We start from the raw sequence: 110,144 nt of genomic DNA, 5'->3' as shown, positions 1-110,144 counted from the left end.
CCTCGCACAACAAGGAAGAGCAGCAGCTCTACGCCGAGTTCACGACCTCCAAGCTCGACGAGTACCTGAAGTAGGAGGAGGACGGACCGTGCTGACGTACGAGAACGTGCTGAACACCCCCCTCGACAAGCTCCAGACGGCCGCCACCGACTGGCAGACGATGGCCGGCAAGCTGGAGGAGCTCGCCGAGGCCGCCCGCAACGGCATGAAGGCCAAGGCCGACAAGGCCGAGTGGAGCGGGGTCACCGCCGGTGTGGCCCGGCCGTTCGTGGCGAAGACGGCCAAGGAGTTCGAGGACGCCGCCAAGGAGGCCAAGGGGGTGCACCATGCCCTTACCCAGGCCCACGCCGTTTTCAAGACCTCGCGCGACCAGCTCAGGAAGCTCGCCGAGGAGGAGGCACCGGCTGCCGGATTCCGGGTGGACGCCAAGGGGAAGGTGCATGTCGTGCCCCTGGTGAGCGAGGAGGAGCGCTACGCCGCCAGGCACGACCCCGACTACCAGGAATCCATTCGCGTCAACCTGCCCCAGTGGCAAGCGAAGATCGACGCGGCCATCGACGCCTGCGACGACACCGACCAGTCGCTCGCACGGCTGCTGGCCGCCAACGTGGCCGAGGACCACGACTTCAGCGGACCCAAGTATGCCGGTCTCGCCGCCGAGCAGGCGGGGCACGCCGTAGATCTCGCGAAGAAGGGCCGGGACCTCTCGCACGCCGAGCTGTTGGAACTCAATGAGCTGCTCGCCGACAACGCCAAGGTGGCGGAGTTCTCGACCGGCTTCTACCAGGGGCTCGGCCCCAAGGGTGCGCTGCAGTTCTTCGGGTACATGTCGACCGACACCCAGGAGTGGGGCAAGGTCGACGAGCAGCGGCTCAAGGACGTCCAGGAACTCCAGAGGAACCTGGGCCTCAACCTCGCCACGGCGACCAGGTCGACTTCCGAGCCCCACCTTTCCGACGTCTACGCCCAGGAACTGCGCAAGCTTGGCACCCAGCACATCCCGCTGGTCAAGTACGACCAGAACCCGCCCTACGGATACCAGCTGCTCGGCGGCATCATGCGGTACGGGAACTACGACCCCAAGTTCCTGGTGCCGATCGCCGAGCACGCCACCCAGATCCACGCGAAGGACCCAGACTTCTTCAACGGGACCCGGCGCCTCGACGGCCTCGGCAAGAACCTGCTGAACCCCTCGGGCGTCAACGGCGCAGGCTACGACCCGGTGGTCAGCTTCCTGGAAGCGATGGGCCACAGCCCGGAGGTGGCAGCCCAGTTCTTCGACCCGGACACCCCGCCGCACGCCTACAACCAGGACGGCACAGTGAAGCCGGGCGTCGCGGACCTGGGCAAGGATGCCAAGGGCAAGCCGATCACGAACTACCTCGACTTCTTCACCAACGAGAAGTACGACTACACCATCGACATGGAGGGCACGAACCCCGACGACCTGAAGAAGGTCCAGAAGTACATGCCCGATGCCTTGGGGCACGCCCTGGAGGCGGCCACCCTCGGACACGCGTGGGACGACCCCAAGCCCGAGCTGCACCGGACCGATACGGGCGCTGATGTCATGAAGGCCGTCGCCGACAAATACAGCGCTGATCCAGGCCTGCTCAAGCGGCAGGAGGTCCTCGCAGACAGTCTGGGCAACATGACGGCGGGGTACATCGACGACGTCAACAGAGCCCTAGGCATGGGTTCTGAAAACGGTGTCTTCGCCGTGCGGGACGGCGACGGGCAGGCCCACGTGGTGTTCGAGCGCAGTGGTGCCCGCGATCTGCTCGCGGCCCTCGGGCAGCACCCCGATGCCTACGCCACCGTGTCCACCGCCGAGCGTGTCTACGCTGCAAGCGTCCTGGAGAGCCAGGCCGAACACGACGGCAAAATCGACGAGGGTCGTGCCCGGTCGACGATCCGCACCACTGCAGAGGTCCAGGGCATCCTCGACGAGTCCAGAGCAGGCCAGGTCCAGGGCTTGGGTGAGAAGGCGCACGAGGAGTACGAGAAGGCCCACGAACAGAAGTCGACATGGGTCGAGTTCGGCACGACAGCGGCCATCGCGGCAGGGGTGGCGTTCTTGCCTGCCACGGCGGCCGCGGCCGGCGCGGCGGCGGTCATCGTGCCCCTGGCCATAGACGTGGGCAGCGGAGCCGTCGAGCAGGCCGCGGCCGACGTCATCGGCGAGTGGTCGGACGAGGCCAAGGAGGAGCACAAGGACAAGGAGGACGGAAAGACACACGACAGCAACAAAGCCATGTTCCAGGCCGGAGAGCACAGCGCCGAAGCTCCGATGCGCAAGTTCATGGCTCGTCACAACGTCGATACCGCGAGCGACTTCGGAAACGACTTCATCGAGTCGATGCGTCTCGGGTACGAGACCGGCAACTCCGTCGCCCGCCAGCAGGGTCATGAATCTCAGACCAAGAGCGACAAGTGAGAGCCGGCTGGATAGGGCGAACGCCCCTGGGCTTGGCAGCCTTCGGTCTGATGCTGGTGGGTTGCTCCGGCGGGGGGGCGGAGGAGGTGCCTCGGACCGCCCCGCAGACGTTCCCCGTGCAGAAGGTGTGCGGTGGCATCTTTCCGGACGAAGGAGCGAAGGCGGTCGAGCGCATCCTCGAATCGAAGGAGTTCCAGGTCCGGGAGGCTCGGAGGAACCCGGACGTGGCGGCCGTCGCACGGACGATGGAGGACGCTTACCGGTCCGGCAAAAGGATCCGGGAGCAGCCCCAATCGGTCTGTGAGGTCGTCGGTACGGTGGACAGGGACGGGCACGTACCCCGGGCGCAGGTGATGTTCACCGCCTTCAGCAAGTACGCCGCCGACCCGGCGGATCTCCCCGGGCTGCCGGCCGGCGCACCGCGGGTCGCTGGGGTGGGCAAGGGCGTCGACCTGTCGTTTGACTGCGTCAGCCCACGTGTGGGCGCCACCCGGGACGTCCCGCTCCAGGTCACGGCGCAGTTTTCGGATTTCCGGAGCAACAGCAAGGGCCCGGCCGTCCTCGGCCAGGACTACCTGGCAGCCGTCCACGCTGCGGCGCTGACGGTTGCCAAGGAGCTCGGCTGCCTCAATGACGCCGGGATCCCGGCGCAGGCCGGGCAACTCGCGGCGCCGGAGGCGAAGGACGCGAGCAGTTCCCCCGGCGGCGGTCCGAGCCCGAGCTCTTAGCCCCGCCCGGCATGCGGAACGCCGTCCAGCGCGGTGCTTGCTGGACGGCGTTTCGGCGTGGAAGCCGTGACCGGAATCGAACCGGCGTAACTCGCTTTGCAGGCGAGTCCCTCAACCACTCGGGCACACGGCTGGGTTGGGGTGCAGAGATGACGCTACGGGGGGTGGGCCGGGGCGGGAAGGGGGATGGGCGGGGTGCAATGTGACTGCCATGTGGCGTTCACAGTCCTAGGTCCCGGGGACGAGGGGGAGTCCGGCCAAATGACAGGGGCGTAACCGGCCCGTGCCGCTTACTCTGGGGCGATGAGTGCCCTTGAACCCCGGATATCCGTGCCCGCCGCCGCCCCGCCTCCTCCGCCGGGCGGCGTGTTCGGGGCGGCGTACCGGACGCTCAGCGTCGGGATCATCTCCGTGGTGTTCCTGATCGCGTTCGAGGCCACCGCCGTCGGGACGGCCATGCCCGTCGCCGCGCGGGAGCTGGACGGGGTCGGGCTGTACGCCTTCGCGTTCTCCGCGTACTTCACGACCAGCCTCTTCGGGATGGTGCTGTCCGGCCAGTGGGCCGACCGGCAGGGCCCGCTGCGCCCGCTGACCGTCGGCATCGGGGCCTTCGCCGCCGGGCTGGTGTGCTCCGGGACCGCCGGGGTCATGGGGGTGTTCGTGCTCGGCCGGGCCGTGCAGGGCTTCGGCGGCGGGCTGGTGATCGTCGCCCTGTACGTGGTGGTCAGCCGGGCGTACGAGGAGCGGCTGCGGCCCGCCATCATGGCCGCCTTCGCCGCGAGCTGGGTGGTGCCGTCCATCGTCGGGCCGCTCGCCGCCGGGTCGGTGACCGAGCACCTCGGCTGGCGCTGGGTGTTCCTCGGCATCCCCGCCCTGGTCGTCGTCCCGCTGGTGGTGGCGCTGCCCGCCATCCGGCGCTCCGCCTCCGGGCCGGTGGACCCCGGGGCGCCCGCCGCCTTCGACCGGCGCCGGATCCGCTTCGCGTTCGGCATCTCGCTGGGCGCCGGGCTGCTCCAGTACGCCGCCCAGGACCTGCGGTGGCTGTCGCTGCTGCCGGGCATCGCCGGGGTGGCCCTGCTGGTGCCGGCGGTGCGCGGGCTGATGCCGCGCGGGACGTACCTGGCCCGGCGCGGACTGCCCTCCGTGGTGCTGTTGCGCGGGGTCGCGGGGGGCGCCTTCATCGGGGCCGAGAGCTTCGTGCCGCTGATGCTGGTCACCCAGCGGGGCCTGAGCCCGACGCTGGCCGGCTTCTCGCTCGCGCTGGGCGGGGTCACGTGGGCGGCCGGCTCCTGGGTGCAGTCCAAGGGGCGGATGGCGCCCTACCGGGAGCGGCTCATGGTCATCGGGATGGTGATGGTGGCGTTCGCCATCGCGGCCGCCCCGGCGGTGCTCATCGAGTCGGTGCCCGTCTGGTCGGTGGCGCTGGCCTGGGGGGTGGGCTGCCTCGGCATGGGGCTGGTGATCGGCCCGACCAGCGTGCTGCTGCTGGAGCTGTCGGCGCCCGAGGAGGCCGGGGCGAACTCCGCCGCGCTCCAGATCTCCGACGCCCTCGCGAACGTGGTGCTCCTCGCCGCCGTCGGCGCCGCCTTCGCCGCGCTCGGCGGCGGTGCGGTCGGCGGCGGTGCGGTCGGTGCGGCCGGGGCTGCCGGCGCCGGGCACGCGCTGGCGGAGGGGGCCGGGTCCGCGCACCCCGGAGCCTTCCTGGCGGTGTTCCTGCCGATGTCCGTCGTCGCGCTGGCGGGGGCGTGGGTCGCCACCCGGCTCGATCCTGCGGCTCCCGCAGGATCCTCGGCGCCGAAATCCTGAGGAGCGGTGGGGCGGGAGCGGCTAGGTTCGGCCGATGGACCCGCTGAACCCTTCCCTCCCCCTCTCCGGCGCCGGGCTCTCCGCTGCCGAGCTCGCCGAGCTCCGCGACCTCGCCGACGCCACCGGTCGGACCCCCGAGGAGCTCGTGCTCGACGCCGTACGGGAACACCTGCGCGCGGAGCGCGAGCGCGTCGGGGAGGCCGCCGCGCGGCTCGCCCGGGCGCACGCCCCGCTGCTGGAGAGGCTCGGCCAGTGAGCGCGCCCCACGCCGCCCGGCCCGTGCGCCACCTCACCCTCGCCGAGGTCCTCGACCTGGCCCGGTACGCCTGCCTGGCCCGGCACCAGCCCGTGGAGCTGCGCGCCCCCGGGCTGCTGGAGTCGGCCGTGCACCGGCCGCGGGCCCGCATGCTCGGGACGCCCGCGTACGAGGACCCGTACGAGCAGGCGGCCGCGCTGCTCCACGGCATCGCGGCCAACCACCCCCTGGTCGACGGGAACAAGCGGACGGCCTGGCTGGCCGCCGCCACCTTCCTCGCCGTGAACGGGGTCGACCTGGCGGCGGTGGACCAGGACGGCGCGTACGCGCTGGTCATCGATGTCGCGGCCGGGCACGAGGCGGACACCGCCGTGATCGCGGAGCGGCTGCGCGCGCTGGCGGCCGCGATGTGACGCTCGCCGCACCCGCCGAGGTCACGGGCCTGTCCCTCCGGAAGGGGCGGGCCCGGGCCGGTAAGGTGGCCCGGTTGTCCTACGTACGACCGCGACCGTGACTGAGACGAACCGGAGACCGTGACTACTACCGCCTCCCACCACCTCTCACCCGCCTTCCCCGGCCGTGCGCCGTGGGGCACCGCGAGCAAGCTGCGCGCCTGGCAGGAGGGTGCCCTGACCCGGTACATCGAGACGCAGCCGCGGGACTTCCTCGCGGTGGCGACCCCCGGCGCCGGCAAGACCACCTTCGCGCTCACCCTCGCCTCCTGGCTGCTGCACCACCACGTGGTCCAGCAGGTGACCGTCGTCGCGCCGACCGAGCACCTGAAGAAGCAGTGGGCGGAGGCCGCGGCCCGGATAGGCATCCGGCTCGATCCCGAGTACTCGGCCGGGCCGCTGAGCAAGGACTACCACGGGGTCGCCGTCACGTACGCGGGTGTGGGCGTGCGCCCGATGCTCCACCGCAACCGCTGCGAGCAGCGCAAGACGCTGGTGATCCTCGACGAGATCCACCACGCGGGCGACTCGAAGTCCTGGGGCGAGGCCTGCCTGGAGGCCTTCGACCCCGCGACGCGCCGGCTGGCGCTGACCGGAACGCCCTTCCGGTCCGACACCAACCCGATCCCCTTCGTCACGTACGAGGAGGGCAACGACGGGATTCGCCGCTCCTCCGCGGACTACACGTACGGCTACGGCAACGCCCTCGGCGACGGGGTCGTGCGGCCCGTCATCTTCCTCTCCTACAGCGGCAACATGCGCTGGCGCACCAAGGCGGGCGACGAGATCGCGGCCCGCCTCGGCGAGCCGATGACCAAGGACGCCATCTCGCAGGCCTGGCGCACCGCGCTGGACCCGCGCGGCGACTGGATGCCGAACGTGCTGCGCGCCGCCGACCAGCGGCTCACCGAGGTCAGGAAGGGCATCCCGGACGCGGGCGGACTCGTCATCGCCGCCGACCAGGACTCGGCGCGCGCGTACGCCAAGCTGCTCCGCGAGATCACCGGGACCAAGGCGACCGTCGTCCTGTCGGACGACACGGGGGCTTCGAAGAACATCGACGCCTTCAGCGCGAACAACGACCGCTGGATGGTCGCCGTCCGCATGGTGTCCGAGGGCGTCGACGTACCGCGCCTGGCGGTCGGCGTGTACGCGACGACGATCTCGACCCCGCTGTTCTTCGCGCAGGCCGTCGGCCGCTTCGTGCGATCGCGCAGGCGCGGCGAGACGGCGTCGGTGTTCCTTCCGACGATCCCCTACCTCCTCGGCTTCGCGAACGAGATGGAGGTCGAGCGCGACCACGTCCTCGACAAGCCGAAGAAGAAGGGCGAGGAGGATCCGTACGCCGAGTCCGAGAAGGAGATGGACGAGGCGAACCGGCAGGAGGACGAGGACACCGGCGAGGAGGAGCAGATGTCCTTCGAGGCGCTGGAGTCCGACGCCGTCTTCGACCGGGTCCTCTACGACGGCGCCGAGTTCGGCATGCAGGCGCACCCGGGCAGCGAGGAGGAGCAGGACTACCTCGGCATCCCGGGGCTGCTGGAGCCGGACCAGGTGCAGATGCTGCTGCAGAAGCGGCAGTCGCGGCAGATCGCGCACAGCCGGCGCAAGCCGGACTCCGAGGCGGACCTGCTGGAGCTGCCCGCCGAGCGGCGTCCGGTGGTGTCGCACAAGGAGCTGCTGGAGCTGCGCAAGTCGCTGAACACGATGGTCGGCGCGTACGTCCACCAGAGCGGCAAGCCGCACGGGGTGATCCACACCGAGCTGCGCCGGGTGTGCGGCGGGCCGCCGAGCGCGGAGGCGACGGCGGGGCAGCTGCGGGAGCGGATCAAGAAGGTGCAGGAGTGGGCGACGCGCATGCGGTAGCGCGTCGGCGGGGGTGTGCCCCCGGGAAGCGGAACGGGGTCCGTGCGCGGCTGCGCACGGACCCCGTCCTCGTGTGACTGCCTGGGCCTAGGTTCAGGCGCCGACGCGCCGACGGCGGCCGGTGCCCGCGACCAGGGCGGCACCCATGGCGAGGGCGACACCGCCGGCGCCGAGGGCCCAGCTGGTGGCGGCGTCGGAGCCGGTCTCGGCGAGCTGGCCACCGGCGTTGGTGGTGGAGCCGGCGGCGCCGGTGCCGGTGTGGTGGTCGACGATCGGCGTACGTGGACATGGCGCCGAACGCCCTGCCCACCCCCAAACATCTTTTTGAACACGATCAGCGTAAGGGGCCTGTAAAGCGGTTTTCGTCTGAGGAACATTACGAATTGGCACGCCCGTGCGCAGAAAGCGGCGCAAACCGGCAGCAGGCGACCGGATTCTGGACGAGGCCTTCCGCTGAGCGGACCCGCTCGCTACTGTCCCCGCATCGAACGCCCCGTGGCAGCGCCGCCGCGGGAGCGCAGCCGGTGCCCTGGCCGCTACCGGCGGCCTCTCCGTGCGTCGCCGTGGGACCGGCAGCGCTACACCCCGCGAGAGTCACCGCCGCCCACCGAAAGAGAGGGAGAGGCGTCGTGACCGCGGAGACCTCCCAGACTCTCGACCGAGGACTCAGAGTCCTCAAGCTGCTCGCCGACACCGACCACGGTCTGACTGTCACCGAGCTGTCCAACCGGCTCGGTGTGAACCGCACCGTCGTCTACCGACTGCTCGCGACCCTCGAACAGCACGCCCTGGTCCGCAGGGACCTCGGCGGCCGGGCCCGCGTCGGGCTCGGTGTGCTGCGGCTGGGACGTCAGGTCCACCCGCTGGTGCGGGAGGCGGCCCTGCCCGCGCTGCGCTCGCTCGCCGAGGACATAGGCGCGACCGCGCACCTGACCCTCGTCGACGGCACCGAGGCGCTCGCCGTCGCCGTCGTCGAGCCGACCTGGACCGACTACCACGTCGCCTACCGGGCCGGGTTCCGCCACCCGCTGGACCGGGGCGCGGCCGGGCGGGCCATCCTGGCCGCCCGTCAGGGCACGCTCATCGAGCCGGGCTACACGCTGACCCACGGAGAACTCGAAGCGGGCGCCAGCGGCGCGGCCGCGCCGCTGGTCGGCGTGACCGGGCTGGAGGGCAGCGTCGGCGTCGTGATGCTGGCCGAGGCCGTGCCCGAGCGGGTCGGCCCGCGCGTGGTCGACGCTGCCCGCGAGGTCGCCGACGCCCTGCGCTAGAGCGCCCGGCGCCACTGCTGCCCGGGCTCACCGCCGCCCGGCGCCACCGACGACCGTCGTCGTCGGCGCGGCCGTGGCGGGGCCCGGCTCGGACGGCGTGGGCACGCGGCCCGATAGATTGGCGGGGTGCTCTCTCGCCTCACACGTCTGCCGCGTCCCGCCGCCCTGGCCGTCTGCGCCCTGCCCGTGGCCGCGCTGTTCGCCGTGGCCGCCCTCGCGCCGCTGCCCTTCGTGATCGCCCAGCCGGGCCTCACGGCCGACGTGCTCGGCGCCCGTGACGGCAAGCCCGTCATCATCGTGGCCGGCGCCCCCGCCCGGGACACCAAGGGCCAGCTGCGGATGACCACCATCCAGGCCACCGGCCCCTCCTCCACGGTGACCCTGCCCGAGCTGCTCGGCGACTGGTTCGACACCAGCCGCGCGGTCATGCCGAAGGGGGCCGTCTATCCGTCGGGCGGAAGCGACAAGGAGATCGAGCGGCACAACCTGGAGGAGATGACACAGTCCCAGTCGTCCGCCGCCGAGGCCGCGCTCGGCTTCCTCCACAAGGACCCCAAGTCGGTCAAGGTCGACCTGAACCTCGCCGACGTCGGCGGCCCCAGCGCCGGACTGCTCTTCTCCCTCGGCATCGTCGACAAGCTCGACGGCGACGGCAGCGGCGGCGACCTCACGGGCGGGCGCACCATCGCGGGTACGGGAACCATCGCGGCCGACGGTACGGTCGGCGCCGTCGGGGGAGTGGGCCTGAAGACCCAGGCCGCACGCCGCGACGGGGCGACGGTCTTCCTCGTCCCGAAGGCGGAGTGCTCCGACGCCAAGGCCGAGCTGCCCGAGGGGCTGCGGCTGATTCCCGTCAGCTCGCTGAGCGGGGCCGTGGACTCGCTGCGGGCGCTGAACCGGAACGGGGCGGTTCCGTCCTGCTGAGCGGCTGGGGCGGTGGGGGGCGGTCGAGGCCGCGCCAGGCGGGGAAGAGGAGCGGGGTCAGGGTGGCCGCGAGGTAGACGGCGCCGAAGGCGAGGAGGGCGTGCGCGATGCCGAGGGCGTCGACCAGCAGGCCGGCGGCGAGGCCGCCGAGCGGCATGGCCAGTTCGCAGCCCGCCGTGGTCACGCCCGAGACCCGGCTGCGTAGTTCCTCCGGCACCAGCTCGTAGATCACCGTACTCAGGATCGGGTTCAGGACCCCGGCTCCCAGGCCCGACAGGGCCATGACGACGGCCAGGGGGAGCGGGGTGTCGGTGAGGGCGGCCGTCACGTAGCGGGGCGCCCCGCACAGGAGGAAGGCCGCGGCGAACACCGCCCGGCGGGGGAGGCGCTCGCCCCACGCCCCGTAGAGCAGGGCGCCCAGCAGGGCGGAGCCGCCGAACAGGGAGATCATCAGGCCGACGCCGGCGGCGCTGCCGAGGTCCTCGCGGCCGTGCACGGGCAGCAGGACGGCGCCCCAGCCCTGGTCGAGGCCGTTGGTCACCATCACCATCAGGGTGACCCCGGTCAGCAGCCGGGAGCGGGTCAGGAAAGCCCAGCCCTCGCCGAGTTCGGCGCGGTAGGAGGCGAACGAGGCCTTCTGCAGGGCCGGTTGGGGTTCGGCCGCCGGGACGCCGCGCAGGAAGGCGCCGACCAGCAGGGCGGAGGTGGCGAAGGTGGCCGCGTCCAGGAGCAGTACGGTCTCGGCGCCGAGGAACGCGATCAGCAGCCCGGCGGTGGCGGCGCCGATCATCCGGGCCCCGCGCGAGACGGCGTCGTAGAGGCTGGCCGCGCGGGGGAGGGTGGTGCCGGCGTGCTCGGCGAGGTGGGGGAGCAGGACGGCGCGGGAGGTCAGGCCCGGGGTGTGCACGAGACCGCCGACGGCCATCAGCGCGCACAGCATCCAGAAATCCAGCAGGCCCGCGTGCTGCAGCAGCGGGATCGCGCCGACCGCAAGGCCGCAGATGAGGTCGGAGGCGACGGAGACCCGGCGGCGGCCGATCCGGTCGATGACCGGGCCGCCGGCGAGCGCGGCGACGATCACCGGCAGGGTGGCGCAGAAGGCGACGACGCCGGCCCGCCCGGCGCTGCCCGTGGTCTGGAGCACGAACCACGGGACGCCGATCAGGGTGAGGGAAGTCCCTGCTATGGAGATCGTGTTGGCGGCCAGCACCGCCGCGAAGGGGCGCCTGCTCATGCCGCGCGCTGCTGGACGCGGGCGTGGAGGTGGGCCGGCTCCAGCAGCCGCACCCCGGCGCTGATCAGGGCCGCGCCGAGGCGGTAGCGCAGGGCGGGGGCGGCCGGGGCGGTGGCGGCGGCGGCCTCGTGGGCCAGGCGCCAGGAGGCGGCCTCGGCGGCGAGTTCGGCGGTGCGGGCGGCGTGGATCAGGGTGTGCGGGAAGGCGTGCATGGCAGGACCGGCTCCTTCGATGCGGGTGCGGATGCGGGTAGGGCGGGTGCGGGTGCGGGTGCGGGTGCGGGCACGGGCGATGGCGCGGGTACGGGTGCGCCGGGGTGGCCGCCGGGCCGGCGCGCGGGCAGGGCGCAGTGACGCGCGGGCCGTACGGACGTGGCGCGTGGGGCAGCGTGGCGGCGGGGCGGCGGTCGGGCGCCGCCCGGCCGCTGCGGGCTGCGGGCGGGGGATCCGGCCGGTTACGGCGTGCGGCGCGGGAAGGCGTGGGTGTGGACGCGGACCGTCTCGGAGTCCGCGGACTCCGGCAGGTCGCGGTAGCTGTTGACCAGCTCGTGCATCTTGTGGATCAGTTCGTGGCTCTGCCCGGGCGTTAGCCGCAGGGTGAAGTCGCTGAGGTCGTGGGCGTGCAGCCACTCCTGCGGCCACGTGCGCGCCTCGCCGAGCCAGGCGCTCAGCTCCTGCGTGTGGATCTTCATGATCTCGCCCAGGAAGACGTCCGCCGCGCCCCTGGTCTCGGGGTCGTCCGTGAACATGAGCGACTCGTCGAACCGCGTGCCGTCGTGCGAGGCCTTCCACCAGCGCTCGCGTCCCTTGCCGTGTTCGGGGGCGTCCTCTACGAAGCCGTGCGCGGCGAGCTGGCGCAGGTGGTAGCTGGTGGCGCCGCTGGACTCGCCCAGCCGTTCGGCGAGTTGGGAGGCGGTGGCGGGCCCCTCGCGGCGCAGGGCGCCGAGGAGGCGGATGCGCAGCGGGTGTGAGAGGCCGCGCAGGGAGCGGGCGTCGAGGGTGCGGACGTTGGGCTCGTCCGCGGGCGGCTGCTGCGGGGCGCCGGACGAGGCGTTCTTCTCGGGCATGGCTCAACAGTAGAGTTGCAAAGAATCCTATGCAAGGGTTTCTTTGCAACGTCTTCTTTGGAACTCCCGGGGCGGGATGGCTCAGCCCTCGTGCGCCGCCTGCTCCACCAGCGGGATGATCCGCAGCGGCACGGGATTCTCCATCACGATCGCCGTCGAGGCCCGCACGATGCCCTCGAAGCCGACGACCCGGTCGATCACCCGCTGGAGGTCCGCGTTCGAGCGCGCCACCAGCCGGCAGAGCATGTCCCCCTGCCCGGTGGTCGTGTGCAGCTCCAGCACCTCCGGTACGCCGTCCAGGTGGGCCCGTACGTCCGCACCCTGGCCCTGCTTGATCTCCAGCGTGGCGAAGGCCGTCACCGGATAGCCCAGCGCCGTCGGGTCGACCTGCGGGCCGAAACCGCGGATGACCCCGTTCGACTGGAGCCGGTCCAGGCGGGCCTGCACCGTGCCGCGCGCGACCCCGAGGCGGCGCGAGGCCTCCAGGACCCCGATCCGCGGCTCGCGCGCGAGCAGCACGATGAGGCGGCCGTCGAGTTCGTCGATACCCATGGAAACCTTCCCCCGATCGGCTGGTCATACTGCGCAGATCTTTCAGCCATCCTGCGCCTGCGCTGGTCATTCTGTACAGCAGAAATGGAAACTATTGCGCAGCTTGTGGAAGGGCGGGACTCTGCGGTCATGACTGAGTCTCTGGCGAACCTCGAAACCACCCCGCACACCGCGCGTGAGGCGGACCCCTTCCCGGTGAAGGGCATGGACGCCGTCGTCTTCGCCGTCGGCAACGCCAAGCAGGCCGCGCACTACTACTCCACGGCCTTCGGCATGAAGCTCGTCGCCTACTCCGGACCGGAGAACGGCAGCCGCGAGACCGCCAGCTACGTCCTGACCAACGGCGCCGCGCGCTTCGTGCTGACCTCGGTCATCAAGGCGACGACGGACCACGGCCGCTTCCTCGCCGAGCACGTCGCCGACCACGGCGACGGCGTCGTCGACCTCGCCATCGAGGTCCCGGACGCGCGGGCCGCGTACGCGTACGCCGTCGAGCACGGCGCCCGCGGCCTGGACGAGCCGTACGAGGTCAAGGACGAGCACGGCACGGTCGTCCTCGCCGCCATCGCGACCTACGGCCAGACCCGCCACACGCTGGTCGAGCGCCGCGACTACACCGGCCCCTACCTGCCGGGCTTCGTCGCCGCCTCCCCGATCGTCGAGCCGCCGGCCAAGCGCACCTTCCAGGCGATCGACCACTGCGTCGGCAACGTCGAGCTCGGCCGCATGAACGAGTGGGTGGCGTTCTACAACAAGGTCATGGGCTTCACGAACATGAAGGAGTTCGTGGGCGACGACATCGCGACCGAGTACTCGGCGCTGATGTCCAAGGTGGTCGCGGACGGCACCCTCAAGGTGAAGTTCCCGATCAACGAGCCGGCGATCGCGAAGAAGAAGTCGCAGATCGACGAGTACCTGGAGTTCTACGGCGGCGCGGGCGTCCAGCACATCGCGCTCGCGACCAACGACATCGTCGCCTCCGTGCGCGCGATGCGCGCCGCGGGCGTGCAGTTCCTCGACACCCCCGATTCGTACTACGACACGCTCGGCGAGTGGGCCGGCGAGACCCGGGTGCCCGTCGAGATCCTGCGCGAGCTGAAGATCCTCGTCGACCGCGACGAGGACGGCTACCTGCTCCAGATCTTCACCAAGCCGGTCCAGGACAAGCCGACCGTCTTCTTCGAGATGATCGAGCGCCACGGCTCCATGGGCTTCGGCAAGGGCAACTTCAAGGCCCTGTTCGAGGCCATCGAGCGCGAGCAGGAGAAGCGCGGCAACCTGTAGGACCGCAGGACCGCAGGACCGCCGGTCCGCCGGTCCGCGAGACGCCCGCCCCCCGAGCCCGGGGAGGCGGGCGTCCGCGTGCCCGTCAGCGGGCCGGGGGCGACGCCGGCGGCTTCGCCGCCGGGGCCTTCGGCTTCGGCGCGGCGGGCTTCGGCGGGTTGGGCTTCGGGAGCTCGGGCGCCACCCACGGGGTGCGCGGCTGCATGTTCTCCGGGCCGCCCTCCGAAGGCTGGCCGATCGAGGCCAGGGCCTCCTTCGCGAGCGGTCCCCGCAGCGGCGAGAAGCCCGGGTTGGTCCGCATCGCCTCCTCGAGGTGGCGCCGCGCCGCCGCCTCGTCGCCCAGGCTCCGCTCGATCATCGCCCGGTGGTAGGCGAAGTCGGCGCTGCGCAGCCCGAGGTCGGTGGCCTTCTTCGCGTGCTCCAGGGCCGCCGTGTCCTCCCCGGTCCGGTGCAGGGCCCAGCCCAGCGCGTCGGCCACCTCCACGCTCTTGTTCCGCTCCCATTCCGCCGACAGGCGGCGTACGGCGGCCTGCGGATCGCCGTGGTCGGCCTCGAACAGGCCCAGCACCACCGCCTCGTTGACCCCGTCGGACGGCCCCCGTGCCGCCTGCGCCGCCAGCGAGCGGTACTGGACGCGGGCCTCCTCCGTCCGGCCCAGGGAGTCCAGCAGCTCGCCCAGCTCCAGCGCCAGGCGCGGCACCGGGGTGCGCCCGAGCGCCAGCCGGTAGTCCCGTACGGCCTCCCCGCCCCGGCCCAGCGCGGCCAGCGCCCGGGCCCGGCCGCCGAGCGCCTCCGGCTGCGCCGGGTCCGTGCGCAGCGCGGCCTCCTGCTGGCGCAGGGCCTCCGGGATGTCACCGCGTTCGAAGGCCAGCTCGCCGAGCCGGTGGAGCACGTACGCCTTCTCCGCCGGCGCCTTCGCGACGGCCGCCGCGGCCTCCAGCGACACCACCGCGTCCTCGCGCCAGCCCCGGTCCCGGTAGACCTGCGCGGCCCTCAGGTGCGCGGGCAGTCCCTCGCGGAGCTCCGTCAGCCGCTCCATCGCCTGCTGGGCGGCCTTGTAGGAGCCCAGGCCCGTGTACGCGTCCACGAGGACCGGGTACGCCGTCCAGCGCCGCGGCGCCTGGGCCCGTACCAGCTCGCCCCACTTCTTCGCCGTCCCGAAGTCCCGGCGGGCGTTCGCGAGGGCGCCCATGCCCGTCATCGCGTCGAAGTTGCCCTTCTCCGCCGGGCGGACCTCCAGGGACCGCTTCAGGGCCTTCTCCGCCTTCGGGAACCAGGCCGAATCGGCCGTCCGCCGGGCCTGTTCCAGGTACGCGGAGCCGAGCACCGCCCACGAAGCGTCGTCGTCGGCGTGTGCGGCGACCCATTTCTCCCGGTCCGCCACCAGCGCCTTCAGGTCGGCCGCCGCCGCCGGTGCGCCCATGCCGACCGCCGCCGCAGCGCGTTCGCCCGGCCCCGGGGGGCGCGCGTCGTCGCCCGTGCGGGCCGGGCGGATCAGCAGGGCCGCGGCGATCAGGACCACCGTCACCGCGGCCGCCACGACCGTCTTGCGGCCGGTGAAGGTCACGGGCGGCGCGGGCTGCCGCGATTGCTCGTCGAATCCGTCCATGCGCTCACTGTGCGTCAATATGAAGAGTTCGCCGAGGTGTCCGAAGCCGGTCGCGGCCGTGTTCACACCGATGGCCCCGGCTGCCACGCTGACCCCATGGACGACGATCTCCCCGTACGGATTCCCGAGCCGGCCCCCGGCCCGCAGCCGGTGGCGCCTTCAGCGGGTCCCTCCGCCGAGCCTTCCGCCGAGCCCTCCGCCGAGCCCTCCGCGGAGCCCTCGGCGGCGCCATTCCCGGCGCTCTCCGCGGAGCTGCGCGCGCGGCTCCTGGCGGCCCTGGGCGAGGGGCTCCCGCCCGAGGCCCTGCTGACCGACCCCCAGGTCACCGCCTCCTACGCCACCGACATGGCCAGCTTCTGCGCCGCCGGCACCCCCGCCGCCGTCGTCCTGCCGCGCACCGTCGAGCAGGTGCGGCACGTGATGCGCACCGCGACCGCGCTCCGGGTCCCGGTCGTCCCCCAGGGCGCCCGCACGGGCCTGTCGGGCGCCGCCAACGCCTCCGACGGCTGCATCGTGCTCTCCCTCGTCGCGATGGACCGGATCCTGGAGATCTCCGCCGTCGACCGGATCGCCGTCGTCGAGCCGGGCGTGGTCAACGCGGTCCTGTCCCGGGCCGTCGCGGAACAGGGCCTGTACTACCCGCCCGACCCCTCCAGCTGGGAGCAGTGCACCATCGGGGGGAACATCGGCACCGCCTCGGGCGGCCTGTGCTGCGTCAAGTACGGGGTCACCGCCGAGTACGTGCTCGGCCTCGACGTGGTCCTCGCCGACGGGCGGCTGCTGCGCACCGGGCGGCGCACCGCCAAGGGGGTCGCCGGGTATGACCTGACCCGGCTCTTCGTGGGCTCCGAGGGCAGCCTGGGCGTGGTGGTCGGGGCCGTCCTCGCGCTGCGCCCGGCGCCGCCCCGGCAGCTGGCGCTGGCCGCCGAGTTCCCGTCCGTCGCGGCCGCCTGCGCGGCCGTCTGCGCCGTTATGGAGGCCGGGCTCGCGCCCTCGCTGCTGGAGCTGATGGACCGTACGACGGTCCGCGCCGTCAACGCGCTCGGCCGGATGGGGCTGCCCGAGAGCACCGAGGCGCTGCTGCTGGCCGCCTTCGACACCCCGGACGCCGCCGACGGGCTCGCGGCCGTCGGCGCGCTGTGCACGGCCGCCGGGGCCACGGCCGTCGTCCCCGCCGAGGACGCGGCGGAGTCGGAACTGCTGCTCCAGGCCCGCCGGATGTCCCTGACCGCCCTGGAGGCGCTGCGGCCCGCGACGATGATCGACGACGTGTGCGTGCCCCGGTCCCGGCTCGCCGAGATGCTCGACGGGACGACGGCCATCGCCCGGAGGTACGACCTGCTCATCGGCGTCTGCGCGCACGCGGGCGACGGCAACACCCACCCGGTGGTCTGCTTCGACCCCGCCGACGCGGACGAGGCGCGGCGGGCCAGGGAGTCCTTCGACGCGATCATGGCGCTCGGTCTGGAGCTCGGCGGGACGATCACCGGCGAGCACGGGGTCGGGGTGCTGAAGAAGGAGTGGCTCGCCCGCGAACTCGGTCCGGTGGGGCTGGAGGTGCAGCGCAACGTCAAGCGGGCCTTCGACCCGCTCGGGCTGCTGAACCCCGGCAAGCTCTTCTGAGCCCGCGGGCCCGGCCGCGCGCATCAGAGGTCGCCGTCCGCCGATTCGTCGGACGGCCACGGGTCGCGCAGCCACAGGTCGTCGGCCGGGGTCGGGGTGAGCAGTTCGGCCAGGGCGGCGTCCAGGCCGAGCCGGTCCGCCTCGGTCCCGGGCGGGACCACCCCCAGGGTCCGCTCCAGCCAGGCCGACACCAGACCGGCCGGCGCCTCCAGGAGGGCGTCGCCGTCGGGGGAGCTGAGGGCCATGCACAGCACGGCCCGGTTGTCGATCTTCGTGGGCCAGATCCGGACGTCTCCGTGCCCGCACGGGCGGAACACCCCCTCGACGAGCAGTTCGCGGGCGAACGTCCAGTTGACCGGGGTGCTGGAGCCGGTGTGGAAGGTGACGTGCACGGCGTACGGGTCGTCGGTGAGGTACAGCAGCCTGGCGGGGACGGGGACGCTGCGCTCGGGGGACAGGACCAGCTTGAGTTCCAGTTCGCGTTCGATGACGGGCTGGTGCACGACGGCCTCACTTCGGTGGATTCGCTCGCGGGTGCGGGACCGGAGCGGCTCCCGCACCCGGAGAGAGCCCGGAGGGGGCCGGGTATGACGCGACTTCCGGCACCGAAGCCGAGATTGGCCTGAATCTTTCGGCTGACCGAAAAGGGTCGGGTGGGGTGAGGTTCGCCCGAAGGCTTGGAATCTCCCGTTACCGGACCTGTCGGGAGGGGGTTCTTGGCTATGGTCCTCCCCTTGGGTCCTCCCCTGCACAAGCCTCGAGCCACGATCGGAGTTGGGGACATTGACGGCCTCCCCTGGTGACGGCGAGCACGCTGCCCGCGAGGGTTACTACCCCGATCCGTCCATCCCCGGGTTCGTCCGGTACTGGAACGGCGCTGCCTGGGTTCCGGGTACGAGCCGCCCCGCCGAGCGGGCCGTCGCTCCCGCGGAGGAGACGGGGCCGGTGTTCCTGGACGAGACCTCCGCGACGGAGGCCCTGCCGGAGCCGGCCGGGCCGCGGCCCGTAGCGCGGGGCGCCGGACCCGCCGCCTCGCCGCCCGGACCCGCTCCGGGCGCCGGACCCGCCCCGGGCGGCGAGGCGGCGGGCTGGCAGGCGGACCCCGTGCACCAGGCGGGCTTCGGCGGCCCCCGCGACGTCCGGGTCTCCTGGGGCGGCCCGGCGGAGCCGGAGCCCCGGGGCGCCGGGATCTCCCTGGCCCGGCACGCGGCGGCGACGGCGGCCGCCGCCGCGCCGGCGCCGGCCCGGCGGATGCCGGTACAGGCCGCGGCGGAGAGCGTGGGCATCCTGTCGGCCCGCCCGCCGGCCTGGCCCGACGTCCCCGGGGCGGGCACCTCGGGCCTCACCTCCAGTTGGCCGGAAGCCGCCGCCCCCGCACCTCCCTCAGCCGCCCCCGCCGCCCCCGCCGTCATCCCGGAGGTCCACGCCCCGGCCGCCCCGGCCCCGTCCGGGGTCCGCGCCCCGGCCCCTGCGGCATACGACCCGTTCGACGCGTTCGACGCGTTCGACCCGCTCGACGTGCACGGCCCGGTCCGGCCCTCCGCGTTCGACGCGCACGGCTCCGCTCCGGAAGCCTCCGCGGTCCCCGTCGCCCCCGTCGCCCCCTCCGCCCCCTCCGCCCCTTCCGTCCCCGCGGATTCCGAGCTCCGCCGCCCCGCGTTCGCCGCCCCCGCCCGGGGCCCGGTCCCCCCGGCCCGCCGCGCCGCGGAGCGGCCGGCCCCGCCCGAGGACCCCGCGCCCGTCTCCCCGGCGGAGACGGCCCGGGCCGTGTTCGAGCGGATGGCCGACCGCGCCGTACGCCCCGCCGGGCTCGTCCGCCGGGTGCTGGCCCGCGCGCTGGACTCCCTCGTGCTCGGCGCCGTCGCGACCGCCGCCGCGCTGCCCCTCGTACCGCGGGTGACGGCCCATGTGGAGGCCAAGGTGGACATGGCCCGGGCCGGCGGCCGCAGCACCACCGTGTGGCTGCTCGACGCCACCACCGCCGGCTACCTCGGCACCGTCCTGGCCGCCGTCCTGCTCTTCGGGGTGTTCTACGAGGCGCTGCCCACCGCCCGTTGGGGCCGGACCCCGGGCAAGAAGCTGCTCGGCGTCCGCGTCCTGGCCACGGCCACCCTGCGCCCGCCCTCCTTCGGCGCCGCCCTGCGCCGCTGGCTGGTGTACGCCCTGCTCGGCCTGCCGGGCAGCCTCTGGTGCCTGCTGGACCGCCCGCGCCGCCGCGCCTGGCACGACCGCGCCGCCGGTACGTACGTGGCCCGCTAGGGGCTGTCCGGCCGGCCGGTCCGGCCGCCGTGCAGGGGAGGTCTTCCCCCGAACGGACGCCGTCCCGTTGCGCGGTCCACGGGACCGGGTTCGACTCGGGCCATGAGTACCGACCAGCCGCCGCCGGGCCAGCCGCCCGAGGACGACCCGTTCCTCAAGAAGCCCCAGGGACCGACGCCTCCGTCGGGCGGTTCGCCGTACGGCTCGCCGCCTCCCGGGGACGGCGGCTACCCCCCGCCGCCCCCGCCCCCCGGCGGCGGTGGCGGCTACCCCCCGCCCCCGCCCCCCGGCGGCGGTGGCGGCTACCCCCCGCCCCCGCCCCCCGGCGGCGGTGGCTACCCCCCGCCGCCACCCCCGTACGGCGGAGGCGGCGGCGGCCCCTACGACGGTGGCGGCGGCTACGGCATGCCCGATCCGCTCGCCGGGATGCCCCCGCTCGCGGACTTCGGCAGACGGCTCGGGGCCCGGATCCTCGACCTGCTGATCGTCGGGATCCCGCTGTTCCTCATCCAGCTGCCGTTCGGCACCAAGCGGTACGTGGTCGACACCAGCAAGGGCGAGGACGTCAGCGAGGTCATCACGAAGTCGTACAACGGCTCCGGTCTCGTGTGGACGCTGATCTCGATCATCGCGTACGTCGGCTACGACTGGTGGCTCACCAAGCGCAGCGGCCAGACGCTCGGCAAGAAGGCCATGGGCCTGCGCGTCGCGATGCTCAACGACGGCAGCATCCCCCCGTCCAACGCCGCGCTGACCCGTGCCGCCGTGCTCTGGATCCCGACGCTGGTGTGCTGCTTCTGCCTGTGGCCGCTCGCGCTGATCGTGTCGATGCTCGTCGACAAACCGTACAAGCAGGGCCTGCACGACAAGGTGGCCAAGACCGTGGTGGTCAAGGCCCCTTAGCCGGGTACGCGTTCTCGCGCGGGCGGCCGTCCCTCCGGGGGTGGCCGCCCGCTCCGGCGTTCCGGCCCGGGCGCGGCGTCAGTGGTGAACGGGGTGCTCGGCGTGGGCCGTTCGCGGCTCCGGCACCCGGGGGTGAGCGCCGGGGGCGGGGGTGGCGGGGGTGGCGGCCCCCGTGGCGGCGGAGGGCCGGCCGGTTCCGGTGCGCCCGGCGGCGTGGCGGCCGCGGCGTCGGGGGAGCGGCACGGTGAGGGCGACCAGCAGCCCCAGGGCCAGCGCGGCCGCGGAGATGACCGCGACCCCGAGCCCCGTGCTCGTCTGCGAGAGCAGCAGCATGGCGATCGTCGACACGATGACGGTGGCGGACCCGTAGGCGATCTGTGCGGCAGTCGGACGCGGCATGGCGTGTTCCGTCCTCAAGGCGGGGAGGGGGAGTCGGCTCAACTGGTCGCGCGTCAAGTGACTCTAGGACGGGATGCCCGAGCCGCACCAGAAGTAAGCGTGACCTTACCCACGGTGCCGGAGCACGGGGGGCGCACGGGATCACGCGGTGCGCGCCGTATCGGGGGTCCCTTCGCCCGGGATGGCCCCCTATGGCGGGAGAACGTCCGTATAGCGGAACTGCTTGCCCGCATAGTGCAGTTGTAAGGAACAAGTCAAGGTCTGTCTTTTCTTTCGACTCTCCGGTCAAATGTCGTCACTTGAGACGCGCGCCGCGCGGAACCCCCCGCTCCCTTGGAGAAGTTCCGACCCACGTTGCGGCCGCGGGAGGGGAACGACATCAAGTGACCGGTAACTCCGTCAGACGACGCACCCTGCGCACCCTGGCCGTCGGTGTGGCCATGGCCGCCTGTGCGACCAGCGCCACCTTCTTCACCGTCACCGCCGCCCAGGCGGAGGACAAGGGCCCCGGCGTCGCCGCTTCCGACCGGCAGGACCCGACCGCTCCTGCCCACGTCGTCGAGCACGACCTCAAGGGCCCCTTCAGCGAGCAGCAGGCCAAGCAGAAGAAGGCCGCCCTGGAGCAGGTGCTCACCGGCAAGAAGGACGTCGAGCAGCGCGGCGCCTCGAAGGTCGTCAAGCTCGACGACAAGAAGTACGTCGAGCTGGGCCGCGAGAAGACCGACAAGATCTTCACGATCCTCGTCGAGTTCGGTGACCAGGTCGACAACTCGACCATGTTCGACCCGGACGGCCCCGCCGGCCCGAAGCCGCCCGTGCCGAAGTACGGCGGCACGCCCGGCCCGCTGCACAACCAGATCGCGGAGCCGAACCGCGCGGACAACAACAGCACGGCCTGGCAGAAGGACTACAGCCGCCAGCACTTCCAGGACCTGTACTTCGGGACCGGCAAGGGCAAGGACTCGCTGAAGACCTACTACGAGAAGACCTCCTCGGGCCGTTACTCGGTCGACGGCGAGGTCGCCGACTGGGTCAAGATCCCGTACAACGAGGGCCGTTACGGCTCGAACTACTGCGGCCAGACCAACTGCTCCAACGTGTGGGACACCGTCCGCGACGGCGTCACCGCCTGGACGGAGGCCCAGAAGAAGGCCGGCAAGACCGACGAGCAGATCAAGGCCCAGCTGGCGCAGTACGACCAGTGGGACCGCAACGACTACGACGGCGACGGCAACTTCAACGAGCCCGACGGCTACATCGACCACTTCCAGATCGTCCACGCGGGCGAGGACGAGTCGGCCGGCGGCGGCGTGCAGGGCACCAGCGCCCTGTGGGCGCACCGCTGGTACGCGTACGGCACCGACGTCGGCAAGACCGGCCCGGCGAACAACAAGGCCGGCGGTACCCAGATCGGCAACACGGGCATCTGGGTCGGCGACTACACGATGCAGCCGGAGAACGGCGGCCTCGGCGTCTTCGCGCACGAGTACGGCCACGACCTCGGTCTGCCGGACCTCTACGACACCTCCGGCGGCGGCGACAACTCCGTCGGCTTCTGGTCCCTGATGTCGGCCGGCTCCTGGCTCGGTGACGGCAAGGAGTCCATAGGCAACCTCCCGGGCGACATGACCGCCTGGGACAAGCTGCAGCTGGGCTGGCTGAACTACGACAAGGCCAAGGCCGCGACGAAGTCCACCCACAAGCTGGGCGTGTCGGCGTACAACACCTCGGACAAGCAGGCGCTGGTCGTCGAGCTGCCGAAGAAGAAGGTCAGCACCGAGATCGTCGCTCCCGCCGAGGGCTCCTCGCAGTGGTGGAGCAACATGGGTGACGACCTCAAGAACACCCTCACCCGCTCCGTCGACCTGACGGGCAAGAAGTCCGCCGCCCTGTCCCTCAAGGGCTGGTGGGACATCGAGGCGGACTACGACTTCCTCTACACCGAGGTGTCGACGGACGGCGGCGCCACCTGGACGTCGCTGGCCGGTACCGCCGACGGCGCGGCCATCCCGGCCGACGCCTCCGGCAGCCCGTCCCTGACCGGTGTCTCCGGCGCCTGGAAGTCGCTGAACTTCCCGCTCGACGCCTACGCGGGCAAGAAGATCGACCTCCGCTTCCGCTACCAGACGGACGGCGGCGCGGGCGGCAAGGGCTTCACCGCCGATGCCGTCAACCTGACCGCGGACGGCGCCACCGTCTTCGCGGACGGCGCGGAGAACGGTGACAACGGCTGGACCGGCAAGGGCTTCTCCCGCGTCGGCAGCGGCTTCACCAAGGAGTACGCCCAGTACTACCTGGCCGAGAACCGCCGCTACGTCTCGTACGACTCGACCCTCAAGGTCGGCCCGTACAACTTCGGCTTCGCCAACACCAAGCCGGGCTGGGTCGAGCACTACCCGTACCAGGACGGCCTGCTGATCTGGCTCTGGGACACCTCCCAGAAGGACAACAACACCAGCCAGCACCCGGGCTCCGGTCTGATCCTGCCGATCGACGCCAACGCCAAGCCGATGAAGTGGTCGGACGGCACCCTGCTGCGCAACAAGATCCAGCCGTACGACGCCGCGTTCAGTGCCTACTCGACGGACGCGTTCACCCTGCACAAGAACGGCGAGGCGCTCTTCTTCAAGCCGAAGCCGGCCCAGCTGGTCTTCGACGACCACAAGGGCAAGTACTACTACGACGAGAACCCGACCGGTTCGGTGAAGGTCACTGACACCAACACCAAGATCAAGATCGCCAAGGAGACCTACGACGGTCTCCAGATGACGATCGAGGTCGGCCCCGCCGCCAAGTAGTCAGCAAAACCGCAGGTCAAAGCATGATCGGCCGTCGCCCTCTAGCGGGCGGCGGCCGATCGCGTTTAGATGCGGGTGCGAGTTTTCTTATTGACGGGGGAGCTGAAGATCATGCCAGGTGGAGGTTTCGTCAGACTGCCGGGCGGCAGCGTGGTGGTCGCGCTCACGCTGCCGAGGCCGTCCGGCGAGGGCGGAAACGTCCGCGTGCTGGTGCACGCCGCGAACCGGGCCCGCGCCCTGACCAGGCTGCGGAACCTCGGCATGCGGGCCGTGTACCTGCGCGGCAACGCCCAGCCCCCGACCCCCGACGAGGTCACCGCCGTCCTGCACCACCCGGACGGCCTCCTGTGGCGCTGCGCCCCGGACCGGGCGGCCGAGCTCTGGCACCCGATCCGCGCCCTCCTGCGGGGCGCCTAGACGGCCTGGGGCACGCCGCGGGCCGTCCCCCGCCCGTCCCGGCCCCGCCGCCCGAACGGCCCGCCGGCCGCTCTCAGGGTCGGTGGCGTTCGCCGACCAGGGTGACCCCGGCCGCGGCGAGGTCCTCCAGGGCCCGCGCCGTGGTGTGGGGGGCCACCGCGGCCGTGAGGTCCAGCAGGACCCGGGTGGTGAAGCCCGCGCGGGCCGAGTCCAGGGCGGTGGCCTTCACGCAGTGGTCGGTGGCGATGCCGACCACGTCGACCTCGCTCACGTCGTGCTCGCGCAGCCAGTCGGTCAGCTTGGCGCCGTTCTCGTCGGCGCCCTCGAAACCGCTGTACGCGGCCTCGTACGCCCCCTTGTCGAACACGGCGGAGACGGCCCCGGACGCCACGGCGGGCGCGAAGTTCGGGTGGAAGCCGACGCCCTCGGTCCCCGCGACGCAGTGCACCGGCCAGGAGGTCTCGTAGTCGGGCTCGGCCGGGGGGCGCGCGAAGTGCGGACCGGGGTCGATGTGGTGGTCGCGGGTGGCGACCACGTGCCGGTAGCCGGCCGTGCTCTGCCCGATCAGCTCGGTGATCGAGGCGGCCACGTCGGCCCCGCCGGTGACGGCGAGGCTGCCGCCCTCGCAGAAGTCGTTCTGTACGTCGACGACGATCAGTGCGCGGTGCATGTCACGTGTCCTTCGGCTCGATGGTGTGCGGCGGGGGTGCGGCGCGGGGTGCGGCGTGGCCGTGCTCGGGGTGTGCGGCGGCCCCCGGGGGCCCCGGGTGCTCTTCCCCCGTCCCGCCCCTGCCCGAAACGGGGGGCCGGACCCATCGCCCCGCCCCCCGGATCCCGCGGGCCCTACACGTACTCCGTCGGGAGGACCGCCTCGCCGCGCGAGAGCTGGGCCGCCGAGAGGGGCAGGGCGGCGAGGGCCGCGCGGTGGCGGTCGCGGGCCGCCTCCAGGGGCTCGCGGGCCACCACCTCGCCCGCCTTGACGAGCTGGGTCAGCAGCTGGTGGCCGGCCAGGGCGGGCGGCACCGGGCCGGTGCCGATGACCTCCGCCTCGGCGATCCCGTCCGCGTCCACCCGGCGGGCCGCCCACTTGCGACCGCCGAGGGAGGTCTTGCCGCCCGAGGACTTCTTCGCCACCGGCACCAGCGCCGCCTTCGGATCGGCCGAGACGGCCCGCGCGACCAGCTTGTAGACCATCGAGCAGGTCGGGTGCCCGCTGCCCGTCACCAGCTGGGTGCCGACCCCGTACGCGTCCACCGGGGCCGCCGCCAGCGAGGCGATGGCGTACTCGTCCAGGTCCGAGGTGACCACGATCCGCGTGTTCACCGCCCCCAGCTCGTCCAGCTGCTGGCGCACCCGGTGGGCGACCAGCAGCAGGTCCCCGGAGTCGATCCGGACCGCGCCCAGCTCGGTGCCGGCCACCTCCACGGCGGTGCGCACCGCCTCGGCCACGTCGTACGTGTCCACCAGGAGGGTGGTTCCCCGGCCCAGCGAGGCCACCTGCGCGGTGAAGGCGTCCCGCTCGGTGTCGTGCACCAGGGTGAAGGCGTGCGCGCTGGTGCCGACCGTCGGGATCCCGTACCGGAATCCGGCCGCGAGGTCGGAGGTGGAGGTGAAGCCGCCCACGTACGCGGCCCGCGCCGAGGCGACGGCGGCCAGCTCGTGGGTGCGCCGGGCGCCCATCTCGATCAGGGGGCGCCCGCCGGCGGCGGAGGCCATCCGGGAGGCGGCGGCGGCGATGGCCGAGTCGTGGTTGAGGATCGAGAGGATCACCGTCTCCAGCAGCACGCACTCGGCGAAGCTGCCCTCGACCCGCAGGACGGGCGAGCCGGGGAAGTAGACCTCACCCTCCGGGTAGCCCCAGATGTCACCCGAGAAGCGGTAGGACGACAGCCAGTCCAGCGTGCGCATGTCGACGACGGCCCGCTCGCGCAGGAACTCCAGCACCGCGCTGTCGAAGCGGAAGTTCTCCACCGCGTCGAGTACGCGGCCGGTCCCCCCGACGACCCCGTAGCGCCGCCCCTCGGGCAGCCGCCGGGTGAAGACCTCGAAGACCGAGCGCCGGTCGGCGGTGCCGTTGGCCAGGGCGGCTTGCAGCATCGTGAGCTCGTAATGGTCCGTGAAGAGCGCTGTCGACGGCACGTCGACCGGCAGGCCCAGGTCCGCAGGGTTCATGGCACGGATGCTAGCGCACATCTCGTCAAAGTGACGAGATGTAGGGGCCCGTTTGTGCGACGGACCCCCCGCAGTGGCAGCATGGGACGGGTGAGTGTTGCTCCCATTGAGATCGAACGCACCGAATCGGCCGAAGAGACCTTCGCGGTCCCCGAACCCGACGTCCCGTGGGTGACCCTGGTGCACAACGACCCGGTCAACCTCATGAGCTACGTGACGTACGTGTTCCAGGCGTACTTCGGCTACCCCAAGGACAAGGCGACGAAGCTGATGATGGACGTCCACCACAAGGGCCGGGCGGTCGTCTCCAGCGGCACCCGCGAGGAGATGGAGCGCGACGTGCAGGCCATGCACGGCTACGGGCTCTGGGCGACCCTCTCGCAGGACCGCTTCTGATGGGCGGCGTCTTCGAACCCCTGAAGGGCGCCGACGGCGCGACGGCCCTGCTGGACGGGATCGAGGTCTCCATCCTGCGCTCCCTCGCCGTGCAGCTCCTGGAGCTGATCGGCCCGGGCGAGCCGGAGCCCGCACCGGACGCCGACCCGCTGGCCGTGCTGTTCGCCTCCGACGGGCCCACCGAGCCGCCCTCCGACCCGGCCCTCGCCCGCCTCTTCCCCGACGCCTACGGGGGCCCCGGCGCGGGGCCCGGCGACGACCCGGAGGAGCTGCGCACGCGCTCGTCGGAGTTCCGCCGCTTCACCGAGAACGACCTGCGCACCCGCAAGCGGGAGGACGCGCTGGCGGTCGTGCGCAGCCTCGACGCCCTCGCCCCGGCGAACGGCGGGGAGGCGGCTCTGGAGCTGACCGGCGAGCTGCGGCTGCGCTGGCTCGGCGCCCTCAACGACCTGCGGCTGACCATCGCGGCCCGGCTCGACATCACCGAGGACGACGAGAGCGCCGTGCTGTTCCGGCTCCCGGACGACGATCCGCGCAAACCGATGGTGATGGCGTACCTCTGGCTCGGCGGGCTCCAGGAAACGCTCATCGAAACCCTTTAGCCACCGGATGTTCGCTCAGCGGACGCTCAAATCCGGATAACGATCAGATCACCGCGATGCGGTGGTCTGATCTCCTACGGGACCTATGTCCCGATTTTTTTATGCCCCGCGTCACACGGGCACCCCTCGATCACCCATAAGCCCGTGATAAATCTTCACGACCGCCGACGGGACGCCACCCATGTCCCCCGGCCCGCTTGAACCGGCTGATCGCCGGCGTGCAACTCCATCCGTATCCGGGGGGATCGAGGACCCGGTCCGCAGCCGGTCAAGGCGCGGATCGGCGTGGAGAAAGGCGCACCAGACATGACCTCCGTACAGGTCGAACAGCACGACAGGACGCCCGACGAGGGCGCTCAGGGCGAGGGCGAGGGCTACCACCGCGCGCTCGGGGCCCGCCAGATCCAGATGATCGCGATCGGCGGCGCCATCGGCACCGGCCTGTTCCTCGGCGCGGGCAAGGCGATCTCCAAGGCCGGACCGAGCCTGATCCTGGCCTACGCGATCGCCGGCCTGGTCATCTTCTTCATCATGCGCGCCCTGGGCGAGCTGCTCATGTACCGCCCGGTCTCCGGTTCCTTCTCGGACTACGCCCGCGAGTTCCTGGGCCCGTTCTGGGGTTACGCCACCGGCTGGACGTACTGGCTGTTCTGGGTGGTCACCGGCATCACCGAGGTCACCGCCGCGGCCAAGTACATGTCGTACTGGACCCACGACAGCTTCCCGCAATGGGCGTACGCGCTGATCTTCACCGTCATCCTCTACGCCGCGAACCTGATCTCCGTGAAGCTCTTCGGCGAGCTGGAGTTCTGGTTCTCGATGGTCAAGGTCACGGCCATCGTCGGCATGATCCTGATCTGCGCCGGCATCCTCACCGTCGGCTTCTCCGACGCCGCCGCCACCGCCTCCGTCTCCAACCTCTGGAGCGACCGCGGCTTCTTCCCCAACGGCATCGGCGAGACGCTGATGACCCTGCAGATCGTGATGTTCGCCTTCCTCGCCGTCGAGCTGGTCGGCGTCACCGCGGGCGAGTCCAAGGACCCCGCGAAGACCCTGCCCAAGGCCATCAACACCGTGCCGTGGCGCATCGCCGTCTTCTACGTCGGCGCGCTCATCATGATCATGTCGGTCATCCCGTGGTCGAACTTCAAGGCCGGCGAGAGCCCCTTCGTCCTGGCCTTCGAGAAGATGGGCCTCGGCGTCGGCGCCGCGATCGTCAACTTCGTCGTCCTGACCGCCGCGCTGTCCTCCTGCAACTCGGGCATGTACTCCACCGGCCGCATGCTGCGCGACCTCGCGCTCAACGGCCAGGGCCCGAAGTTCTTCACCAAGCTCACCAAGAGCGGCACCCCGCTCGCCGGCACCAGCTTCTCCGCCGCGCTGATGCTGGTGGGCGTCTGGATCAACTACGTCGCCCCGGGCAAGGCCTTCGACTACGTCGTCTCCTTCGCCACCATCTCCGGCATGTGGGCCTGGATCATGATCCTGGTCTGCCAGATCCGCTACCGCGCCAAGGCCGACCGCGGCGAGCTGCCGCAGTCCACCTTCCGCGCCCCCGGCGCCCCGTACACGAGCTGGTTCGCCCTGCTGTTCATCGGCATGGTCATCGTGATGATGGGCGTCGACAAGGACTCGCGCGTCTCGCTCTACTGCGCCCCGCTGTGGGGCCTGATCCTGGGCGCCTCCTACCTGGTGCTCAAGAAGCGCAACCCCAGCGGCGCGGCCTTCAACAAGGCCGACCGGGCCGGCAAGGGCGAGAAGGCCCCGCAGGAGGCCTGACCGCCGCCCCCGGCCTGACCGCCGCCCCCGGACCGTGAGTCCCGGCCGCCTGCCACGGCCGGGAACCACGCCCCCGCGGGGCCCCTGTCCACCATGCGGGCCCTCCCGTACCGCTCCTCGGTACGGGAGGGCCCGTCTGCTTATCCTGTCGCTCATGCTGACCCTCACCCAGGACCTGTACGACCGGATCGTCGAGCACGCCCGCAAGGACCACCCCGACGAGGCGTGCGGTGTCGTGGCCGGCCCGGCGGGCACCGGCCGTCCGGAGCGTTTCGTGCCGATGCTCAACGCGGCCCGCTCGCCCACGTTCTACGAGTTCGACTCGAAGGATCTGCTGAAGCTCTACCGCGAGATGGACGACCGCGACGAGGAGCCGGTGATCGTCTACCACTCGCACACCGCGACCGAGGCCTACCCCTCGCGCACGGACCTCACGTACGCGAACGAGCCCGGCGCGCACTACGTCCTCGTCTCCACGGCCGACCAGGACGGCCTCGGAGAGTTCCAGTTCCGCTCGTACCGGATCGTCGACGGAGTGATCACGGAGGAAGAAGTGCAGGTCGTGGCCAGCTACTGACCAGTATGCGAGCGGTTGTGGTCCACGATGCGGGATCACACTCCAAACGGGGGACCGGGAATCGTTAACATGACCGCATGGTTTCCCACGACGTGAGCATCGAGACGCCCGGCAGGCTGCTGCTCGTGGCGCGGCTGCACGTCGATCTGTGCCGCCTCGCCAGCGCCATCTGTCCCGCTGCCTGAGCACACCGGCCCCTCGCGCGGGGGCCGCGAGAACCGCGCGCCCGAACCTTCTTCCCCGCCCTCCCGACACTGGAGCACCCCGCCATGGCCATCGAGGTCCGCATCCCCACCATCCTCCGCACCTACACCGACGGCGAGAAGGCCGTGAACGGTGAAGGCGCCACGCTCGGCGACCTGCTCAAGGACCTGGAGACCCGGCACAAGGGCATCGAGGAGCGCATCGTCGACGGCGGCCAGCTGCGCCGCTTCGTGAACGTCTACCTCAACGACGAGGACGTCCGCTTCCTCGACGGCATCTCCACCGCCCTCAAGGACGGCGACAGCGTCACCATCCTCCCGGCCGTGGCCGGCGGCTCGAAGTAATGCGCTACGACTCCCCGCTCGCGGCCGTCGGCAACACCCCGCTGGTCCGTCTGCCGAGGCTCTCGCCCTCGGCGGACGTCCGCATCTGGGCCAAGCTGGAAGACCGCAACCCGACCGGCTCGATCAAGGACCGCCCCGCGCTCCACATGGTCGAGCAGGCGGAGAAGGACGGCCGCCTCTTCCCCGGCTGCACCATCCTGGAACCCACCTCCGGCAACACGGGCATCTCGCTCGCGATGGCCGCGAAGCTCAAGGGCTACCGGATCGTGTGCGTCATGCCGGAGAACACCTCGCAGGAGCGCCGGGACCTTCTCGCGATGTGGGGAGCCGAGATCGTCCCGTCACCGGCGGCGGGCGGCTCGAACACCGCCGTGCGGGTGGCGAAGGAACTGGCGGCGGAGCACCCGGACTGGGTGATGCTCTACCAGTACGGCAACCCGGACAACGCGGGCGCCCACTACGCCACGACCGGCCCGGAGATCCTCACGGACCTCCCCTCCATCACCCACTTCGTGGCGGGCCTCGGCACGACGGGCACCCTGATGGGCGTCGGCCGCTACCTGCGCGAGCACGTGCCGGGCGTGAAGATCGTCGCGGCGGAACCCCGCTACGACGACCTCGTCTACGGACTGCGCAACCTCGACGAGGGCTTCGTCCCCGAGCTGTACGACGCCTCGGTCCTCACGACCCGCTACTCGGTGGGCTCCGCGGACGCGGTGACCCGCACGCGGGACCTGCTGCGCGAGGAGGGCATCTTCGCGGGCATCTCCACGGGCGCGGCCCTGCACGCGGCGATCGGGGTGGGCCGCAAGGCGGTGGCCGCCGGCGAGAGCGCGGACATCGTCTTCGTCGTGGCCGACGGCGGCTGGAAGTACCTGTCGACGGGCGTCTACACGGCCGCGACGACGGAGGAAGCCATCGAAGTCCTCCAGGGCCAACTCTGGGCCTGACGCCGGCGGCGACCTCCCCCAGCCCCGCCGCCCAACCCAGCCCCGCCGCCTCCTCCAGCCCCGCCGGCGTTTGAGGCGCGGGCGCGGAGCGCCGTGCGGTGAGCCCCGCCGCCCAACCCAGCCCCGCCGGCGTTTGAGGCGCGGGCGCGGAGCGCCGTGTCGTGAGCCGCGCCGGCGTCCGAGGCGGGAACGGTGGAAGGGCGGGTAGGGGACGGCCCCGCGCAGCGGCGCCCCACCCACAGGCGGCCCCCGGCCCCCGCGGCCCGGCCCGCGTCAGGGCCCGGCCAGCAGCTCCGCCAGGATCGCGGCGTGCCCGGAGCCCGGATCCCGCACCGCCGTGAGGAGCGTCAGCGGACCCACCGCCGCCAGCCCCCGCAGCCGCTCCAGCTCCGCCACCGCCCCCGCCGCCCCCAGCTCCGCCTCGTACCGCCGCCGGAACTCCCCGGCGGAGCCCCCCGCGTGGAACCACCGCCGCAGCTCCGCCGACGGAGTCACCTCCCGGGGCCACTCGTCCACCGCGGCCGCCGCCTTCGACACCCCGCGCGGCCACAGCCGGTCCACGAGCACCCGTACGCCGTCCGCCTCCGGCTCGGGCGGATCGTAGACGCGCCGCAGCCGGATCACGCCCCGCCCCCCAGCCCCAGCCCCCTGGCCCCGTCCCACAGCGTCGGGTCCAGCGTCCCCGTCCGGGTCCGGAACTCCCACAGCGACACCTCCTCCGGCCGGTCCGCCTCCAGGAAGGCGCCGCGTCCCTGCGTTCCGGCGACCCCCGGGGGCAGCGGGATGACCCCGGGCCGCCGGTCGTCGTACTTCCCGGTGATCCAGGCGACCCGCGCCCGCTCCCGGTGCACCCGTACGGCCAGCACCAGGCACGGCCGGCCGTCCGCCAGCCGCCACAGGTCACCGGCCCGCACGGGCGGCGGCCGTCCCGGCCCGTGGTGGCCTTCCGGGGGCCGCCGGCCCCGCGTCGCCCGCCGGGGGAGCAGGACCACCACGGCCACGGCGACCGCCGCCAGCACGGCGGGCCACCAGGACGTGTCCATGTTCCGACCGTAGCCGCGCACGCGCCCCCCGGCACGGCAGCCGCCGCGGCGGCCACGGTGGCGGCGTCACGGCCCCCGCCGTGGCAACCTCCGTGCCCCCTGTCGCTCCCCTGGGTGACAGCACAGGTGATTCCCCCCACAACGGCCTGCCGCGGAGGAGCGACCGGAGGTTTCGCGCCTTACGCTCGACCCACGCACGGCCCGCATTCCGTCCACGGACCGTCCACGGAGGTTCACGCTCCATGAAGCTCACCGTCGTCGGCTGTTCGGGGTCGTTCCCGTCCGCGGATTCGGCATGCTCGAGCTACCTCGTCGAGGCCGACGGCTTCCGGCTGCTCCTCGACATGGGCAACGGTTCCCTCGGCGCGCTCCAGCGCCACTGCGGTCTCTACGACCTCGACGCGATCTTCCTGAGCCACCTGCACGCCGATCACTGCATCGACATGTGCGCGTACTTCGTCGCCCGCTTCTACCGGCACGAGGGCGGCCGCTGCGGCACGCTCCCCGTCTACGGCCCCGAGGGCACCGAGAAGCGCCTGACGACCGCGTACGAGGACGTCCCCGACGAGCGCTCCATGAGCGAGGTCTTCGAGTTCCGCACCCTGAAGCCGGCCGTCTTCGAGATCGGCCCGTTCACGGTCCGCACCGAGCGGGTCTGCCACCCGGTGGAGTCGTACGGCATCCGCGTCGAGCACGGCGGCCGCTCGCTGGCGTACTCCGGCGACACGGGGGTCTGCCCGGAGCTGGCGACGCTCGCGCAGGGCGCCGACCTCTTGCTGTGCGAGGCGTCCTTCACGCACGGCAAGGAGGACGTCCCCGACCTCCACCTCAACGGCCGCGAGGCCGGCGAGTGCGCGCGCGGCGGCGGCGTCGGCCGGCTCGTCCTGACGCACATCCCGCCGTGGACGGACGCCGAGCGGAACCTGGCCGACGCCCGCGCGGTCTACGACGGCCCCGTCGAGCTCGCGTACCCGGGCGCCGTCTACGAGGTCTGAGCGGCCGGCCGTCTCCCGGTCCGGCCGGCTTCCGGTCCGGCCCGCGCCCCACGGCACCGCGCCACGCAGGAGCCCCCGCCCTCCCTTCGGGGAGAGCGGGGGCTCCGGTGCGTGCGCGGTGCGGTGCCGTGGGGCGCGGGGCCTACTTGGCCTCGGCCTTCTGGAGCTCGGCGAGCTCCTCGTCGGACTCGCGGCCCGGCGTCGGCAGGTTCCACTTGGTGATCGCGAAGCGGAAGACGAAGTAGTAGACCACCGCGAAGCAGAGGCCGACGCCGGCCAGGCCCCACGGGTTGTTCGCGATGCCGAGGTTCAGCAGGAAGTCGACCGCGCCGGCGGAGAAGCCGAAGCCGTCCCGCATGCCCAGGGCCCAGGTGAGGGCCAGCGAGACACCGGTGAGGACCGCGTGGATCGCGTAGAGCACCGGGGCGATGAACATGAAGGTGAACTCGATGGGCTCGGTCACGCCGGTGACGAACGCGGTGGCCGCGAGCGAGAACATCATGCCGCCGACGACCTTGCGGCGCTCGGGGCGGGCGCAGTGGACGATCGCGAGGCAGGCCGCCGGGAGGGCGAACATCATGATCGGGAAGAAGCCGGTCATGAACTGTCCGGCGCTCGGGTCACCGGCGAGGAAGCGGGCGATGTCGCCGTGGACGGCGCCGTTGGCGGTGTCGAACGAACCGGCCTGGAACCACGGGAAGGAGTTCAGCAGGTGGTGCATGCCGATCGGGATCAGCGCGCGGTTGGCGACACCGAAGATGCCCGCGCCGACGGAGCCGGAGCCGACGAGCCACTCACCCAGGTTGTGCAGACCGGTGCCGAGGACGGGCCAGATGAGACCGAAGACGATGCCGGTGACCAGACCCGCGAGGGCGGAGAGGATCGGGACCAGGCGGCGGCCGCCGAAGAAGCCCGCCCAGTCCGGCAGCTTGGTCCGGTAGAACTTCTGGTAGAGCAGGGCGGTGATGAGGCCCATCACGACGCCGCCGAGGACGCCGGCGTTGACCGGGGCGTCGACCTCGACGATCTTGCCCGCGGCGACCTTGGCGACCTTCGGCAGGTTCGAGTCGGTGAAGGTGGCGAGCACCTTCTGGAAGACCAGGTAACCGGTGACGGCGGCCAGGGCCGTCGAGCCGTCCGACTTCTTCGCGTAGCCGATCGCGATGCCGACGGCGAACAGCAGCGCCATGTTGTCGAGGATCGCGCCACCACCGGCGGCCATGTAACCGGCGATCTTGAGGATGAACGTCGGGAAGACGTCTTTGTCGCCGAGCATGTCGTCCGCGCCGAGGCGGAGCAGCAGAGCGCCGGCCGGCAGCACGGCAACGGGGAGCATGAGGCTCCGGCCGATGCGCTGCATGACGGCCATCACGCCAGCGCCCTTCTTCTTTTCCGCAGCGGTCGCTGTGGACATGGGGTTCCTCCAGTGGACAAGGCGCTGCCTGGGGACAAGGAAAAGGGGGTGGCGGCGTCTCGGAAAGGGGGACCTGGGGCCGGACAAGCCCTCATGGTCTACACCACCAAGTGGTGTAGACCAGTTGTAGCACGGTGAGGTCTGCGTAAGGAACCCGCCAATTTCGTGGCAGGAAACACATTCGGACATCAACGACAAAGGCCCTCGGACCCGCCGGGTCCGAAGGCCTTGGCATCCAGGCTTAAGGCCTGAACCGCCGTGCTTTGTGCCGTTATTGTCCCATGGACTACGCCTTGGTGTTCTCCACCTGCATCGCCGCGATCTCCTCGTCCGACTCCCGGCCGGGAGTGGGGATGTCGAACTTCGTGATCGCGAACCGGAAGACCGCGTAGTAGACGACCGCGAAGGCGAGCCCGATCGGGATGATCAGCCACGGTCTGGTCGCCAGGTTCCAGTTGATGACGTAGTCGATCAGGCCCGCCGAGAAGCTGAAGCCGTCGTGTACGCCCAGCGCCCACGTCACCGCCATCGACACGCCCGTCAGCACCGCGTGCACCGCGTACAGGGCCGGCGCCACGAACAGGAACGAGTACTCCAGCGGCTCGGTGATGCCCGTGACGAACGAGGTCAGGCCCACCGACAGCATCAGCCCGCCGACCTCCTTGCGGCGCAGCGGCTTCGCACAGTGCGTGATGGCCAGGGCCGCCGCCGGGAGGGCGAACATCATGATCGGGAAGAAGCCGGAGAGGAACAGGCCCGCGTTCGGGTCCCCGTTCAGGAACATGTTGATGTCGCCGTGGACCGTCTTGCCGTCCGGCGTGGTGAACGAGCCGAACTGGAACCAGATGGGCACGTTCAGGAACTGGTGCAGGCCGATCACGAGCAGCGCCCGGTTCGCCACGCCGAAGATGCCCGCACCCCAGGAGCCCAGCCCGATCAGCCAGTCGGAGAAGCTCTCCAGCGCGTCCCCGACCGGCGGCCAGACCCACAGGCACAGCGCGGCGAAGGCGATGGCGACGAAGGACATGATGATCGGGACGAGCCGGCGCCCGTTGAAGAAGCCCAGCCAGTCGACCAGCCGCACCCGGTGGTAGCGCTGCCAGAACCAGGCCGCGAGCAGCCCCATGACGATGCCGCCGAACACCCCCGGGTTCTGGTACGTGAACCCGGCGAAGGTGTCGTTCGGCCCCAGGCACCCGCCGCCGATGTTGCGGGTGCCAGCCGGGCAGCTCTTGGGGAAGGCGTGCAGCACGCCCCGGTAGACGAGGAAGCCCGCGACGGCCGCCAGGGCCGTCGAGCCGTCCGCCTTCTTCGCCATGCCGATCGCGACGCCGATGCAGAACAGGAGCGGCAGGCCGAGGTCCGGATCGAGCAGGGCCCCGCCCGCGCCGGCCATCACCTTGGCGACGTCGGTCCAGTTCAGGCCGTCCTTGCCGAACACGTCCGGCTGGCCGAGCCGGTTCAGGATGCCCGCCGCGGGCAGGACGGCGATCGGGAGCTGGAGGCTGCGCCCCATCTTCTGCAGGCCCTGGAACAAGCCGTTCCACCACTGGTTCCGCGGCACTGCTGCGGCGCTGCTCGCGCTCATCGCGACCTCCCTGGACCGGCCCGTTTTGGCAGTCGCAACACTTGCGGCACACTGGTGTAGACCAGTGGCGGGCAGGCTGCTGCTGATGGTCATCTTTCGGCAGCCGCCCGGCTCGTGCTCGCGTAGATAGGCCAACCGTGAGCTACCGTGACGAAGCGGACGACGATGGTTACGGCCGCCGAGACTCGTTCTTCGTAACACCCAGGGAGAAACGCATGGCCACCAAGGCTGAGAAGATCGTCGCCGGGCTCGGCGGTATCGAGAACATCGAAGAGGTCGAGGGCTGCATCACCCGCCTGCGCACCGAGGTCGCCAACCCCGACCTCGTCGACGAGGCCGCGCTCAAGGCCGCCGGCGCCCACGGCGTCGTCAAGATGGGCACCGCGATCCAGGTCGTCATCGGCACCGACGCCGACCCGATCGCCGGCGAAATCGAAGACATGATGTGATCGAGCCCCTGGGCTGATCCGCACGAACACGAAAGACGCTGCGCCTGACCTGGCCACTCGGTCGGCGCAGCGTCTTTTTCCGTCCCCTGCCGTCCCGCCCGTACTTCCCGCGGATCCCCGCGAAGGATCGGCCGCGCCGCCGCGCCGCCGCGCCGTCGGGGGCGACGGTCTCCGGCCGCACCGGACGGGGTCCTCCCGTACCCGTGCACCGACTAGGCTCACAGCCATGTCTCGCATCGACGGCCGCACGCCCGAACAGCTCCGCCCGGTCACCATCGAACGCGGATGGAGCAAGCACGCCGAGGGCTCCGTCCTCATCTCCTTCGGAGACACCAAGGTCTTCTGCACCGCCTCCTTCACCGAAGGCGTCCCGCGCTGGCGCAAGGGCAGCGGCGAAGGCTGGGTCACCTCCGAGTACTCGATGCTGCCGCGCTCCACCAACACCCGCGGCGACCGCGAGTCCGTCCGCGGCAAGATCGGCGGCCGCACCCACGAGATCTCCCGCCTGATCGGCCGCTCGCTGCGCGCCGTCATCGACTACAAGGCCCTCGGCGAGAACACCATCGTCCTGGACTGCGACGTCCTCCAGGCCGACGGCGGCACCCGCACCGCCGCCATCACCGGCGCCTACGTCGCCCTCGCCGACGCCATCGCCTGGGGCCAGCAGAAGAAGCTGATCAAGGCCGGCCGCAAGCCGCTCACCGGCACCGTCGCCGCCGTCAGCGTCGGCATCGTCGACGGCGAGCCCCTCCTGGACCTCTGCTACGAGGAGGACGTCCGCGCCGAGACCGACATGAACGTCGTCTGCACCGGCGACGGCCGCTTCGTCGAGGTCCAGGGCACCGCCGAGGGCGAGCCCTTCGACCGCAAGGAGCTCAACGCGCTCCTCGACCTCGCCGCCGGCGGATGCGCCGACCTGGAGGCCCTCCAGCTCGGCGCCCTGGAGCTGCAGGCACCGTAGTGCCGTGACCGGAAAGGTTCACCGGGTCGTGGCACCCTGCAACCCTTTCCGGCCACGGCACTGGCAACCGCCGGACGCGGGCGCGCGTCTACGCCGGTACGGGCGCACGGAGTCGAATCCGTGCGCCCGTCCACACATCCGAGCCCGGGGGGACCCGAATGAAGCCGAAGCACCGCCTTGCCGCCGTCGCCCTGACGGCCGTACTCGCCGTCCCGGCGCTGGCCTCCTGCGACGCGATCTCCACGGCGATGGACTGCGCCAACACGGCCGTCGCCATAGCCAACAGCGTGGACCAGCTCCAGCAGGCCGTCTCCCAGGCCGGGAACAGCGTCCAGGACACGCAGAACGCGCTCAACCAGATCGATACGAACCTCAAGCAGATCAAGGACTCCACGGGCAACGCCGACCTCTCCAAGGCCGTCGACTCCATGAGCACCGCCGTGAAGAACGTCCGCACCTCCGTCGAGAACGGCGACGCCACCCCCGACGTCCAGCCCGTCGCGGCCGCCGCCAAGGAGATCTCCAAGGTCTGCACCCCGGGCTGACGCGGGCCGGACGGAGCCGGGCCGGACGGAGCCGAAATAATGGGAGCCATGACTTCCACCCCGTCCACCCCGTCCACGCCGTCCGAGCCGTCCGCCTCCGCCACGCCCCGCCGCCTGATCCTGGCCACCCGCAACCCGGGCAAGGTCACGGAGCTCCACGCGATCCTCTCCGCAGCCGGCCTGCCCTTCGAGCTGGTCGGAGCCGACGCGTACCCGCAGATCCCGGACGTGAAGGAAACCGGCGTCACCTTCGCCGAGAACGCCCTGCTCAAGGCCCACGCCCTGGCCCGGGCGACGGGCCTGCCGGCCGTCGCCGACGACTCGGGGCTCTGCGTGGACGTCCTGAACGGCGCCCCCGGCATCTTCTCCGCCCGCTGGGCCGGCACCCACGGCGACGACCAGGCCAACCTCGACCTCCTGCTGGCCCAGCTCGGGGACATCGCCGACGAACACCGCGCCGCCCACTTCTTCTGCGCGGCCGCCCTGGCCCTCCCGGACGGCACCGAACGCGTCGTCGAGGGCCGCCTCCTGGGCACCCTGCGCCACACCCCGGCGGGCACGGGCGGCTTCGGCTACGACCCGGTCCTCCAGCCCCTGGGCGAGTCCCGCACCTGCGCGGAACTCTCGGCGGCGGAGAAGAACGCCATCTCCCACCGCGGCCAGGCCTTCCGCGCCCTGGTCCCGGTCATCCGCGAACTCCTGGCCTGACCCAACGAGGCCTGGCCGGCCGGGCAAGCCGAAGGCCCCGTACGCGGCTGCGTGCGGGGCCTTCGACATGCACGTGCGGTTGGGGGGACTCGAACCCCCACGGGTTTTACCCCACTGGGACCTAAACCCAGCGTGACTGCCAATTCCACCACAACCGCGACATCGCGCCTGAATCGGACGTCAGGTCCGTCCGGGCTGCCGACATTCTACGGGCGGCGGCCGTCACGTCGGTGGCGGTGGCGGGATCAGATGCCGAGGTCCTTGATGATTTTGGCTACGTGGCCGGTGGCCTTGACGTTGTAGAAGGCGTGCTCGACCTTGCCCTCCTCGTCGACGACCACCGTGGAGCGGATGACCCCGGTGACCGTCTTGCCGTAGAGCTTCTTCTCGCCGAAGGCGCCGTACGCCGTCAGGGTCTCCTTGTCGGGGTCGCCGGCCAGGGTGACCTTCAGGTGCTCCTGCTCGCGGAACTTCGCGAGCTTCTCCGGCTTGTCCGGGGAGATGCCGATGACGTCGTAGCCGGCGTCGGCGAGGAGGGCGAGGTTGTCGGTGAAGTCGCAGGCCTGCTTGGTGCAGCCCGGGGTGAGGGCGGCCGGGTAGAAGTACACGATCACCTTGCGGCCCTTGTGGGCGGCCAGCGAGACCTCGTTGCCGTCCGCGTCGGGCAGGGTGAAGGCGGGGGCGGTGTCGCCCGGCTGGAGTCGCTCGCTCATCGGTAGGTCTTCTCCTCGGGAGGGGAACGGTACGTCACGAGACTAAGCTGACAGACTGTTCATGGCGGACTACGCCCCATGCGACCACGAGCACGACACGACGACGGAGGCAGCGCGGTGCCGGAAGCCAGGACCCCCGCACAGATCGAGGCGGACATCGTCCGCCGCCGCGAGCAGCTCGCCGAGACGCTCGACGAGATCGGCGTGCGCATGCACCCGAAGACGATCATCGGGGACGCTAAGGCGAAGGCGGCGAGCGCGGTGGACCACACCGCCGGGCGGGCCTTCGTGGCCGTCAACCGGCTCGTCACCGACGTGAAGGACAGCCTGCGTCACGAGGACGGCGCCCCGCGCCCGGAGCGGATCGTGCCCGTCGTGCTCCTCGCCGTGGGCGTGGTCGGCCTGCTGGTGGCCTCGGCGCGCCGCAAGCGGTGAGGACCCTCCGGGGTACCGGGCGCGCGGGGGCAGGTAGGTTCGGGGCGTGAGCGAGAACACCACCACCCACGACAAGCTGCCCATCCGCATGCTGCACGACCGCGTGCTCGTGAAGTCCGACCTGCCCGAGGGCGAGCGGCGCTCGGGCGGCGGCATCCTGATCCCGGCCACGGCCGCGGTGGGCAAGCGGCTCGCCTGGGCCGAGGTGGTCGCGGTCGGCCAGAACGTCCGCAGCGTGGAGCCCGGCGACCGGGTCCTGTACGACCCGGAGGACCGGGCCGAGGTCGAGGTGCGCGGGGCGACGTACGTGCTGATGCGCGAGCGGGACCTGCACGCCGTGGCCGCGGAGCGGCTGGAGGGGTCCAAGGACTCCACCGGGCTGTACCTCTGAGGTGTGAGGACTCCGGGGATCTGACGCCCGAGGGCCGGTGACCGTTGTCACCGGCCCTTCGCGCTGCCCTTTGCTACGGTGGTGGGGAACCCCCGACGAGACGCGCCGTACCGGGTTGCAGGACGCAAAGACGACGCACTTCCTTTCCGTTCTCGTCTCGTCCCGGAGGTGCCTGGTCATGGCATGGGTTCTTCTTCTCGTCGCCGGTCTGCTGGAAGTCGGCTGGTCCATCGGCATGAAGTTCACCGAGGGCTTCACCCGGCTCTGGCCGTCCGTCTTCACCGGCGCCGGCATCGTCGCCAGCATGGTGCTGCTGTCCTACGCCGCCAAGACCCTGCCGATCGGTACGGCGTACGGCGTCTGGGTGGGCATCGGCGCGGCCGGGGCGGCCGTGCTCGGGATGGCGGTGCTGGGGGAGCCCGTCACCGCCGCCCGGATCTTCTTCATCTGTCTGCTGCTGGTGGCCGTGGTGGGGCTCAAGGCCACCTCGGGTCACTGACCGCCGCTCACTCCAGGAGGTCCGGCGAGGGGCGGCGGTTGCGGGTGATGGCGCCCGGGGTCTCGCCGCCGGTGGTCTGGCCCCCGGTGGCGTCACCGCCGGTGGTCTGGCCGCCGGTGTTCTGGCCGTCGGTGGTCTGCCCGCCTGTGGTCTGTCCGGCGGTGGTCTGCCCGCCGTTCGTCTGACCGCCGTTCGTCTGGCCGCCCTGCGTTTGGCCGCCGTCCGTCTGGCCTCCGTTCGTCTGGCCTCCCTGGCCTTGGCCGCCGTCCGTCCGGCCGCCCTGGCCCTGGCCGCCGTCCGTCCGGCCGCCCTGGGTGCGGCCGTCCTGCGTCTGGCCGCCCGTCGGGGGCGTGGGCTGTTCGGAGGGCGGCCGGCCGGTGCCCTCCGGCTGCTGCGGGGTGGTGGGCGCGACCGGCGGCGGGGGCTGGGCCGCGCCGGGCTGGAGCTCCAGGTCGAAGTCCACCGGGTCGGTGGCCTCCAGGGCCGCCTTCGTGTAGGCCGCCCAGATCCGTGCCGGATAGCCGCCGCCCCCGATGCGGGCCTCGCCGAGCGCCCCGTAGAGGGGTTGCAGCGTGCCCGTGTCGGGGTCCTGGCCCATCATCGCCACCACCGTGACCAGGTCCGGGGTGTACGCCGCGAACCACGCCGAGCGGTCCAGCTCGGCGGTGCCGGTCTTGCCGGCGGCCGGGTGGCCGGCCGCCAGGGCCGCCGTGCCCGTGCCGTTGTCCACGACGCTGACCAGCATGGACGTGGTCGTGTCGGCGGCCTCCCGGCTGATGGCCCGGGTCGGGGTGCGGTCGGGGAGGTGGAGGTTCTCGCCGTCCTTCGAGATCTGCTCCAGGAAGGTGTACGGGGTGCGGCGGCCGTGGTCGGCGAGGGTCGCGTACGCCTGGGTCATGTCCAGCACGCTGGCCTGCATGGTGCCGAGGGCGATGGCCGGGCCCGCGTCGAAGTTCGGAGTGTTCTCGGGGATGCCCAGGGCGATGGCGGTCGACTTGACCTTGGCGCCGCCCACGTCGACGGCCATCTGCGCGTACACGGCGTTGACCGAGAGGTCGGTGGCGGTGCTGACGGTGATCGGTCCGTACGAGACCTGGCCCTCGTTCTCCGGGCTGAAGCGGATCCGGCCGCCGACGACGGGGCGCTTGTTGTCGCCGTTGTAGATGGTGTTCGGCGTGATCCGCCTGCCGTCCTGGGTGCGGGAGTCGTTCTCGACGGCCGACGCGAAGACGAACGGCTTGAAGGTGGATGCCACCTGGTAGTCGTGCCGGGTCGCGTTGTTGACGTACTGCTTCGTGTAGTCGACGCCGCCGTACAGGGCGACGACCTTGCCGGTGGCCGGGTCGATCGAGACCCCGCCCGCGCGCACCAGGCGGTCCGCGGGGCGGGCGGCCGGGTCGAGCTTGTCGCCCATCTGCTGCTTGACCGCCTCGACGAACTCCCCCTGGCGGCGCTTGTCGATGGTGGTGGTGATGCGGTAGCCGCCCTCGGCGAGGGTCTTGTCGTCCAGGATCTTCTGCTCGGTGATGTAGTCCTTGACGGCTTCGACGAGGTAGCCGCGCTGCCCGGACAGGCCGGCGGCCGGACGGACCTTGCCCGGCTCGGGGAAGCGGGCCGCGGCGCGCTCGGCGGCGGGCATCCACTTCTTCTTCACCATGCCGTCGAGCACGTAGTTCCAGCGGGCGACGGCACGGTCGCGGCCCCGGGGGTGCGAGACGACGTCGAAGGCGCTGGGGGAGTTGAGGAGGGTGGCGAGGTAGGCGCCCTCGGCGGTGGTCAGCCGGTTGACGTCCTTGCCGTAGTAGGCCTGGGACGCGGCCTGGATGCCGTAGGCGTTGCGGCCGAAGTAACTGGTGTTCAGGTACCCCTCCAGGATGTAGTCCTTGGACTTCTCCCGGCCGAGTTTGATCGCGATGAAGAACTCCTTGGCCTTGCGCTTGAGCGTCTGCTCCTGGCCCAGGTAGTAGTTCTTGACGTACTGCTGGGTGATGGTCGAACCGGACTGGGTGCCCTTGCCGGTCGCGGTGTTCCAGGCGGCGCGCACCATCGCCTTGGGGTCCACCGCCCGTTCGGAGTAGAAGTCCCGGTCTTCCGCGGCGAGGACGGCTTCCTGGACCCCTCGGGGGATCTGGGACAGCGGGACGTTCACGCGGTTGACCTCGCCGTCACGGGCGAGCTGGGAACCGTCGGCGTAGAGGTAGAGGTTGGACTGCGCGGTGGCGGCGGAGTTGGCCGGGGGGATGTCGACCAGCAGGTAGCCGGCCGCCAGGGCGCCGCCGATCAGCAGGGCGATCAGCAGGAGGCCGCCCAGGACCATGCGCCAGGTGGGGAAGACGCGGCGCCATCCGGTGCGCCGCCGCTTGCCCTGCTTGGTCTGGTTGTTCCGCTTGTTCTGCTTGTCCTGCTTGTTCTGCTTCCCGGGGCCGTCCCCGGCGGCGGACGGTCCTCCCGGGGGCTCCGGAGGGGTGTCCGGGTCGCGAGGGGACCAGCCCCCTGGTGGTGACTGGCCGCTCATCTCCAGGACTCCTCGTGGCTGTGCGAAATGTCCACATCCGTACCTCATGGTGTCTACCCGATGGCCGTTGCATCCGCCCCGGACGGGCATAAAACGGTCGCGTGGCTCGCCCCTCCGCACTAAGCTCGCGCGCTTTGGCCGACGTAGGAACGACGGGGAAAACGGAGGGATACGGTGCGTCGGAGAGCGGGGCACGTCGAGGGGCATGACGAGGGGCATGAGGAGGGGCCGGGCGAGGGCCGCAGGCCGTGGCTCTACCCGGCCGTCGCCGCGGGCGGGTTCAGGCGCTACGCCGCCTACGGGGCGGCCACGGCGGCCGGGGTGTTCACCAACACCGTGTTCGGCTTCATCGTCGCGTACACGTACATCGCGCTGTGGGACGAGCGTCCCGGCCTCGGCGGCTACGACCAGGCGCAGGCGCTCACCTTCGTCTGGGTCAGCCAGTCGCTGCTCGCGGCCGGTTCGCTCCTCGGGGGCGGCTTCCAGGAGGAGTTCCAGGAACGCGTCCGTACGGGTGACATCGCGGTCGACCTCTACCGCCCGGCGGACCTCCAGCTGTGGTGGCTCTCGGCCGACCTGGGCCGGGCCGCCTTCCAGCTGATCGGGCGCGGGGTGGTGCCCCTGGCGGCGGGGGCGCTCGCCTTCCCGCTGGCGCTGCCGGCCGATCCGGCGCGCTGGCTGCTGTTCCTGGTGTCCGTCGTGCTCGCCCTGACCGTCGGCTTCGCGGTGCGCTACCTGCTGGGGCTGGCGGCCTTCTGGCTGATGGACGGAGCGGGGATCAACATGATGGCCTCCGTCGTGACGGTCTTCTTCTCCGGGATGCTGCTGCCGCTCACGGTGTTCCCGGGCGGCTTCGGCGAGCTGGTGCGGCTGCTGCCCTGGGCCGCGATGCTCCAGGTCCCGCTGGACGTGCTGCTGGGTACGCACGCGGGGGCGGGCGGCGCGGCCCGGGCGCTGGCGTTCCAGGCCGGGTGGGCGCTCGTCCTGCTGGGGGCGGGGCGGCTGGTGCAGTCGGCGGCTACGCGGAAGGTGGTGATCCAGGGTGGCTGAGACGACGGGGACGGCGGAGTCGGCTGGGGTGGCTGGGACGACGGGGACGGCGGAGCCGGCTGGGGCGGCGCGGACGCCCGGGGTGGCGGGGGCGAGTGGGGCGGCCAGGGCGAGGGGGGCCGGGGCGTGCGGGGTGACCGGGGGTGCCGGGGAGGCCGCGCCATGGGCCCTGCCGCGCGGCGGGCGGGCCCGCGAGGGGCTGCGCGGCTACCGCCTGATCGTCGGGATGTGGATCCGGTCGACGATGACGTACCGGGCGTCCTTCCTCCTCGCGACCCTCGGCAACGCGGTGATCTCCCTGCTCGACTTCGTCGCGATCGTCATCATGTTCTCCCACGTCGACGCGCTGGGCGGTTTCACCCTCCCCGAGATCGCCCTGCTCTACGGGTCCTGCACGGTCTCCCTGGGCCTGGCCGACCTGCTCCTCGGCAACACCGGCCGCATCGGCGCCCGCGTCCGGGACGGCTCCCTCGACACCATGCTGGTGCGCCCCGTACCGCTGCTCGCGCAGGTCGCGGCCGACCGCTTCGCGCTGCGCAGGCTGGGGCGGATCACCCAGGGAACGGCCGTGATGACCTGGGGCATCGCCGTGCTGGACGTGGACTGGACGGTCCTGAAGGCGCTGCTGGTGGTGGTGATGGCCGTCGCCGGGGCGGGGATCTTCGCGGCGGTGCTGGTGGCGGGGGCGGCGTTCCAGTTCCTCGCCGGGGACGCGGCGGAGGTGCAGAACTCCTTCACGTACGGGGGCTGCACCATGCTCCAGTACCCGCCGACGCTCTTCGGCAAGGACCTGCTGCGCGGGGTGGTCTTCGTCGTCCCGCTGGCCTTCGTCAACTGGCTGCCCGCGCTGTACGTACTGGGCCGGCCCGATCCGCTGGGGCTGCCGGGGTGGACCGCGTTCGTGAGCCCGCTGGTCGCCCTGGCCCTGTTCCTGCCCGCGTCGCTGGCCTGGCGCGCGGGCGTCCGTTCCTACCGAAGCACCGGGAGCTAGCCGTGGTGGCAGCCGGGCAGGATGCGCTGATCTCGCTGGACGGGGTCGAGAAGGTCTTCGACGTACGCCGCCGCACGGGCTTGTGGCGGCGGGAGAAACGCCAGGTCAGAGCCGTGGACGGGATCAGCTTCGAGGTGGCCCGCGGTGAGGTGGTCGGCTACATCGGGCCCAACGGCGCGGGCAAGTCCACCACCATCAAGATGCTGACCGGCATCCTCACCCCCAGCGGCGGCCGGCTGCGCGTCGCGGGCATCGACCCGGCGCGGGAGCGGATGCGGCTCGCGCACCGGATCGGGGTGGTGTTCGGGCAGCGCACCACGCTGTGGTGGGACCTGCCGCTGAAGGACTCGTACGGGCTGATGCGGCGCATGTACCGGATCCCGGCGGCGCGGTTCGCGCAGAACCTGGAGCGCTGCGTGGACCGGCTCGACCTGGCCGCGCTGCTCGACGTACCGGTGCGCCAGCTCTCGCTCGGGCAGCGGATGCGCGGGGACATCGCGGCGGCCCTGCTGCACGATCCGGAGGTGCTGTACCTGGACGAGCCGACGATCGGGCTGGACGTGGTCAGCAAGGCGAAGGTACGCGGCTTCCTGCGGCAGCTGAACGAGGAACTCGGCACCACCGTGCTGCTGACCACGCACGACCTCCAGGACATCGAGCAGCTGTGCGAGCGGGTGATGGTGATCGACCATGGGCGCCTGATGTACGACGGCGAGCTGGCCGGACTGCACGCGCTGGGGCGGGGCGAGCGGACGCTGGTCGTCGACCTGGAACGGGAGCTCGCGCCGATCGAGGTGGAGGGGGCGCGGGTGGTGAGGGTGGACGGGCCCCGGCAGTGGCTGGGGTTCCCGGCGGGGGCGTCGGCGGCACCGCTGGTCGCGGCGGTGGCGGCGCGGTACCCGCTGCTGGACCTGTCGGTGCGGGAGCCGGACATCGAGGACGTGATCGCGCGGATGTACGCGGGGCGGGGGTGAGGGCGGCAACCCGGCGGGTGCTGCCGGGCATTCAACTGGGCCGGGTCTCTGCATAGGGTGGGCCACATGAGTGACGAGCGGCCGGAGAAGCCGTTGCCGGAGGAGCCGTTGCCGCAGCAGGCATCGTCGGGGAAGCCCTCGCTGGAGAAGGAGCCGCGGCCGGGGCCTGCGTCTGCGCCGACGCCGACGCCGACGCCTGTGCCCGCGCCCGCGGCAGAGGGGGCGCCGGCGCTGAGGGCCTCGGACGCCGACCGCGAACGGGTGGTGGAGCGGCTGCGCGACGCCGTCGCCGAGGGCCGGCTCGACATGGACGAGTTCGGGGAGCGGCTGGAGGCGGCGTACAAGTCCCGCACGTACGCCGACCTCGAACCGCTGACCCGCGACCTGCCGGCCGTACCGGGCGAGCCCCCGCTCGGCGCCGTGGCGGCCCCGGCCCCCGGGACGGCCCCGGCGGAGGGCGCCTGGACCGGCCGGATCGGCGGCTCGGGGACCTCGGCCACCGCCGTCGCCGTCATGTCCGGCTTCCAGCGCAAGGGCCGCTGGACCGTTCCGGCCCGCTTCAACGCGGTGGCCTTCTGGGGCGGCGGGGACCTCGACCTGCGCGAGGCGGACTTCTCGCAGCGGGAGGTCGTGATCACCTGCGTCGCGATCATGGGCGGCATCCAGATCACGGTCCCGCCGGGTGTGGAGGTCGACGTCCGGGGCATCGGCGTCATGGGCGCCTTCGACCAGAGCGGCACCCCGATCGCGCCGCAGCCGGGCGCCCCGCGCGTGATCGTGAACGGCCTGGCCTTCTGGGGCGGGGTCGAGGTGCGCACCAAGGCGCCGAAGGGTTCGAAGCCGGTGAACGGCAAACGGCCCCGCAAGGAGCTGTAGCCGGGGCCGGGGGCCGAAGGCGGGGCCGGGGCGGCGTACGTCGTCGGCGTACGGCGCGCCGGGAACTCCCCGGGCCCCCCGGGAGTCGGATGCTATGCAGACGAAACCGGCCACCGGGGGAAGGCAGGAGCAGGTGAGCAGCGTGAAGAGCGGCAGCGGTAGCGGCGGCGCGGACCTGGACGGGGGCCGTGCGGGAGCACGCGCGGCGCCCCCGCCCTCCCGCGGCGGGTTCGTCTTCAACGCGGCGGACGAGGAGCGCCGGCGCGGGGTCCGCCGGATGAAGACCACCGCGACGGGCCTGCTGATGCTGGTCGCGCTGGTCTACGTACTGGCCAAGTACGCCCAGCACGCGTGGGGCGCGGGCGGCTGGGCCGGGTACGTCGCGGCCGCCGCCGAGGCCGGCATGGTCGGCGCGCTCGCGGACTGGTTCGCCGTCACCGCCCTGTTCCGGCACCCGCTGGGCCTGCCCATCCCGCACACCGCGATCATCCCGACCAAGAAGGACCAGCTCGGGGTCTCCCTCGGGGAGTTCGTCGGCGAGAACTTCCTCTCCGCCGAGGTGGTCCGCGCCCGGCTGCGGGCGCTCGGCATCGGCGGGCGCCTCGGCGCCTGGCTGGCCGAGCCCGCGCACGCCGACCGGGTCACGGCCGAGCTGGCCACCGCGCTGCGCGGGGCCCTGACCGTCCTGCGCGATTCCGACGTCCAGGCCGTCGTCGGCGAGGCGATCACCCGGCGGGCGGAGGCGGCGGAGATCGCGCCGGGCATCGGCAAGACCCTGGAACGGGTCGTCGCGGACGGCGGCCACCACCGGGCCGTCGACCTCGTCTGCGCCAAGGCCCACGACTGGCTCGTCACGCACGGGGAGTCCGTCATGGACGCCGTGCAGGGCGGCGCGCCCGGCTGGACCCCGCGCTTCGTCGACCGCAAGATCGGCGACCGGGTGTACAAGGAGCTGCTCCGCTTCGTGACGGAGATGCGGGACATGCCGGGCCACCCGGCGCGCGGGGCGGTGGACCGCTTCCTGACGGACTTCGCGGCCGACCTCCAGTCCGACACCGAGACGCGGGCGCGGGTGGAGCGGCTGAAGTCGGACGTCCTGGCGAGGGGCGAGGTGCAGGACGTGATCGCCTCGGCCTGGACGGCCGTCCGGTCGATGATGATCTCCGCGGCGGAGGACGAGCAGAGCGAGCTGCGGCTGCGGGTACGGGCGTCGCTGATGTCCCTGGGATCCCGGCTGGCGACCGACGGCCGGCTCCAGGACAAGGTGGAGGGCTGGATCGAGGGGGCGCTGGTCTACGTGGTCACCACCTACCGGGCCGAGATCACCTCGCTGATCACCGACACGGTGGCGGGCTGGGACGCCGAGCACACCTCGCGCAAGATCGAGGCCCACATCGGCCGCGACCTCCAGTTCATCCGCATCAACGGCACGGTGGTCGGCGCCCTGGCGGGACTCCTGATCTACTCGGTCTCCCAGGCCTTCGGCGCCTGACGCCGCGCGGGGGCCTGCGGCGGTGCGGGGGGTGCGGGGGCCGGGGCTGCCCGGCCCGGGGCCACGGGGCCGCCGAAGGACCCCGGCCCGCCCCACCGTCCTCCGGGCCCGTGTGGCTCGGCCCGCCCCCCCCGGGCTCCGGCTGTGGGCCCTGCCCCGCCGGGCTCCGCCCGTGGGGCTCGGCCCGTCCCCTCGCCCCCGGGCCCGCGGGGCTCGGCCCGCCCCGCCGGCCTCCGGGCCCGCGGGGCTCGGCCCGCCCCGCCGGCCTCCGCCTGTGGGCCCCGGCCCGTCCCGCTGGCTTCCGCCCGCTGGCCTCCGCCCATTGGGCTCGTCCCGCCCCCCGGCCTTCGGGCTCGTGGGCCCCGGCCGGTCCTCCCGGGCTCCGCCCGTGAGGCTCGGCCCGTCCCGCCGGGCTTCGCCTGCTGGGGTCAGGCCCGTCCTGCCGGCCTCCAGCCCGTGGAGCTCGGCCCGCCCGACCGGGCTCCGCCCGTGGGACCCGGCCGACCTCGGCACCGGTCCGTCGCCGCTGGCCTGTCGGCACTGATTCGTCCGCACCGCACCGCACCGCACCGCCCCGTCGACGTCGGCGTGTCGGCCTCGACCCGCCGGTGCCTGCCCTTCCGTACCGGCCCGCCGGGGCCAGCCCGTCGGCGTTGGCCTGTCGGTATCGGCTCGTTCGCACCAGCCCGTCGGCACGGGCCGGTCGGCGTCCTCCCGTCGGCACCACGCCGTACCAGCCAGCCAGCCAGCCGGCCGGCCGCCCGCGGGGGCGGTCCGCCCGGCCCACCGCATCGCGGGGGAGGGGAGCGGCGGCCCGGGGTACCCCGGGCCGCGGGGCACCGGCGCGGGGTCAGTGGCGGTCCGCCACCGCCCAGGCCGTCGCCGCGACGACCCCCGCCGCGCCGATGACCGCGGGCCACGCCCCGACCTTCTTCGCCAGCGGGTGCGCCCCCGCGAAGCCCGCCAGGTACAGCGCGCCCAGCCCGGCCGCCGCCGGAGCGCCGCCCCGCCGGTGCCACTCCCGCCCGGCCACGAGCCCGGCGGCACCGAGCACGACACCGCCCAGGGGCCGCTTCTTGGTCCAGCGCGCGACGGCGTACCCGCCGACCAGGCCGGCCGCCGCCACCGCGGAACTCGGTACCCGTGCCATGTCGAAACTCCTTCGCTCGTTCGTTCCGTCCGCGACGCCCGCCGGCACCACACCACACACACCACACCCGGCCCGGCGCCATGATGATCCGAAAAGTCGCCTACGGGGTACGAGGCTAACGCGGGCCCCTCGACCCGCGCCGGACCCCCACCGCCCCGAGCAGCAGCACCGCCCCGCCGATCACCGCATCCGGCAGAGCCTCCCGCACCCCGCGCGGCAGCAGCGCCACGACCCCGAGGACGAGGAGGAAGGCGAGCGCGCACGGGCCGGCCACCCGCAGCAGTCTGTCCACGGGCTGCTCAACGCCCCACCCCGGCCCGCGACACGGACCGTACGGGGCCGATTTGTCGCACACTCGCCGTTTCTGCGCACCCCCGGAACGGGAACCTCCGGGGCGTAGATTCGGTCTTCCAGGAGGAAACCCCCTCAACTCACCACCCCACCCCCGGGAGCCGACAGCGTGATCTCTTACGGACGGGCCGTCCTCGACCTCGCGGACGAGCTGGCCGACGCCTACGCGGACGTCTTCTCCGCCCCGCCCTGGAACGAAGGTGAAGAAACCATTCGCCAGTTCTCGGCCCGCCTCCAGGCCGACGTCCGGCGCCCCGGTTTCCGTACCGCCTTCGCCCAGTCCGCGACCGGCATCGACGGCTTCGCCACCGCCTGGATCACCCCCGCCCCCTTCCCGAAGCGCCGCGCCTACCCCCAGGTCACCGCCCAGCTGGGCCCGGCGCGCGTACGGGAACTCCTGGTCGGCGCCCTGGAGATAGACGAGCTCGCCGTACGCGGCTACGCGCGCGGCCACGGCACCGGCCGGGCCCTGCTCACCGAGATCACCGCCGACGCCCCCGACCGCCGCGCCTGGCTGCTGACCTCGCGGCTGGCCACGGACACGGTGGCCACGTACCGGCGCCTCGGCTGGCACGAGGTGCCCGCGCTCCCCGGGACCGAGACGGGCGTGGTCGTCTTCCTGTCCCCCGATCACCCGGACCGCGACAGGTAGACCCCCGCCCGCCCGGGCATACCGGGGCCATGATCACACCGAAGGCACCCGTCCCCTTGGCCCGCCGGCAGCTCGGCCTCGCCACCCGCCACCAGCTCACCACCGGCGGCGTCCCCGCCGCCACGCTCACCTCCCGCACCCGCCCGGGCGGCCCCTGGCAACGCCTCCTGCCCCGGGTCTACCTCCTCCAGACCGGCCCCCCGGACCACCGGCAACGCGCCCTCGCCGCCGTTCTGTACGCCGCCGAGCCCACCTCCGACCCGCTCTCCGGCGACACGGCCGCCCTCACCGGCGCCGCCGCCCTCGCCCTCCTCGGCATCCGCGACGCCCCGCCCGTCCCGGCCGACGTCCTGATCCGCGCCCCGCGCCGCCTCACCGCCCTCCCACAGGTCCGGCCCGCACCCACCACCCGCTGGCCGCGCACGCTCACCGTCTCCGGCGTCCCCAGCGCCCACCCGGTCCGCGCCGCCGCCGACTACGCCTCCCGGGCCGCGCACCCCGACCGGATCCGCTCGGTCCTGGCCCAGGTCGTCCAGGCCGGCTGGTGCCACCCGCACGACCTGCACGCCGAACTCCGCGCCTCCCGCCTCCTGGCCCGCCCCGCCATCCGCGCCGCCGCGGCGGAACTCCTCGCCGGGGTCCGCTCGGTCGCCGAAGCCCGCGCCCGCGACACCCTCACGGCGACCGACCTCCCCACCCCCCTGTGGAACGCCCGCCTCTACACCCCGGACGGCACCTTCCTGGCCAGCCCGGACGCGTACTGGCCGGACGAGGGCGTGGCCCTGGAGATCGACTCGGCCGAGTACCACTACACCCGCGACGCCTGGCACGCCACGCTCCGCCGCCGGCTGCGCCTGGAGTCCCACGGCATCCTGGTGGTCAGCGCGACCCCGTCGATGATCCGCGACACCCCGGCGGAAGTCATCGCCGCCCTCCGCACCCTCCTCACCCTCACCACCCCCCGCCCCACCCCACCCACAGCCCAAGCCCGCGGCCACCAACAACTGGCGCTGCCGCTGGGCTACTGAGCCGACACCGACAGCAGGTAGCCGACGTCGTGGTGCCGGCCGGCCTGCTGGAACGCGGCGGTGATGTTGAGCACGGCCTGCCTGTCGGAACGTTCGCTGACGCTGGTGAGGACGGCGTCAGCGGCTTCGTCCAGCCCCGTGTTCCGGCAGGAGGAGACGACGTCCAGGATCTGGCTGGCCGTCATGGTTGCCCCGGCCTGCCAGAGCAGGATGCCCGCGTCGCGGTCCCTGTTCTGGGACAAGTACCGCGCCACCGTCTCCAGCTCCGTCCAGGTGGCCGCTCCGTCTTGTTCCGCGGGGTGCCGGTCCCCCCTGCGGGAGGGGACCGGCACCTGCGCGGCGGGCGACGCCCCGGCCGGGCGGGACGACAGAACCCGCTTCCGCCGGGCCCGGCGCTCGTGCCGGAGCCGGTAGGCGGTGCTGAAGGCCGGCGTCCGCCGGTCGGTGGAACCGCCCGTGGAAATGGAGTCAGCGGGTCCGGGCACCTGCCCGGCGTTGGCGGCCGTGCAGCACGGACAGTGCCTCGCGCATGCGCGGTTCCGGAGGTTCTGCAGCTGGCCCAGGGTGAAGGGGAGCGTTCCGCCAAGCGCCTTTGCCGCATTGTGCGCGGCCGTGTAGAAGCTCTCCATCAGGGGTTCTGTGGGGACGCGGGCGCCGCTGAGGTGCGTTGACAGCGTGCCCGGGCTGATTCCCGCGGCCTCGGCAATGGCCCGCTGGGAACGGCCGGTCGCGGCCTGCACGGCGCTGAGGGCCGCTGCCAGATGACGCTGGTCTGGCGAACGCCGGTCGGGCAGCCTCGAATTGTCGGACAACACGGCTCCATTCTCCACGAAGATCCAAGCTTTCGAAGTTTCACCCGGGGGATGGCCGCAGTGGAATGCGGCAGGTGTTTTCACCTGACGGGGAATTCGGACACGGGCTGGAATGCTGCTAGCCGATCGGCAAAGGTTGGGGTGCTGGCTGGAGAGTTCCCGCTGTGACCCTGCGGGTTTCGGCCAGCGCTTTCTGGGCTGACTCAAAAGAGGGGAACCGCAGATGACTGAGCTGCCGTCGTGGACGGACACGAAGCTGGGCGCCAAGCGGCGGGCGGCGCTTTGGCTGCTGACCGAAGTGGGCGAGGGCGGGACCTTCACCAAGGAGGACGTCCGCCACGCCTTCCCCGGAATGAGTCAGATCGACCGCCGGGTGCGCGAGCTCAGGAGCCATGGCTGGCGGATCGACACGAACCGTGAGGACAGCAGCCTCAGCCAGCACGAGCAGCGTTTCGTCTCGGCGGGCGAGCCGGTCTGGGAGCAGGGCAAGGGGACCCTCCCGTCGGTGGGTTACACGGATACGCAGCGCCGTGAGCTGCTGGCGAAGGACGGTCACTACTGCCGGTCGTGCGGCATCGTGCCGGGTGCCGTGTTCGCCGGCACCTATGAGTCGGCCCAGCTCGACATCGCCCGCCGTCCCGTCCGGCAGCCGGACGGGACGAGCAAGGTGGAGCCCGTCGTGGAGTGCAACCGCTGCCGGGTGGGCGGCAAGAAGCTGACCGCGGACCTGGGCGCTGTTCTCGCGGGCGTGGCCAAGCTCGGCGCGATGGAGCTGAAGATGCTGGGAAGCTGGATGGACTCGGGGGAGCGGGACTTCGCCCTGGTCGAACGTCTCTGGGCCGACTTCCAGACGCTGCCGGCCGAGTCCAGGGAGCAGGTCAGGAAGGCCCTCGCCCAGGCGTAGGTCTGACAATAGGCACGATTGGGGGCCGCGACAGGGCGGCCCCCGTTCAACACCCCCGACGAAGCCCTGGAGGAGAACCAACTGTGAGCATGGACTTCGGCCAGCCGCCCCGCGCCGCCGAGAACCGGGAACTGGTCGAGCAGCGGCTGAAAGAGGCCAGCGCGGGCGACCGGCTGCAGGAGACGCTGACGATCGAGTGGCGGACGAAGCCGGAGATCGTCCAGGTCATCGACATGCCCATCGACCAGGTCTGCTTCAACCCGTCGACGCACCGCATCCGGGCGCAGCGCACCTTCGATCCCGTGCGGGACGAGCTGCTCCACGCGGACCCCTGGAGCCCCGAGAGCCAGGACTACCTCCGCCACCTGCTCCAGGCCCTGCCGTCGAACCCCGCCAAGCGTGACCCGGACTTCGACCTGCTCAAGGAGAGCCTGAAGGAGTACCGGCAGAACGAGCCCGGGCTCATCACCCGCGACGGTGTTCTCGTCAACGGCAATACCCGTGTCGTGGCGCTGCGCGAACTCGGCGTCAAGAGCGTCCGGGTGGGCGTGCTGCCCGAGACCTGCACCTGGGCCGATGTCAACGCCGTGGAGCTTTCGCTCCAGCTCCGGCACGACACCCGCCGGCCGTACTCGTACATCAACCGGCTGCTGACCATTGACGAGCAGGTGGCCAACGGCCGGCCGGTCGGGGACGTGGCGAAGGACTTCCGTATCAGGCCCGCCACCGCCGAGCAGGACCTCTGGGTGCTGTCGTGCCTGCGGGACCTGGTGGCGCGTTCCAAGAAGGGACCGGCCCAGCTCAAGCTGATGGACTTCGAGGACGCCCAGGAGAAGCTGAGGGAGCTCCACCGGGCCTTCTCCAAGGCGGTCAAGCAGAACCCGGGCCAGGCTGACCTGCTCAAGGAGAACAAGCTGGCGCTCATCGTCATGGACTTCTCCAAGACGGACGTCCGTCTGGCCGACATCGACTTCCGGACCCGGTACCTCCAGCGTCACCTGCCCGAACAGCTCAAGCAGGCGCCGGCCCGGACCGGGGGTGTGATTCCGGGCCTCAACCGGCCCGCATGGGGCGACAGTCCCCAGGTGGCCGCGGCGAAGGCGCTGACCGACGTGCTGCTGCAGGCCAAGGCGGTGGACCGCTCGAACGAGCCGGTCTCCCAGGAGATGCTCCAGGAAGCCGCCGAGGTCTGGCAGCAGGCCCGGACGGCAGTGGAGGAGGCCCTGGTGCCGGCCGGCAAGGACGCACGCGTGCGCAAGCGCAAGCAGGCGGCGCCGGACCGTCTCTACGACGCGGTCCAGGACATCGACCAGTGCGTGACGGACATGTCGCTGGCCCGGGCCTCGCGCAGCCTGGACGAGGAGAGCCTGGACGAGGCCGTGCTGGCCCTGAAGGCGAGCCTGTCGAAGCTCGCCCGCGAGGCCGGCCGGAGCATCGGGGAACCGGGCGACGGCGTGGCCTGGCTGCTCGAAGCCATGCTGCGGGAGGAGGCGTGAGCGGCCAGCCGGTGCCCTCGCTGAGGCTGATGTTCGATGTCACCCGTACGAAGGCCAGCCTGCACGCCGCCGAACCGTACCGGGCCGACCTCGCCCGGCTGGCGGCGGGCTTCCCCCTGGGAGGCCAGCGCGGCCCCCTCATGGTGGAAGTACCGCTCGATGACTTCCTCTCGCGGCTCAACGTCCTGACGCAGTGGCCGCACCCGGAATCCGTCGAGTGGGACGAGGAGCTCGTCGCGCTGGTCGGAGAGGTCCTCGATGACGCGGACACCGCGGCGGCGCACCTGGAGGAAGGCCCCGCCGCCGGCTCCGGCACGGACGAGGCAGCGGTGCTGGCCGTCCTGGGCGGCAACTGGTGTGCCGGCCTGACGGATTTCCAGCGCAGGGACATCGCCCGGCTGCTGTCCATGAGGCACGGCGCCAACTTCAGCGTTCCCGGTGCGGGCAAGACTCGGGTCGGCCTGGCGGTCTACGCGGCGATGAAGGAGCGTGGCGAGGTCCGGCGCCTCCTCGTCGTGAGTCCGAAGTCGGCCTACGAGTCGTGGGAATACGAGAGCCGGGAGTGCTTCCGCGACGCACCGGTGACCCGGGTGATGGGCAAGTTCCCCGATCCGCACGCCGAGATCCTGATCGTCAATTACGAGAGGCTGGACCGGGCGCTCTCCGTGCTCGCCGGATGGCTCCGCGCCGCCCCCTCCATGGTGATCCTCGATGAGGCCCACAGGATGAAGCTGGGCACGGACGGCATCTACGGCAGTGCCTGCATGGCGCTCGGTCCGCTGAGCAAGCGCCGCCTGATCCTCACGGGGACCCCCGCACCGAACGGCGCGCGCGACCTGGAGAATCTGCTCTCCTTCGTATGGCCCGGCCACGGCCGCAGGGTGGTGACCCAGGCCGTCGCCGGCGGTGACCTCGCCTACGCGAGCTCGGTACTGCGTCCCCTCTTCACGCGCACGACCAAGAAGGAACTGGGACTGCCGCCGTTCCAGCCCGTCATCCGCCCGGTACCCCTGGAGGGACTGCACCGGGAGATCTATGACGCGCTCGTGGGGCGCTACACGGCGCGTGCGGAGCTGGCACGGGACGATTTCGACTCGCTCGGAAAGGCCATGCTGCGGCTGCTGATGGCGGCCACGAGCCCTGCCCTGCTGGTGGAGGGCAGCACCCGCCACGAACCGGTCAGTTTCCAGGTGCCGCCGCTGGACGTTCCGGACGGGGAATCGCTGTACACCCTGCTCCAGAACCTTTCCCAGCACGAGCTGCCGCCGAAATACCGGGCGGTCCGGGAGATCGTGTCGGGCAATGCCGCCGCAGGACGGAAGACCCTGGTCTGGTCGACCTTCGTCCGCAGCATCACCACCCTGCAAGGTCTGCTGGCGGAATTCGGGCCCGCCGCGGTGCACGGCGGCACACCGGACAGGGAGGAGCAGCTCCGGCGGTTCCGGGAAGACCCGGACTGCCACGTCCTGATCTCCAATCCGGCGACCCTGGGTGAGGGGATCAGCCTGCACCACGAGTGCCACGACGCCGTGTACGTCGACCGGGACTTCATGGCGGGCCGGTTCCTCCAGAGCCTCGACCGCATCCACCGGCTCGGGCTGGCACCCGGCACTGAGACGCGTGTCACGGTGCTGGCGGCCACGGAAACGATCGATGAGATCGTGGCCACGCGGCTTGCCGAGAAGCTGGAGTTCATGGGGCGGATCTTGGATGATCCCTCGGTGCGGGCGCTGGGCGATCTGCAGGAGGAGCGGCCGGTGACCAGCGGCATGGACGAGGCCGATATCCAGGCGGTGCTGGAGCACGTGGGTGCCGTTCCGGCACGGTGACCCGGGACGTCTCGCGGGCGTCATGAGGCACGTGACCGGCCCCCAGGCCTGAGCGTGGGACGTGATGTCGGTGGCAGATGCGACACTGGCCTGTCTGCATCTGCCACACCAGGAGGACTCGATGGATGCCAGCGATCCCACGCTGACCTCGATTGAGATTTGCGCCGGAGCCGGAGGGCAAGCCATCGGCCTCCACCAGGCCGGCTTCAGTCACCTTGCCCTCGTTGAGATCGACCCCTACGCCGCGGCCACCCTGCGGCGCAACGTCGCCCAGCGGGACGGCTGGGAATTCGAGCGGAAATACTGTGACGTCATCGAGGGTGATGTCAAGGAATTCAGCGAGAACGTACGGCTGGAAAAGCCCGTCGAATATCTTCGGGGGCAGCAGCTGAAGGAGGGGGAGCTCGATCTCCTCGCGGGGGGCGTTCCGTGTCCTCCGTTCTCCCATGCGGGCAAGCAGCTGGGGAAGGACGACGAGCGCGACCTCTTCCCCGAGATGCTGGCCCTCGTCGACAAGCTCCGGCCCAAAGCCGTCATGATCGAGAACGTCCGCGGCATCAAGGACGAAAAGTTCGAGGACTACCGGGAATGGGTCGTGGCACGCCTGGAGGGCGGCCGGGCCAAGAATCCGAAAACCGATGTGCTGGAGGAATTCGAGGGCGCTGGCTACAAGGTGTGCGGGTGGAGGGTCCTTGAGGCCAGCAATTTCGGCGTCCCGCAGCTGCGCCCCCGTGCCATCCTCGTCGCCATCCGGCAGGAGCTTCTCGCTGTCCAGGAATTCCAGTGGCCCACGCCCGTCGCGGAGATCACCACGGTCCGCAAGGCCCTTGAGGAGACGATGAAGGAGCGGTACGAAGCCTTCATCCAGCTGGGCGGCGAGGTGGGCGATCTGGCCAGGACCAAGCGCGACGCATGGCTCAACACGAAATCCGGGGTCGCGCCGACCCTGGTCGGCGGTTCGAAGAAGCACGGCGGAGCGGACCTCGGTCCCAGTCGTGCCAAGGCCGCGTGGGAGAAGCTGGGAATCGATGCCCTCGGGGTGGCCAACTCTCCCAAGGACTGCATCGAGAAGAAGAGCTGGGACAGGGACCTGTTCCGGGACAGGGGCCCCATGCTCACCGTCACGCAGGCGGCGATCATCCAGGGCTTCCCCCGGGAATGGGACTTCGAAGGAAGCAAGTCCGAGGGCAGGCTGCCGGGCAAGACGGCGCAGTACCGGCAGGTAGGCAACGCCTTCCCGCCCCCGGTCGCGCGCGCCGTCGGCGAAGCCATCGCCAAGGTCCTCCGTGCCGCCGGGCCCCAGCCGCAGGACGGGCCCGGGGACGAGCGCTAGGCGCTCGCCGAGGTCCGGTGGGGGCCGCGGCGCTCCTGGACGGCGGCGGCGACCCTGGCGGCGCAGATGTCTGACGGCTCGTGCTCCCAGAACCGGAGCACGAGCCAGCCGGCCTCTTCGAGCTGCTGATCCGTGTCCCGGTCCCGGGCCATGTTCCGGGCCACCTTCTCGGACCAGTAGCCAGGATTGGTCTTAGGGGAGACGTAGTGTTCCGGGCAGCCGTGCCAGTAGCACCCGTCGATGAAGACCGCTACCTTCGCCGGCCGGAAGACCAGGTCGGCCGTCCGGCGCAGCCCGGGCAGGGGCCGGGCCGCGATCCGGTAGCGCAGGCCCCGGGAGTGGACCAGGCGCCTGATGACCAGCTCAGGCTTCGTGTCGCGGCTCCGGATCGCCTGCATGTTGCGGCGGCGAGCCTCTGAGGACGCCCAGGAGCCCTGGGGTGGCTCCCAGGGAGTCTCATCCGGCATCGTCCTGGCCTCCCTCCGTCCGCAAGGCGATCCAGTCCTCCGGCCCGAGCGTGATCTTGTGCGCTGCCGCGAGGTCGCGCTGCCCGGGGAACTTGCCGCAGAGCAGTGTCAGTCCCTCGCGCGCCAGGTTCTTCCTGATGTTGCGCGCCCGTCGCAGGGGATCGTGATTGCCGGCACCGACCGTAGCGATCACGCTGCGCGGAACCACGAGCCCCTCAAGGTAATTGAACATCATCGTGAACCGGTGTTCCTGTCCCGGCCGCTTGGCCAGGACCCGCCGGGCCTGCTCCGGTGTGAGGAGCGTGAGCGGGTTGACCGGCAGCGGGGTCCAGTCGTAGAGGGGCACGCTCCAGTGCTCACGGGCGTGCACGGCCAGTCCCCGTTTTCCGTCCCGGTTTCCCGCGCCCCGGTAGAGCCAAGAGCGGTGCGCGCGCACGAGCCATGACCGGTGCAGGCCGCGGCCGAGCCGTATCTGCGTACAGATGCAGAGCTGGCACTGGGCCTCGGCGGGAATCGCCCAGTTCGAGCCGACGGTGGCCTTGAGGTCCACGGGTATCCCGGCGATCAGCGTGTCGAGCGGCGGCTCCTTCGGGAGGTTGAAGGAACGCAGCACCTCGTACTCCAGCTTGGCTCCCACCGATGCCCGCTCGCCGGGGTGGACATCGGGGGACAGCAGGTCGTACCTCCCGGTCCTCGCTCCGTCGAGGACGTAGTCGACCGCGTTGGCGATCGCCCGGGTGTAGAGCCCCGCGACGTCATAGGGGCGCAGCCCGGCGAGGACGGACTGCAGGGCGGAGTCCTCAGCGGGAGTCTGCAGGACGTGATGATCCGCGTCGGTGTTCGCACACATCTCCCCGGGCTCGTGGAGTACGAGGCGTCGTCCTCTGCTCACCCGCGGCCCGCTCCCGACGGGTCGCCGTGGCATTCCCCGTAGGGCTTGCCCGAGGTGCACCAGCAGGGGGAGGTGGGGGTGGGGGGCCAGGGGGTGGCCTTGCCGCGGGCGGCCAGGGTGGTGGCGTATTCCGCCAGGAGGGAGGGGGAGGCCGGGGAGGTCTTCTCCGAGGCCGCGAAGGCCTCGTACGAGGGGACGTTGCCCGTGACGATGCCGAGGTTGGTGGTGCCCGAGGCGGCCAGGCTGCGGAGGGAGGCCTCGGTGGCGGTGAGGTGGGCCGCGTGGGAGGGGTACTCCGCCGCGAGGGTCGGGTAGGAGGCCACGAGTTCCGTGAGCTCGCGCTGGGGCCAGTGGAGGATCGCCACCGGGAAGGGGCGCGAGAGGGCGGCGCGGCGGTCGCCCAGTTCGGCGCGCAGGCGGGCGATCTCGGCGCGCAGCTCCGCCGGGTCGTCGGAGCCGAGGGCCCAGATGCGCTTCGGGTCGTGGAGTTCGTCCAGCGGGATCGGGCCGGCGTGGCGGGTGTCGGCGGCCATGTCCCAGTCGTCGTGCGGGAGCGCGAGGAGGCGGCGGACCCGGTGGCGGCCTGTGAGCAGGGCCGTCGTGGCCTGGGTGAGGGGGGTGTCCTCCGAGGTCAGGAGGGTGGCCGCCTCGGTGAAGCACTCGTGCGAGGCTTCCAACTCGTCGTGGGCTTCCAGGGCTTCCGCGATGACCTCCCAGGGCGCCGGGTCCGTCGGCGCGGCGGCGCGGATGCCGGAGATCAGGGCGCGGGCCTCGGCCTCGTGGCCGTACTCCCACAGGTTCGCTGCCTGGAGGGCCTTGATCAGGTGCGGGTCGGCGGGCGCGGCGGCGAGGAGTTGGTCGTAGAGGGTGCTCGCGCGCTCGCGTGCGTCGGCCAGTTCGAGGTGGGCCGCGGCCTGGAGGAGCAGGGGCTCCTGGTCCTCGGGGTAGCGGGTCGCCGTGCGGATGAGGCGCTCGGCTTCGGCGATGTGCTCGGCGGGCGTGTCGGGGCGCATGGTTCACACCGTACTGCCGCTGGTCAGTTGAGGGGGGAGGACTTAGGGTGCGGGCCGTGCGGGATCGGGTGAGGGTGGTGGTCCAGGGGCGCGGCCGGCGAGGGCGTCGGGCCGGGCTCGCACGGCTGTTGTGGGTGGGCGCCGAGGCGGTCACCACCGTGGGTGTGGTGGTGGCGTTGCTGGTGGTGCACCAGGTGTGGTGGACGAACCGGCAGGCCGTCGCGGCCGCACGGGAGCGGGTGCAGGTCCTTGAGGAGCGGTGGCGGGCTTCCGGTTCTACGGGTGCTGACACCGGTGCTGGTGCTGGTGCTGGTGCTGGTTCGGGTTCGGGTTCGGGTTCCGAGGCTGGTTCCGGCTCTGTCGACGAGGGGGGTTCGAGTGGTCCTGGGGCCGGACCGGGGTCGTCCGCGGCGCCCGCCGCCAAGCCCGCGAAGCCACGGCCGCAGCCGCAGCCGTCGCCCGCGCGGGAGGAGGCGTACGCCGTGCTGCGCGTTCCGCGCCTCGGGCTCACCGTGCCCATCGCGCAGGGGGTCGACAAGCGGGCCGTGCTCGACAAGGGGTACGCCGGCCACTACCCCGGTACCGCGCAGCCCGGGGCGGCGGGGAACTTCGCGCTGGCCGGGCACCGCAACACCCACGGGGAACCGTTCCGGTACATCAACCGGCTCAGGGCGGGCGACCGGCTGCTGGTCGACGTCCGGGGGCGGCGCTACACGTACGTGGTGGGGAAGGTGCTGAGCGAGACCACCGAGCGGGACACCGGGGTGATCGCACCCGTGCCGCACAGCACGGTCCGGCCCGACGCCGGGTACGCGGAGCCCGGTGCGTACATCACCCTGACGACCTGCACGCCCGAGTACACCTCCAAGTACCGCCTGGTGGTCTGGGGCACCCTCGCGTCCTAGGGTGGGGCGATGCGTCCGCAATTGCTGTGGCTCGGTGTGCCCTTCGTGCTGTTCGCCGGGGCGCTGCCCCTCGTGAACCGGCTGGAGCCGAGGGTCGGCGGAGTGCCCTTCCTGCTCGCGTGGTTCATCGGGTCGACCCTGGTGACGCCGCTCGCCGTGTGGCTCGTCCGGCGGGCCGATCTGCGGGCCGGGGGCCGGCGGTGAGCGCTGCCGCGGTGGCCACCTCGGTCTTCGCCGTGTTCATGGTGGCGACCGTCGCGCTCGGGCTGCTCGCCGTCCGCGGGCGCGGCGGTGGCGGGGGCGGGCTCGCCGAGTGGTCGGTGGGCGGGCGCTCGCTGGGGACCGTGTTCATCTGGGTGCTGATGGCGGGGGAGGGGTACACCAGCTTCAGCTACCTCGGGGCGGCCGGCTGGGGCTACGACTACGGGGCCCCGGTGATGTACGTCGTCGCGTACATGTCCTGCGGCTACGCCCTCGGGTACGTCGTCGGGCCGATGCTGTGGGACTACGGGCGGCGCCACGGGCTCGTCGGGATCAGCGACATGGTGGCCCACCGCTACGGGCGCCCGTGGCTGGGCGCGGCGGTGGCGGTCCTGGCCACGGTGTTCCTGCTGCCGTACATCCAACTCCAGATCACGGGGATGGGCATCGTCGTGACGACGGTGACCTACGGGGCCGTGCCGCTGGAGTGGGCCTACTTCGTGGCCTTCGCCGTGACCACCGGCTTCGTGGTCGTGAGCGGGCTGCGGGGCAGCGCCTGGGTGTCGGTCCTGAAGGACGTGCTGGTCATCGGGACGCTCGCCTTCCTCGCCTGGTACGTGCCCGTGCACTACTTCGGCGGCTACGGGGAGCTCTTCGACCGGCTCGCGGCCGAGAAGCCGCAGTGGCTGACGCTGCCCGGCCACGGCGCCGGGCCCGGGGGCGAGGGGCGGCTGGGGTCGGCCTGGTTCGCCTCGACGACCGTGCTCAACGCGCTGACCGTCGTCATCTTCCCGACCACCGTGGCCGGCTACCTCGGGGCGCGCAGCGCCGACACGCTGCGCCGCAACGCCGTCCTGCTGCCCGCCTACAACGTCCTGCTGTTCGTGCCGATGCTGCTGGGGATGGCGGCGCTGTTCGTGGTGCCCGGGCTGACGGGTGCCGAGTCCAACCTCGCGCTCTTCAAGCTGGTGGTCGACTCGCTGCCGGCGTGGGCGGTGGGGGTGATCGGGGTGGCGGCCGCGCTGTCGTCGATCGTGCCGATGGCGGTGTTCATGCTGGTCATCGGGACGATGTGGGGGCGCAGCGTGCTGTCGCTGGTGCCGCGCTGGAGTGCGGGGGAGCGGCAGAAGACGGCTTCGCGGATCGTGGTGGTGGTCGCGGGGTCGGTGGCCCTGGTGATGACGTACGTCGCTCCCAACACGCTGGTCCGGCTCTCGCTCGTCTCGTACGAGGGGATGGCCCAGTTGGTGCCGATGCTGCTGTTGGGGCTGATGTGGCGCGGGCTGACGGTGTCGGGGGCGGTCGGCGGCCTGGTCGTCGGGGTGGCGGCCGTCTGCGGACTCGTGTTCACCGGGAACGATCCGGTGTGGGGGGTGAACGCGGGGATGGTGGCGCTGGTGCTGAACCTCGTGGTCACGGTCGCGGTGTCCCGGGGCGCGCGCCGGTGGGGGCCGGCGGATCCGGACGGGCGCCCCGACGGGGAGGTGCTGGGGCGGGATCCGCTTCCGGAGCGGGAGCCCGGCCTTGTTGTCGGAGGGTCCCGCTAGTATCGGTCGTGAGTGCCCGCCCCGTCGGGGGGTCCGGGGCTCGCGGAAGGGGAGGGGGCGGTCCCGGTGGCTCGACGGGCCGACGCGCGCTCCCTGCTGTCCTTCCTGGTCTCCTCGCGGGCGGGCGCCCTGCTCGCCGCCCTGCTGGTGTTCGGCGGGATCCTCGGCCTGATGCCGGGGCAGAACGGCCTCGCCGCCGCCGTGGTCGCGCTGGCCGCGGCCGTCGCCGTGGGGGCCGCCGCGCTGGCGGCCTCGGTCGTGGGGTCCGTACCGCCGCACCGCATACGCACCGCGATCCGTGATCGCGAGCAGCGCACGGCGTTCCTGCCGCAGCGCGATCCCGATGCCTCGGGCCGGTCGCGGCCCAGGGCTCCGGGCCGTCCCGCCCTGACGGCCGCGTAGGGGCGCGCAGTACACCTTCCGTCGGGCGCCGCTCGGTACCTCTCCACTCTCCGTACCGCTCGGTGCTCCGCCGACGCCATCGCCTTCTGCTGACTGATCACTGTCGTCGCCCCTCGCGGGTCGTCGCGCCGAAACGCATCTTCTTTCGACGTTCGACGAGACCCCTCGGAGGGCCCACGTGTCCGTTTTCACCCATCTTGTTGCCGAGCTGGGCCGGCTGCTCCAGCCGGTTCTGGCCCAGTCCGCGACCGCTGCCGCGATCGTGCTGTTCACCGTGCTCGTACGGCTCGCCCTGCACCCCTTGAGCCGGGCGGCCTTCCGCGGGGCGACCCCGGTGGCCGGCTGCCTGCCGACGCTGCTCCAGCTGCCGGTGTTCTTCGTGATGTACCGCGCCTTCTCGTCGGCGGAGGTCGGCGGGGCCGCCAACGAACTGCTGGGGCACCGGCTGTTCGCCGCCCCGCTCGGGTCCCGCTGGGCGGACGCCCTCGGGGAGGGCGGCCTCTTCGGGGCCCAGGGGCTGGTGTTCCTGGGGCTGTTCGCCGCCGTCGGGGTGGTGGCCGCGTGGAGCGCGGTCCGGGGGCGGCGCGCGGCCGCGGCCGCACCTGCTCCCGGGCTGCCGCCGGCCCAGCCGGCCGGGGGCAAGGCCAAGCCGGCCGAGGGCAAGGCCAAGCAGGCCGGGGCCAAGGGCGCGCCGCGCGGGGGCAAGGGCGCCCCGGCCGGGGCCAAGGGCGGCCCGGCCGGGCGCAGGGCCGTGTCCGGTGCGGCGACGGCCGGCGCGCGCGGGGGCCCGGCGGCACCGGTCGAGCTGAGCGCCGAGCAGCAGGCGGCGATGCGCAAGCTGGGCGGCGTACTGCCCCTGCTGTCGTTCGGGACGCTGATCACGGCGGCCCTGGTGCCGCTGGCCGCCGGGCTCTACCTGGTGACCACCACGGCGTGGTCGGTCGCCGAGCGGGCCTGGCTCCAGCACCGCAAGGACCGGGCCGCCCGCACGTCGGCCGGGGAGGCGGCGGAGGGTGCGGCATCGGCCGGGGCGGGCGCCGCGGTGCCCGCCGGGGCCCCGGCCGGGTCGGCCGCCGCTGGAGGGTCGCGTTCCAGTCTGTGAACAGGGTCTTGCGGATGGGGCGCCCATCTTGGAGGATCGACCAATCCTCCGATGGCCGCAACCCATCGTCCGGCCCGGGGCATGCCCATGGGCCGACCACCCTCGACCACGGGAGAATGTCCATGAAGCTGCTGCGTGTCGGACCCGTCGGATCGGAGCGCCCCGCGCTGCTCGACCAGGACGGCACCCTGCGTGACCTGTCCGGCCTGATCACGGATGTGGACGGGGCCCTGCTGGCCGACGACTCCGTACTGTCCCGCGTACGGGACGCCGCGGCGGCCGGCGAGCTTCCGGTCCTGGACGCGGGTGGTCTGCGCACCGGCTCCCCGGTGGGTCGGATAGGCAAGATCGTGGGCATCGGGCTGAACTACCACGGGCACGCGGCCGAGGTCGGTGCGGAGGCTCCGGCGGAGCCGATCGTCTTCCTCAAGTCCCCGGACACCGTCGTCGGCCCCGACGACACCGTGCTGATCCCGCGCGGCAGCGTGAAGACCGACTGGGAGGCCGAGCTGGGCGTCGTCATCGGCGCCACCGCCCGCTACCTGGGCTCCGCCGAGGAGGGCCTCGCGCACGTCGGGGGCTACGTCCTTGCGAACGACGTCACCGAGCGCGCCTTCCAGACGGAGCGCGGCGGCACCTGGGACAAGGGCAAGAACTGCGAGACCTTCACCCCGCTCGGTCCCTGGCTGGTCACCGCCGACGAGGTCCCGGACCCGCAGGTGCTGGACGTACGGCTGTGGGTCAACGGGGAGCTCAAGCAGGATGGCCACACCTCGGACCAGATCTTCCCGGTCGGCGAGGTCGTGCGGTACCTGAGCCACTTCATGACCCTGTACCCGGGCGACGTGATCGTCACCGGCACGCCGGCCGGTGTGGCCGCCGGGCAGCCGGAGCCGAAGCCGTTCCTGCGGGCCGGGGACGTCGTCGAGGTGGAGATCGCGGGTCTCGGGCGCCAGCGGCAGGAGTTCAAGGGCGCGTAGCGCCGACGGGGGGAGGAGGGGCGGGGCCGTCGGGGGGCGGGTCCGCCCCTTCCGCATGCCCGCGCCGCCCCCGCCCCCCCCGGGCCCTGGCCGTCCCCGCGCCCCGGCCGGCTCAGGCGATGTCCACCGTCACCCCGTCGCGGGAGGAGCGGCGCGCCGCTTCCAGGACCGCCAGGCAGTCGGCGGCCTCGTGCGCGCTCACCGGAGCCGGGCCGCCCGTGCGCAGGGCCTCCGCGACGGCCTTGTAGTACGCCGGGTAGTCGCCGTGCTCCGTCGGCACCGGGATCCCGCCGCCGGTCAGCGGGGACTCGCCGGAACCCAGCCGCCCCCACAGGTGCGGCGGCTCCTCGCCCCACAGCGCACCGTCGGCCCGGTCCGGGCGCAGCCCCTCGCGCAGGGCGGCCTCCTGGGGGTCGAGCCCGTACTTGACGTAGCCGGCCCGCGAGCCGAGGACGCGGAAGCGCGGGCCGAGCTGGGCGGCGGTCGCGCTGACGTAGAGGTGCGAGCGGACGCCGCCGGCGTGGGTGATCGCGATGAACGTGTCGTCGTCGGTCTGGGCTCCGGGGCGGCGCACGTCGGCTTCCGCGTAGACCCGGACCGCCGGGCCGAAGAGCACCAGGGCCTGGTCCACGACGTGGCTGCCGAGGTCGTACAGCAGGCCGCCGATCTCCTCCGGGGCGCCGGACTCGCGCCAGCCGCCCTTGAGCTGCGGGCGCCAGCGCTCGAAGCGGGACTCGAAGCGCTGGACGTCGCCGAGTTCGCCGTCGGCGAGGAGGCGGCGCAGGGTGAGGAAGTCGTTGTCCCAGCGGCGGTTCTGGAAGACGGAGAGGAAGGTGCCGGTCCGGTCGGCCAGGGCGGCGAGCTCGCGGGCCTCGGCTGCGGTCGCGGCGAGGGGCTTGTCCACGACGACCGGGATGCCGGCGGTGAGCGCGGCGGTGGCGAGCGGGACGTGGGTCTTGTTGGGGGAGGCGATGACGACGAGGCCGGGGGCGTCGTCCCCGCCGCCGGCCGCGCGCTCCCACAGCTCGTCGGGGGAGGCGGCGAAGCGGACGTCGGGGTACGCCTCGCGGGCCTGGGCCCGGCGGCCGGGGTCGGAGGTGACGACCGTGTCGAGGACGAGGCCTTCGGTCGCGGACACGAGAGGGGCGTGGAAGACGGAGCCGGCGAGTCCGTAGCCGATGAGCGCGACGCGCAGCGGGGAGGTGGGGGTGGTGGGGGTGGTGGGGGAGGGTGCGGTGTTCATGCATCCACTTTGGCAACAGCGTTGCGCAAGTGCAAGGAGGGTGGACAATGGGCGGGTGAACAGGGGAAAGGGCACCGGGGGCGGTCGTGGCGGGGCGAACCTGCCGGCCCTGCGCGGGTACAACGAGGCACTGCTGCTGGATCTGCTGCGCTCGGCGGGGGCGTCGCCGGGCCTGGGCCGCGCCGAGCTCGCGGCCCGTACGGGGCTCACCCCGCAGGCCGTCAGCAAGATCATCGCCCGGCTCGCGGCGGAGGGGCTGGTGGCCGAGGCCGGGCGCGGCGCCTCCACCGGAGGCAAGCCGCGCACGCTGCTGCGGCTGGTTCCGGAGGCCGGGCACGCGGTCGGGGTGCACCTGGACCGCGACGAGCTGACGGCCGTACGAGTCGACCTCGCGGGCGGCGTCGTCGAGGCGTGGCGCGGCCCGCTGGACTTCGGGGCGGGCCCGGACCTGGTGGTGGAGGCGGTGCTCGCGGCGGTCGTACGGGTCTGCGCGCGCGGGCCGGCCGCACCGCCGCTCGGCGTCGGGGTGGCCGCGCCGGGGCCGCTCGACTGGCGCAGCGGGGTGCTGGGGCGGGTGACGGGGTTCCCGGACTGGGCGGGGTTTCCGTTGCGGGAGGTACTGGAGGGGCGGCTGGGGCTGCCGGTGGTGCTGGACAAGGACACCAACGCCGGGGTCGCGGCGGCAGGAGGGCCGGGCGGGGCCGGTTCGTGCGTGTACCTGCACGTCGGGACCGGGCTCGGGGCGGGGCTGCGGCTCGACGGCGCGGTCTACCGGGGGGCGCGCTCGGCGGCGGGGGAGTTCGGACACCAGGTGCTCCGGCTGGACGGGCCGCCGTGCCGCTGCGGGGGGCGGGGCTGCCTGGAGGTGCTCTGCCTGGAGGCGGTGGCCCGGGGGGACCTGGCGGGGGCCGCGCGGCTGCTGGGGGAGGGCGCCGCGAACCTGGTCGCGCTGCTGGACGTGGACCGGGTGCTGCTGGGGGGCCGGGTGGTGGCCGCCGACCCGGAGGTGTTCGTGACGGGGGTCCGGGCGGTGCTGGCGGGCCGGGCGCTGACGGGGGAACCGCCGCCGGTGGCGCGGGCGGCGGCCGGGGTGGCGCAGGGCGCCGCCGAACTGGCGCTGGCGCCGCTGTTCGGCCACGCGTAAGCCCTGGCCGGGCCCCGACCGGGGCCCCGCCCGGCCCCGGCTGCGCCGAAGCCTCCGGGCCACCGCCCCGGACCCCGCGCCTCAAACGCCGGCGGGGCTGGGTGGGGTGGCTGCGCCTGCCGGGCCTGGCTGCGCCGAGGCTCCCGGGGCTCCGCCCCGGACCCCGCGCCTCAAGCGCCGGCGGGGCTGGGTGGGGTGGCTGCGCCTGCCGGGCCTGGCTGCGCCGAGGCTCCCGGGGCTCCGCCCCGGGCCCCGCGTCTCAAACGCCGGCGGGGCTGGGTGGGGTGGCTGCGCCTGCCGGGCCCGGCTGCGCCGAGGCTCCCGGGGCTCCGCCCCGGACCCCGCGCCTCAAACGCCGGCGGGGCTGGGTGGGCTGTGCCGGAGCCCCCGGGCCTGCGCCCCGGACCCCGCGCCTCAAGCGTCGGCGGGGCTGGGTGGCGTGGCTGCGCCGAGGCCTCCGGGCCTGCGCCCCGGGCCCCGCGCCCCGAGCGTTGGCGGGGCTGGGTGGGGCGGCTGCGGCGGAGCCCCCCGGGCTCCGCGCCTCGAGCGTCGGCGGGGCTGGGTGGCCCGGCTGCGCCAGGACCTCCGGCGCCGCGCCGCAAGCGCTGCCGGGTCGGGTGGCGGGTGGGTTGACCCCTGGGGCCGTTCGGGCGTAAACCGGGGAGGCCGGGCGCGGCGCTCGGAAAGCGGGTTCGCGCGCGTGGGAGGGTGCGGGCAGGCCGGGGTGATTGTCGCCTCGTCCGATCATCATCCGTTCCTCATCCGTCCGGCGAGCAGCGAAGGTCTTCCATGGGACAGCGACTGCGACAGCGACACCGACCGCCCCTGCGCACGGCCCTGGCCCTCACCGCCGTCCTCCTCGCCACCGGCGCCGCCGCCCCCACCGCCGTCGCGGACGTCGGGCCCGGCGGCGGCCCCGCCGCCCACCCCGCGCCCGCGATGCCCTCCCGCATCAAGGCCAGCTGCGGCGACGGCAAGAGCTCCGCCTTCCCCATCGGCGCCCGCATCCGCGGCGGTCCGGCGGTCTACCGGGCCGGCGCCGAGCCGCAGACCTGGCTGCTGGACCTGACCAACAGCACCGCGGCCACCTGCACGGCCATCCACCCCGTCATCGTGCTCACGGACGCCGCCCGGGCCCTGCGCCCCGCGCACCTGCGGATGGAGTTCGACGCGCCCGGCGGCACCCGCCCCGTGACCCTGGAGCGCAGCGACCGCGACGAGATCATCGCCGTGTTCGACGGCGGCGAGGCCTTCTCCGGCTTCTCCGTCCCGGCCGGCGGCACCACCACCGTCAAGGTGCGGCTGGCCTTCGCCCCCGACGCCCCGCACGGCGAGGTCCTCGCCGACGCCGCCCTCGTGCAGCGCAAGGGCGAGCAGGGCGAGGACGGCGACTGGGTCGGCGAGGCCGGCGCGTACCGGTTCTCGGTGGAGGGCCCGCAGGAGGAGATGGGCGAGGACGGCCGCACCGAGGCGGGTTCCCTCGCGCACACCGGTCCCCGCGAGTGGATCTACGGAGCCGGCGCCGCGGCCGCCCTCGCCTCCGGGGCCGGACTGCTCATCGCCGCCCGCCGCCTGCGCACCCGCTGACGGCGCCGCCCGCCCCCGGCCCCCCGGCCCGCCGCCCCCGCCGCACCCGCGATCTCCGTACACCTGCCCCACGTACAGTCCGACCGTGGAAGAACAGACCCAGTACCCGCAGCACCGCCCCGGCTCGCCCGTCCGCTCCGGAATCCCCGAGCACGGCCGCATCCCCAAGTACTACGCCGTCAAGGCGCAGGTCGCCGACCTCCTCGACGAGCTCGGCGAAGGCGGGACCCTGCCCACCGAGCGCGATCTCGCCGAGCGGTACGAGGTGTCCCGCGAGACCGTCCGCCAGGCCCTGCGGGAGCTGCTGCTGGAGGGCAGGCTGCGCCGCTCCGGGCGCGGGACCGTCGTCGCGGGCCCCAAGCTGGAGCAGCCGCTCTCCCTCGCCAGCTACACCGAGGGCGTGCGCCGGCAGGGCCGGCGCCCGGGCCGTCACCTGATCGGCCTGGAGCGCTTCCCCTGCCCGCCCGAACTCGCCCGCGGCATCGGCGCCGAGGCGGGCGAGCCGGTCTGGCACCTGGAGCGCGTGCTGCTCGCCGACGACGAGCGCGTCGGGCTGGAGAGCACGTACGTACGGGTCTCCCGCGCGCCCCGCCTCGACGTCGATTTCCAGCCGGACTCCTCCTTCTACGGATACCTCCGCGACAGCCTCGGCATCTCCTTCGGGGACGCCGACGAGAAGCTGGAGACGGTGCTCGCCACGCCCCGCGAGGCCCTGCTGATCGGCACTCCGCCCGCCCTCCCGATGTTGCTCATCCACCGTTTCTCCCGGGACCAGAACGGGCAGCCGCTGGAGCGGGTGCGTTCGCTCTACCGTGGCGACCGGTTCAGCTTCACGACCCGCCTGCGCCCCGAGTAGCGGAGCGCCAACCCTCTCAACCCACATGAAAAGGGGCGACGTGACATCACAAAAAGGTAACGGGTCTAGTCCAAGTGTCGGGGGCTATTCACCGGCCCGTCGCCGGGCGGCCCCGTACGGGACACGGACCGCGACCACCTTGGAGGGCGTGAGAGTCATAGTCGTCGGAGGCGGCGTGGTCGGCACCATGCACGCCTGGCAAGCAGTCCAACGCGGCCACGAGGTCGTCCAGATCGAGCGAGAGGCGGAGGCCCGCGGCGCGTCACTGCGCAATTTCGGCCAGATCTGGATCAGCGGCCGCGCCGGGGGCGAGGAGCTCGACACCGCCCTGCGCGCCCGCGAGCTCTGGGAGCGGATCGGCGCGGAGGTGCCCGGCCTGGGCTTCCGCGCCATCGGTTCCCTCACCCCCGTCCGCAACGCCCGCGAACGCGCCGTCGCCGAGGCGGCCCTGGCCCGCCCCGACGCCCCCGCCCGGGGCTACCGACTGGTCACCGCCGCCGAGGCCCGGGAGATCAACCCGGCCCTGCGCGGCGACTTCGAGGCCGCGCTGTGGTGCGAGCGCGACGCGGCCGTCGAGCCGCGCACCGCCCAGCTCCACCTCCGCGCGGCCCTCCGGGCCTCCGGCCGCTACACCTTCCTCCCCGGACGCGAGGTCCGCGAGGTCACCGGCCCCGGCGCCGTCCGCGACGACCACGGCGACGTCCACCGCGGCGACGCCGTCATCCTGGCCACCGGCGCCTGGCTCTCCGGCCTGGTCCGCGAACTCGCCCCCGAGCTGCCCGTGCGCCGCGTCCGCCTCCAGATGATGCAGACCGCCCCGCTCGGCGAACCCCTCACCACCTCCGTCGCGGACGCCGACAGCTTCCGCTACTACCCGGCCTACGCCTCCCCGGCCCTCGACGCCCTCAACGCCGGGCAGGCCCAGGCGCCGGTCGCCGCCGCGCACAAGATGCAGCTGCTGATGGTCCAGCGCCTGGACGGCGGACTGACCATCGGCGACACCCACGAGTACGAACACCCCTTCGCGTTCGACACCCTCGAAGACCCCTACGAGCACCTCACCGGGGTCGTCGAGGCCTTCCTGGGCCGCCCGCTGCCGAAGATCAGGCACCGCTGGGCGGGCGTGTACGCGCAGTGCACCGACACCACCCGCGTCGTCCACCGCCAGCAGGTGAGCGACGGCGTCTGGCTGGTGACCGGACCCGGCGGCCGCGGCATGACCTGCTCGCCCGCCCTAGCCGAGACCACCGCGAACGAACTGGGCTGGTGAACACCATGACCGACCGCACCACCGACAAGAAGCTCATCGTCCTCGACATGGCCGGCACGACCGTCGCCGACGGCGGCCTCGTCGAGCGCGCCTTCGAGCGCGCCGCCGAGCACCTCGGCGTCGAGCCGGGCAGCGCCGACCACGAGGCCAAGCTCCGCTACGTCCGCGACACCATGGGCGAGTCCAAGATCTCCGTCTTCCGCCACCTCTTCGGTACGGAGGAACTCGCCCGGCGCGCCAACTCCGCCTTCGAGCAGGCCTACGGAGAGCTCGTCGACGGCGGCCTCATCGCCCCCCTCCCCGGCGCCCGCGAGGCCGTCGAGAAGCTCCGCGCCGACGGCCGCACCGTCGTCCTGACCACCGGCTTCGCCCGCGTCACCCAGGACGCCATCCTCGACGCCCTCGGCTGGCGGGACCTCGCCGACCTCACCCTGTGCCCCGCCGACGCCGGCGGCCGCGGCCGCCCCTACCCGGACATGGTGCTGGCCGCGTTCCTGCGCACCGGCGCGGTGGCCGACGTACGCGAGGTGGTGGTCGCCGGGGACACGGCGTACGACATGCTCAGCGGCCGCCGCGCCGGAGCGGGCGTCGTGGCCGGCGTCCTGACCGGCGCCCACGACCGCGCCGCGCTGGAAGCGCACGGCGCGACCCACGTCCTCGGCTCGATCGCCGAACTCCCGCAGCTCCTCGCCGAAGCGGCGGCGTCGGCCGCGGAGCCGGCGTGAGCGGCATCCGCTTCGACTCCGTCTCGGTCGCCTACCACGGCAACACCGTCCTGGACTCCCTCGACCTGACCGTCGAACCCGGCGAGGTCATGGCACTGCTGGGCCCCTCCGGCTCCGGCAAGACCACGGCCCTGCGCGCGGTCGCCGGCTTCGTCCGGCCCGTCGCCGGACGGGTGCTGATCGGCGGCCGGGACGTCACCGCGCTCCCTCCGCACCGGCGCGGCATCGGCATGGTCGTCCAGCAGTACGCGCTCTTCCCGCACATGCGGGTGGCGGACAACGTGGCCTTCGGCCTGCGCGCCCAGAAGGCCCCCAAGGCGGAGATCCCGGCCCGCGTCGCCGAGGTCCTGGAGCTGACGGGGATGGGTGCCTACGCCCGCCGCTACCCCCGCGAGCTCTCCGGCGGGCAGCAGCAGCGCGTGGCCATCGCCCGCGCGCTCGCCATCCGGCCCGGGGTCCTGCTGCTCGACGAACCCCTCTCGGCGCTCGACGCGCAGCTGCGCTCCGGCATGCTGGCCGAACTGGCCAGGCTGCACCGGGAGCTGCCCGAGGTCTCCATCCTGTACGTCACCCACGACCAGGTCGAGGCGCTCACCCTGGCCGACCGGATCGCCGTCATGGACCGGGCCCGCCTCCAGGACTGCGGCACTCCGCAGCAGCTCTACCGGGCGCCGCGCACCGAGTTCACGGCGTCCTTCGTCGGCAACGCCAACCTGCTGCCGGTCACCGTGGCCGACGGCGGCGCGGTCTTCGCGGGCCGCCCGCTGGCCCTCGATCCGGGCCGGGCGGCGCCGGGCTCCACCGCCACCCTGTGCGTACGTCCGCACCTGCTCGGGCTCGGGGAGGGGCCGAACGCCCTGCGCGGCAGGATCGCCGAGGTGCAGTGGCGGGGCTCGACGCACCGGCTCTACGTCGACGTGGACGGCCACCGCGTCAAGGCGGACCTGCCCGAGCTGCGGGAGACGCCGGCGCTGGGCGACGAGGTGACCCTGCACTTCGAGCCGCGGGACGCGGTGCTGCTGGCGGCGGGGGTGTCGGATGGCTGAGGCCTCCCGGCGCACCGCCGCCCGGCCCGCGCCCGTGCCGCCCGCGCCCGTGCCGCCCGCGCCCGTGCCGTCCGCGCCCTCGGCGGCCCGGCCCACGATCCCCGCCCCGGCCGCCGCCCCAGGCGCCCCCTCCGCCCCAGGCGCCCCAGCCCCCCACCCCCCGGCCGCGCCGCGGCCACCCCGGTCGCTGCCGCGCTCCGTCTGGGCCCTGCCCCCGGTGGCCGTGCTCGCGCTGGTCTTCCTCTACCCCCTCGCGCTGGTCGTCCGGCAGTCCTTCAGCCCCGAGAACGGCGGCGGCGCCTTCGACGCGTACGCCTCCGTCTTCGCCTCCCACGGGTTCCGCGAAGCGCTCGGCACCACCGTCTGGCTGGCCGTCGGCGCCACCGCCGGCTGCCTCCTGCTCGGCTTCACGCTCGCGCTGATCATCGCCTTCGTGCCCTTCCCCGGAGCCAAGGCCGTCGCCCGGTTCATCGACGTCTTCCTCTCCTTCCCCTCCTTCCTCATCACCCTCGCCCTCCTGTTCATCTACGGAACGGTGGGCATGGCCAACGGGGCCTGGACCGACGCCTTCGGCGTCTCCGAAGGGCCCTTCCACTTCCTCGCCACCCCCTGGGGCGTCCTGCTCGCGGAGATCACGTACTTCACCCCCTTCGTGATGCGCCCGCTGCTCGCCGCCTTCTCCCAGCTGGACACCGCGCAGCTGGAGGTCGCCGCAGGCCTCGGCGCCCGCCCGGCCCGGATCGTCCGGCAGGTGATCCTTCCCGAGTCCCTGCCCGCCCTCGCCGCGGGCGGCAGCCTCGTCCTCGTCATGTGCCTCAACGAGTTCGGGATCGTCCTGTTCACCGGGGCCAAGGACGTCACGACGCTCCCGATGCTCATCTACGGCAAGGCGATCCTCGAATCCGACTACGCGGCCGCCTGCGTGGTCGCCGTCGTCAACATCGCGATATCCGTCGGCCTGTTCGGCCTCTACCGGGTGGTGGGCAAGCGTGCTGGTGCATAGCAAGACCGGCCGGTGGGCCGCCTGGAGCCTGTTCGCACTGCTCTTCCTCCCCCTCTTCGCCCTGCCGCTGCTCGTCGTGGTGGCCGCCTCCTTCTCGACCCACTGGTCCGGAGCGTTTCCCTCCGGCCCGACCACCGCGAACTACGCCTCCGCCGTGCGCGGCGAATCCCTCCAGGCGCTGACCACCTCGCTGGTCACGGCCGTGGTCGCCAGCCTGCTCGCGCTGACCGTCGGCAGCTGGGCGGCGCTGGCCGCCGCCGGGCTGCGAGGGCGCGGAAAGCGTTCCCTGGACGCCCTGTTCATGCTTCCGGTCGCCGTGCCGTCCGTGGTCGTCGGCCTCGCCGTGCTGGTCGCGTTCAGCAAGCCCCCGCTGCTGCTCAACGGCACGAGCTCGATCGTGATCCTGGCGCACACCGTTCTTGTCACGGCGTTCGCCTACCAGTCGGTTTCGGCCGCCATCATCCGACTCGACCCCGCGTACGAACAGGCGGCGGCCTCCCTGGGGGCCCGTCCCGCGTACGTGCTGTGGCGGGTCAGGCTCCCGCTCCTGCTGCCGTCCCTCACGGCGGCGGCCGGACTCTGCTTCGCCCTGTCGATGGGCGAGCTGAGCGCCACGATGATGCTCTACCCGCCGGACTGGATGCCCCTCCCGGTCCGGATCTTCACCGCCACCGACCGCGGTTCCCTCTTCAGCGGCTCCGCCGTCGCCGTGGTCCTGATGGCCACCACCCTGCTGGTCCTCCTGGCCGTCTCCCGCATCCGCACCAGAGCCACCTACCGCTGACTCCCTTTCCCCGTAAGGAAGTTCCATGCCCAGCAAGCTCCTGCTCCGCGCCACCGCCTCCGTCACCGGCAGCCTCGCCCTCGCCGTCTGTCTCACCGCCTGCGGCGGCGAGTCCGCCTCCTCCACCTCCTCCGCCGGCTCCAAGGGAGGCGAGAAGACCGTCACCGTCTACAGCGCCGACGGCCTCAAGAGCGACAAGGGCGACGGCTGGTACGACAAGGTCTTCGCCGACTTCACCAAGAAGACCGGCATCGAGGTCAAGTACGTCGAAGGCGGCTCGGGCGAGATGGTGCAGCGCGCCGTCCGGGAGAGGACGAACACGCAGGCCGACGTCCTGGTCACCCTGCCCCCCTTCATCCAGCAGGCCGACGGCAAGGGACTGCTCCAGGCGTACCAGCCGCAGGGATCGGACAAGGTCAACGGCGGCGACAAGGCCGCGGACGGCAAATGGACCTCCGTCGTCAACAACTACTTCGGCTTCGTCTACAACAAGAAGGAGCTCACCGAGGCCCCCAAGACCTGGGAGGAGCTGCTGGACGCCAAGTACAAGGGCAAGCTCCAGTACTCCACCCCCGGGGTCGCGGGCGACGGCACGGCCGTTCTCATCAAGGCCATGCACGACTTCGGCGGCAAGGAGCCGGCGATGGAGTACCTGAAGAAGCTCCAGGCCAACAACGTCGGCCCGTCCTCCTCCACCAGCAAGCTCGCGCCCAAGACCGACAAGGGCGAGCTGCTCGTCGCCAACGGCGACGTCCAGATGAACTTCGCGCAGGCCAAGTCCATGCCGAACCTGGGCATCTGGTTCCCCGCGAAGGACGGCGGCAGGCCCACCACCTTCGCGCTGCCCTACGCGGCCGGCCTGATGGCCAAGGCCCCGCACACCGAGAACGGCCGCAAGCTCCTCGACTACCTGCTCTCCGAGGAGGCCCAGAAGCAGGTCAGCGAGGTCGGCGGCGGCTTCCCGGCCCGTACGGACGTCAAGCCGACCGACGCCAACGCCGTCGAGCTCACCAAGATCATGGGCGGCGTCGAGGTCTTCGAGCCGGACTGGGCCGACATCGACAAGAACCTCACCGGCTACGTCGACGCGTGGAAGTCGGCGACCGGCAGCTGAGCCGACACCTTCCGGTCATCCACGACCGGAAGAGTGACGACTGGATAACGGGTCTGGACCGAAAGAGCCCGCGCGGCCCTCCGGTCCGGACCCGCCGCACGCGCACCGCCGCCCCCCGTCGGCTCACCTGCTCCTGGAGGAGTACGTGTCCCCTGTCCCGTCCGGACGGACCCTCGCCGTGGCCGCCACCGCCACGGCCCTGCTCGCCACCGCCCTCGGCGTCCACACCGCCGTCGCCGCCCCGAAGCCCGCCGCCCGCGCGGCCGCCACCGCGGCCACCACCGGCAAGGTCCTCGTCATCGGCATCGACGGCACGGTCCTCGACCGGATCAAGGCCGCCAACGCCCCCCACCTCAAGGGCCTGATGGCCGAGGGCCTCACCGCCCGCAGCACCCTCTACGCGAACCCGATGGCCGCCACCTCCTCCGGCCCGGGCTGGTCCACGATCGCCACCGGCGTCTGGCCCGACAAGCACGGCGTGAAGGACAACACCTTCACCGGCAAGAACTACGGCGCCTACCCGGACTTCCTGACCCGCATCGAGAACACCAGGCCGGCGCTCAACACCTACGCGGCCGCAGACTGGGAGCCCATCACCTCCACCGACGCGGGCGGCCCGGTCTTCTCCGCGAAGGTCGACAAGCGGCTCAGCCTCAAGGGCGACCGCGACGGCTACGGCACCGAGGACCCCAAGATCGCCGCCGCGGCCGCCGCCGAACTCCAGGACCAGAACCCGGACGCCGCCTTCGTCTACTTCGGCCAGGTCGACGGCGCCGGGCACTCCTACGGAGCCGCCAGCCAGCAGTACCTCGACGCCATCGGCCGCGTCGACGTCATGGTCGGCCAACTCCTGACCGCCGTCCAGAACAGGCCGGCCTACGCCCAGGAGAACTGGAAGGTCCTGGTCACCACCGACCACGGCCACACCGACGCCGGCGGCCACGGCGGCTCCACCCTCCAGGAGCGCGGCACCTTCGTCATCGCGAAGGGCGCCGGGATCCCGGCCGGTTCGGTGCGTGACGACGTACGGCTCGTCGACGTGGCGGCCACCGCCCTCGCCCAGGTCGGCGTCGCCGCCCCCGGCCTGGACGGCGTCCCGCTCGACGCCCCCGACAACGACCCCTTCGACACCCTGCGCCCCAGCCTCCAGGCCCGCGTGGACGAGACCGGGATCCCGGCCGCCACCAAGGGGTTCACCCACACCCCGCCCGCCGGCTGGACCGTGGACAACTCCAAGATGGGCACCGGCGGCGTCACCGAGTGGGCCGGATGGGCCTTCGCCACCGACGAGTTCTGGAGCCAGTCGCAGCGCGACCAGTGGCGGGAGCTGAACGTCCGCTCGCGTGACGTCTTCGCCGTCGCCGACTCCGACGAGTGGGACGACAAGAGCCACACCGGCTCCTTCGACTCCACCCTCGTCACCCCCAAGTGGCCCGTCACCGGGGGCACCACGCGCACCCTCGCCTTCCAGACGCACTACCGCCAGGACGCGGGCCAGACCGCCCAGGTCCTCGTCTCCTACGACGGCGGCGCCGCCACCGTCGTGAAGAACTACACCGCCGACGCCGTCGCCAAGGCCGAGTCCATCGCCCTCCAGGTCCCGGCCGGCGCCACCGACGTACAGGTCCGGTTCCGCTACAGCGGCACCAACAACTGGTTCTGGACCGTCGACAACGTCACCCTGGGCTGACCCGCCCGTCCCGCCGGCCGCCCGTCCGCCCGTCCGGGCCGTGGACGCCCACCGCGTCCACGGCCCCCGCCCGTTAGGGTGGTACAGACCAGAGGCCTCCGAGGTCAGAGGCCTCCCGCAGAGCGGAGAACAGTCCCGTGGCAGAGCGCAAGCCGATCGAATCCTGGCTCACCGACATGGACGGGGTCCTCATCCACGAGGGCACCCCGATCCCCGGAGCGGATGCCTTCATCAAGCGGCTGCGCGAGTCCGGCAAGCCCTTCCTGGTGCTGACCAACAACTCCATCTACACCCCGCGCGACCTCCAGGCCCGGCTCAGCCGGATGGGCCTGGACGTGCCCGTCGAGAACATCTGGACCTCGGCCCTCGCCACCGCCAAGTTCCTCGACGACCAGCGCCCGGGCGGCACCGCCTACGTCATCGGAGAGGCGGGCCTGACCACGGCCCTGCACGACATCGGCTACATCCTCACCGACCACGAGCCCGACTACGTCGTCCTCGGCGAGACCCGCACCTACAGCTTCGAGGCCATGACCAAGGCCGTCCGGCTGATCAACGCCGGTGCCCGTTTCATCTGCACCAACCCCGACGAGACCGGCCCCTCCACCGAGGGCCCGCTCCCCGCCACGGGCGCGGTCGCCGCGCTGATCACCAAGGCGACCGGCAAGCAGCCGTACTTCGCGGGCAAGCCCAACCCGCTGATGATGCGTACGGGCCTCAACGCCATCGGCGCGCACTCCGAGAGCAGCGCGATGATCGGCGACCGGATGGACACCGACGTGCTGGCCGGTCTGGAGGCGGGCATGCAGACCTTCCTCGTGCTGACCGGTCTGACCTCCGCGCGGGACACCGAGAAGTTCCCGTACCGCCCGACCAAGACGGTGAACTCGATCGCCGATCTGGTCGACCTGGTCTAGCCGCGCCACGGCGGGCCATTAGCGCGAACGGCTGACACATACGGGCCAAGAGAGCGCCGCTCCGGATGCGGAGCGGCGCGTCGCGCGTGAATCTCCCAGTAGAGGAGGTTCACCATGCGCAGTTCATTGATCGCACTCCGTGTCGCAGGGGTGGCCGTCGCCCTGACGGCAGCCACCGCCGTGACCGCCCCCGCCGCGCTCGCGAACGAGAACGACCGGGACCGCGGCAGCGTCTCCGCGGACCCGAACCCCGTCGAACCGGGGGGACAGGTCAAGATCCGCGTCCGCGGCTGCGACGGCGACCGCGGGATCGCGATCTCCCCCGTCTTCGCCGCCGAGGCGCACCTGAGGTCCGGCCCGGGGGACCGCAGCCTGTACGGCGAGACGCTGATCAGCCCGCACGCCCGCCCCGGCTGGCACGAGGTCAAGGTCAAGTGCGACGGCGGCCGGGACGAGGGCCTGCGCGGTTCCATCGAGATCCGCGAGCGCGACCACCACCCCGATCCGCACCACACGCCGGTCTGGCCGGTCCACGCGGGCGGCGGCGGCATGGCCGCCCAGGTCGCGGAGAGCACGCAGCTCGCCGAGGGCACGCAGCTCGCCGCGGCCACGAAGAAGAGCCACGGCGGGGACGGACCCGGCCTCTCCCAGACCGTGATCGGCGCCGTGCTGGCCGCGGCCGCGAGCCTGGCGGTGGCCGGCCGGGCCCTGACCCTGCGCCGTCGCCGCAACGGCGGATGAGCGAGGCCAAGGCCTCCGCCGGAGGCCGGCTGCTGACCTTCGCCGCCTGGTCGGTGCTGGTGCTCCTGCTGTGGGTGTGGGGCAAGGAGATCACCGGGGTCCCGCCCGCGGCCCCCGCCGGCGGGGCGGGCGGACCGGTGGGCCCCGGGCTGCCGGCCGCGCGCGCCCCGCTCTCGGCGGCGATGCCCGCGCGGATCGACGTACCGGCGATGGGCGTGCAGGCCCCGGTGATCGCGCGGGGCCTGGACGGCGACGGGGCGATCGAGCCGCCGCCGTACGAGCTGCCGGGCACGGTGGGCTGGTGGGGCGCGGGCCCCGCGCCCGGGGCGCCCGGGACCGCGCTGATGGTGGGGCACGTGGACACCAAGTCCAAGCCCGCGGTGTTCTTCGGCCTGAGCACGCTGGGGCCGGGGGAGAAGATCCGCGTCTCACGGGCGGACGGGACGGTCGCGGAGTTCACGGTGGAGGACGTACGGGTCTACGAGCGCGCGGGCTTCGACCCGCACAAGGCGTACGGGCCGCGGGTCAAGGGCCGCGCCGAACTGCGGCTGGTCACCTGCGGCGGCAGCTACGACAAGGCGGCCCACCAGTACTCGGCGAACGTGGTGGTCTCGGCCTACCTGACCGGCGCCGGCACCAAACCGACCCTGCCGGCATAGCCCGTACGGCACGTACGGCACGTACGGCCCGTACGGCCCGTACGGCATCCAGGGGACAACGAAGAAGTCCCCCGCGGCTTTCGCTGCGGGGGACTTCTTCTCGTCTGTGCGCCGCCAGGGACTCGAACCCCGGACCCGCTGATTAAGAGTCAGCTGCTCTAACCAACTGAGCTAGCGGCGCTTGGTGACAGGCAAAACTCTACCCCACCTCCAGGGGTCCTCATGACCAGCCGCGCCCGCGTTGTCCGATTAACCCATGTTTAGGGTGTTTGTCGTGCACGATATGTCTGGGCCGAGCCGTATCTGATGCCCCGACAGATACGCGTGCGGCTGCCCAGTGGACGAGCAGGGGAGTGGACGGACCGCATGACGTTGCAGCCTCCGGTGCATGTGCCGACGCCGACACCGATGCCGATGCCGGCCTTCGAGGAGTACGAGCCCGCGGGCGACTGCGTGTGCCTGGGGTGCGCGCAGCGGCGCCGCACCCTCGCGCGCGGGCGGGCCATAGGGCTGCGCGACGGAGGACACCCCGCCGTGCGCCGGGCCCGCAGGGCGCTGGTCCTGGCCACCGCCGCCGGTGTGGTCCTCGGCGGCGGCGGCTCGGCCGCGCTGGCCGTGGGCAAGCCGCTGCCCGGTCCCGGGCCGGTGGCCCTCGACCCGCCGGGCACCCCGCAGGGCGGCCGGGCCCCGCTGCACGGCAAGCCGGCTGCCGGACACCCGGGCCGGCCGGGCGCGCCGGCGCTCGCGCGGCGCATCGACCGCACGACGATCATCAACCGGGCGAAGGCGTGGCTGGAGGCGAAGGTCCCCTACAGCATGTCCGAGTACTGGACGGACGGCTACCGGCAGGACTGCTCGGGATACGTCTCCATGGCCTGGAACCTCGGTACGAACGAGTGGACCGGCAGCCTCGACACCTTCGCCACCAGGATCAAGAAGGACGAGCTGCTGCCGGGGGACATGCTGCTCTTCCACAACCCGGCGGACCCCAACCAGGGCTCGCACGTCGTCCTCTTCGGCGGCTGGGTCGACGCGACGCACACGCACTACGTGGCCTACGAGCAGACCCGGCCGACGACGCGGAAGCAGGCCACGCCGTACGCGTACTGGAGCAACTCCGAGAAGTACCTCCCGTACCGGTACAACGGGGTGACCGGCGGGGTCGTCCCGGACGATCCCGCTCCGGCCCCGAACCCGCCGGGCACCGCCGCCTTCCCGGGCGCCGCGAAGTTCGGGCCGGGGGCCGACAACCAGTACGTCGCCGAGCTCGGCAAGATGCTGATCGGGCGCGGTGGCCTGCGGTTCTACCCCAAGGGTGCGAGCACCAAGTGGAGTGACGCCGACCGGCTGGCCACGCAGGCGTTCCAGCAGGCGCAGGGCTGGACGGGGGCCGATGCCGACGGCGTCCCGGGCGAGCACACGTGGCGGCTGCTGGTGCAGCGCCAGGGCAAGGACATCCCGCCCACCAGGACCGGCCATCCGGGTCCCGCCGGGGTGCCCGCGTACCCGGGGCCGGGGGTCTTCCGGCCGGGTCAGACCCATCCGGCGGTCCTCGCCCTGGGACGGCGGCTGGCGGAGAAGGGCTTCGGCACGTACTACACCTCCGGTCCGGGGGCCCGCTGGAGCGAGGCCGACCGCCGCAACGTCGAGGCCTTCCAGCGCGCGCAGGGCTGGCGCGGAGCCTCGGCCGACGGTTACCCGGGCCCGGAAACCTGGCGCCGGCTGTTCGCATGACGGAGGCAACGATGTACCCCACGCGCACCACGTCCACGACGGGCACCTTCCACCCCGCGACGCACCCCACCCGGCCCACGGCCGCCCACCCGGCCGAAGTCGCAGGCGCCACCCGGGACCCCGCCGCCGGCACCCCCTGGCAGGCCGGCCCCGCCCGCGCGGCTTGGGGAGCCGCCGCCGACGGCGCCCCGAGCCCCGTGGCCGCCCGTGCGGCAACGGCAGAAGCCGAAGCTCACCGTGCGGCCGGGGCGCCCGCACCGGCCCCCGCCGCCCGGGCAGCCGAGCCCGCCCGCGCTGCTTGGCAGGCCGACCCCGCCCACCCGGTCGCTGCCGCCCGGGCGGCCGGTGAGCCCCGAGCCGCCCAGGAGTCCGCAGCCGCCCATGGCGGGCGGGGAGCCGACACCGACCGCCCGGCCCGGGAGGCCGGAGCCGCCTGGGAGCCCCGGGCTGACGATGCCGCCCGGGGGGCCGGCCCCACCCGCGCCGCGGGTGAGGCCGTGGCTGCCGTCCGGGAGACCCGGGCCGAGCCCGCCCGCGTGACGTGGGGGACCGACGCCGCCCGCGCCGCCCACCCCGCCCGGGAGGCCGGAGCAGTCGGGGTCGCCGCCCCAGCCGGGTGGGCCCCCGTCCCGGAGCCGGTGGCGGGGCAGGCCGCCCGGCCCGGTGCGGAGCACCCGGCACCGGTGGCCTACCCCGAGCCCGCGCCCGCCGCGCGGGCCGCGTACCCGGAGGCCGTGCCCGTCCCCGAGCAGGACTCCCACGCGGCCGTCGCGACGGCCCCCGTACCGCCGCGCGCCGCGCACCCGCGCCACCCCGCCGACCCCGAGCCCGCCATGGCGGGCGGGGCCGCCCCGCACCCCGCCCCGCACCCCGCCCCCGCCCCGGCGGAACCCCGGCCCGGGCGGTGGGTCGACATCGAGCGGGCGCCCGCGCGGGGCGACGTACCGGCGGCGCGCGGCGAGGCGGAGCCGGAGGCGGAGGCCCAGGGGTCCGGCGTGCCCGGGCCCGGGGTCGCGGAGATCGTCGCCCAGGCCGTCACCCGCGGCATGGACGTACGGGAGGAGGACGACACCCAGGACATCCCCCACCTGCGCCCGCGCGGCACGGCCGTCACGGAGGTCCCGGTCCACCTCCCCTTCCTCGCCCACCCCACACCCCCCGTCCCCGCCCGCCGCCCCGAGCCCCCTTCTCCCCGCCCGGCCGCCCCGCGGCCCCCCGCCGGGCGCCGCGTCCCGCGCGGCGACGACCGGCTCCGCGAGCACCGCGGCCCGGTACTGCCCGGCTGGATCGCCGTGGCCGTCGGCGGCCTCGCCCTCACCGGCTGCCTGGCCGTGCTCCTGCGGGCCGGGGCCGTCCCCGCCGCGCTGGTGGCCGCGTTCGGCGCGCCCCCCCGCGCCTACCAGGGGCTCAGCGCCACCCACTGGCCCCCGCTCGCCTTCCTCGGCGTCGTCGCGCTCCTCGCGCTCGGCGGCCTCGGCCGCGCCCGGGCCGGCCACGCCTGGGTGCTCACCCTCTTCGGCCGCTACCGCGGCACGGTCCGCCGTACCGGCCTGACCTGGATCAGCCCCCTCCTGCTGCGCCAGCGGGTCGACGTACGGCTGCGCCACTGGCGCAGCGAGCCCATGCCCGCAGTCGACTCCGGCGGCCTCGCCCTCCAGGTGGTCGTGCAGGTCGTCTGGCAGGTCAAGGACACCGCCCGGGCCACGCTGGCCGTCGAGGACCACACCGACTACCTCGCCGAGCAGGTCGAGTCGGCCATGGCCCGGGTGCTGTCCCAGCTCCCCGCCGACGCCTTCCACGAGGACGCCCCGACCCTGCGCGACGCCGAGGCCGTCGGCGACGCGCTGACCCGGCTGCTCGCGGCCGAAACCGAGGCGGTCGGCATCGAGGTGTTCTCGGCCCAGCCGACCCGGATCGAGTACGCCCCGGAGGTCGCGGAGGCGATGCGCCGCCGCCGGGTCGCCGCGATCGACGCCAAGCACCGGGACACCGTGCTGACCTCCGTCGTCGACGCCGTGGACGACACCGTCCACCGGCTGACCTCGCGCGGGATCGTCGAGCTCGACGACTACGAGCGCAAGGCCCTGGTGAAGGACCTCACCGTCGCGTTCTACACCGGGCGCAGCGACCAGTAACACCGAGCAGCACACGCGCACCAGCGAAACGGGTGGCCGGTTGTGACCGGACCACCCGTTTTCGCATTGGTATAGACATGGCCAACTCCCGTCAATACTGTGGGACTTGGTCTAGACCTGGAGCCATCCCCAGCGCGCACGGCTCCCCCGTTCCCGTCCGTCCCCCCACGTCCAAGGAGCATCATGCGTCTGTTCCGCATGCCCGCCCGGCCCGGACGGGCCGGTGCCGCCGCCCTCGGCCTCGGTCTCCTCGCCGGTGTCACCCTGCTGAGCGCCCCCACCGCCAGCAGCCACGGCTACACCGACACCCCCATCAGCCGCCAGAAGCTCTGCGCCAACAAGACCGTCGCCGACTGCGGCCCCATCCAGTGGGAGCCGCAGAGCGTCGAGGGCTACAAGGGCTTCCCGGCCGCCGGCCCCGCCGACGGCCAGATATGTTCCGGCGGCCACAGCGAGTTCGCGCAGCTCGACGACCCGCGCGGCGGCACCTGGCCCGCCACCCGTGTCAGCTCCGGCCAGAGCTACGACTTCCGCTGGCAGTTCACCGCGAACCACTCCACGACGGACTTCAAGTACTACGTCACCAAGAACGGCTGGGACCCCACCAAGCCGCTGACCCGGGCCTCCCTCGACCCCCAGCCCTTCCTCGTCGTGCCCTACAACGGCGGCCGCCCCGACATGACCACGATCCACCGGGGCACCATGCCGAGCGGCAAGACCGGCCGGCACGTGATCCTCGCCGTCTGGACCGTCAACGACACCCCGATGGCCTTCTACTCCTGCTCCGACGTTCAGTTCTGACGCTACGTCAGCTACCCTCCGGCGGCATGCGGACGACGACCGCGCCGCACGCCGGCGCACCCGATACCGTCGCGGAGCTCATCGCGCGCCAGTGGGGCGACCACCGGCCCGGCCTCAAACACGGCGCCGACGGCCCCACCGGCGCCACCGTGCTCAGCCGGCACCGGACCGCCGCCGCGTCCGCGGCGCGCGCCGCGCTCCTCGCCGACCTGCTGCCGCCGGGGGCGGAGCCGCACGTGGGGGTGCTGCTCGACAACACCCCCGAGTTCCCCTTCTGGCTCGGCGCGGCGGCCCTGGCCGGGGCCGCCGTCGCCGGGATCAACCCCACCCGGCGCGGCCCCGAGCTGGCCCGGGACATCCTGCACACCGACTGCCGGATCCTGGTCACCGAGCCCGTCCACCTGCCGCTGCTGCGCGGCCTCGACCTGCCCGGCGTACGGATCCTCGTCACCGGCACGGAGGAGTACGAGGCCCTCCTCGCCCCCTACGCCGCCGCGAAGCCCGGCGAGGCGACGGTCCGCCCGCCCGGCCCCGGCAGCCGGCTGCTCCTCTACTTCACCTCCGGCTCCACCGGCGCCCCCAAGGCCGCGATCTGCAGCCAGGGCCGGCTCGCCGCCGCCGGCCACTCCCTGGCCCGCTCCTTCTCGGTCACCCCGGACGACGTCCACTACATCTGCATGCCGCTCTTCCACGGCAACGCCGTCATCGCCGACTGGCTGCCCGCCCTCTGCGCGGGCGCCCCCGTCGCGCTGCGCCGCCGCTTCTCCGCCTCCGCCTTCCTGGACGACGTACGGGCCTACGGGGCGACGTACTTCACCTACGTCGGCCGGGCCGTCCAGTACCTCCTGGCCACCGAGCCCCGCCCCGACGACCGCGCGCACGCCCTGCGCCTCGGCTTCGGCACCGAGGCCGGCGCGGTGGACGCCGCCCGCTTCGCCGAGCGCTTCGGAGTCCGCCTGGTGGAGGGGTACGGGGCCACCGAGGGCGGCGCCTCCGTCCAGCGGGTCCCCGGCACCCCGCCGGGGGCGCTCGGCCGCGCCGGAGCCGGTGACGACCTGGCCGTCATCGACCCGGAGACCGGCCGCGAGTGCCCGGCCGCCGTCTTCGACGCGCGGGGCCGGCTGCTCAACGGTGACGAGGCCATCGGCGAACTCGTCAACCGCGGCCACAGCCTCTTCGAGGGCTACTGGCGCAATCCGGACGCCGAGGCCGCCCGCACCCGCGACGGCTGGTACTGGACCGGCGACCTCTTCTTCCGGGACCCCGAGGGCTTCCTCTACTTCGCGGGCCGCACCGACGACCGGCTGCGGGTCGACAGCGAGAACCTGGCCGCCGCCGTGATCGAGAACGTCCTGGCCCGCTGGGAGGCGGTGGCCGCCGTCGCCGTGTACGCGGTCCCGGACGAGGTCGCCGGGGACCAGGTCATGGCCGCCCTGGCCCTGCGCGAGGGCGCCCCCTTCGACCCGGAGGCCTTCACCGCGTTCCTCGCCGCCCAGCCCGACCTGGGGACGAAGATGGCCCCGCGCTACGTCCGGATCCTCGACGCGATGCCCGTCACCGCCACGAACAAGGTCCACCGCGTCGCCCTGCGCCGGGCCGGCTTCACCTGCCCCGACCCGGTCTGGCACCGCACCCCGGCCGGCTACCGCCCGCTCGACCCCGAGGACCTGGCCGCGCTGCTGGCGGCGTACGGGGCCCAGGGGCGCCAGAACCTCCTGACGCGCTGACGCAACCGGTTCCCGGCCCGGCGCCTCTTCCATGGAAAGGGGGGCGGCATGGCACCGACGGCACCGGCATTCTCACGGACGGCCCGCACGGCCCGGGCGGCCCGCACGGCAGCGGTGTGGGCCCTGCTCGGCGGCCTGCTCACGGCCTGCGGCGCGGCCGGAGCGCACGCCGGGGGCCGCACGCCCGGCGCGGGCGGCGGCGGGACGCCGTCCCGGACAGTGGCCGCCTTCCCGGCGGCGGACGGCTGGCACGACATGACCCGGGGGTTCGGCGACTACTTCGACCGCCACCACCGCGCCTCCGACCGGCTCATGCCGGCCGGCAGCATCAAGGACGTCCGCGTCCGCGCCACGGCCAGGGCGGCCGAGGCCCGGATCAGCTTCACCACCCGCTCCGTGGGCAAGGGGTACGCGGAGGACGCCCGCGAGGTCGCGAGGCTCTTCGGGGAGTGGCGCCGCACGGTCCACGGGGACAGCGGGGTCCTGCTGCTGTACTCCCCGCACCGGCCCGAGCCCTTCGAAGCCTCCTGGTAGGCCCCGGGGCGCCGCCCCGGGTACCGGTTTTGAGCACCCCTGCGGAGCAGGTAGTATTTTCTCTGTCAGCAGGCGCCGCTAGCTCAGTTGGTTAGAGCAGCTGACTCTTAATCAGCGGGTCCGGGGTTCGAGTCCCTGGCGGCGCACCTGTCCTTCGGGCGGTTTCCGGTTTCACCGGGAACCGCCCGAAGTGTTTTCCCCGCCGTTTCCCGGCCCTTCCCGCCCCTTCCCGGCGTCCTCCGGGTCAGAGCGTGAGCGACAGCAGCAGCGGCGCGGCCTTCCGGTTCAGCGTTTCGGCGGCGGCCCGCAGCCGGTGGGCGTGCTCGACCGGCATCGACAGCGCCAGGCAGCCCACGGCGGACCCGGCCGTGATCGGAACCGCCGCGCAGACCGTGCCCACGGCGTACTCCTGGAGGTCCAGCACCGGCACGGTGGCCGGCTGGCTGTCGAGCTTGGAGAAGAGGATCCGCTCGTTCACGATCGTCTTCGAGGTGAGCCGGGCGATCTTGTGCCGGGACAGGTGGTCGCGCCGCCCGTTCTGGTCGAGCTGGGTGAGCAGGCACTTGCCGACCGCGCTGGCGTGCGCCGCCGAGCGGAAGTCGACCCACTCGTGCACCTTCGGGGTGCGCGGACTGTCCGCGAACTGGGTGATGCGGACCTCACCGTCGACGTACCGGCTGATGTAGACGGCGGCGCCGACCGAATCCCGCAGCCGGTCGAGGGTCTCCTGGAGCTTCTCCTGGAGCGCCTGCTGCCGGTCCGCGCCGGAGCCGAGCAGCACCAGGGAGTCGCCCGTGGCGTAGGCGCCGTCGGAGATCTCCAGGACGTAGCCCTCCCGGCGGAGCATGAGCAGCATCGGGGCGAGGTGGGCGGCCGGCAGCCCCGTCTCGCGGGAGATCTGGGCGTCGGTCACACCGCCGGTGTGCCGCGAGATCGTTTCGAGTACGCGCAGTGCGTACTGCACCGAGTGGAACGGCGCGGTCGGCTCGGGCTTCAGCGCCACGGTCTCCCCCTACCAGGTTGTTACCGCTTGCCCTTTCACGATAGCCACCAAGAGGCCCGAGTGGAGCGTGTGTTGAGGAGAATGATGGCTCAATCAAGCCCCTCTGTCAGGACCTATCCGTCTGGCATATGTCAGGGGCATGCCTTTCTCGCAGATGTGCCGGGAATGCCCGGCGCGCCCCCATGGTTCGAATTCTTCGTACGGATACGAGCGGAACGGGACGGGAGCGACGATGAGCGACACCGGGGATGCGGACCGGCGTGCGGACGGCGGAGAGCGCGGCGGCACGGGGACCGGCGCGGGGGTGACCGGCGCGGATCCGGCCGGCGCGGCGATCCGGGGCACGGTCCGGGGCGCGGCGCCGGTGCCGCTCTCGGTGCTCGACCTGGTCACCGTCGGCAGCGGCAGCACCGCCCACGCGTCCCTGCGCACCAGCGTGGAGATCGCCCGGCTCGCGGAGTCCCGCGGCTACCACCGCCACTGGGTCGCCGAGCACCACTCCATGCCCGGGGTGGCCAGTTCCTCCCCGGCCGTGATCCTGGCCCACCTGGCCGCCCACACCTCCCGGATCCGGCTCGGCTCCGGCGGGGTCATGCTGCCCAACCACGCCCCGCTGGCCGTGGCCGAGCAGTTCGGCACCCTGGAGGCCCTCGCGCCCGGCCGGATCGACCTCGGCCTGGGCCGCGCGCCCGGCACCGACCCCCGTACGGCGGCTGCGCTGCGCGGCTCCGGGCGGCTGGAGGAGGCGGCCGACGGCTTCCCCCGCCAGCTCGCGGAGCTCACCCGCTTCCTCGACGACGACTTCCCCGACGGGCACCCGTACGCCCGCGTGCACGCCGTGCCCGGACCGGTCCAGGGGCCCGCCGGGCGCCCGCCGGTCTGGCTGCTCGGCTCCTCCGGGTTCAGCGCCCGCCTCGCGGGGGAACTGGGGCTGCCCTTCGCGTACGCCCACCACTTTTCGGCCGCCGGCACGCTGCCCGCCCTCGACCTCTACCGGCAGAGCTTCCGGCCCTCGGCCGTACTGGACGCCCCGTACGCCCTCATCGGGGTCTCGGCCCTCGCTGCCGACAAGGCGGAGCAGGCCCGCGCGCAGGTGCTCACCGGCGCGCTGTCGATGCTCCGGCTGCGCGGCGGACGCCCCGGGCTGGTGCCGACGCCCGAGGAGGCGGCGGCGTACGCGTTCTCTCCGATGGAGCGGGAGTTCGTCGACGGCTGGCTCGCGAACATCGTCCACGGCACCCCCGACGAGGTCCGCGCGGGGCTCGACGCCCTGGTGCGGCGGACGGGCGCCGACGAGCTGATGCTGACCGCCAACGCGCACGGCGGGGACGCCCGGGTGCGCTCGTACGGGCTCGTCGCAGATGCGTACGGGATGCCGACGGAGGGGTCGACTCCGGCTTGAGCGCAGACGAACGGGGTTTGGCTGGTTTGTTGCCGAAACCTTGCCGGAGCATGACCTAAGACATCCTTAAACCGCTCGTCACCCGGGGTGGCGGGCGGTTTTTGACGGCCTCTCACCCCTCTGACGAGCGGATTTGGCTGCTCAGTGGTCTAGTCCTTCTTTGGTCCAAACCATTGACTGGGGTGCCGGGTGATCGCTATCACTTCTCTCACCTGAAGCTGATGCTCCTCCCCTCCCACCCCCCGGAGGCAGTTCATGCACATCCGTAAACCCCTCATCGCGGCCGCCGCCACGGCCGCGCTGGCAGCCGGAGCGCTGGCCACCTTCGCGGGACTGGGCACCGCCCAGGCCGCCGACAGCTCCACCACGGCGAGCGGCGGCGGCGTGAAGATCGCCTATTACGACCAGTGGAGCGTGTACGGCAGCGCGTTCTACCCCAAGCACCTCGACACCCGGGGCATCGCGGGCAAGCTGGACGTCATCAACTACTCGTTCGGCAACATCCACCCCACCAACCTCACCTGTTTCGAGGCGAACAAGGCGGCGGGGGACGACAACAACCCCAACGCCGGTGACGGCGCGGGCGATTCGTACGCCGACTACCAGAAGTCCTTCAGTGCGGCCGACAGCGTCAGCGGGGTCGCCGACAAGTGGGACCAGCCGATCGTGGGCGTCTTCAACCAGTTCAAGCAGCTGAAGGCCAAGTACCCCCACCTGAAGATCAACATTTCGATCGGCGGCTGGACGTACTCGAAGTACTTCAGCGACGCGGCCAAGACCGACGCCTCCCGCAAGAAGCTGGTCTCCTCCTGCATCGACCAGTACATCAAGGGCAACCTGCCCGTCGACGGCGGCTTCGGCGGCCAGGGCAGCGCGGCCGGGATCTTCGACGGCATCGACATCGACTGGGAGTACCCGGGCTCGTCGGGCGGCCACCTGGGCAACCACTACGCCCCCGAGGACAAGCAGAACTTCACGCTGCTGCTCAAGGAGTTCCGCGAGCAGCTCGACGCCTACGGCCAGGCCAACGGCGGCAAGAAGTACCTGCTGACCTCGGCCCTCCCGGCCGGCCAGGACAAGATCAAGTACATCGAGACGGACAAGATCGGCGCGTACCTCGACTACGCGAACATCATGACGTACGACATGCACGGCGCCTGGGACAGCGACGGCCCGACGTACCACCAGTCCCCGCTGTACTCCCCGGCCGGTGACCCGACCGACCCGATCGCCCCGGGCACCCAGAAGTACAGCATCGACAACGCCATCGACTCCTGGATCGACGGCAACCCGGCCTACGGCATCACCGGCGGCTTCCCCGCCAACAAGCTGACCCTGGGCTACGAGTTCTACTACCGCGGCTGGAAGGGCGTCCCCGCCGGGGCGAACAACGGCCTCGCGCAGAGCGCCACCGGCGCCTCCGGCGCCCGGCCCACCAGCCAGCAGGCCGGCATCGCCAACTACAAGGAGCTCGGCGGCATCGTCGACAACCCGGCGGCCACCTACTGGGACGACCAGGCCAAGGCCTCGTACTTCTACAAGGACGGCGAGTTCTTCACCGGCCTGAACCAGAAGTCGATCCAGGCCCGGGTCGACTACGGCAAGCAGCGCGGCCTGGCCGGCGCGATGATGTACTCCCTGCTCGGCCTGGACGACAAGACCACCCTGCTGAACCAGATCTCGGACGCCCTCGGCGGCACCACCCAGCCGCCGACCACCCCGCCCACGACGCCTCCGACGACTCCGCCCACCACCCCGCCCACGACGCCCCCGACGACCCCGCCGCCCACCGGGTGCGGATCGGTTCCGGCGTACGTCGCCGGCACCGTCTACACCGGCGGCAGCCAGGTCTCCTACGGCGGCCACAAGTGGCAGGCCCAGTGGTGGACGCAGAACGAGACGCCGGGCACCACGGGTCAGTGGGGTGTCTGGAAGGACCTCGGCGCCTGCTGATCTCCCCCCACCCGGCGCCGAGCGCAGGCCCGCCCCGGCCCCCTCACACGAGGGGGTGCGGGGCGGGCCCGTCGGCGCGCCGGGCGCTCTGCCGGCTGATCATCGTGGCGATGGCCTCGGGGGCCACCGCTCGGGAGTACAGCCACCCCTGGCCGGTGTCGCAGCCGACGCGGCGCAGCCGGGCGGCCTGGCCGGCGGTCTCCACGCACTCGGCGGTGACGGTCAGGCCGAGCCGGTGCGCGAGCTGGACCAGGGCCTCCACGATGGTCTCGTCGGCCGGGTTGGGGTGCGCGCCCTCGTCGTAGCGGAAGCCCCGGACGAAGGAGCCGTCCAGTTTCAGCACCGAGACCGGGAGCCGGCTCAGGTAGGCCAGGTTCGAGTACCCGGTGCCGAAGTCGTCGATCGCGATCCGCACCCCCATGTCGCTCAGCGCCTGGAGGGCCTGGAGCGGGCGCCCGGTGGAGCCCATCACCGCGGACTCCGTCAGCTCCAGCTGGAGCAGCTGCGGGGCCAGTCCGGTCTCGGCGAGGATCTCCGCGACGTCCCCGACCAGGTCGGAGTCCCACACCTGGCGCACCGCCACGTTGACGGAGACGAACACCGGCGTGTCGCTGGGGTGCTCGATCTGCCAGCGCCTGGCCTGGCGGCAGGCCGTGCGCAGCACCCACTGTCCCAGCGGGACGATGGAGCCGTCCTCTTCGGCGATCCCGATGAACCGATTCGGCGTGAGCGTGCCGAACTGCGGGTGCTGCCAGCGCACCAGCGCCTCCACCCCGCGCACGGCTCCGCTCTCCAGGTCCACCAGCGGCTGGTACTCCAGCTCGAACTCGCCCCGCTCCACGGCCGGCCGCAGGGTCGAGGAGAGCGCCTGGCGCGTCATGCGGTGCGCGTTGCGCTCCGGGTCGAAGAGGGTCCAGCGGGCCTTCCCGTCGGCCTTCGCCCAGTACAGGGTGGTGTCGGCCGCCTGCATCAGGCCGGTCGCCGAGGTGCCGGCCGCGTCCCGCTCCACGACCCCGATCGACGCCGAGACCGACAGCCGCTGCCCGGCCAGGTCGAACGGCTCCTGTACGGCGGCCAGTACGCTGCGCGCCAGGTCGGTGAGCTGCTCGGTGCCGGCCGAGTCCTCGACCAGCAGCGCGAACTCGTCGCCGCCGAGCCGGGCGACGAGGTGGCCGCCCGTGCGCCCGTACCCGTACTGGTCGGCGCACTGGGTCAGCCGGGCCGCCACGGCGGTCAGCAGACGGTCCCCGACCCGGTGTCCCAGGGTGTCGTTGACGGCCTTGAACCCGTCGAGGTCCAGGTAGCACAGGCCGATCCGGCCCGTCCCGCCCATTCCGTAGGCCGATGCCTCCAAGGCGGCGGAGAGCCGCTCGAAGAACAGGGCCCGGTTGGGCAGCCGGGTCACGGGGTCGTGCATCTGGAGGTGCCGCAGCCGGGCCTGGAGGTCGCGCCGGTCGCTGATGTCGGCGACGGACAGCAGTACGTCCTGGGTGCCGGGCACCGGCCCCAGGGTGACCTCGGTCCACAGCGAGTGCCCGTCGGGGTGCTTGAGGCGCCGCGTGCAGCGCAGCCGGGCCTGCCGTCCGCGCAGCACCTCCTGATAGGCCTGCCAGGTGCGGGCCTCGGCCGCCAGGTCCACCAGGTCGGCGGCGCGCCGCCCGGTGAGGGCCCGCTGTTCGGATCCGAGCAGCGCGGCGAGGGCGCGGTTGGATGCGACGACCTCGCCGTCGCGGTCGACGAGGGCCATCGCGAGGTGCGCCGCGTCGAAGGCGGCCCGGTAGTCGCGCGGCACGGCCGCCACTGCTGGGTGACGCTCCGTGAGGGCCGATCGGATGCTGTCGGCCGCCGGACCGGTTCCTTCTGGGGTTCCGCTCACCCTTGGCTCCCGCAGTGTTCGTGAGTGTCCGTGCAGGAAAGTGTGCCGATCATAGAGGCTGCCGGGAGGCCCTATCCAGCGGCGTCGCCGTGCGGGGCGTGGTCCGTCGCCGTGATGACGCCCTGCGGGCGGCGTGCTGACGGTGTGTCGGTCAGGGGGTGCGCGATCGTTTCTGCGCGCCTGTGAGCGGGCGGGGGCCGCATCTGATCTGCCGTGATCGCTCGTGACGTTCCGTAGGCAGGGGCGTCAAGGCGGCGGGTCACCGACTTGACGTAGTGCTCACTCGGCTGGGGCAGCGGAACAGGGCATTAGTAAGACAATCGCCGCAAGGTGGATGGGAGGGTACGAATCCACCACCGGAGGTCGATGTGCCGCGCCAGCAGACACCCGGGGGAGTGGACCGCTCCCGCATCCGAAGCACCGCGGCGGTGCTGACCTCCATGACGGCGCTGGCCGCCATGTCGCTCGTCGCCGGACCCGCGGTCGCCGACTCGCGTTCGGGCGGCCCCTGTGCGCTGACCCGCACGGCCGCGCACCACTCCCTCGGCGTCGACAGCTGGAATCGCGCCTACCCCAAGCCGGAACGCGCGCTCCACGCGGTGCTGGTCTTCCTCTCCTTCCCCGACCATGAGCCCGCCGTGGCCCCCTCGGAGCTGACCTCCGACTACTTCCCGGCCACCTCCGACTACTTCGCGCGGGCCTCCTACGGCCGCTTCCGGCTGGTCCCGCACCCGCAGGAGCGGTGGATCCGGATGCCCCGCCCGTCGACCGCGTACGGGATGCAGCGCGACTGGGCCCCCGAGAACCGGGCGGCGTACCTGCGCGACGCGGTCGCCGCCGCCGATCCGCAGGTGGACTTCAGCGCGTACGACGTCGTGTACTTCGTCGCCGACCCCAACGCCCCCGGCGTGGACTCCGACGCCACCAAGGTGGTGAACTTCGACCGCCCCCTGCGGGCCGACGGCACCGACCTGCGGCGGATCGTGACGGTCTTCGAGCACCACCCGCCGGACCGCAACGTGCTGGCCCACGAGACCGGCCACGTCTTCGACCTGCCCGACCTCTACCACCGCCCGTCGGACGGGAAGGGCGACTGGGACACCTACGTCGGCGACTGGGACGTCATGGGCAGCCAGTTCGGCATGGCGCCGGACCTGTTCGGCTGGCACAAGTGGAAGCTGGGCTGGCTGGACGCGTCTCAGGTGGACTGCGTGCGCTCCGGCACCAGCCTGCACACCCTCCAGCCGCTCTCCGACGCCCCGCCGCGCGGCGGCACGGGCGGCACCCGGCTCGCGGTGATCCGCACCGGCCCGGGCAGCGCCATCGCCGTCGAGGCCCGGGGATCCTCCGGCAACGACGGGGACACCTGCACCGAGGGGGTCCTGGTCTACCGGGTCCGCAACGAGCCGGCCTCGGGCGGCGGCCCGATCGAGGTGCTGGACGGGCATCCGCGCACCGAGGCCTGCTGGGACCGCTCGGTGTACCCGCCGTTGGCGGACGCCCCGCTGGAGGTCGGGGAGACCTTCACGGTGCCGGGGGAGCGGATCACCATCGAAGTGGCGGACCGCACACAGTCCGGCGCCTACACCGTGAAGATCACGACATGACGAAAACGACCCCCGCTCCGAAGAGCGGGGGTCGTTTCCCGTCTGTGCGCCGCCAGGGACTCGAACCCCGGACCCGCTGATTAAGAGTCAGCTGCTCTAACCAACTGAGCTAGCGGCGCCTGCTGACGTCGTAGACATTAGCATCAGGTCCGGCCGAAGGAAAAATCGATACCGGACCGCGGGCGGCGTGCAGGAACGCCCAGAGCAGGGAGTCCGGGCCGGGCAGCCAGGGCAGCCGCGAACCGGGGGCCACCAGCCACCGCGACGGCCCCGGGGCGGCGGCGTGGCCCGCCGCCAGCGGCGGCACGGTGACGGCGTCCCCGTGGCCGTGGCACAGCGGGGCCGCCGCGGCCGGACCCCATTCCTCCCAGGCGAGCAGGGCCGGCAGCCGCTGGGCGGTGCCCGGGGCGGCGAAGAGCAGCATCCGGCCGCGGTGCACGGCGGCCGGACCCGAGCCGGGGCCCCGCTCCCAGAGCAGGTCGAGCATCCGGCGGCCGAGGACGAGCGGGACGTTGACGACGTCGAATGCGGTCCCGCACGGCAGCACGGCGGGCGCGGCCGGCCGGGCCTGCCAGGCGGCCAGGGTGCTCCGCGGGTGGGCGGAGGCGGAGGCCAGCCAGGCGGCGCCCTGCGGCGTGACCTGGGTGACGGGTGCGGGGCGTGCGTCGAGACCGTCGAGGGCGGGGCAGCCGGCGGCCGTCGTCAGTGTCGTCATATGCCAAGGTCTACCGCCCGTAGCCTTCCCGTTCCCGGGAGTTACCGAAAACCGGGACACGGCGGGCGGCGCTGGGGTATGTTGCGCCGCGCATATGCCAACGGGCTCCGCGCGAGGAGGCGCGGAGCCCGTTGGTGTCCGGCGGGGCCGGTGCGGGTGCTGCGGGCGGTGCCGGTGGTGCCGTCGCGTGGGGGTCAGGCGGTGTCGGGGCCCGTGCCGCGCTGGAGGTCCTCACCGAACTCGATCATCTTGAGCGCGTAGTCCTCGGTCCACTCGGCGGCCTCCGCGATGGCCTGCGCGGAGAGGCGGTCGAAGCGGCGCGGGTCCGCGAGCTGGGCCGCGGCCAGCGCCTGGAACTCCACCGCTCTGTCCTGCGCGGCCCGGAAGGCCAGCGTCAGCTCGGTGGCGCGGGCCAGCAGCTCGCGCGGGTCCTCGATCGATTCCAGGTCGAAGAAGTGCTCCGGGTCCGTGGCGGCCTCCGAGGGCTCGAAGAGCAGCGGCGCGGGCCGCAGCCTCCGCTCGGTCCGCTCGGGCTCTGCCATGCGTGTCCTCCTGCTGCGCGTACGAAATCCTCCGGGCCACCCTCCATTGTCCAGCGTCGCGCAAGGGGGCCGGGAGCTCAGGCGGCGGCGGGCTCCTTGACCAGAGCCGCGATGTCCTCGAAGACGCCCGCCAGCTGGTCCGCGAGACCCTCCGGGGCGGTGAAGCCCTCCGCGCCGACCAGTGCGTTGATGCCGGGCACCGCGACGGAGCGAGCGGCGGGCAGCATGCCCAGCCGGGTCAGGACCGGCAGCAGCATCTCGGCGGCCGGGGCGCCGCCCGTGCCGCCCGCGCTGTAGCTGACCAGGCCGACCGGCTTGCCCTGCCACTCGTGGTAGAGGAAGTCGAGGGCGTTCTTGAAGGGGGCGGTGAAGGAGCCGTTGTACATCGGCAGGACGAACACGAAGGCGTCGGCGGAGTCGACGAGCGCGCTCCACTCCCGGGTGTGCGCGTGGGCGTAGTTCCCGGTGGAGGCGTACTCGGGCTCGTCCAGGAAGGGGAGCGCGATCTCGGCCAGGTCCACGGGGGTGACCTCGAAGCCGCCGTGGGCGCGGGCCCGGTCGGTGACCCAGCCCGCCAGGGGGCGGCCGGAGGAGGTGGGACGGGTGGCGGCGGAGATGACGTGCAGGCGGGTCATGCGTGAACTCCCGTGGAGTGGGGGCGCGGTGTGCGGTCAGAGTCTGATGGTTGACGTGTCACCCAGCAAAGCCGTGGGTGGATGATGTGTCAACTGCATAGGTGACGTGTCACCGACCTCGCTAGGGTGGGCGCATGACCGACGCGCCCGAGCCCGCGCCCCGCTGGCTCACCGAGTCCGAGCAGCAGGCCTGGTACGCGTGGCGGCGGATGTTCCCGCTGGTCAACGCCGAGATCGCGCGCGACCTCAGCCAGGACAGCGCCCTCTCCGAAGCCGACTACGACGTCCTGTCGGTCCTCGGCTCCACCGAAGGCCACCGGACCCGGATCAGCGCGCTCGCGGAACGGATGCGGTGGTCGCGCAGCCGGCTCTCCCATCAGCTCACCCGGATGGAGGGGCGCGGGCTGGTCCGCCGCGAGGAGGTCGCCGGTGACGGACGCGGGGCCGAGGTGGTGCTGACCCCCTCCGGGGTGCGGGCCATCACGACGGCGGCGCCGCTGCACGTGCGATCCGTACGACGGCACCTCATCGACGCCCTCACCCCGGCGCAGCTGGCCACCCTCGCGGAGGTCGGCGAAACCCTGCGCCACCGCCTCGGCGGCGACGCCCCCTAGGGCCGCCACGCCACCCGGTGTTCGGCGAGGTGGGCCAGGACCGAGTGGTTCGCCTCCCAGCCGTCGGGGAACTTCACGGTGACGCCGAGCTGGACCGGCTCCGTCGACGGGTGGGCGTCCAGGAGTTCCGCTATGCCCGCCCGGGCCACCACCACGCAGGCGTGCCGGTGCCGGGAGGCCAGGACGCACAGCCGGCCCGTCTCCAGGTGGAACGCCGTCGCGTCGGGGCGGCCCGACAGCGGGTGCAGGACCACCGTGAGGTCGTACTCGCGGCCCTGGAGCCGGTTCGCGGTGTCCACCGTCACCCCGGTGACGCCCAGCGCGGCCAGCGCCGTGCGGACGGCGGCGGCCTGGTCGCGGTGGGCGGTGCCCACGGCGATCCGGGCGGCCGTCAGCGGCGCCGGGCGCGGGGACTGCTCGTCGGTGGTCACGGCGCCCCGGTCCAGCGCCCGCCGCACCACCAGCGCCACCGCCCGCACCGCCTCCGGGTCCGTGCGCGGGGTGTGCCGGGCGGGCAGCTCCAGCAGGCCCCAGCCCGACTCGGCGGCCTCGTCCAGCACCCGGTCCGGGCCCGAACCGTCGCCCGCGACCCCGTACGTCAGCCGCCGCTCGCCCGGCCCCGTACCGCTGCGGAAGCGCGCGTACGGGTAGAAGGCGCGCGAGACCAGCGGCGCGGCCGTCGCCTGGAGCCGCCACGACACCGGCAGCCGGTGCTGCGGCAGCTGCGGGTTGTGCGCCAGCAGGGTCGACACCGCCGAGGCCGACGGGTCGTAGGACAGGCCCGCCCACTGCTCGGCGCCCACCACGCTGAAGGGGTCCAGCTGCCCCGGATCGCCCACGAACAGCGCCCGGTCGAACAGCCCCGCCACGGCCAGCAGCGCGTCGGAGCGCATCTGGTACGCCTCGTCGACGATCGCGTGCTCCCACGGCTCCGCGTCCTTCACGTACGCCCACTTCGCGGCCGTGGAGATGGTCACCGGCAGCTCCGCGAGGTCCGCCGGCTTCGCCGACAGGGTCACCGACGGCAGCTCCCGCAGCGCCGGGTCGTAGGCGTCGCCGTCGCTGCTGTGCAGCCGGCCCACCTTCAGCTCCGGATCCTTCTCCGCGAGCCTCAGCACCAGGTCGTCGACCTGCGCGTTGGTCTGCGCCACCACCATCAGCCGGCGTCCGGCCGCGGCCAGCTCCCGGGCCGCGCGCACCACCAGCGTCGACTTGCCGGCGCCCGGCGGGGAGTCCACCACCACGCCCCGCTCGGTGCCGTGCAGGGTGTCGTGCAGGATGGCGGCGGTCGCCTGGGCGGCGGCCGCGCCCGGGTCGAAGGTCGTCACAGCAGGTCCTCGTCGGTCACGGCGTCGGCGGGAGCGGGGGCGGTCGCGGTCGCGGCGCCCGGCGGGCCGCCGTGCGTCCAGGGCGTGTTCTCGGGGTCGGGCAGCTTCGGGCCGCCCCGCGCGTCGTGCTCGAACAGCGTCCAGCACAGCCGGTCGCCCTTCTCCGGCACCGAGCCCGGCTCCGGCTCCCGGCCGCGGCCCATCTTGTCGAGCAGCCGCAGCACCAGCTGCCCGTCCTCCTCCACGCGGACGAACTCGGCGGCCTGCGGGCGCCCGTCCAGCGAGCGGAACACCTTCCCGCCGCCCTCCTGCGCCAGTTGCGGGCGGTCCTCGGTCGTCAGCCGCAGCAGCGGGCGGGGGGCGGGCCGCTTGGTCTGCGTCCACTCCATGACCACCTCGGTGACCTCGCCCACGAAGGCCTCGCCCGTCATGCGCCGGCCCGCCATCACGAGCGGGTCGTCCAGCGCCTCCTGCGCGTCGAGCCGCACCTGCTCGGTCTCGCGCGTGGCCAGCTTCTGCGCCGCCGTCACCGCGTCGTCGCGGCGCGGCTGCGGGGGCTCGCCCGCCCGCACCCGGTCCCGGTGGGCGGTGTACGACCAGCGGTCGCGGGTCCAGCGCTCCTCGGCGTGCGCCCCGGCCGGCAGGGCGCGCAGCAGGTCGAGGGCCTGCCACACCGCGTCCCAGGTGCCCCGCATCTGGTCCGTCACCAGCCGCCGGACGGCCGCTCCGGCCGCCCGGGCCGCCTCGCCGTCCCGGGGGCCGGGCGCCGCCCGGGCCGCGTCGAACTTCGCGATGGCCGGGGCCAGCAGCTTGTTGTCGAAGGCCGGATCGGTGGCCGGACCGGCCGGCGGGACCAGCAACTGCCCCCGCCCGTCCCGTCCGAGCTCGGCGCGCAGCGCCCGCTCGGCGCCGCTCATCCCCTCACCGGGGTCGATCCAGGCCAGCAGCGCGCCCAGGTGCTGGTCCTCCAGGTTGCTCTGGCCGGTCGCCCAGTGCCGCGACAGCAGGTCCGTTGCCGACAGCAGCATGGCGGAGCCGGGCACCCGCGCGCGTTCGCCGAGGTGGGTGAACCAGCGGCCCAGCAGCGGCACCTGGGTGGGCACCGGGTGCGGGTTCTCCGGGTCCTCCTCGGCGGTCCGCCGAAACCGCATCGACCGCCCGAGCAGCCGGACGTACTCGATGCCCGCCCGGCTCGGCACGATCAGCTGCGGCGCGTCCACGCACAGCTCGGTCTCCACGGTGACCCGCTTGCCGGACTCCGGATCGGTCTCGGTCCGCTGCGCGGGCTCGACGGCGTCCGCGTATCCGTCGAGGTACGGCATGACCTGCCGGGCCAGCTCCGCCAGGAACTCCCAGCGCAGGTCCCGGTCGCGGGGCTGCGGTATGACGAGGATCCGCGGATCCCCGCGGTCCGTCCCGACCATCGCGCCGAGCGGGGCCCCGGCCTCGCCCGCCGTGGTCAGGGGTACGAAGACCAGCGGCGCGTCGCTCAGGTGCCGGTGGCGTACGGTCGCCAGCGGCTGGGCCCGGCCCGCGCGGACGGCCTGCAGCCGGGCCACGGTGTTCAGCAGGGACACGCGTCCTCCCCGAGGGGGCCCGGGCCCGGGGCCCGCTCCAGGGCCTCGGCGCGCAGCCGGGCCGCCTGGCGCAGCGCGGCCGCCGTGGGATCGTCGGCGGGGCCCGCGCCGGCCGCCGCCGCGAGGGCCGCCTCCACGGTGGTCAGCCCGCCCAGTTCGCCCCGTACGGAACGGCCCAGCGCGCTCACCTCGCCGGCCTCCCGGGCCCGCTCCCGGCAGTGGAAGGCCAGCTCGCAGGCGGCCAGGCACTCGGGGGCGTAGGCCGCGCCGACGGCGGCGACGGCCTCGGCCAGCTCCCCGGCGGTCCGGGCGGGGTCGAAGTCCATCCCCTCGGGCAGCCCCGCGGCCAGCTCCTCGACCCGGGTCAGCCGGTCCAGCTGGCGCCGGGTCACCGACCGCTCCCGGCGTACGTCGACCAGCGCGGCGGTGGGCAGGTTGGAGAAGTCCTTCGGGCAGACGAGCACCACCCGGTGGCCCACCTCGGCCCCCGCCACCTTCCGCGCGGTCCCCTCCAGGGCCAGCACGTACACGGCGGCCTGCCGCGCGGCGGCGCCCACCTTCGCGGAGTCGGCGGCCCCGTCGATCATCGGGAACGACTTGATCTCCACCACAGTCCACCGGCCGTCGGGGTCCACCACGACCGCGTCGGGCTCCAGGTAGGCGGGGGAGCCCGCCACCTCCAGGGCCAGCATCGGATGGTCCAGCAGCGTCCACGCCCCCGCGGCGGTCGCCTCCCGCAGGGCCAGCGCGGTCCGGGCGGCACGGCCCTCGGGTCCGGCGGCGGTCAGGTCGGGGACCCGGGCGTCCGGCCCGGGCGGCTCGGCCGCACCGCCCAGGCGGGCGTGCGCGAGCCGCAGCAGCTCGGCCCCGCCGTCGCCCTTGACCTTGGCCTCGAAGGAGTTGCCGCGGACGATGGCGAACTGCGACTGCCCGAAGGCGGCAGGGGAACCGAGAGCCGTCGCGAGCGCGCCCTTGTCCACGCCGGCGCCGTCGAGCAGGGCCCGTCTGCCGCAGCCGGGGTTGGCCGCGAGGGCGGCCAGGGACCGGGCGTCGAGCGGCCGGGGCGGCACGGCGGGGCCGCGCAGGTCAGCGAGGCGCTGCCGCAGGGTCGTCTTCCGCGGGGGAGCGGCGGGCGGGTAGGAGCTCACGGGCGGAAGTGTCCCATCCGCCACTGACAATCGGGGACGTACCGCGAAAACGGGCCGGTCGTGCTCCGGGCGGACCGGCCGGCTCCGCCCCCGCCGGGGAGAAAGGTTCCCGCGCGGGCCCGTGGCCGGCCCGCCGGGCCGCGAGGCCGAGGGCGATCAGCAGCCCGGCGCCCATCACGGCGGCCCCGGCGACCGCGTCGAGGAAGTAGTGGTTCGCCGTGCCCATGACCACGACCACGGTGAGTGCGGTGTAGGCCGGCCCCAGCGCCCGCACCAGCGGCCGCCGCGCGTGGCGCCACACCAGCAGCCCGCACCACAGGGCCCAGCCGACGTGCAGGCTCGGCATGGCCGCGTACTGGTTGGTCAGCGCGCCGAGCCCGCGCGGGGCGCTCGCCTCGCCGCCCCACCAGCCGTAGGCGCTGTACCGCGCCATCGTGTCCGTGAACCCGTACCCGGCGTCCAGCAGCCGCGGCGGGCAGGTGGGCAGCAGCGCGAAGCCGGCCAGGGCGAGCAGGGTGGCGGCCACCAGCCAGGTGCGGGCGGTGCGGTACTGCGCGGGGCGCCGGAGGTAGAGCCACACCAGCACGGCCGGGGTGATCAGGTAGTGCAGGGAGGCGTAGGCGAAGTCGGCGGGTATGCCGAGCGCGCCGGTCCCGGAGAACAGCCGGTTGAGGGGTCTCTCGAAGTCGATGCCCAGTAATTCCTCGGCGCGCAGCACCGCCAGTCCGTGGTCCACGGCGAGGGCCGCGTCCCCCCGGGCGAGGAGCCTGCCGCCCGAGTAGGCGCCGTAGAGCAGTCCCAGGAGCAGCAGTTCCGCCCACCAGCGCGTGGGCCCAGGCCGTTTGGTCATGCGGGGTATGACGCTCGGCGGACGGGCCGAGTTGCCCCGTGTTCACGTCGTGGATGATGGACGGACGACGGAACCGCCGCATCGCGGACGAAACCCCACGTACCGGGAGAAGAAGATATGGCCCCCCGCATCCTGCTCGCCCGCCACGGACAGACGGCATGGTCCCGGCTCGGCAAGCACACCGGGCGCACCGACGTGCCCCTGCTGGAGGAGGGCCGGCAGGGCGCGAAGCTGCTGGGCGAGCGCCTCGCCCGCGAACCCTGGGCGGGTCTGCGCGGCCTGGAGGTGCGCACCAGCCCGCTGGTCCGGGCCAGCGAGAGCTGCGACCTGGCGGGCTTCGGACTCCGGGCGGAGCCCTGGGACACCCTCATGGAGTGGGACTACGGCGACTACGAGGGCATGACCCCGGCCGAGATCCAGGCCGTCCGGCCGGGCTGGCTGATCTGGCGCGACGGGGTCCCCGGCGGCGAGTCCGTCGCGGACGTCGCGGCGCGCGCGGACGAGGTCGTCGGCTGGGCCCGTGCGGCGGACCGCGACGTCCTGGTCTTCGCCCACGGCCACATCCTGCGCACCCTCGCCGCCCGCTGGCTCGGCTTCGAGGCCTCCTTCGGCGCCCGCATCCGGCTGGACCCGACCTCGCTGTCCGTCCTGGGCTGGGCGTACGGGGCCCCGGCCCTGGAGCGCTGGAACGACACGGGCCACCTCGACGCCTGACCGCCGGCGGCCGACCGCTCCCGCCCGGCGGTTCGCGGGGGAAGGGCCGGCCGGGCGGGGGGCGGCCTGGCGGGAGGCGGCCGGGCGGGGGCGGGCCCGGCGGGGGGCGGGCCCGGCGGGCCCTCAGGCCTCGGCGTGGCGGGCCAGGAAGGCGCCCACGCGCGGGGAGCGCTGATGCGGGACCAGGGTGCGGGCCGTGCCCGCGAGCATCGACCGGATCCGGGTCGAGCGCACCTCGGTGAGCAGGTCCAGCACCCGGCCCCCCGCCCACGAGGCCTCGTCGGGGGCGCCCGCGCGGGCCAGGTCCTGCGCCAGTTCGGCCGTGTAGAGGGCCACGTTGCGCGCGAAGTGCGGGTCCTGGAGGTCCGCCGCGCGCCGGGCGTGCCGCGCCGCGCGGGCGTGCTCCCCGAGCGCCGCCCAGCAGCGGGACTCCAGCGACTCCAGCTCGGCCTCGCCGAAGAACGACATCCACTCGGGGTCGGCCGGCGACGGGCCCCGCGCGAACTCCGTGTGCGCCCGCGCCAGGGCGTCCTCGCAGGCCCTGCGGTCGCCCAGCCCCGACCAGCCGCCCGCCTCCCGCAGCGCCAGCAGCGACAGCAGCCGGGGGGAGCCGAGCGGGCGGGCCGCGAGCCGGCCCGCCTGGGCGGCCCGTACCGACTCGCGCGGGCGCCCGCAGTCCCGCGCCAGGAAGGCCATGTTGCTGAACGCGTGCGCCTCCAGGGCGGCGTCCCCCGACACCCGGGCCGTGGCCAGCGCCTCCGCGTAGTGCGAGCGGGCGTCCTCGAAGCGGCCCGAGTCGTGCGCCAGCCAGCCCACCGAGACGGCCAGTTCCCCGGCCCCCGCGTGCAGCCGGTCCTCGGTGGACTGGCGGGTGGCCCCCGCGTCGAGCAGGGCGTAGGCGGTGCGCAGCGGCTGGGCCGCCCGCCGGTAGAGGGCGTCGGCCCCGTGCCGGTCGTCGAGCAGCCGGATCTGGCGCACCGCGTCCTCGACGGCGGCGGCCTCGGCCTCACCGGCGCGGGAGGGGAGCCGGCGGGTGTCGCCGAGCAGGGTGAGGCTGAGCGTCGCGGCCGCCACGGTCGCGGAGCCGCCCGCCATGAACGCGCGACGCAGCACGTCGCTCTCCTTGTAACGGTGGATGGGGTGGGGGTGGGGGTGGGGAGACGGGCGGGATGCGGACGCCGCGGACAGGGCGCGTTGGGCGGAGCGCCCACGGACCGTCTCGCGCGGGGAGAAGCCCAGATCGGCCAGGGTGCGGCCGGGGAACATGTGGAGGAAGACCCGCTCGTACGCGTAGTTGGGGCAGCGGATCTCCCCGGACTCGACCCGGCCGATGTAACGGGCGTCGCAGGAAACCGTTTCTCCGATTTCCCGTGCGGCCCGGCGCACTAGGGCCGCGAACTCGGCGGGGGAGTGCTGCGCGCGCAGCCGCCGGAAGGAGGAGTTGGGTGAGTGGGGGGACGCCGCCATGGACGTGGCCTCTCTGGACAATCTCAGGTGATCCCGGTTGACCCCTGTCGATCTCGCCCCGGAGCGCGGCTCCGGCGCGCACGAACGTACCGCCGACGAAGGCCGGTTCACGCGCTGTTTGGCTACAAAACGGATATCTCACCCGCGATCCGCCATGAACTGCCATCCTTTGCGGCGTCTTGCCGCCGCACCCGTTGACGCTCCCGTGCGTTGAACCCATGCGGATACGGATCGAGGAGGGGTTCCCCTTGGTGGAGACCGGCATGGACAGCACTGGTACGAACACCGCGCCCGGAGCCGGCGCGTCCACCGCGCCGGCTCCGACGCCGACGCCGGCTCCGGACCTGGTGACCGTTCCCGCCCGGCAGGGCCTGGAGGCCGTGGACATCATCCGGCGCGGCGCCGGCCTCGCCGCCCCCGGTGTCGGCCCGGTGCTCCACGACGGGTCCGGCGGCACCCTCGGCTTCCTCGTCCCGCCCGGCACCGCCGACGCCTGGGACCTGCCCGGCAGTGCCTGTACGCAGACCAACGGGCGCGGCGTCCGGTTCGGCGACGCCACCTCCCCGACCGCCGGCGGCACCGGCTGGCTGCTGCCCCCCGAGGCCGTGGGGCCGGTCACCGATCCGGAGGTGCTGCGCGCGGCGCTCGGCGAGGCCGCCCGGCTGATCGAGGCGGCCGACAACTGCCGATGAGGCGCTGACCAGCCATAATGGGGGCGTGGCAGGCAAGGGCAAGGGCAAGAGCAAGGGCAGGAACAAGGACACCGGCGGTCAGGACGACGTCCGGGGCGGTGGCCAAGGTACTGGCAAGGGCGGTGGCCAGGGCGGTGGACGCGCCGCCGGGCCGGTCGCCGGGCAGGTGGACGGCGGCCTGGCCGAGCTGGCCCCCGACCGGGAGCGGGCCCGCGCCTGGACCCTGCTGATCGACGGCGCCCCGCAGTCCCATGTCGACCTCGACGACCCCGGGCACCTGGACTTCTCCTACCAGCGGCGGATCGGCCACCTCATCGACCTGATCGCGCCCGCCCGGCAGCCCCTGAACGTGGTCCACCTGGGCGGCGGCGCCTTCACCCTGGCCCGCTACACCGCCGCCTCCCGCCCCCGCTCCACCCAGCAGATCGTGGAGATCGACGCCGCTCTGGTGGCCTTCGTACGGGAACACCTGCCGCTGGACCCGCAGGCGCGGGTCCGGGTCCGGGCGGTGGACGCGCGGGCCGGGCTGGCGAAGGTGCCGGACGGCTGGGCGGACCTGGTCGTCGCGGACGTGTTCGGCGGGGCGCGCACCCCGGCCCACCTGACCAGCGCGGAGTTCCTGGACGACGTACGCCGGGCCCTGAAGCCCGGCGGGTGGTACGTGGCCAACCTCGCGGACGGTCCGCCGCTCGCCCACCTGCGCGGCCAGATCGCCACCGCCGCCTCCCGGTTCCCGGAGCTGGCCCTCGCGGCGGACCCGGTGGTGTGGCGGGGGAAACGCTTCGGCAACGCGGTGCTCGTCGCCGCCGACCGGGAGCTGCCCGTCGCGGAGTTCACCCGCAGGGTGGCGAGCGACCCGCACCCCGGGCGGGTCGAACACGGCCGCGCCCTGGCGGACTTCACCGGCGGGGCGGCCCCCGTCGCGGACGCCTCGGCGGTGGCCTCGCCGGAGCCGCCGCCGTCGGTGTTCCGCTAGGGACTTTGCTGCCAGGGGGTGTTCTGCCAGGGGGTGCTCCGCGTAGCAGCGCCCCGCCAGGGGTGTCCCGTCGGGTGGACGTCAGGGGTCGACGATCTCCACCACCGGCGGGTGGTCGTGCCAGGTGCAGAACACCGACACCTCGCGGCCGTCCCGGGTGAAGGTGACCCGGATCCAGAAGTCCTGCTTCCACACCTGCATCCGCCAGCCCGCGTCCGGGGTCGCCGAGACCAGCCCGGCCGAGGTGGGCCCGAGGTCGAAGACGACCCGGCCGCCCGAGACCGAGTACCCCTTCACGGTGCCCGGTCCCCCGTCGGAACCGCCGTCCGTCCCCCCGCCGTACGGGCTCCGGCCCGCCGGAGGCGCCGGCTTCGGCTTCGCGGGCGCGGAGGGGGACGGGGAGGCGGGCGCGGACGCCGGGTCCGTCGCGGAGGGCGACGGGGACGGCGACGGCGAGGGGGAGCCGGACCCCTGCGTGGAGGAGGTAAGCGGCTGCGCCGTCACGGGGCGCATCGTCAGCGGTACCGCGAGCGGCGGATCGTAGGCCGTACCGGACATGACCGTGTGCACGCCCCACCACGACAGGGCCACGGCGGCGGCGGTCGCCAGCAGCCAGGCCATGGCATGTACAAGTCCTCGTCGCATCAGGGGACATACTGCACCACCCGTCACAGAGGTGTCCCAGCGCCTCCCGGGGTCCCCCGAATGGACTACGGTGCCGCCATGGCAAGTGTGCTCGTGGTCGAGGACGACCAGTTCGTACGTTCCGCCCTGATCCGGCACCTGACCGAGGCCTCCCACACCGTGCGGAGCGTCGGCACCGCCCTGGAGGCCCTCCGCGAAGTCGCCCACCACCGCTTCGACGTGGTCATCCTCGACCTCGGCCTGCCCGACCTCGACGGCTCCGAGGCGCTGAAGATGCTGCGCGGCATCACCGACGTCCCCGTCATCATCGCCACCGCCCGCGACGACGAGGCCGAGATCGTCCGGCTCCTCAACGACGGCGCCGACGACTACCTGACGAAACCGTTCTCCGTCGAACACCTCTCCGCCCGCATGGCCGCCGTCCTGCGCCGCTCCCAGGCCGTCGCCGTCGAACCGCCCTCCCGCGTCCTGCGCGTCGGCGGACTCGCCATCGACCCGCTGCGCCGCCAGGCCGAGCTGGACGGCCGCGTGCTCGACCTCACCCGCCGCGAGTTCGACCTGCTCGCCTTCCTCGCCGGCCGCCCCGGGGTGGTCGTGGCCCGGCGCGAACTGCTCGCCGAGGTCTGGCAGCAGTCCTACGGGGACGACCAGACCATCGACGTCCACCTGTCCTGGCTGCGCCGCAAACTCGGCGAGACCGCCGCCAGCCCCCGCTACCTGCACACGCTGCGGGGGGTCGGGGTCAAGCTGGAGCCGCCGCTGTGAGGTGGGCCCTGGTCAAGGTGTGCCTCGCCGTCACCAGCATGGTCGTCCTGGCCTTCGCCGTGCCCCTGGGGCTGGTGGTGCGGGAGATGGCCAGCGACCGGGCCTTCTCCAACGCCGAGCGGCAGGCCGCCACCATGGGGCCGACCCTCTCCATCACCACCGACCCCGTCCAGCTGCGCAAGGCCGTCGAGTCCACGCAGATGGGCGCCGCCCGCCGGATGGCCGTCCACGTCCCCGCCGTCGGCGGCGCCGCCCCCGTGGACATCGGCGACGGCTGGGCGGGCGCCCGCGCCGTCGCCGAGACCCGCAGGCTCGGCCGGGCCACGACCGCCCGGGTGGCCGACGGGGGCTCGGCGCTGCTCCAGCCGACCGCCCTGGGCTCCGGGGACATCGCCGTCATCGAGATCCTCGTCCCGGAGAGCGAGGTCAGCAACGGCGTCACCACCGCGTGGCTGGTCCTCGCCGGCGTCGGCCTCGCCCTCGTCATCGGCTCCGTCGCGGTCGCCGACCGGCTCGGCGCCCGCCTGGTACGGCCCGCCGAACGGCTCGCGGACGCCGCCCACCAGCTCGGGGAGGGCCGCCTCGGGGCCCGCGTCCCCGAGGACGGCCCGAAGGAACTCCGCTCGGCGGCATCCGCGTTCAACGCCATGGCCGACCAGGTCGTGGAACTCCTCGCCAACGAACGCGAGCTCGCCGCCGACCTCTCGCACCGGCTGCGCACCCCGCTGACGGTGCTACGGCTCAACGCCGCCTCGCTCGGCGACGGCCCGGCCGCCGAACACACCCGGACCGCGGTGGAGCAGCTGGAACGGGAGGTCGACACGATCATCCGTACCGCCCGCGAACAGCGCCCCGCGACCCAGGGGTCCGCGGGCGCCGGGTGCGACGCCTCCGAGGTGATCCGCGACCGGATGGCCTTCTGGTCGGCGCTCGCCGAGGACGAGGGCCGTGAGGTCCGGCTCGCGGGAGTGGCCCGCCCCGTACGGGTCCCCGTACCGCGCCCCGAGCTCGCGGCCGCCCTCGACGCCATGCTCGGCAACGTCTTCCGGCACACCCCCGAGGCCACCCCCTTCGCGGTGGACGTGCACGACGCGGGCGACGCCGTCATCGTCCTCGTCTCCGACGCGGGCCCCGGCATCACCGACCCGGACGCCGCCCTGCGGCGCGGCAACGACGGCGGCCGGGACGGCTCGACGGGCCTCGGCCTCGACATCGTCCGCCGGGTCGCGGAATCCACCGGCGGCGACGTCCGGCTGGGACGGTCCGTACTCGGCGGCACCGAGGTCCGGGTGTGGATCGCCCTCGACGACCGGGCCCGGGGCGGCGGCCGCGGCACGGCCGTCCGCCGCGGCCGGCGCAAGCGGCGGGGCGACTGACGGGGCGACTGACGGGGCGGCCGTCGGCGGGGCGTCAGGGATCCCCGGGCTCGGCGCCCGGCGCGGCACCGTGGAATACCCGGCGCCCCGGGCGGGTTGGGGCGGGGGCCCGTTTCCGCACGTGCTGAACCCATCGTCTGATCGGACATCGCATGCGTTACGCAATCCTCGGCACCGGCGTCGTCGGCCGCACCGTCGCCGCCCGTCTCGACTCCCTGGGCCACGAGGTGGTCATCGGCACCCGCGACCCCGTCGCCACCCTCGCCCGCGAGGACTACGCCGCCTGGCGGACCGCCCACCCGGCCGTCGGCCTCGCCACCTTCGCCGAAGCGGCCCGGGAGGGCGAGGTCCTCGTCAACGCCACCGGAGGACGCGTCAGCATCGCCGCGCTCACCGAGGCCGACGCCGCGCACCTGGACGGCAAGATCCTGATCGACATCGCGAACCCACTGGACTTCTCCCGGGGCTTCCCGCCGAGCCTGGACCCCGTGGACACCGACAGCCTGGGCGAGCTGATCCAGCGGACGTTCCCGCAGCTGAGGGTGGTCAAGACGCTGAACACCATGCACTGCTCGATCATGGTCGATCCGGCCCTGGTGCCCGGGGAGCACCACGTCTTCCTCTCCGGCGAGGACGCCGACGCGAAGAAGGCCGTGCACGGCCTTCTCGTCTCCTTCGGCTGGCCGGACCAGGCCATCCTCGACCTCGGCGGCATCGAGACGGCGCGCGGCACCGAGATGCTGCTGCCGATCTGGCTGCGCCTGATGGGCTCCCTCGGGCGCACGGACTTCAACTTCCACATCCAGGGGGCCTGAGCCGCCCGCGCCCGGCCCGCCCCCCCCGGGGCGGGGGGGGCGGGCGCGGGGGGGGGGGCGCGGGGGGGGGGCGGCGGGGGGGGGGGGGGGCCGCCCCGCGGGGGGGGGGGGGGGGGGCGCGGG

108 protein-coding genes, 5 tRNA genes and 1 riboswitch (1 of these 114 only partly in view) are annotated in these 110,144 nt (G+C 73.1%); of the genes, 76 read left to right on the top strand and 37 right to left on the bottom strand.

Annotated elements, in window-relative coordinates; translation table 11 throughout:
* The 3 genes in view from ACFYYT_RS10340 to ACFYYT_RS10330 are tightly spaced (at most 32 nt apart) and all read left to right on the top strand, a layout consistent with a single transcriptional unit that may run on beyond the window.
* Positions 1-74: the end of a hypothetical protein gene (locus ACFYYT_RS10340; protein ID WP_351826994.1), read on the top strand. Its footprint begins 337 nt before the window's first position; only the last 74 of its 411 coding nucleotides appear in the window; its start codon lies off the left edge, out of view; its stop codon occupies positions 72-74.
* 14 nt (positions 75-88) lie between these two features.
* A complete protein-coding gene (locus ACFYYT_RS10335) occupies positions 89-2,437 on the top strand; it encodes a hypothetical protein (RefSeq protein ID WP_351826992.1) in 2,349 nt (782 codons plus the stop codon).
* Positions 2,438-2,469: 32 nt separating this feature from the next.
* Positions 2,470-3,165 carry a hypothetical protein gene (locus tag ACFYYT_RS10330; RefSeq protein WP_351826990.1) on the top strand — a complete coding sequence of 232 codons (696 nt, stop codon included), beginning with the start codon at positions 2,470-2,472 and terminating at the stop codon, positions 3,163-3,165.
* 58 nt (positions 3,166-3,223) lie between these two features.
* Here the strand turns inward: ACFYYT_RS10330 and ACFYYT_RS10325 are convergent.
* A tRNA-Cys gene (locus tag ACFYYT_RS10325) sits at positions 3,224-3,298 on the bottom strand.
* Positions 3,299-3,468: 170 nt separating this feature from the next.
* Between ACFYYT_RS10325 and ACFYYT_RS10320 the strand changes: the two genes are divergently transcribed.
* The 6 genes from ACFYYT_RS10320 to ACFYYT_RS10295 all read left to right on the top strand — a co-directional run bounded on the left by ACFYYT_RS10320 (position 3,469) and on the right by ACFYYT_RS10295 (position 9,740).
* The gene (locus ACFYYT_RS10320) at positions 3,469-4,971 is read left to right on the top strand and encodes an MFS transporter (RefSeq protein ID WP_351826988.1); all 1,503 of its coding nucleotides are present in this window, start codon (positions 3,469-3,471) and stop codon (positions 4,969-4,971) included.
* A gap of 34 nt (positions 4,972-5,005) precedes the next feature.
* Entirely contained in the window at positions 5,006-5,227 is a 222-nt protein-coding gene (locus tag ACFYYT_RS10315) for a hypothetical protein (protein WP_351826986.1), read from the top strand.
* Positions 5,224-5,640: a type II toxin-antitoxin system death-on-curing family toxin gene (locus ACFYYT_RS10310; protein ID WP_351826984.1), complete on the top strand. Its 417-nt coding sequence runs from the start codon at positions 5,224-5,226 to the stop codon at positions 5,638-5,640. The genes ACFYYT_RS10315 and ACFYYT_RS10310 overlap by 4 nt, the downstream gene beginning before the upstream one ends.
* A gap of 120 nt (positions 5,641-5,760) precedes the next feature.
* Positions 5,761-7,545, top strand: coding sequence for a DEAD/DEAH box helicase (locus ACFYYT_RS10305; RefSeq protein ID WP_351826982.1), 1,785 nt, complete (start codon positions 5,761-5,763; stop codon positions 7,543-7,545).
* 629 nt (positions 7,546-8,174) lie between these two features.
* Positions 8,175-8,816: a helix-turn-helix domain-containing protein gene (locus ACFYYT_RS10300; RefSeq protein WP_351826981.1), complete on the top strand. Its 642-nt coding sequence runs from the start codon at positions 8,175-8,177 to the stop codon at positions 8,814-8,816.
* Positions 8,817-8,933: 117 nt separating this feature from the next.
* Complete coding sequence (locus ACFYYT_RS10295) at positions 8,934-9,740, top strand: S16 family serine protease (RefSeq protein WP_351827012.1); 807 nt, start codon at positions 8,934-8,936, stop codon at positions 9,738-9,740.
* Here the strand turns inward: ACFYYT_RS10295 and ACFYYT_RS10290 are convergent.
* The 4 genes from ACFYYT_RS10290 to ACFYYT_RS10275 all read right to left on the bottom strand — a co-directional run bounded on the left by ACFYYT_RS10290 (position 9,670) and on the right by ACFYYT_RS10275 (position 12,592).
* Positions 9,670-10,974 (bottom strand): MFS transporter, encoded by a 1,305-nt coding sequence (locus tag ACFYYT_RS10290; RefSeq protein ID WP_351826980.1) that lies wholly within the window; start codon positions 10,972-10,974, stop codon positions 9,670-9,672. The genes ACFYYT_RS10295 and ACFYYT_RS10290 overlap by 71 nt on opposite strands.
* Entirely contained in the window at positions 10,971-11,186 is a 216-nt protein-coding gene (locus tag ACFYYT_RS10285; RefSeq protein WP_351826978.1) for a hypothetical protein, read from the bottom strand. The genes ACFYYT_RS10290 and ACFYYT_RS10285 overlap by 4 nt, the downstream gene beginning before the upstream one ends.
* 242 nt (positions 11,187-11,428) lie before the next feature.
* A complete protein-coding gene (locus ACFYYT_RS10280; RefSeq protein WP_351826976.1) occupies positions 11,429-12,040 on the bottom strand; it encodes a helix-turn-helix domain-containing protein in 612 nt (203 codons plus the stop codon).
* A gap of 81 nt (positions 12,041-12,121) precedes the next feature.
* The gene (locus tag ACFYYT_RS10275) at positions 12,122-12,592 is read right to left on the bottom strand and encodes an Lrp/AsnC family transcriptional regulator (protein ID WP_351826974.1); all 471 of its coding nucleotides are present in this window, start codon (positions 12,590-12,592) and stop codon (positions 12,122-12,124) included.
* A 129-nt stretch (positions 12,593-12,721) separates the two neighbouring features.
* Between ACFYYT_RS10275 and hppD the strand changes: the two genes are divergently transcribed.
* Entirely contained in the window at positions 12,722-13,876 is a 1,155-nt protein-coding gene (hppD, locus tag ACFYYT_RS10270) for a 4-hydroxyphenylpyruvate dioxygenase (RefSeq protein ID WP_351826972.1), read from the top strand.
* 85 nt (positions 13,877-13,961) lie between these two features.
* Here hppD and ACFYYT_RS10265 read toward each other — a convergent pair whose 3' ends face one another.
* Positions 13,962-15,485: a hypothetical protein gene (locus ACFYYT_RS10265; protein ID WP_351826971.1), complete on the bottom strand. Its 1,524-nt coding sequence runs from the start codon at positions 15,483-15,485 to the stop codon at positions 13,962-13,964.
* A 96-nt stretch (positions 15,486-15,581) separates the two neighbouring features.
* Here ACFYYT_RS10265 and ACFYYT_RS10260 point away from each other — a divergent pair, with 96 nt between their 5' ends.
* Entirely contained in the window at positions 15,582-17,108 is a 1,527-nt protein-coding gene (locus ACFYYT_RS10260; RefSeq protein ID WP_351826969.1) for an FAD-linked oxidase C-terminal domain-containing protein, read from the top strand.
* 23 nt (positions 17,109-17,131) lie between these two features.
* Here ACFYYT_RS10260 and ACFYYT_RS10255 read toward each other — a convergent pair whose 3' ends face one another.
* Positions 17,132-17,611 (bottom strand): SsgA family sporulation/cell division regulator, encoded by a 480-nt coding sequence (locus ACFYYT_RS10255; RefSeq protein WP_351826967.1) that lies wholly within the window; start codon positions 17,609-17,611, stop codon positions 17,132-17,134.
* Between the two features lie 280 nt (positions 17,612-17,891).
* Here ACFYYT_RS10255 and ACFYYT_RS10250 point away from each other — a divergent pair, with 280 nt between their 5' ends.
* Complete coding sequence (locus tag ACFYYT_RS10250) at positions 17,892-19,367, top strand: RDD family protein (protein ID WP_388607411.1); 1,476 nt, start codon at positions 17,892-17,894, stop codon at positions 19,365-19,367.
* Positions 19,368-19,469: 102 nt separating this feature from the next.
* Complete coding sequence (locus tag ACFYYT_RS10245; protein WP_388607408.1) at positions 19,470-20,270, top strand: RDD family protein; 801 nt, start codon at positions 19,470-19,472, stop codon at positions 20,268-20,270.
* Positions 20,271-20,348: 78 nt separating this feature from the next.
* On the opposite strand, the gene ACFYYT_RS10240 is transcribed toward ACFYYT_RS10245, so the two are convergent.
* The gene (locus tag ACFYYT_RS10240; RefSeq protein ID WP_351830770.1) at positions 20,349-20,669 is read right to left on the bottom strand and encodes a hypothetical protein; all 321 of its coding nucleotides are present in this window, start codon (positions 20,667-20,669) and stop codon (positions 20,349-20,351) included.
* Positions 20,670-21,109: 440 nt separating this feature from the next.
* Between ACFYYT_RS10240 and ACFYYT_RS10235 the strand changes: the two genes are divergently transcribed.
* Entirely contained in the window at positions 21,110-23,467 is a 2,358-nt protein-coding gene (locus tag ACFYYT_RS10235) for an immune inhibitor A domain-containing protein (RefSeq protein ID WP_351830792.1), read from the top strand.
* A gap of 111 nt (positions 23,468-23,578) precedes the next feature.
* Positions 23,579-23,884, top strand: coding sequence for a hypothetical protein (locus tag ACFYYT_RS10230; RefSeq protein ID WP_351830772.1), 306 nt, complete (start codon positions 23,579-23,581; stop codon positions 23,882-23,884).
* Positions 23,885-23,957: 73 nt separating this feature from the next.
* Here the strand turns inward: ACFYYT_RS10230 and ACFYYT_RS10225 are convergent, their stop codons facing one another.
* Positions 23,958-24,554, bottom strand: coding sequence for an isochorismatase family protein (locus ACFYYT_RS10225; protein ID WP_351830774.1), 597 nt, complete (start codon positions 24,552-24,554; stop codon positions 23,958-23,960).
* 173 nt (positions 24,555-24,727) lie between these two features.
* On the bottom strand, positions 24,728-26,056 hold the full coding sequence (locus ACFYYT_RS10220) for a nicotinate phosphoribosyltransferase (RefSeq protein WP_351830776.1): 1,329 nt from the start codon (positions 26,054-26,056) through the stop codon (positions 24,728-24,730).
* Between the two features lie 81 nt (positions 26,057-26,137).
* On the opposite strand from ACFYYT_RS10220, the gene clpS reads away from it, so the two are divergent.
* The 7 genes from clpS (at position 26,138) to ACFYYT_RS10185 (ending at position 30,908) form a co-directional block, all read left to right on the top strand.
* Positions 26,138-26,452 carry an ATP-dependent Clp protease adapter ClpS gene (clpS, locus tag ACFYYT_RS10215; RefSeq protein WP_351830778.1) on the top strand — a complete coding sequence of 105 codons (315 nt, stop codon included), beginning with the start codon at positions 26,138-26,140 and terminating at the stop codon, positions 26,450-26,452.
* Positions 26,452-27,054 (top strand): DUF2017 domain-containing protein, encoded by a 603-nt coding sequence (locus ACFYYT_RS10210; protein WP_351830781.1) that lies wholly within the window; start codon positions 26,452-26,454, stop codon positions 27,052-27,054. Before clpS ends, ACFYYT_RS10210 begins: the two co-directional genes overlap by 1 nt.
* Before the next feature lie 306 nt (positions 27,055-27,360).
* On the top strand, positions 27,361-28,833 hold the full coding sequence (locus ACFYYT_RS10205; protein WP_351830783.1) for an amino acid permease: 1,473 nt from the start codon (positions 27,361-27,363) through the stop codon (positions 28,831-28,833).
* 154 nt (positions 28,834-28,987) lie between these two features.
* Positions 28,988-29,410, top strand: coding sequence for a M67 family metallopeptidase (locus ACFYYT_RS10200; RefSeq protein WP_266577128.1), 423 nt, complete (start codon positions 28,988-28,990; stop codon positions 29,408-29,410).
* Between the two features lie 77 nt (positions 29,411-29,487).
* A complete protein-coding gene (locus ACFYYT_RS10195; protein WP_311736929.1) occupies positions 29,488-29,595 on the top strand; it encodes a putative leader peptide in 108 nt (35 codons plus the stop codon).
* 84 nt (positions 29,596-29,679) lie between these two features.
* The gene (locus ACFYYT_RS10190) at positions 29,680-29,958 is read left to right on the top strand and encodes a MoaD/ThiS family protein (RefSeq protein WP_351830786.1); all 279 of its coding nucleotides are present in this window, start codon (positions 29,680-29,682) and stop codon (positions 29,956-29,958) included.
* Positions 29,958-30,908: a cysteine synthase gene (locus ACFYYT_RS10185; RefSeq protein ID WP_351830789.1), complete on the top strand. Its 951-nt coding sequence runs from the start codon at positions 29,958-29,960 to the stop codon at positions 30,906-30,908. Before ACFYYT_RS10190 ends, ACFYYT_RS10185 begins: the two co-directional genes overlap by 1 nt.
* Positions 30,909-31,181: 273 nt before the next feature.
* On the opposite strand, the gene ACFYYT_RS10180 is transcribed toward ACFYYT_RS10185, so the two are convergent.
* Both ACFYYT_RS10180 and ACFYYT_RS10175 read right to left on the bottom strand, forming a co-directional pair.
* Positions 31,182-31,532 carry a DUF488 family protein gene (locus tag ACFYYT_RS10180; protein WP_351818799.1) on the bottom strand — a complete coding sequence of 117 codons (351 nt, stop codon included), beginning with the start codon at positions 31,530-31,532 and terminating at the stop codon, positions 31,182-31,184.
* Positions 31,529-31,951 carry a hypothetical protein gene (locus ACFYYT_RS10175; RefSeq protein WP_351818802.1) on the bottom strand — a complete coding sequence of 141 codons (423 nt, stop codon included), beginning with the start codon at positions 31,949-31,951 and terminating at the stop codon, positions 31,529-31,531. The genes ACFYYT_RS10180 and ACFYYT_RS10175 overlap by 4 nt, the downstream gene beginning before the upstream one ends.
* A 242-nt stretch (positions 31,952-32,193) precedes the next feature.
* Between ACFYYT_RS10175 and ACFYYT_RS10170 the strand changes: the two genes are divergently transcribed.
* On the top strand, positions 32,194-32,946 hold the full coding sequence (locus ACFYYT_RS10170; protein ID WP_351818805.1) for an MBL fold metallo-hydrolase: 753 nt from the start codon (positions 32,194-32,196) through the stop codon (positions 32,944-32,946).
* Positions 32,947-33,088: 142 nt separating this feature from the next.
* Here ACFYYT_RS10170 and ACFYYT_RS10165 read toward each other — a convergent pair whose 3' ends face one another.
* Complete coding sequence (locus tag ACFYYT_RS10165; protein WP_351818808.1) at positions 33,089-34,360, bottom strand: PTS transporter subunit EIIC; 1,272 nt, start codon at positions 34,358-34,360, stop codon at positions 33,089-33,091.
* A gap of 286 nt (positions 34,361-34,646) precedes the next feature.
* Positions 34,647-35,948: a PTS transporter subunit EIIC gene (locus ACFYYT_RS10160; protein WP_351818811.1), complete on the bottom strand. Its 1,302-nt coding sequence runs from the start codon at positions 35,946-35,948 to the stop codon at positions 34,647-34,649.
* 215 nt (positions 35,949-36,163) lie between these two features.
* Between ACFYYT_RS10160 and ACFYYT_RS10155 the strand changes: the two genes are divergently transcribed.
* The 4 genes from ACFYYT_RS10155 (at position 36,164) to rdgB (ending at position 38,611) form a co-directional block, all read left to right on the top strand.
* A complete protein-coding gene (locus ACFYYT_RS10155; RefSeq protein ID WP_351818813.1) occupies positions 36,164-36,397 on the top strand; it encodes a PTS glucose/sucrose transporter subunit IIB in 234 nt (77 codons plus the stop codon).
* A gap of 226 nt (positions 36,398-36,623) precedes the next feature.
* On the top strand, positions 36,624-37,358 hold the full coding sequence (gene rph / locus ACFYYT_RS10150; RefSeq protein ID WP_351818816.1) for a ribonuclease PH: 735 nt from the start codon (positions 36,624-36,626) through the stop codon (positions 37,356-37,358).
* Between the two features lie 158 nt (positions 37,359-37,516).
* On the top strand, positions 37,517-37,903 hold the full coding sequence (locus ACFYYT_RS10145; RefSeq protein WP_351818818.1) for a hypothetical protein: 387 nt from the start codon (positions 37,517-37,519) through the stop codon (positions 37,901-37,903).
* A gap of 48 nt (positions 37,904-37,951) precedes the next feature.
* Positions 37,952-38,611 carry an RdgB/HAM1 family non-canonical purine NTP pyrophosphatase gene (rdgB, locus tag ACFYYT_RS10140; protein ID WP_351818821.1) on the top strand — a complete coding sequence of 220 codons (660 nt, stop codon included), beginning with the start codon at positions 37,952-37,954 and terminating at the stop codon, positions 38,609-38,611.
* Between the two features lie 74 nt (positions 38,612-38,685).
* Here rdgB and ACFYYT_RS10135 read toward each other — a convergent pair.
* Together ACFYYT_RS10135 and bcp are read right to left on the bottom strand one after the other, a co-directional pair.
* Positions 38,686-38,769 (bottom strand) — tRNA-Leu (locus ACFYYT_RS10135).
* Positions 38,770-38,856: 87 nt separating this feature from the next.
* The gene (gene bcp / locus ACFYYT_RS10130; RefSeq protein WP_351818823.1) at positions 38,857-39,324 is read right to left on the bottom strand and encodes a thioredoxin-dependent thiol peroxidase; all 468 of its coding nucleotides are present in this window, start codon (positions 39,322-39,324) and stop codon (positions 38,857-38,859) included.
* A 117-nt stretch (positions 39,325-39,441) separates the two neighbouring features.
* Here bcp and ACFYYT_RS10125 point away from each other — a divergent pair, with 117 nt between their 5' ends.
* The 3 genes from ACFYYT_RS10125 to ACFYYT_RS10115 all read left to right on the top strand — a co-directional run bounded on the left by ACFYYT_RS10125 (position 39,442) and on the right by ACFYYT_RS10115 (position 40,649).
* Entirely contained in the window at positions 39,442-39,759 is a 318-nt protein-coding gene (locus ACFYYT_RS10125; RefSeq protein WP_351818826.1) for a DUF3618 domain-containing protein, read from the top strand.
* A 46-nt stretch (positions 39,760-39,805) separates the two neighbouring features.
* Positions 39,806-40,150 (top strand): co-chaperone GroES, encoded by a 345-nt coding sequence (locus tag ACFYYT_RS10120; protein ID WP_206434560.1) that lies wholly within the window; start codon positions 39,806-39,808, stop codon positions 40,148-40,150.
* Positions 40,151-40,211: 61 nt separating this feature from the next.
* Positions 40,212-40,290: riboswitch (guanidine-III (ykkC-III) riboswitch) on the top strand.
* A gap of 38 nt (positions 40,291-40,328) precedes the next feature.
* Entirely contained in the window at positions 40,329-40,649 is a 321-nt protein-coding gene (locus ACFYYT_RS10115) for a multidrug efflux SMR transporter (RefSeq protein WP_030158619.1), read from the top strand.
* Between the two features lie 7 nt (positions 40,650-40,656).
* On the opposite strand, the gene ACFYYT_RS10110 is transcribed toward ACFYYT_RS10115, so the two are convergent.
* Complete coding sequence (locus ACFYYT_RS10110; RefSeq protein WP_351818829.1) at positions 40,657-43,164, bottom strand: transglycosylase domain-containing protein; 2,508 nt, start codon at positions 43,162-43,164, stop codon at positions 40,657-40,659.
* 174 nt (positions 43,165-43,338) lie between these two features.
* Here ACFYYT_RS10110 and ACFYYT_RS10105 point away from each other — a divergent pair, with 174 nt between their 5' ends.
* The 5 genes from ACFYYT_RS10105 to ACFYYT_RS10085 all read left to right on the top strand — a co-directional run bounded on the left by ACFYYT_RS10105 (position 43,339) and on the right by ACFYYT_RS10085 (position 48,547).
* Entirely contained in the window at positions 43,339-44,214 is an 876-nt protein-coding gene (locus tag ACFYYT_RS10105; protein WP_351818832.1) for an ABC-2 family transporter protein, read from the top strand.
* 226 nt (positions 44,215-44,440) lie between these two features.
* Positions 44,441-45,205 carry an ABC transporter permease gene (locus tag ACFYYT_RS10100; RefSeq protein ID WP_351818987.1) on the top strand — a complete coding sequence of 255 codons (765 nt, stop codon included), beginning with the start codon at positions 44,441-44,443 and terminating at the stop codon, positions 45,203-45,205.
* A gap of 5 nt (positions 45,206-45,210) precedes the next feature.
* Positions 45,211-46,179 carry an ATP-binding cassette domain-containing protein gene (locus tag ACFYYT_RS10095; protein WP_351818835.1) on the top strand — a complete coding sequence of 323 codons (969 nt, stop codon included), beginning with the start codon at positions 45,211-45,213 and terminating at the stop codon, positions 46,177-46,179.
* A gap of 66 nt (positions 46,180-46,245) precedes the next feature.
* A complete protein-coding gene (locus tag ACFYYT_RS10090; protein ID WP_351818838.1) occupies positions 46,246-47,055 on the top strand; it encodes a DUF1707 domain-containing protein in 810 nt (269 codons plus the stop codon).
* A gap of 94 nt (positions 47,056-47,149) precedes the next feature.
* Positions 47,150-48,547: a DUF445 domain-containing protein gene (locus ACFYYT_RS10085; RefSeq protein ID WP_388607391.1), complete on the top strand. Its 1,398-nt coding sequence runs from the start codon at positions 47,150-47,152 to the stop codon at positions 48,545-48,547.
* Between the two features lie 850 nt (positions 48,548-49,397).
* Here the strand turns inward: ACFYYT_RS10085 and ACFYYT_RS10080 are convergent.
* The gene (locus ACFYYT_RS10080) at positions 49,398-49,697 is read right to left on the bottom strand and encodes a hypothetical protein (RefSeq protein ID WP_351818841.1); all 300 of its coding nucleotides are present in this window, start codon (positions 49,695-49,697) and stop codon (positions 49,398-49,400) included.
* 115 nt (positions 49,698-49,812) lie between these two features.
* On the bottom strand, positions 49,813-49,989 hold the full coding sequence (locus ACFYYT_RS10075; protein ID WP_351818844.1) for a hypothetical protein: 177 nt from the start codon (positions 49,987-49,989) through the stop codon (positions 49,813-49,815).
* A gap of 168 nt (positions 49,990-50,157) precedes the next feature.
* Here ACFYYT_RS10075 and ACFYYT_RS10070 point away from each other — a divergent pair, with 168 nt between their 5' ends.
* Both ACFYYT_RS10070 and ACFYYT_RS10065 read left to right on the top strand, forming a co-directional pair.
* Positions 50,158-50,700, top strand: coding sequence for an N-acetyltransferase (locus tag ACFYYT_RS10070; protein WP_351818847.1), 543 nt, complete (start codon positions 50,158-50,160; stop codon positions 50,698-50,700).
* A 29-nt stretch (positions 50,701-50,729) separates the two neighbouring features.
* A complete protein-coding gene (locus ACFYYT_RS10065; protein ID WP_351818849.1) occupies positions 50,730-51,728 on the top strand; it encodes a hypothetical protein in 999 nt (332 codons plus the stop codon).
* Here the strand turns inward: ACFYYT_RS10065 and ACFYYT_RS10060 are convergent.
* A complete protein-coding gene (locus ACFYYT_RS10060; protein ID WP_351818851.1) occupies positions 51,722-52,543 on the bottom strand; it encodes a helix-turn-helix transcriptional regulator in 822 nt (273 codons plus the stop codon). The genes ACFYYT_RS10065 and ACFYYT_RS10060 overlap by 7 nt on opposite strands.
* A gap of 220 nt (positions 52,544-52,763) precedes the next feature.
* Between ACFYYT_RS10060 and ACFYYT_RS10055 the strand changes: the two genes are divergently transcribed.
* The 4 genes from ACFYYT_RS10055 to ACFYYT_RS10040 all read left to right on the top strand — a co-directional run bounded on the left by ACFYYT_RS10055 (position 52,764) and on the right by ACFYYT_RS10040 (position 58,102).
* Entirely contained in the window at positions 52,764-53,444 is a 681-nt protein-coding gene (locus tag ACFYYT_RS10055) for a hypothetical protein (protein WP_351818854.1), read from the top strand.
* A gap of 89 nt (positions 53,445-53,533) precedes the next feature.
* On the top strand, positions 53,534-54,940 hold the full coding sequence (locus tag ACFYYT_RS10050) for a transcriptional regulator (protein WP_351818993.1): 1,407 nt from the start codon (positions 53,534-53,536) through the stop codon (positions 54,938-54,940).
* A 29-nt stretch (positions 54,941-54,969) separates the two neighbouring features.
* A complete protein-coding gene (locus tag ACFYYT_RS10045; RefSeq protein ID WP_388607592.1) occupies positions 54,970-56,769 on the top strand; it encodes a DEAD/DEAH box helicase in 1,800 nt (599 codons plus the stop codon).
* A 121-nt stretch (positions 56,770-56,890) separates the two neighbouring features.
* Complete coding sequence (locus ACFYYT_RS10040; RefSeq protein ID WP_351818859.1) at positions 56,891-58,102, top strand: DNA (cytosine-5-)-methyltransferase; 1,212 nt, start codon at positions 56,891-56,893, stop codon at positions 58,100-58,102.
* On the opposite strand, the gene ACFYYT_RS10035 is transcribed toward ACFYYT_RS10040, so the two are convergent.
* Genes ACFYYT_RS10035 through ACFYYT_RS10025 form a run of 3 tightly spaced genes read right to left on the bottom strand, consistent with a single transcriptional unit; the run spans position 58,099 to position 60,474 of the window.
* On the bottom strand, positions 58,099-58,569 hold the full coding sequence (locus ACFYYT_RS10035) for a very short patch repair endonuclease (protein ID WP_351818862.1): 471 nt from the start codon (positions 58,567-58,569) through the stop codon (positions 58,099-58,101). The genes ACFYYT_RS10040 and ACFYYT_RS10035 overlap by 4 nt on opposite strands.
* Positions 58,559-59,461, bottom strand: a complete 903-nt coding sequence (locus ACFYYT_RS10030) for a NaeI family type II restriction endonuclease (RefSeq protein ID WP_351818865.1) — start codon at positions 59,459-59,461, stop codon at positions 58,559-58,561. The genes ACFYYT_RS10035 and ACFYYT_RS10030 overlap by 11 nt, the downstream gene beginning before the upstream one ends.
* Positions 59,458-60,474, bottom strand: a complete 1,017-nt coding sequence (locus ACFYYT_RS10025; protein ID WP_351818868.1) for an SEC-C metal-binding domain-containing protein — start codon at positions 60,472-60,474, stop codon at positions 59,458-59,460. The genes ACFYYT_RS10030 and ACFYYT_RS10025 overlap by 4 nt, the downstream gene beginning before the upstream one ends.
* Before the next feature lie 47 nt (positions 60,475-60,521).
* On the opposite strand from ACFYYT_RS10025, the gene ACFYYT_RS10020 reads away from it, so the two are divergent.
* The 6 genes from ACFYYT_RS10020 to ACFYYT_RS09995 all read left to right on the top strand — a co-directional run bounded on the left by ACFYYT_RS10020 (position 60,522) and on the right by ACFYYT_RS09995 (position 65,611).
* On the top strand, positions 60,522-61,379 hold the full coding sequence (locus tag ACFYYT_RS10020) for a class E sortase (protein ID WP_388607384.1): 858 nt from the start codon (positions 60,522-60,524) through the stop codon (positions 61,377-61,379).
* Positions 61,380-61,388: 9 nt separating this feature from the next.
* Positions 61,389-61,583 (top strand): DUF3311 domain-containing protein, encoded by a 195-nt coding sequence (locus ACFYYT_RS10015; protein WP_351818871.1) that lies wholly within the window; start codon positions 61,389-61,391, stop codon positions 61,581-61,583.
* Positions 61,584-61,621: 38 nt separating this feature from the next.
* On the top strand, positions 61,622-63,127 hold the full coding sequence (locus ACFYYT_RS10010) for a sodium:solute symporter family protein (RefSeq protein ID WP_351818999.1): 1,506 nt from the start codon (positions 61,622-61,624) through the stop codon (positions 63,125-63,127).
* A 105-nt stretch (positions 63,128-63,232) separates the two neighbouring features.
* Positions 63,233-63,529, top strand: coding sequence for a DUF6412 domain-containing protein (locus ACFYYT_RS10005; protein ID WP_388607589.1), 297 nt, complete (start codon positions 63,233-63,235; stop codon positions 63,527-63,529).
* Between the two features lie 178 nt (positions 63,530-63,707).
* Positions 63,708-64,631 (top strand): hypothetical protein, encoded by a 924-nt coding sequence (locus ACFYYT_RS10000; RefSeq protein ID WP_351818874.1) that lies wholly within the window; start codon positions 63,708-63,710, stop codon positions 64,629-64,631.
* Positions 64,632-64,753: 122 nt separating this feature from the next.
* Complete coding sequence (locus tag ACFYYT_RS09995) at positions 64,754-65,611, top strand: fumarylacetoacetate hydrolase family protein (RefSeq protein ID WP_351818877.1); 858 nt, start codon at positions 64,754-64,756, stop codon at positions 65,609-65,611.
* Positions 65,612-65,723: 112 nt separating this feature from the next.
* Here the strand turns inward: ACFYYT_RS09995 and ACFYYT_RS09990 are convergent, their stop codons facing one another.
* Entirely contained in the window at positions 65,724-66,854 is a 1,131-nt protein-coding gene (locus ACFYYT_RS09990; RefSeq protein WP_351818880.1) for a Gfo/Idh/MocA family oxidoreductase, read from the bottom strand.
* A 55-nt stretch (positions 66,855-66,909) separates the two neighbouring features.
* Between ACFYYT_RS09990 and ACFYYT_RS09985 the strand changes: the two genes are divergently transcribed.
* The 13 genes from ACFYYT_RS09985 to ACFYYT_RS09925 all read left to right on the top strand — a co-directional run bounded on the left by ACFYYT_RS09985 (position 66,910) and on the right by ACFYYT_RS09925 (position 80,390).
* Positions 66,910-67,998 (top strand): ROK family transcriptional regulator, encoded by a 1,089-nt coding sequence (locus tag ACFYYT_RS09985; RefSeq protein ID WP_351818883.1) that lies wholly within the window; start codon positions 66,910-66,912, stop codon positions 67,996-67,998.
* A gap of 789 nt (positions 67,999-68,787) precedes the next feature.
* Positions 68,788-69,585 (top strand): hypothetical protein, encoded by a 798-nt coding sequence (locus ACFYYT_RS09980; protein WP_351818886.1) that lies wholly within the window; start codon positions 68,788-68,790, stop codon positions 69,583-69,585.
* Between the two features lie 85 nt (positions 69,586-69,670).
* Complete coding sequence (locus ACFYYT_RS09975; protein ID WP_351818889.1) at positions 69,671-70,441, top strand: GntR family transcriptional regulator; 771 nt, start codon at positions 69,671-69,673, stop codon at positions 70,439-70,441.
* A gap of 148 nt (positions 70,442-70,589) precedes the next feature.
* Complete coding sequence (locus ACFYYT_RS09970; protein WP_351818892.1) at positions 70,590-71,711, top strand: TIGR03364 family FAD-dependent oxidoreductase; 1,122 nt, start codon at positions 70,590-70,592, stop codon at positions 71,709-71,711.
* 5 nt (positions 71,712-71,716) lie between these two features.
* Complete coding sequence (locus tag ACFYYT_RS09965) at positions 71,717-72,436, top strand: phosphonatase-like hydrolase (protein WP_351819004.1); 720 nt, start codon at positions 71,717-71,719, stop codon at positions 72,434-72,436.
* Positions 72,433-73,482 (top strand): ABC transporter ATP-binding protein, encoded by a 1,050-nt coding sequence (locus ACFYYT_RS09960; protein ID WP_351818895.1) that lies wholly within the window; start codon positions 72,433-72,435, stop codon positions 73,480-73,482. The genes ACFYYT_RS09965 and ACFYYT_RS09960 overlap by 4 nt, the downstream gene beginning before the upstream one ends.
* Complete coding sequence (locus tag ACFYYT_RS09955; RefSeq protein WP_388607378.1) at positions 73,475-74,485, top strand: 2-aminoethylphosphonate ABC transporter permease subunit; 1,011 nt, start codon at positions 73,475-73,477, stop codon at positions 74,483-74,485. The genes ACFYYT_RS09960 and ACFYYT_RS09955 overlap by 8 nt, the downstream gene beginning before the upstream one ends.
* The gene (locus ACFYYT_RS09950; RefSeq protein WP_351818901.1) at positions 74,472-75,269 is read left to right on the top strand and encodes an ABC transporter permease subunit; all 798 of its coding nucleotides are present in this window, start codon (positions 74,472-74,474) and stop codon (positions 75,267-75,269) included. Before ACFYYT_RS09955 ends, ACFYYT_RS09950 begins: the two co-directional genes overlap by 14 nt.
* A 25-nt stretch (positions 75,270-75,294) precedes the next feature.
* Positions 75,295-76,383, top strand: coding sequence for a 2-aminoethylphosphonate ABC transporter substrate-binding protein (locus tag ACFYYT_RS09945; protein ID WP_351818904.1), 1,089 nt, complete (start codon positions 75,295-75,297; stop codon positions 76,381-76,383).
* A gap of 145 nt (positions 76,384-76,528) precedes the next feature.
* Positions 76,529-78,073 carry an alkaline phosphatase family protein gene (locus tag ACFYYT_RS09940; protein ID WP_351818907.1) on the top strand — a complete coding sequence of 515 codons (1,545 nt, stop codon included), beginning with the start codon at positions 76,529-76,531 and terminating at the stop codon, positions 78,071-78,073.
* 137 nt (positions 78,074-78,210) lie between these two features.
* A complete protein-coding gene (locus tag ACFYYT_RS09935) occupies positions 78,211-78,990 on the top strand; it encodes an HAD-IIA family hydrolase (RefSeq protein WP_351818910.1) in 780 nt (259 codons plus the stop codon).
* Between the two features lie 114 nt (positions 78,991-79,104).
* Entirely contained in the window at positions 79,105-79,731 is a 627-nt protein-coding gene (locus ACFYYT_RS09930; protein WP_351818913.1) for a hypothetical protein, read from the top strand.
* Positions 79,728-80,390: a class F sortase gene (locus ACFYYT_RS09925; RefSeq protein ID WP_351818916.1), complete on the top strand. Its 663-nt coding sequence runs from the start codon at positions 79,728-79,730 to the stop codon at positions 80,388-80,390. Before ACFYYT_RS09930 ends, ACFYYT_RS09925 begins: the two co-directional genes overlap by 4 nt.
* A gap of 107 nt (positions 80,391-80,497) precedes the next feature.
* Here ACFYYT_RS09925 and ACFYYT_RS09920 read toward each other — a convergent pair.
* A tRNA-Lys gene (locus ACFYYT_RS09920) sits at positions 80,498-80,571 on the bottom strand.
* A gap of 227 nt (positions 80,572-80,798) precedes the next feature.
* Here ACFYYT_RS09920 and ACFYYT_RS09915 point away from each other — a divergent pair.
* The 6 genes from ACFYYT_RS09915 to ACFYYT_RS09890 all read left to right on the top strand — a co-directional run bounded on the left by ACFYYT_RS09915 (position 80,799) and on the right by ACFYYT_RS09890 (position 87,467).
* The gene (locus ACFYYT_RS09915) at positions 80,799-82,124 is read left to right on the top strand and encodes a peptidoglycan-binding protein (protein ID WP_351819006.1); all 1,326 of its coding nucleotides are present in this window, start codon (positions 80,799-80,801) and stop codon (positions 82,122-82,124) included.
* Positions 82,121-84,259 (top strand): SPFH domain-containing protein, encoded by a 2,139-nt coding sequence (locus tag ACFYYT_RS09910; RefSeq protein ID WP_388607372.1) that lies wholly within the window; start codon positions 82,121-82,123, stop codon positions 84,257-84,259. The genes ACFYYT_RS09915 and ACFYYT_RS09910 overlap by 4 nt, the downstream gene beginning before the upstream one ends.
* A 198-nt stretch (positions 84,260-84,457) precedes the next feature.
* A complete protein-coding gene (locus tag ACFYYT_RS09905) occupies positions 84,458-85,060 on the top strand; it encodes a lytic polysaccharide monooxygenase (RefSeq protein ID WP_388607585.1) in 603 nt (200 codons plus the stop codon).
* Positions 85,061-85,086: 26 nt separating this feature from the next.
* On the top strand, positions 85,087-86,787 hold the full coding sequence (locus ACFYYT_RS09900) for an AMP-binding protein (protein WP_351818925.1): 1,701 nt from the start codon (positions 85,087-85,089) through the stop codon (positions 86,785-86,787).
* A gap of 48 nt (positions 86,788-86,835) precedes the next feature.
* On the top strand, positions 86,836-87,321 hold the full coding sequence (locus tag ACFYYT_RS09895; RefSeq protein WP_351818932.1) for a hypothetical protein: 486 nt from the start codon (positions 86,836-86,838) through the stop codon (positions 87,319-87,321).
* Positions 87,322-87,393: 72 nt separating this feature from the next.
* A tRNA-Lys gene (locus tag ACFYYT_RS09890) sits at positions 87,394-87,467 on the top strand.
* 98 nt (positions 87,468-87,565) lie between these two features.
* Here ACFYYT_RS09890 and ACFYYT_RS09885 read toward each other — a convergent pair.
* Complete coding sequence (locus ACFYYT_RS09885) at positions 87,566-88,324, bottom strand: IclR family transcriptional regulator C-terminal domain-containing protein (protein WP_351818935.1); 759 nt, start codon at positions 88,322-88,324, stop codon at positions 87,566-87,568.
* A gap of 232 nt (positions 88,325-88,556) precedes the next feature.
* On the opposite strand from ACFYYT_RS09885, the gene ACFYYT_RS09880 reads away from it, so the two are divergent.
* Together ACFYYT_RS09880 and ACFYYT_RS09875 are read left to right on the top strand one after the other, a co-directional pair.
* On the top strand, positions 88,557-89,726 hold the full coding sequence (locus tag ACFYYT_RS09880) for an LLM class flavin-dependent oxidoreductase (RefSeq protein WP_351818938.1): 1,170 nt from the start codon (positions 88,557-88,559) through the stop codon (positions 89,724-89,726).
* Positions 89,727-89,981: 255 nt separating this feature from the next.
* Positions 89,982-91,679 (top strand): glycosyl hydrolase family 18 protein, encoded by a 1,698-nt coding sequence (locus tag ACFYYT_RS09875; protein ID WP_351818941.1) that lies wholly within the window; start codon positions 89,982-89,984, stop codon positions 91,677-91,679.
* 43 nt (positions 91,680-91,722) lie between these two features.
* Here ACFYYT_RS09875 and ACFYYT_RS09870 read toward each other — a convergent pair whose 3' ends face one another.
* Positions 91,723-93,555, bottom strand: a complete 1,833-nt coding sequence (locus tag ACFYYT_RS09870; protein ID WP_351818944.1) for an EAL domain-containing protein — start codon at positions 93,553-93,555, stop codon at positions 91,723-91,725.
* A 368-nt stretch (positions 93,556-93,923) separates the two neighbouring features.
* On the opposite strand from ACFYYT_RS09870, the gene ACFYYT_RS09865 reads away from it, so the two are divergent.
* Complete coding sequence (locus ACFYYT_RS09865) at positions 93,924-95,162, top strand: M6 family metalloprotease domain-containing protein (protein ID WP_351818947.1); 1,239 nt, start codon at positions 93,924-93,926, stop codon at positions 95,160-95,162.
* A 45-nt stretch (positions 95,163-95,207) separates the two neighbouring features.
* On the opposite strand, the gene ACFYYT_RS09860 is transcribed toward ACFYYT_RS09865, so the two are convergent.
* The 4 genes from ACFYYT_RS09860 to ACFYYT_RS09845 form a co-directional block, all read right to left on the bottom strand.
* Positions 95,208-95,281, bottom strand: a tRNA-Lys gene (locus ACFYYT_RS09860).
* Positions 95,272-95,877, bottom strand: coding sequence for a bifunctional DNA primase/polymerase (locus ACFYYT_RS09855; protein ID WP_351818949.1), 606 nt, complete (start codon positions 95,875-95,877; stop codon positions 95,272-95,274). The genes ACFYYT_RS09860 and ACFYYT_RS09855 overlap by 10 nt, the downstream gene beginning before the upstream one ends.
* 194 nt (positions 95,878-96,071) lie before the next feature.
* On the bottom strand, positions 96,072-96,419 hold the full coding sequence (locus ACFYYT_RS09850) for a hypothetical protein (RefSeq protein ID WP_351818952.1): 348 nt from the start codon (positions 96,417-96,419) through the stop codon (positions 96,072-96,074).
* 77 nt (positions 96,420-96,496) lie between these two features.
* Complete coding sequence (locus tag ACFYYT_RS09845; protein WP_351818954.1) at positions 96,497-97,054, bottom strand: NAD(P)H-dependent oxidoreductase; 558 nt, start codon at positions 97,052-97,054, stop codon at positions 96,497-96,499.
* Between the two features lie 134 nt (positions 97,055-97,188).
* Here ACFYYT_RS09845 and ACFYYT_RS09840 point away from each other — a divergent pair, with 134 nt between their 5' ends.
* Positions 97,189-97,668: a MarR family winged helix-turn-helix transcriptional regulator gene (locus ACFYYT_RS09840; protein ID WP_351818957.1), complete on the top strand. Its 480-nt coding sequence runs from the start codon at positions 97,189-97,191 to the stop codon at positions 97,666-97,668.
* On the opposite strand, the gene ACFYYT_RS09835 is transcribed toward ACFYYT_RS09840, so the two are convergent.
* The 4 genes from ACFYYT_RS09835 to ACFYYT_RS09820 are packed head-to-tail and all read right to left on the bottom strand — an operon-like array spanning position 97,665 to position 102,571.
* Entirely contained in the window at positions 97,665-98,996 is a 1,332-nt protein-coding gene (locus ACFYYT_RS09835) for an AAA domain-containing protein (protein WP_351818960.1), read from the bottom strand. The two genes, ACFYYT_RS09840 and ACFYYT_RS09835, sit on opposite strands and share 4 nt — an antisense overlap.
* Positions 98,993-100,573 (bottom strand): hypothetical protein, encoded by a 1,581-nt coding sequence (locus ACFYYT_RS09830; protein ID WP_351818963.1) that lies wholly within the window; start codon positions 100,571-100,573, stop codon positions 98,993-98,995. Before ACFYYT_RS09830 ends, ACFYYT_RS09835 begins: the two co-directional genes overlap by 4 nt.
* Positions 100,561-101,721, bottom strand: a complete 1,161-nt coding sequence (locus tag ACFYYT_RS09825; protein ID WP_351818966.1) for a hypothetical protein — start codon at positions 101,719-101,721, stop codon at positions 100,561-100,563. The genes ACFYYT_RS09830 and ACFYYT_RS09825 overlap by 13 nt, the downstream gene beginning before the upstream one ends.
* The gene (locus ACFYYT_RS09820) at positions 101,660-102,571 is read right to left on the bottom strand and encodes a phosphatase PAP2 family protein (RefSeq protein ID WP_351818968.1); all 912 of its coding nucleotides are present in this window, start codon (positions 102,569-102,571) and stop codon (positions 101,660-101,662) included. The genes ACFYYT_RS09825 and ACFYYT_RS09820 overlap by 62 nt, the downstream gene beginning before the upstream one ends.
* Positions 102,572-102,688: 117 nt before the next feature.
* Here ACFYYT_RS09820 and ACFYYT_RS09815 point away from each other — a divergent pair, with 117 nt between their 5' ends.
* Positions 102,689-103,285 (top strand): histidine phosphatase family protein, encoded by a 597-nt coding sequence (locus tag ACFYYT_RS09815; protein ID WP_351818971.1) that lies wholly within the window; start codon positions 102,689-102,691, stop codon positions 103,283-103,285.
* Between the two features lie 123 nt (positions 103,286-103,408).
* On the opposite strand, the gene ACFYYT_RS09810 is transcribed toward ACFYYT_RS09815, so the two are convergent.
* Positions 103,409-104,752: a tetratricopeptide repeat protein gene (locus ACFYYT_RS09810; protein WP_351818974.1), complete on the bottom strand. Its 1,344-nt coding sequence runs from the start codon at positions 104,750-104,752 to the stop codon at positions 103,409-103,411.
* 218 nt (positions 104,753-104,970) lie between these two features.
* Here ACFYYT_RS09810 and ACFYYT_RS09805 point away from each other — a divergent pair, with 218 nt between their 5' ends.
* Both ACFYYT_RS09805 and ACFYYT_RS09800 read left to right on the top strand, forming a co-directional pair.
* On the top strand, positions 104,971-105,444 hold the full coding sequence (locus tag ACFYYT_RS09805; protein ID WP_388607361.1) for a hypothetical protein: 474 nt from the start codon (positions 104,971-104,973) through the stop codon (positions 105,442-105,444).
* A gap of 25 nt (positions 105,445-105,469) precedes the next feature.
* Positions 105,470-106,420, top strand: coding sequence for a spermidine synthase (locus ACFYYT_RS09800; protein WP_388607358.1), 951 nt, complete (start codon positions 105,470-105,472; stop codon positions 106,418-106,420).
* Between the two features lie 81 nt (positions 106,421-106,501).
* Here the strand turns inward: ACFYYT_RS09800 and ACFYYT_RS09795 are convergent, their stop codons facing one another.
* Positions 106,502-107,065, bottom strand: a complete 564-nt coding sequence (locus ACFYYT_RS09795; RefSeq protein WP_351818976.1) for a hypothetical protein — start codon at positions 107,063-107,065, stop codon at positions 106,502-106,504.
* A gap of 78 nt (positions 107,066-107,143) precedes the next feature.
* Between ACFYYT_RS09795 and ACFYYT_RS09790 the strand changes: the two genes are divergently transcribed.
* The 3 genes from ACFYYT_RS09790 to ACFYYT_RS09780 all read left to right on the top strand — a co-directional run bounded on the left by ACFYYT_RS09790 (position 107,144) and on the right by ACFYYT_RS09780 (position 110,021).
* Positions 107,144-107,830, top strand: coding sequence for a response regulator transcription factor (locus tag ACFYYT_RS09790; protein ID WP_351818978.1), 687 nt, complete (start codon positions 107,144-107,146; stop codon positions 107,828-107,830).
* The gene (locus tag ACFYYT_RS09785; RefSeq protein ID WP_351818981.1) at positions 107,827-109,206 is read left to right on the top strand and encodes a HAMP domain-containing sensor histidine kinase; all 1,380 of its coding nucleotides are present in this window, start codon (positions 107,827-107,829) and stop codon (positions 109,204-109,206) included. The genes ACFYYT_RS09790 and ACFYYT_RS09785 overlap by 4 nt, the downstream gene beginning before the upstream one ends.
* 152 nt (positions 109,207-109,358) lie before the next feature.
* Complete coding sequence (locus ACFYYT_RS09780; protein WP_351818984.1) at positions 109,359-110,021, top strand: NAD(P)-binding domain-containing protein; 663 nt, start codon at positions 109,359-109,361, stop codon at positions 110,019-110,021.
* Positions 110,022-110,144 lie beyond the last annotated feature (123 nt).

This window comes from Streptomyces sp. NPDC002032 (assembly GCF_042890765.1).
Taxonomy (GTDB): Bacteria; Actinomycetota; Actinomycetes; order Streptomycetales; family Streptomycetaceae; genus Streptomyces.
Note: the sequence above shows the minus strand (reverse complement) of the source record. Positions and strands in the feature narration are given on the sequence as shown.

Excerpts from the sequence above, each read along its gene's own strand:
- ACFYYT_RS09845 (WP_351818954.1), bottom strand. The coding sequence starts at position 97,054 with ATGACCCGCCTGCACGTCATCTCCGCCGCCACCCGTCCCACCTCCTCC.
- ACFYYT_RS09915 (WP_351819006.1), top strand. The coding sequence starts at position 80,799 with ATGCCGATGCCGGCCTTCGAGGAGTACGAGCCCGCGGGCGACTGCGTG.
- ACFYYT_RS09810 (WP_351818974.1), bottom strand. The coding sequence starts at position 104,752 with ATGGCGGCGTCCCCCCACTCACCCAACTCCTCCTTCCGGCGGCTGCGC.
- ACFYYT_RS09805 (WP_388607361.1), top strand. The coding sequence starts at position 104,971 with ATGCGGATACGGATCGAGGAGGGGTTCCCCTTGGTGGAGACCGGCATG.
- bcp (WP_351818823.1), bottom strand. The coding sequence starts at position 39,324 with ATGAGCGAGCGACTCCAGCCGGGCGACACCGCCCCCGCCTTCACCCTG.
- ACFYYT_RS10280 (WP_351826976.1), bottom strand. The coding sequence starts at position 12,040 with ATGCCCGAGAAGAACGCCTCGTCCGGCGCCCCGCAGCAGCCGCCCGCG.
- ACFYYT_RS09930 (WP_351818913.1), top strand. The coding sequence starts at position 79,105 with ATGCGCAGTTCATTGATCGCACTCCGTGTCGCAGGGGTGGCCGTCGCC.
- hppD (WP_351826972.1), top strand. The coding sequence starts at position 12,722 with ATGACTGAGTCTCTGGCGAACCTCGAAACCACCCCGCACACCGCGCGT.
- ACFYYT_RS10025 (WP_351818868.1), bottom strand. The coding sequence starts at position 60,474 with ATGCGCCCCGACACGCCCGCCGAGCACATCGCCGAAGCCGAGCGCCTC.
- ACFYYT_RS09855 (WP_351818949.1), bottom strand. The coding sequence starts at position 95,877 with ATGACGACACTGACGACGGCCGCCGGCTGCCCCGCCCTCGACGGTCTC.
- ACFYYT_RS09790 (WP_351818978.1), top strand. The coding sequence starts at position 107,144 with ATGGCAAGTGTGCTCGTGGTCGAGGACGACCAGTTCGTACGTTCCGCC.
- ACFYYT_RS09980 (WP_351818886.1), top strand. The coding sequence starts at position 68,788 with ATGGGACAGCGACTGCGACAGCGACACCGACCGCCCCTGCGCACGGCC.
- ACFYYT_RS09910 (WP_388607372.1), top strand. The coding sequence starts at position 82,121 with ATGACGGAGGCAACGATGTACCCCACGCGCACCACGTCCACGACGGGC.
- ACFYYT_RS09850 (WP_351818952.1), bottom strand. The coding sequence starts at position 96,419 with ATGGCAGAGCCCGAGCGGACCGAGCGGAGGCTGCGGCCCGCGCCGCTG.
- ACFYYT_RS09815 (WP_351818971.1), top strand. The coding sequence starts at position 102,689 with ATGGCCCCCCGCATCCTGCTCGCCCGCCACGGACAGACGGCATGGTCC.
- ACFYYT_RS10090 (WP_351818838.1), top strand. The coding sequence starts at position 46,246 with ATGAGTGACGAGCGGCCGGAGAAGCCGTTGCCGGAGGAGCCGTTGCCG.
- ACFYYT_RS10145 (WP_351818818.1), top strand. The coding sequence starts at position 37,517 with ATGAAGCCGAAGCACCGCCTTGCCGCCGTCGCCCTGACGGCCGTACTC.
- ACFYYT_RS10260 (WP_351826969.1), top strand. The coding sequence starts at position 15,582 with ATGGACGACGATCTCCCCGTACGGATTCCCGAGCCGGCCCCCGGCCCG.
- ACFYYT_RS10065 (WP_351818849.1), top strand. The coding sequence starts at position 50,730 with ATGATCACACCGAAGGCACCCGTCCCCTTGGCCCGCCGGCAGCTCGGC.
- ACFYYT_RS10015 (WP_351818871.1), top strand. The coding sequence starts at position 61,389 with ATGCGTCCGCAATTGCTGTGGCTCGGTGTGCCCTTCGTGCTGTTCGCC.
- ACFYYT_RS09780 (WP_351818984.1), top strand. The coding sequence starts at position 109,359 with ATGCGTTACGCAATCCTCGGCACCGGCGTCGTCGGCCGCACCGTCGCC.
- ACFYYT_RS10275 (WP_351826974.1), bottom strand. The coding sequence starts at position 12,592 with ATGGGTATCGACGAACTCGACGGCCGCCTCATCGTGCTGCTCGCGCGC.
- ACFYYT_RS10155 (WP_351818813.1), top strand. The coding sequence starts at position 36,164 with ATGGCCACCAAGGCTGAGAAGATCGTCGCCGGGCTCGGCGGTATCGAG.
- ACFYYT_RS10285 (WP_351826978.1), bottom strand. The coding sequence starts at position 11,186 with ATGCACGCCTTCCCGCACACCCTGATCCACGCCGCCCGCACCGCCGAA.
- ACFYYT_RS09880 (WP_351818938.1), top strand. The coding sequence starts at position 88,557 with ATGAGCGACACCGGGGATGCGGACCGGCGTGCGGACGGCGGAGAGCGC.
- ACFYYT_RS10160 (WP_351818811.1), bottom strand. The coding sequence starts at position 35,948 with ATGAGCGCGAGCAGCGCCGCAGCAGTGCCGCGGAACCAGTGGTGGAAC.
- ACFYYT_RS09905 (WP_388607585.1), top strand. The coding sequence starts at position 84,458 with ATGCCCGCCCGGCCCGGACGGGCCGGTGCCGCCGCCCTCGGCCTCGGT.
- ACFYYT_RS10290 (WP_351826980.1), bottom strand. The coding sequence starts at position 10,974 with ATGAGCAGGCGCCCCTTCGCGGCGGTGCTGGCCGCCAACACGATCTCC.
- ACFYYT_RS09820 (WP_351818968.1), bottom strand. The coding sequence starts at position 102,571 with ATGACCAAACGGCCTGGGCCCACGCGCTGGTGGGCGGAACTGCTGCTC.
- ACFYYT_RS10115 (WP_030158619.1), top strand. The coding sequence starts at position 40,329 with ATGGCATGGGTTCTTCTTCTCGTCGCCGGTCTGCTGGAAGTCGGCTGG.
- ACFYYT_RS10230 (WP_351830772.1), top strand. The coding sequence starts at position 23,579 with ATGCCAGGTGGAGGTTTCGTCAGACTGCCGGGCGGCAGCGTGGTGGTC.
- ACFYYT_RS10210 (WP_351830781.1), top strand. The coding sequence starts at position 26,452 with ATGGGCGGCGTCTTCGAACCCCTGAAGGGCGCCGACGGCGCGACGGCC.
- ACFYYT_RS09990 (WP_351818880.1), bottom strand. The coding sequence starts at position 66,854 with ATGAACACCGCACCCTCCCCCACCACCCCCACCACCCCCACCTCCCCG.
- ACFYYT_RS09900 (WP_351818925.1), top strand. The coding sequence starts at position 85,087 with ATGCGGACGACGACCGCGCCGCACGCCGGCGCACCCGATACCGTCGCG.
- ACFYYT_RS10080 (WP_351818841.1), bottom strand. The coding sequence starts at position 49,697 with ATGGCACGGGTACCGAGTTCCGCGGTGGCGGCGGCCGGCCTGGTCGGC.
- ACFYYT_RS10045 (WP_388607592.1), top strand. The coding sequence starts at position 54,970 with ATGTTCGATGTCACCCGTACGAAGGCCAGCCTGCACGCCGCCGAACCG.
- ACFYYT_RS09945 (WP_351818904.1), top strand. The coding sequence starts at position 75,295 with ATGCCCAGCAAGCTCCTGCTCCGCGCCACCGCCTCCGTCACCGGCAGC.
- rph (WP_351818816.1), top strand. The coding sequence starts at position 36,624 with ATGTCTCGCATCGACGGCCGCACGCCCGAACAGCTCCGCCCGGTCACC.
- ACFYYT_RS10010 (WP_351818999.1), top strand. The coding sequence starts at position 61,622 with ATGGTGGCGACCGTCGCGCTCGGGCTGCTCGCCGTCCGCGGGCGCGGC.
- ACFYYT_RS09875 (WP_351818941.1), top strand. The coding sequence starts at position 89,982 with ATGCACATCCGTAAACCCCTCATCGCGGCCGCCGCCACGGCCGCGCTG.
- ACFYYT_RS09925 (WP_351818916.1), top strand. The coding sequence starts at position 79,728 with ATGAGCGAGGCCAAGGCCTCCGCCGGAGGCCGGCTGCTGACCTTCGCC.
- ACFYYT_RS10035 (WP_351818862.1), bottom strand. The coding sequence starts at position 58,569 with ATGCCGGATGAGACTCCCTGGGAGCCACCCCAGGGCTCCTGGGCGTCC.
- ACFYYT_RS10195 (WP_311736929.1), top strand. The coding sequence starts at position 29,488 with ATGGTTTCCCACGACGTGAGCATCGAGACGCCCGGCAGGCTGCTGCTC.
- ACFYYT_RS10320 (WP_351826988.1), top strand. The coding sequence starts at position 3,469 with ATGAGTGCCCTTGAACCCCGGATATCCGTGCCCGCCGCCGCCCCGCCT.
- ACFYYT_RS09995 (WP_351818877.1), top strand. The coding sequence starts at position 64,754 with ATGAAGCTGCTGCGTGTCGGACCCGTCGGATCGGAGCGCCCCGCGCTG.
- ACFYYT_RS10175 (WP_351818802.1), bottom strand. The coding sequence starts at position 31,951 with ATGGACACGTCCTGGTGGCCCGCCGTGCTGGCGGCGGTCGCCGTGGCC.
- ACFYYT_RS10265 (WP_351826971.1), bottom strand. The coding sequence starts at position 15,485 with ATGGACGGATTCGACGAGCAATCGCGGCAGCCCGCGCCGCCCGTGACC.
- ACFYYT_RS10050 (WP_351818993.1), top strand. The coding sequence starts at position 53,534 with ATGGACTTCGGCCAGCCGCCCCGCGCCGCCGAGAACCGGGAACTGGTC.
- ACFYYT_RS09795 (WP_351818976.1), bottom strand. The coding sequence starts at position 107,065 with ATGCGACGAGGACTTGTACATGCCATGGCCTGGCTGCTGGCGACCGCC.
- ACFYYT_RS10225 (WP_351830774.1), bottom strand. The coding sequence starts at position 24,554 with ATGCACCGCGCACTGATCGTCGTCGACGTACAGAACGACTTCTGCGAG.
- ACFYYT_RS10245 (WP_388607408.1), top strand. The coding sequence starts at position 19,470 with ATGAGTACCGACCAGCCGCCGCCGGGCCAGCCGCCCGAGGACGACCCG.
- ACFYYT_RS09955 (WP_388607378.1), top strand. The coding sequence starts at position 73,475 with ATGGCTGAGGCCTCCCGGCGCACCGCCGCCCGGCCCGCGCCCGTGCCG.
- ACFYYT_RS10165 (WP_351818808.1), bottom strand. The coding sequence starts at position 34,360 with ATGTCCACAGCGACCGCTGCGGAAAAGAAGAAGGGCGCTGGCGTGATG.
- ACFYYT_RS10110 (WP_351818829.1), bottom strand. The coding sequence starts at position 43,164 with ATGAGCGGCCAGTCACCACCAGGGGGCTGGTCCCCTCGCGACCCGGAC.
- ACFYYT_RS10055 (WP_351818854.1), top strand. The coding sequence starts at position 52,764 with ATGACTGAGCTGCCGTCGTGGACGGACACGAAGCTGGGCGCCAAGCGG.
- ACFYYT_RS09965 (WP_351819004.1), top strand. The coding sequence starts at position 71,717 with ATGACCGACCGCACCACCGACAAGAAGCTCATCGTCCTCGACATGGCC.
- ACFYYT_RS10040 (WP_351818859.1), top strand. The coding sequence starts at position 56,891 with ATGGATGCCAGCGATCCCACGCTGACCTCGATTGAGATTTGCGCCGGA.
- ACFYYT_RS10200 (WP_266577128.1), top strand. The coding sequence starts at position 28,988 with ATGCTGACCCTCACCCAGGACCTGTACGACCGGATCGTCGAGCACGCC.
- ACFYYT_RS10190 (WP_351830786.1), top strand. The coding sequence starts at position 29,680 with ATGGCCATCGAGGTCCGCATCCCCACCATCCTCCGCACCTACACCGAC.
- ACFYYT_RS09840 (WP_351818957.1), top strand. The coding sequence starts at position 97,189 with ATGACCGACGCGCCCGAGCCCGCGCCCCGCTGGCTCACCGAGTCCGAG.
- ACFYYT_RS10100 (WP_351818987.1), top strand. The coding sequence starts at position 44,441 with ATGTGGATCCGGTCGACGATGACGTACCGGGCGTCCTTCCTCCTCGCG.
- ACFYYT_RS10185 (WP_351830789.1), top strand. The coding sequence starts at position 29,958 with ATGCGCTACGACTCCCCGCTCGCGGCCGTCGGCAACACCCCGCTGGTC.
- ACFYYT_RS10235 (WP_351830792.1), top strand. The coding sequence starts at position 21,110 with ATGGCCGCCTGTGCGACCAGCGCCACCTTCTTCACCGTCACCGCCGCC.
- ACFYYT_RS10085 (WP_388607391.1), top strand. The coding sequence starts at position 47,150 with ATGCAGACGAAACCGGCCACCGGGGGAAGGCAGGAGCAGGTGAGCAGC.
- clpS (WP_351830778.1), top strand. The coding sequence starts at position 26,138 with ATGGGACGGGTGAGTGTTGCTCCCATTGAGATCGAACGCACCGAATCG.
- ACFYYT_RS10315 (WP_351826986.1), top strand. The coding sequence starts at position 5,006 with ATGGACCCGCTGAACCCTTCCCTCCCCCTCTCCGGCGCCGGGCTCTCC.
- ACFYYT_RS10170 (WP_351818805.1), top strand. The coding sequence starts at position 32,194 with ATGAAGCTCACCGTCGTCGGCTGTTCGGGGTCGTTCCCGTCCGCGGAT.
- ACFYYT_RS10205 (WP_351830783.1), top strand. The coding sequence starts at position 27,361 with ATGACCTCCGTACAGGTCGAACAGCACGACAGGACGCCCGACGAGGGC.
- rdgB (WP_351818821.1), top strand. The coding sequence starts at position 37,952 with ATGACTTCCACCCCGTCCACCCCGTCCACGCCGTCCGAGCCGTCCGCC.
- ACFYYT_RS10240 (WP_351830770.1), bottom strand. The coding sequence starts at position 20,669 with ATGCCGCGTCCGACTGCCGCACAGATCGCCTACGGGTCCGCCACCGTC.
- ACFYYT_RS10220 (WP_351830776.1), bottom strand. The coding sequence starts at position 26,056 with ATGAACCCTGCGGACCTGGGCCTGCCGGTCGACGTGCCGTCGACAGCG.
- ACFYYT_RS09895 (WP_351818932.1), top strand. The coding sequence starts at position 86,836 with ATGGCACCGACGGCACCGGCATTCTCACGGACGGCCCGCACGGCCCGG.